General features: G+C 72.2%; 86 protein-coding genes, 1 tRNA gene and 5 pseudogenes (1 of these 92 running past the window's edge). 45 read left to right on the top strand and 47 right to left on the bottom strand.

All coding sequences use genetic code 11. The features are described from left to right. The first annotated feature begins 262 nt into the window (after positions 1-262). Genes V1L54_RS21135 through V1L54_RS21145 form a run of 3 tightly spaced genes read left to right on the top strand, consistent with a single transcriptional unit; the run spans position 263 to position 2,714 of the window. Positions 263-745 (top strand): GntR family transcriptional regulator, encoded by a 483-nt coding sequence (locus V1L54_RS21135; protein ID WP_330119651.1) that lies wholly within the window; start codon positions 263-265, stop codon positions 743-745. Next, positions 742-1,707 (top strand): ABC transporter ATP-binding protein, encoded by a 966-nt coding sequence (locus tag V1L54_RS21140; RefSeq protein WP_330119652.1) that lies wholly within the window; start codon positions 742-744, stop codon positions 1,705-1,707. Before V1L54_RS21135 ends, V1L54_RS21140 begins: the two co-directional genes overlap by 4 nt. Continuing rightward, positions 1,704-2,714, top strand: coding sequence for an ABC-2 membrane transporter-related protein (locus V1L54_RS21145; protein ID WP_330119653.1), 1,011 nt, complete (start codon positions 1,704-1,706; stop codon positions 2,712-2,714). The genes V1L54_RS21140 and V1L54_RS21145 overlap by 4 nt, the downstream gene beginning before the upstream one ends. Before the next feature lie 60 nt (positions 2,715-2,774). On the opposite strand, the gene V1L54_RS21150 is transcribed toward V1L54_RS21145, so the two are convergent. Further along, entirely contained in the window at positions 2,775-4,445 is a 1,671-nt protein-coding gene (locus V1L54_RS21150) for a BCCT family transporter (protein WP_330119654.1), read from the bottom strand. A gap of 449 nt (positions 4,446-4,894) precedes the next feature. Between V1L54_RS21150 and V1L54_RS21155 the strand changes: the two genes are divergently transcribed. Next, complete coding sequence (locus tag V1L54_RS21155) at positions 4,895-6,013, top strand: glycerate kinase (protein WP_330119735.1); 1,119 nt, start codon at positions 4,895-4,897, stop codon at positions 6,011-6,013. 180 nt (positions 6,014-6,193) lie between these two features. Here the strand turns inward: V1L54_RS21155 and pssA are convergent, their stop codons facing one another. The 9 genes from pssA to V1L54_RS21200 all read right to left on the bottom strand — a co-directional run bounded on the left by pssA (position 6,194) and on the right by V1L54_RS21200 (position 17,240). Beyond that, positions 6,194-7,021 carry a CDP-diacylglycerol--serine O-phosphatidyltransferase gene (gene pssA / locus V1L54_RS21160; protein ID WP_443076736.1) on the bottom strand — a complete coding sequence of 276 codons (828 nt, stop codon included), beginning with the start codon at positions 7,019-7,021 and terminating at the stop codon, positions 6,194-6,196. 19 nt (positions 7,022-7,040) lie between these two features. Beyond that, positions 7,041-7,688, bottom strand: a complete 648-nt coding sequence (locus V1L54_RS21165) for a phosphatidylserine decarboxylase (protein WP_330119656.1) — start codon at positions 7,686-7,688, stop codon at positions 7,041-7,043. Positions 7,689-7,867: 179 nt separating this feature from the next. Further along, a complete protein-coding gene (locus tag V1L54_RS21170; protein WP_330119657.1) occupies positions 7,868-9,073 on the bottom strand; it encodes an acyl-CoA dehydrogenase family protein in 1,206 nt (401 codons plus the stop codon). A gap of 1 nt (position 9,074) precedes the next feature. Beyond that, a complete protein-coding gene (locus V1L54_RS21175) occupies positions 9,075-9,623 on the bottom strand; it encodes a MaoC family dehydratase (protein ID WP_330119658.1) in 549 nt (182 codons plus the stop codon). Positions 9,624-9,834: 211 nt separating this feature from the next. Next, positions 9,835-10,842 (bottom strand): HpcH/HpaI aldolase/citrate lyase family protein, encoded by a 1,008-nt coding sequence (locus tag V1L54_RS21180; protein WP_330119659.1) that lies wholly within the window; start codon positions 10,840-10,842, stop codon positions 9,835-9,837. After that, a complete protein-coding gene (locus V1L54_RS21185; protein ID WP_330119660.1) occupies positions 10,839-12,860 on the bottom strand; it encodes an ethylmalonyl-CoA mutase in 2,022 nt (673 codons plus the stop codon). Before V1L54_RS21185 ends, V1L54_RS21180 begins: the two co-directional genes overlap by 4 nt. Positions 12,861-12,869: 9 nt before the next feature. Next, positions 12,870-14,207 (bottom strand): crotonyl-CoA carboxylase/reductase, encoded by a 1,338-nt coding sequence (gene ccrA / locus V1L54_RS21190; RefSeq protein ID WP_330119661.1) that lies wholly within the window; start codon positions 14,205-14,207, stop codon positions 12,870-12,872. Positions 14,208-14,547: 340 nt separating this feature from the next. Beyond that, positions 14,548-15,348 (bottom strand): TetR family transcriptional regulator, encoded by an 801-nt coding sequence (locus V1L54_RS21195; RefSeq protein ID WP_330119662.1) that lies wholly within the window; start codon positions 15,346-15,348, stop codon positions 14,548-14,550. A 107-nt stretch (positions 15,349-15,455) separates the two neighbouring features. Then, positions 15,456-17,240, bottom strand: a complete 1,785-nt coding sequence (locus V1L54_RS21200; RefSeq protein ID WP_330119663.1) for a 3-hydroxyacyl-CoA dehydrogenase family protein — start codon at positions 17,238-17,240, stop codon at positions 15,456-15,458. Positions 17,241-17,748: 508 nt separating this feature from the next. Between V1L54_RS21200 and V1L54_RS21205 the strand changes: the two genes are divergently transcribed. After that, complete coding sequence (locus tag V1L54_RS21205) at positions 17,749-18,255, top strand: HEAT repeat domain-containing protein (RefSeq protein WP_330119736.1); 507 nt, start codon at positions 17,749-17,751, stop codon at positions 18,253-18,255. Positions 18,256-18,343: 88 nt separating this feature from the next. Here the strand turns inward: V1L54_RS21205 and pdxR are convergent, their stop codons facing one another. Beyond that, positions 18,344-19,879: a MocR-like pyridoxine biosynthesis transcription factor PdxR gene (gene pdxR, locus V1L54_RS21210; RefSeq protein WP_443076730.1), complete on the bottom strand. Its 1,536-nt coding sequence runs from the start codon at positions 19,877-19,879 to the stop codon at positions 18,344-18,346. A gap of 72 nt (positions 19,880-19,951) precedes the next feature. On the opposite strand from pdxR, the gene V1L54_RS21215 reads away from it, so the two are divergent. Beyond that, entirely contained in the window at positions 19,952-20,785 is an 834-nt protein-coding gene (locus V1L54_RS21215; protein WP_330119664.1) for a methyltransferase domain-containing protein, read from the top strand. A gap of 46 nt (positions 20,786-20,831) precedes the next feature. Here V1L54_RS21215 and V1L54_RS21220 read toward each other — a convergent pair whose 3' ends face one another. Then, entirely contained in the window at positions 20,832-21,338 is a 507-nt protein-coding gene (locus tag V1L54_RS21220; protein ID WP_330119665.1) for a pyridoxamine 5'-phosphate oxidase family protein, read from the bottom strand. Between the two features lie 251 nt (positions 21,339-21,589). On the opposite strand from V1L54_RS21220, the gene V1L54_RS21225 reads away from it, so the two are divergent. Further along, entirely contained in the window at positions 21,590-23,056 is a 1,467-nt protein-coding gene (locus V1L54_RS21225; protein WP_443076731.1) for a glycoside hydrolase family 16 protein, read from the top strand. 226 nt (positions 23,057-23,282) lie between these two features. Here the strand turns inward: V1L54_RS21225 and V1L54_RS21230 are convergent, their stop codons facing one another. Further along, entirely contained in the window at positions 23,283-23,522 is a 240-nt protein-coding gene (locus V1L54_RS21230; protein WP_100205398.1) for a hypothetical protein, read from the bottom strand. Positions 23,523-23,845: 323 nt separating this feature from the next. Then, a complete protein-coding gene (locus tag V1L54_RS21235) occupies positions 23,846-24,895 on the bottom strand; it encodes an Rv2578c family radical SAM protein (RefSeq protein ID WP_330119666.1) in 1,050 nt (349 codons plus the stop codon). A gap of 211 nt (positions 24,896-25,106) precedes the next feature. Between V1L54_RS21235 and V1L54_RS21240 the strand changes: the two genes are divergently transcribed. The 5 genes from V1L54_RS21240 (at position 25,107) to V1L54_RS21260 (ending at position 31,202) form a co-directional block, all read left to right on the top strand. Next, entirely contained in the window at positions 25,107-25,835 is a 729-nt protein-coding gene (locus V1L54_RS21240; protein WP_330119667.1) for a class I SAM-dependent methyltransferase, read from the top strand. Positions 25,836-25,940: 105 nt separating this feature from the next. Next, positions 25,941-26,777 (top strand): M55 family metallopeptidase, encoded by an 837-nt coding sequence (locus V1L54_RS21245; protein ID WP_330119668.1) that lies wholly within the window; start codon positions 25,941-25,943, stop codon positions 26,775-26,777. Further along, positions 26,770-28,173 (top strand): M20/M25/M40 family metallo-hydrolase, encoded by a 1,404-nt coding sequence (locus V1L54_RS21250; protein ID WP_330119669.1) that lies wholly within the window; start codon positions 26,770-26,772, stop codon positions 28,171-28,173. The genes V1L54_RS21245 and V1L54_RS21250 overlap by 8 nt, the downstream gene beginning before the upstream one ends. Before the next feature lie 66 nt (positions 28,174-28,239). After that, on the top strand, positions 28,240-30,243 hold the full coding sequence (locus V1L54_RS21255) for a S9 family peptidase (protein ID WP_330119670.1): 2,004 nt from the start codon (positions 28,240-28,242) through the stop codon (positions 30,241-30,243). Continuing rightward, complete coding sequence (locus tag V1L54_RS21260) at positions 30,240-31,202, top strand: S66 peptidase family protein (protein ID WP_330119671.1); 963 nt, start codon at positions 30,240-30,242, stop codon at positions 31,200-31,202. The genes V1L54_RS21255 and V1L54_RS21260 overlap by 4 nt, the downstream gene beginning before the upstream one ends. Before the next feature lie 37 nt (positions 31,203-31,239). Here the strand turns inward: V1L54_RS21260 and V1L54_RS21265 are convergent, their stop codons facing one another. Continuing rightward, positions 31,240-32,181, bottom strand: a complete 942-nt coding sequence (locus tag V1L54_RS21265) for an aminoglycoside phosphotransferase family protein (protein WP_330119672.1) — start codon at positions 32,179-32,181, stop codon at positions 31,240-31,242. A 92-nt stretch (positions 32,182-32,273) separates the two neighbouring features. On the opposite strand from V1L54_RS21265, the gene V1L54_RS21270 reads away from it, so the two are divergent. Beyond that, positions 32,274-33,062 (top strand): SDR family NAD(P)-dependent oxidoreductase, encoded by a 789-nt coding sequence (locus V1L54_RS21270; protein WP_330119673.1) that lies wholly within the window; start codon positions 32,274-32,276, stop codon positions 33,060-33,062. A 219-nt stretch (positions 33,063-33,281) separates the two neighbouring features. After that, the gene (locus tag V1L54_RS21275; RefSeq protein ID WP_330119739.1) at positions 33,282-33,758 is read left to right on the top strand and encodes a DUF6624 domain-containing protein; all 477 of its coding nucleotides are present in this window, start codon (positions 33,282-33,284) and stop codon (positions 33,756-33,758) included. A gap of 77 nt (positions 33,759-33,835) precedes the next feature. Here the strand turns inward: V1L54_RS21275 and V1L54_RS29635 are convergent, their stop codons facing one another. Beyond that, entirely contained in the window at positions 33,836-34,273 is a 438-nt protein-coding gene (locus V1L54_RS29635) for a hypothetical protein (protein ID WP_503676903.1), read from the bottom strand. Between the two features lie 362 nt (positions 34,274-34,635). Between V1L54_RS29635 and V1L54_RS21285 the strand changes: the two genes are divergently transcribed. The 4 genes from V1L54_RS21285 (at position 34,636) to V1L54_RS21300 (ending at position 37,362) form a co-directional block, all read left to right on the top strand. Further along, positions 34,636-35,358: a class I SAM-dependent methyltransferase gene (locus V1L54_RS21285; protein WP_330119674.1), complete on the top strand. Its 723-nt coding sequence runs from the start codon at positions 34,636-34,638 to the stop codon at positions 35,356-35,358. A gap of 61 nt (positions 35,359-35,419) precedes the next feature. Then, on the top strand, positions 35,420-36,058 hold the full coding sequence (locus tag V1L54_RS21290; protein WP_330119740.1) for a 4'-phosphopantetheinyl transferase family protein: 639 nt from the start codon (positions 35,420-35,422) through the stop codon (positions 36,056-36,058). A 46-nt stretch (positions 36,059-36,104) separates the two neighbouring features. Then, positions 36,105-36,350 carry a DUF1049 domain-containing protein gene (locus V1L54_RS21295; RefSeq protein ID WP_330119675.1) on the top strand — a complete coding sequence of 82 codons (246 nt, stop codon included), beginning with the start codon at positions 36,105-36,107 and terminating at the stop codon, positions 36,348-36,350. Between the two features lie 88 nt (positions 36,351-36,438). Continuing rightward, positions 36,439-37,362 carry an NADP-dependent oxidoreductase gene (locus tag V1L54_RS21300; RefSeq protein WP_330119676.1) on the top strand — a complete coding sequence of 308 codons (924 nt, stop codon included), beginning with the start codon at positions 36,439-36,441 and terminating at the stop codon, positions 37,360-37,362. Between the two features lie 56 nt (positions 37,363-37,418). Here the strand turns inward: V1L54_RS21300 and V1L54_RS21305 are convergent, their stop codons facing one another. The 3 genes from V1L54_RS21305 to V1L54_RS21315 form a co-directional block, all read right to left on the bottom strand. Then, positions 37,419-37,769, bottom strand: a complete 351-nt coding sequence (locus V1L54_RS21305) for a VOC family protein (protein ID WP_330119677.1) — start codon at positions 37,767-37,769, stop codon at positions 37,419-37,421. Between the two features lie 82 nt (positions 37,770-37,851). Continuing rightward, the gene (locus V1L54_RS21310; protein WP_330119678.1) at positions 37,852-38,661 is read right to left on the bottom strand and encodes a class I SAM-dependent methyltransferase; all 810 of its coding nucleotides are present in this window, start codon (positions 38,659-38,661) and stop codon (positions 37,852-37,854) included. Positions 38,662-38,737: 76 nt separating this feature from the next. After that, positions 38,738-39,940 (bottom strand): baeRF2 domain-containing protein, encoded by a 1,203-nt coding sequence (locus tag V1L54_RS21315; protein WP_330119679.1) that lies wholly within the window; start codon positions 39,938-39,940, stop codon positions 38,738-38,740. Between the two features lie 151 nt (positions 39,941-40,091). On the opposite strand from V1L54_RS21315, the gene V1L54_RS21320 reads away from it, so the two are divergent. From V1L54_RS21320 to V1L54_RS21330, 3 genes are all read left to right on the top strand, one after another. Further along, positions 40,092-40,313 carry a DUF6158 family protein gene (locus V1L54_RS21320; RefSeq protein WP_330119680.1) on the top strand — a complete coding sequence of 74 codons (222 nt, stop codon included), beginning with the start codon at positions 40,092-40,094 and terminating at the stop codon, positions 40,311-40,313. 277 nt (positions 40,314-40,590) lie between these two features. After that, on the top strand, positions 40,591-40,833 hold the full coding sequence (locus V1L54_RS21325; protein ID WP_330119681.1) for a hypothetical protein: 243 nt from the start codon (positions 40,591-40,593) through the stop codon (positions 40,831-40,833). A gap of 104 nt (positions 40,834-40,937) precedes the next feature. After that, on the top strand, positions 40,938-41,456 hold the full coding sequence (locus V1L54_RS21330) for a ribonuclease FAU-1 family protein (protein ID WP_330119682.1): 519 nt from the start codon (positions 40,938-40,940) through the stop codon (positions 41,454-41,456). Between the two features lie 203 nt (positions 41,457-41,659). On the opposite strand, the gene V1L54_RS21335 is transcribed toward V1L54_RS21330, so the two are convergent. Both V1L54_RS21335 and V1L54_RS21340 read right to left on the bottom strand, forming a co-directional pair. Further along, a complete protein-coding gene (locus V1L54_RS21335) occupies positions 41,660-43,465 on the bottom strand; it encodes a thiamine pyrophosphate-requiring protein (protein ID WP_330119683.1) in 1,806 nt (601 codons plus the stop codon). Positions 43,466-43,500: 35 nt separating this feature from the next. Beyond that, positions 43,501-44,493, bottom strand: a complete 993-nt coding sequence (locus V1L54_RS21340; protein WP_330119684.1) for a TIGR03557 family F420-dependent LLM class oxidoreductase — start codon at positions 44,491-44,493, stop codon at positions 43,501-43,503. A 261-nt stretch (positions 44,494-44,754) separates the two neighbouring features. Here V1L54_RS21340 and V1L54_RS21345 point away from each other — a divergent pair, with 261 nt between their 5' ends. Continuing rightward, the gene (locus V1L54_RS21345; protein ID WP_330119685.1) at positions 44,755-45,600 is read left to right on the top strand and encodes a SigB/SigF/SigG family RNA polymerase sigma factor; all 846 of its coding nucleotides are present in this window, start codon (positions 44,755-44,757) and stop codon (positions 45,598-45,600) included. 483 nt (positions 45,601-46,083) lie between these two features. Here the strand turns inward: V1L54_RS21345 and V1L54_RS21350 are convergent, their stop codons facing one another. Continuing rightward, positions 46,084-47,214 carry a PAS domain-containing protein gene (locus V1L54_RS21350; protein ID WP_330119686.1) on the bottom strand — a complete coding sequence of 377 codons (1,131 nt, stop codon included), beginning with the start codon at positions 47,212-47,214 and terminating at the stop codon, positions 46,084-46,086. 409 nt (positions 47,215-47,623) lie between these two features. Here V1L54_RS21350 and V1L54_RS21355 point away from each other — a divergent pair, with 409 nt between their 5' ends. From V1L54_RS21355 to V1L54_RS21365, 3 genes are all read left to right on the top strand, one after another. Continuing rightward, entirely contained in the window at positions 47,624-48,445 is an 822-nt protein-coding gene (locus V1L54_RS21355) for an ANTAR domain-containing response regulator (RefSeq protein WP_330119687.1), read from the top strand. Between the two features lie 74 nt (positions 48,446-48,519). Continuing rightward, positions 48,520-49,830, top strand: coding sequence for an aminotransferase class I/II-fold pyridoxal phosphate-dependent enzyme (locus V1L54_RS21360; RefSeq protein ID WP_330119688.1), 1,311 nt, complete (start codon positions 48,520-48,522; stop codon positions 49,828-49,830). Positions 49,831-49,901: 71 nt separating this feature from the next. After that, on the top strand, positions 49,902-51,086 hold the full coding sequence (locus V1L54_RS21365; protein ID WP_330119689.1) for an MBL fold metallo-hydrolase: 1,185 nt from the start codon (positions 49,902-49,904) through the stop codon (positions 51,084-51,086). A gap of 40 nt (positions 51,087-51,126) precedes the next feature. Here V1L54_RS21365 and V1L54_RS21370 read toward each other — a convergent pair whose 3' ends face one another. Then, positions 51,127-51,747: a DedA family protein gene (locus tag V1L54_RS21370; RefSeq protein WP_330119741.1), complete on the bottom strand. Its 621-nt coding sequence runs from the start codon at positions 51,745-51,747 to the stop codon at positions 51,127-51,129. Further along, on the bottom strand, positions 51,747-52,529 hold the full coding sequence (locus V1L54_RS21375) for an MBL fold metallo-hydrolase (RefSeq protein WP_330119690.1): 783 nt from the start codon (positions 52,527-52,529) through the stop codon (positions 51,747-51,749). Before V1L54_RS21375 ends, V1L54_RS21370 begins: the two co-directional genes overlap by 1 nt. 248 nt (positions 52,530-52,777) lie before the next feature. Here V1L54_RS21375 and V1L54_RS21380 point away from each other — a divergent pair, with 248 nt between their 5' ends. Both V1L54_RS21380 and V1L54_RS21385 read left to right on the top strand, forming a co-directional pair. Further along, the gene (locus V1L54_RS21380; protein WP_330119691.1) at positions 52,778-54,868 is read left to right on the top strand and encodes a phage holin family protein; all 2,091 of its coding nucleotides are present in this window, start codon (positions 52,778-52,780) and stop codon (positions 54,866-54,868) included. A 312-nt stretch (positions 54,869-55,180) separates the two neighbouring features. Then, positions 55,181-55,636, top strand: coding sequence for a hypothetical protein (locus tag V1L54_RS21385; protein WP_330119692.1), 456 nt, complete (start codon positions 55,181-55,183; stop codon positions 55,634-55,636). A gap of 43 nt (positions 55,637-55,679) precedes the next feature. On the opposite strand, the gene V1L54_RS21390 is transcribed toward V1L54_RS21385, so the two are convergent. Beyond that, the gene (locus V1L54_RS21390; RefSeq protein ID WP_330119693.1) at positions 55,680-56,522 is read right to left on the bottom strand and encodes a helix-turn-helix domain-containing protein; all 843 of its coding nucleotides are present in this window, start codon (positions 56,520-56,522) and stop codon (positions 55,680-55,682) included. Between the two features lie 49 nt (positions 56,523-56,571). Between V1L54_RS21390 and V1L54_RS21395 the strand changes: the two genes are divergently transcribed. Beyond that, a complete protein-coding gene (locus V1L54_RS21395) occupies positions 56,572-56,931 on the top strand; it encodes a 4a-hydroxytetrahydrobiopterin dehydratase (RefSeq protein WP_330119694.1) in 360 nt (119 codons plus the stop codon). A gap of 87 nt (positions 56,932-57,018) precedes the next feature. On the opposite strand, the gene V1L54_RS21400 is transcribed toward V1L54_RS21395, so the two are convergent. The 4 genes from V1L54_RS21400 to fdhD all read right to left on the bottom strand — a co-directional run bounded on the left by V1L54_RS21400 (position 57,019) and on the right by fdhD (position 62,339). Continuing rightward, positions 57,019-58,236: a S1 family peptidase gene (locus V1L54_RS21400; RefSeq protein ID WP_330119695.1), complete on the bottom strand. Its 1,218-nt coding sequence runs from the start codon at positions 58,234-58,236 to the stop codon at positions 57,019-57,021. 283 nt (positions 58,237-58,519) lie between these two features. After that, on the bottom strand, positions 58,520-59,347 hold the full coding sequence (locus V1L54_RS21405) for an aldo/keto reductase (protein ID WP_330119696.1): 828 nt from the start codon (positions 59,345-59,347) through the stop codon (positions 58,520-58,522). 128 nt (positions 59,348-59,475) lie between these two features. Then, a complete protein-coding gene (locus tag V1L54_RS21410; RefSeq protein ID WP_330119697.1) occupies positions 59,476-61,302 on the bottom strand; it encodes an AMP-dependent synthetase/ligase in 1,827 nt (608 codons plus the stop codon). A gap of 164 nt (positions 61,303-61,466) precedes the next feature. After that, a complete protein-coding gene (fdhD, locus tag V1L54_RS21415) occupies positions 61,467-62,339 on the bottom strand; it encodes a formate dehydrogenase accessory sulfurtransferase FdhD (protein WP_330119698.1) in 873 nt (290 codons plus the stop codon). Between the two features lie 302 nt (positions 62,340-62,641). On the opposite strand from fdhD, the gene V1L54_RS21420 reads away from it, so the two are divergent. From V1L54_RS21420 to V1L54_RS21435, 4 genes are all read left to right on the top strand, one after another. Then, a tRNA-Leu gene (locus tag V1L54_RS21420) sits at positions 62,642-62,726 on the top strand. A gap of 712 nt (positions 62,727-63,438) precedes the next feature. Continuing rightward, positions 63,439-67,692 carry a LamG-like jellyroll fold domain-containing protein gene (locus tag V1L54_RS21425; RefSeq protein ID WP_330119699.1) on the top strand — a complete coding sequence of 1,418 codons (4,254 nt, stop codon included), beginning with the start codon at positions 63,439-63,441 and terminating at the stop codon, positions 67,690-67,692. Positions 67,693-67,841: 149 nt separating this feature from the next. Next, the gene (locus V1L54_RS21430) at positions 67,842-74,792 is read left to right on the top strand and encodes a polymorphic toxin-type HINT domain-containing protein (RefSeq protein ID WP_330119700.1); all 6,951 of its coding nucleotides are present in this window, start codon (positions 67,842-67,844) and stop codon (positions 74,790-74,792) included. A 106-nt stretch (positions 74,793-74,898) separates the two neighbouring features. Next, positions 74,899-75,294, top strand: coding sequence for a hypothetical protein (locus V1L54_RS21435; protein WP_330119701.1), 396 nt, complete (start codon positions 74,899-74,901; stop codon positions 75,292-75,294). 234 nt (positions 75,295-75,528) lie between these two features. Here the strand turns inward: V1L54_RS21435 and V1L54_RS21440 are convergent, their stop codons facing one another. Next, a complete protein-coding gene (locus tag V1L54_RS21440) occupies positions 75,529-75,762 on the bottom strand; it encodes a hypothetical protein (protein ID WP_330119702.1) in 234 nt (77 codons plus the stop codon). 528 nt (positions 75,763-76,290) lie between these two features. Here V1L54_RS21440 and V1L54_RS21445 point away from each other — a divergent pair. Then, a complete protein-coding gene (locus tag V1L54_RS21445) occupies positions 76,291-77,496 on the top strand; it encodes an IS110 family RNA-guided transposase (protein WP_330119703.1) in 1,206 nt (401 codons plus the stop codon). 56 nt (positions 77,497-77,552) lie between these two features. On the opposite strand, the pseudogene V1L54_RS21450 reads toward V1L54_RS21445, so the two are convergent. Beyond that, positions 77,553-78,070 (bottom strand): annotated as a pseudogene (locus V1L54_RS21450) (transposase); the annotation flags it as partial. 170 nt (positions 78,071-78,240) lie between these two features. Here V1L54_RS21450 and V1L54_RS21455 point away from each other — a divergent pair. Continuing rightward, positions 78,241-79,461 (top strand): monooxygenase, encoded by a 1,221-nt coding sequence (locus tag V1L54_RS21455; RefSeq protein WP_330119704.1) that lies wholly within the window; start codon positions 78,241-78,243, stop codon positions 79,459-79,461. Between the two features lie 219 nt (positions 79,462-79,680). Continuing rightward, positions 79,681-79,965, top strand: a complete 285-nt coding sequence (locus tag V1L54_RS21460) for a Rieske (2Fe-2S) protein (RefSeq protein ID WP_330119705.1) — start codon at positions 79,681-79,683, stop codon at positions 79,963-79,965. Here the strand turns inward: V1L54_RS21460 and V1L54_RS21465 are convergent. The 6 genes and pseudogenes from V1L54_RS21465 to V1L54_RS21485 all read right to left on the bottom strand — a co-directional run bounded on the left by V1L54_RS21465 (position 79,948) and on the right by V1L54_RS21485 (position 83,996). After that, positions 79,948-80,637, bottom strand: a complete 690-nt coding sequence (locus V1L54_RS21465) for an alpha/beta fold hydrolase (protein ID WP_330119706.1) — start codon at positions 80,635-80,637, stop codon at positions 79,948-79,950. The genes V1L54_RS21460 and V1L54_RS21465 overlap by 18 nt on opposite strands. A gap of 171 nt (positions 80,638-80,808) precedes the next feature. Continuing rightward, on the bottom strand, positions 80,809-81,474 hold the full coding sequence (locus V1L54_RS21470) for a response regulator (RefSeq protein WP_330119707.1): 666 nt from the start codon (positions 81,472-81,474) through the stop codon (positions 80,809-80,811). Further along, on the bottom strand, positions 81,471-81,827 hold the full coding sequence (locus tag V1L54_RS29515; RefSeq protein ID WP_443076733.1) for an ATP-binding protein: 357 nt from the start codon (positions 81,825-81,827) through the stop codon (positions 81,471-81,473). Before V1L54_RS29515 ends, V1L54_RS21470 begins: the two co-directional genes overlap by 4 nt. A 161-nt stretch (positions 81,828-81,988) precedes the next feature. Further along, a pseudogene (locus V1L54_RS21475) lies at positions 81,989-82,646 on the bottom strand (transposase family protein); the annotation flags it as partial. After that, a pseudogene (locus V1L54_RS21480) lies at positions 82,626-83,105 on the bottom strand (IS1380 family transposase); the annotation flags it as partial. The pseudogenes V1L54_RS21475 and V1L54_RS21480, both read right to left, overlap by 21 nt. 135 nt (positions 83,106-83,240) lie before the next feature. Then, entirely contained in the window at positions 83,241-83,996 is a 756-nt protein-coding gene (locus V1L54_RS21485; protein WP_330119709.1) for an SDR family NAD(P)-dependent oxidoreductase, read from the bottom strand. 275 nt (positions 83,997-84,271) lie between these two features. Between V1L54_RS21485 and V1L54_RS21490 the strand changes: the two genes are divergently transcribed. Beyond that, on the top strand, positions 84,272-85,495 hold the full coding sequence (locus V1L54_RS21490; protein WP_330119710.1) for an ISAs1 family transposase: 1,224 nt from the start codon (positions 84,272-84,274) through the stop codon (positions 85,493-85,495). A gap of 33 nt (positions 85,496-85,528) precedes the next feature. Beyond that, positions 85,529-86,317, top strand: a complete 789-nt coding sequence (locus V1L54_RS21495) for a helix-turn-helix domain-containing protein (protein ID WP_330119711.1) — start codon at positions 85,529-85,531, stop codon at positions 86,315-86,317. Positions 86,318-86,750: 433 nt separating this feature from the next. On the opposite strand, the pseudogene V1L54_RS21500 reads toward V1L54_RS21495, so the two are convergent. Continuing rightward, positions 86,751-86,972: pseudogene (locus V1L54_RS21500) on the bottom strand (integrase core domain-containing protein); the annotation flags it as partial. A 149-nt stretch (positions 86,973-87,121) separates the two neighbouring features. On the opposite strand from V1L54_RS21500, the pseudogene V1L54_RS21505 reads away from it, so the two are divergent. Together V1L54_RS21505 and V1L54_RS21510 are read left to right on the top strand one after the other, a co-directional pair. Continuing rightward, positions 87,122-87,448, top strand: a pseudogene (locus V1L54_RS21505) (amidase family protein); the annotation flags it as partial. A gap of 121 nt (positions 87,449-87,569) precedes the next feature. Next, positions 87,570-89,357 carry an amidohydrolase family protein gene (locus tag V1L54_RS21510; RefSeq protein WP_330119712.1) on the top strand — a complete coding sequence of 596 codons (1,788 nt, stop codon included), beginning with the start codon at positions 87,570-87,572 and terminating at the stop codon, positions 89,355-89,357. 593 nt (positions 89,358-89,950) lie between these two features. Here the strand turns inward: V1L54_RS21510 and V1L54_RS29520 are convergent. Next, positions 89,951-90,346, bottom strand: coding sequence for a hypothetical protein (locus V1L54_RS29520; protein ID WP_443076734.1), 396 nt, complete (start codon positions 90,344-90,346; stop codon positions 89,951-89,953). Positions 90,347-90,601: 255 nt separating this feature from the next. On the opposite strand from V1L54_RS29520, the gene V1L54_RS21520 reads away from it, so the two are divergent. From V1L54_RS21520 to V1L54_RS21535, 4 genes are all read left to right on the top strand, one after another. Beyond that, complete coding sequence (locus tag V1L54_RS21520; RefSeq protein ID WP_330119713.1) at positions 90,602-91,846, top strand: polymorphic toxin-type HINT domain-containing protein; 1,245 nt, start codon at positions 90,602-90,604, stop codon at positions 91,844-91,846. A 6-nt stretch (positions 91,847-91,852) separates the two neighbouring features. After that, positions 91,853-92,143 carry a barstar family protein gene (locus V1L54_RS21525; protein ID WP_330119714.1) on the top strand — a complete coding sequence of 97 codons (291 nt, stop codon included), beginning with the start codon at positions 91,853-91,855 and terminating at the stop codon, positions 92,141-92,143. 1,066 nt (positions 92,144-93,209) lie between these two features. Further along, complete coding sequence (locus tag V1L54_RS21530) at positions 93,210-93,548, top strand: hypothetical protein (RefSeq protein WP_330119715.1); 339 nt, start codon at positions 93,210-93,212, stop codon at positions 93,546-93,548. A 1,188-nt stretch (positions 93,549-94,736) separates the two neighbouring features. Further along, positions 94,737-96,410 (top strand): DUF262 domain-containing protein, encoded by a 1,674-nt coding sequence (locus V1L54_RS21535; RefSeq protein WP_330119716.1) that lies wholly within the window; start codon positions 94,737-94,739, stop codon positions 96,408-96,410. 127 nt (positions 96,411-96,537) lie between these two features. On the opposite strand, the gene V1L54_RS21540 is transcribed toward V1L54_RS21535, so the two are convergent. From V1L54_RS21540 to V1L54_RS21575, 8 genes are all read right to left on the bottom strand, one after another. Continuing rightward, positions 96,538-97,287 carry an EcsC family protein gene (locus V1L54_RS21540; RefSeq protein WP_330119717.1) on the bottom strand — a complete coding sequence of 250 codons (750 nt, stop codon included), beginning with the start codon at positions 97,285-97,287 and terminating at the stop codon, positions 96,538-96,540. Between the two features lie 280 nt (positions 97,288-97,567). Beyond that, positions 97,568-99,709, bottom strand: coding sequence for a UvrD-helicase domain-containing protein (locus V1L54_RS21545; RefSeq protein WP_330119718.1), 2,142 nt, complete (start codon positions 99,707-99,709; stop codon positions 97,568-97,570). 79 nt (positions 99,710-99,788) lie between these two features. Beyond that, a complete protein-coding gene (locus tag V1L54_RS21550) occupies positions 99,789-101,381 on the bottom strand; it encodes a serine/threonine-protein kinase (protein WP_330119719.1) in 1,593 nt (530 codons plus the stop codon). A 241-nt stretch (positions 101,382-101,622) separates the two neighbouring features. Further along, the gene (locus tag V1L54_RS21555; RefSeq protein WP_330119720.1) at positions 101,623-103,776 is read right to left on the bottom strand and encodes an AIPR family protein; all 2,154 of its coding nucleotides are present in this window, start codon (positions 103,774-103,776) and stop codon (positions 101,623-101,625) included. Positions 103,777-104,076: 300 nt separating this feature from the next. After that, positions 104,077-107,259 carry a type I restriction endonuclease subunit R gene (locus V1L54_RS21560; RefSeq protein ID WP_330119721.1) on the bottom strand — a complete coding sequence of 1,061 codons (3,183 nt, stop codon included), beginning with the start codon at positions 107,257-107,259 and terminating at the stop codon, positions 104,077-104,079. Beyond that, positions 107,256-108,530, bottom strand: a complete 1,275-nt coding sequence (locus V1L54_RS21565; RefSeq protein WP_330119722.1) for a restriction endonuclease subunit S — start codon at positions 108,528-108,530, stop codon at positions 107,256-107,258. The genes V1L54_RS21560 and V1L54_RS21565 overlap by 4 nt, the downstream gene beginning before the upstream one ends. Before the next feature lie 8 nt (positions 108,531-108,538). Beyond that, entirely contained in the window at positions 108,539-110,530 is a 1,992-nt protein-coding gene (locus tag V1L54_RS21570) for a type I restriction-modification system subunit M (protein ID WP_330119723.1), read from the bottom strand. A 105-nt stretch (positions 110,531-110,635) separates the two neighbouring features. After that, complete coding sequence (locus tag V1L54_RS21575) at positions 110,636-112,846, bottom strand: N-6 DNA methylase (RefSeq protein ID WP_330119724.1); 2,211 nt, start codon at positions 112,844-112,846, stop codon at positions 110,636-110,638. A gap of 281 nt (positions 112,847-113,127) precedes the next feature. Between V1L54_RS21575 and V1L54_RS21580 the strand changes: the two genes are divergently transcribed. Both V1L54_RS21580 and V1L54_RS21585 read left to right on the top strand, forming a co-directional pair. Then, positions 113,128-114,270, top strand: a complete 1,143-nt coding sequence (locus V1L54_RS21580; protein ID WP_330119725.1) for a ParB N-terminal domain-containing protein — start codon at positions 113,128-113,130, stop codon at positions 114,268-114,270. Positions 114,271-114,515: 245 nt separating this feature from the next. After that, on the top strand, positions 114,516-115,343 hold the 5' portion of the coding sequence (locus V1L54_RS21585) for an RNase H family protein (RefSeq protein WP_330119726.1). Its footprint extends 822 nt past the window's final position; the window shows 828 of its 1,650 coding nt (coding positions 1-828); it begins with the start codon at positions 114,516-114,518; its stop codon lies off the right edge, out of view.

Consider the following 115,343-nt stretch of genomic DNA (forward strand, 5'->3'; position numbering starts at 1 on the left):
CGCCGGGCGGCCCGTGGGGCGCCCGGCGGTGTCCCGCCCCCCCGGGCCGCCCCACGGCCGGACGTCTTTTCCGTGTCCGCGGCTCCGGGGGCGTTCCGTTCCGCGAACCGGGGTGGGGGTGCTCGCGGGGTCCTTCCGCCGTTCCCCGGCAGGGTCCCGTCCGTTCTCGGGGGTGCCGATTCCCTTGCTGGGCTGGGCGTTTGACAAGCTCCGGGCTTGCCCTTCATGATTCCACTAGTCAACTAGCTAAATAGGTGATGGTGTGGAGTTCCGGATCGACAGACGGAACGGGACTGCCGCCTACCAGCAGATCGTCCAGCAGGTCGGGCAGGCCCTCAGGCTGGGAATCCTCGCCCCGGGCGACCGGCTGCCGACCGCCCGGGAGGTGGCGGAGTCCTGCGCGGTCAACCCGAACACCACGCTCAAGGCGTACCGCGAGCTGGAACGGGAGGGTCTGGTCGAGCCGAGACCGGGCCTGGGCACCTTCGTGCGGCGCTCACTGGCCCGCCCCCAGGCGGCGGCGGACTCCCCGCTGCGGGTGGAACTGGAGGCGTGGACGGACCGGGCACGCGAGGCGGGCCTGGAGCGCGAGGACGCGACCGCCCTGGTCGCGTCGGTGCTGGAGGAGCGGTACACCGCCGGGGCGCGGCCCCGGGGAGCGCCGGACACACCGGGCGCATCGAGCGCATCGAGCGCATCGAGCGCATCGAGCGCATCGAGAGCACGGAGTGAGGAGAACGGATGAGTGACGGCACGGGGCGCGGAGCACGACCCCCCGAGTCCGCGATCGAGGCCCGCGGGCTGGGCAGGAAGTACCGCCGGGGCTGGGCGCTGCGGGACTGCTCCTTCCGGCTGCCCGCGGGCCGGATATGCGGGCTGGTGGGTCCCAACGGCGCCGGCAAGACCACCCTGATGGGCATGGCCGCGGGCCTGCTGGAGCCGAGCACCGGAAGCGTCCGGGTGTTCGGCGCGAAACCGGGCTCGCCGGAGGCCGACCACCGCATCTCCTTCCTCTCCCAGGAGAAGCCGCTGTTCAGGCGCTTCACCGTGGCCGAGACCCTGCGGCTGGGCCGGGAGCTGAACCCGGGCTGGGACCAGCGGGCGGCCGAGGACATCGTCCGGGCCGGCGACATCCCCCTCCACGCGAGGGCGGGCACCCTCTCCGGCGGCCAGCGCACCCGGGTGGCCTTCGCCCTCGCCTTCGGCAAGCGGCCCGGGCTGCTCATGCTCGACGAGCCGATGTCCGACCTCGACCCGCTGGTGCGCCGCGAGCTGATGGGCACCCTGATGGCCGAGGCCACCGAGCACGGCACCACCGTGCTGATGTCCTCCCACATGCTCGCCGAGCTGGAGGAGGTGTGCGACTACCTCCTCGTCGTCGCGGCGGGCGGACTGCGGCTGGCGGGCGAGGTGGACGAGCTGCTCTCCGCCCACACCCTGGTCACCGGGGTCGGCACCGGCGGCGCGCTGCCGCCGGAGCTCGCCTGCCACACTGTCGTCGAGTCCCGCACCACCGGGCGGCAGATCACCGCCCTGATCAGTCCCCACGGCCCGGTCCAGGGCGCCTGGCAGACGGTCGAGCCGAACGTGGAGGAGCTGCTGCTCGCCTATCTGCGCACTCCCGAGGCACCCCCGATGATCAGCCCGAGCGCCCGGCCCGACGGCCCGGGCAGCGACCCGCACCACCTGCGGAGGACCGCGGCATGAGCACCCTGACCCAGCCCCCGGCCGCACCGGCCGACTCCGGGACCTCCGCGTCCCGCCGCGGCCCGCGACTGCGCGGCATGACCTGGCTGGTGTGGCGCCAGCACCGGGCCGCCTTCTGGACCGTTCTCGCCCTCACCGCGGTGGGCGCCGCCTGGATGGTCTACCAGCGCGGACAAATGGTGGACCAGCTCCAGGGCTTCGGCTGGCCCGGCGAGCTCCAGGAGGGGTGGTTCGAGGAGTTCGACGGCGGCCCGCTGAACCAGATGGGCTTCGGGCTCGCCGTCGCCCACCTGCTGACCGGTGTCTTCCTGGGCGCGCCGCTGTTCGCCGGGGACCTGGAGAGCGGCACCGCCAAGCTGGTCCTCTCGCAGTCCGCCGGCCGCACACGCTGGCTGGTGATGAAGCTCGCCATGACCGGGGCCGCGGTCGTGGCGGCGGCCGCGGCGCTCTCGTCCTTGTACGGCTGGTGGCTCTCCCCGGTCGAGAAGGAGTCCACCGTCGTCGACTGGACCTCCCAGATGTACTTCGACAGCAGCGGTCCCGTCCTGGTGGGGCTCACCCTGTTCACGACGGTGACGGGCGCGGCGATCGGCCTGCTGGTGCGCCGTGTCCTGGCGTCGATGGTCGTCACCTTCGGTGCCGGCCTGGCCGTCATGACGGTCTGGAACAGGTACCGGCTCGAGCTGGGCAGTCCGGTGCGGGTCACCACCGAGCAGGGGGTCGGGGAGGACGCGCCCTACCCCGAACTCCCCGAGGGCGCCCACGAACTCGACGTGTCCCACCTCACCGCTTCCGGGGAGACCGTGGGCTGGGGCACCTGCAACCTGGAAACCGAGCAGAAGAGCCAGGCATGTCTGGAGAAGAACGAGGTGGTGGGCTGGGCGATCGACTACCTGCCCCACTCGCAGATGGCGACCGTGCAGTGGACCGGCGCGGCGATCCTGTTCGCGCTGAGCGCGGCCGTGGCGGCGTTCATCGTGATCCGGGGCCGCACGTACGTCCCCTGACCCCACCGTGAACGGGCGGCGCCCGCGGACCTCACCGTCCGCGGGCGCCGCAGTGCCGTCTCACCGCTGCTGTCCGCGGTGCCTGCGGGCGGTGTGCTCCTCCATGGCCTCGCCGACCATCCGCCGCACCGCGTCGCGCATCCCGTGCGCCGGCTGGTGTCGCGGCGGCCCGGCGCCGGGGTCGGTGCGCAGCTCCCGCAGCAGCGCCCAGCACAGCGCGATCATCACCAGCGTGAACGGCAGCGCCACCAGGATCGTCCCGGTCTGCAGGCCCGTCAGCCCGCCGGCCAGCAGCAGGACGGCGGCCACCGCCGCCATCAGCACACCCCAGGTGACGACCAGCCAGCGGCGCGGGTGCAGGGCGCCGCCGGAGGTCAGCGAGCCCATCACCAGGGAGGCGGAGTCGGCGCTGGTGACGAAGTAGGTCATCACCAGGACCATCGCGACCACCGAGGTGACCGTGCCCAGCGGCAGCGCGTCCAGCAGCCCGAACAGGGCCGACTCCACCCCCTCGTCCAGCCGCCCGGCCAGCTCGGCCTCACCGGTGGCGTCCAGCCGCATGGCGCTGCCGCCCATCACGCAGAACCAGACGACCGTCGCCCCGCTGGGCACCAGCAGCACACCGGCGAGGAACTCACGGACGGTGCGGCCCCGGGAGATGCGGGCGATGAAGGTGCCCACGAACGGCGCCCACGACAGCCACCAGGCCCAGTAGAAGATCGTCCAGGTGCCCAGCCACTCCTTGTTCCCGAAGGCGCCGGTCCGCGAGGAGAGCACCACCAGGTCCTGGAGGTAGGCGCCGACCCCGGCCGGGATCGCGTCCAGGACGAACACCGTCGGCCCGAACAGGAAGACGAACAGCATCAGCAGCGCCACGAGCGCGACGTTGGTGTTGCTCAGCCACTTGATGCCCCGGTGCAGACCGGAGAAGGCCGAGAGCACGAAGGCGGCCGACAGCACCGCGATGACCAGCAGCTCCAGCTCCCTGGTGGCCTCCCAGCCCACCGTCAGGTTCAGGCCCCTGGCCACCTGGAGGGCGCCCAGGCCCAGGCTGGTGGCCGTGCCGAAGACGGTGGCGAGGACGGCCAGCAGGTCGATGGCCCGGCCCGGCCGGCCGTTCGCGCGGCGTTCGCCGAGGAGCGGTACGAAGACGGAGCTGATGCGGTTGCCGCGTCCCTTGCGGAAGGTCGCGTACGCCAGCCCCAGCCCGGCCACGCCGTAGATCGCCCAGGGATGCAGCGCCCAGTGGAAGAAGGAGTACTCCAGCGCGGTGCGCTCGGCGGCACCGCTGCCGCTCTCGACGTCCGCGAACGGCGGCGGGTCGGCGTAGTACGTCAGCGGCTCGCCGACCCCGTAGAACATCAGCCCGATGCCCATGCCCGCGCTGAACATCATCGCGATCCACGCCAGGTTGGTGAACTCCGGCTTGTCGGTGTCGGCCCCCAGCCTGATCCGGCCGAAGCGGCTGAGCGCGAACACCGCGCACATCACCAGGAAGAGGTTGGCGGCCAGGGTGAACAGCCAGCCGAAGTTGCCCAGCACCCAGTCGAGCGCCTCGCCGGAGGCGGCGGAGAAGGAGTCCGTGCCGATGGCCGCCCAGCCGACCACGGCCAGCACCATCGCCACACCGACGGCGATCAGGGGGAGGTCCGGTGGCGGGTCCGTACGGGTGGCCTCCGGTTCCGGTTCGGGCTCCGGCCCCCGGGTGGAGGTGGTCACTTCACTGCTCATGCCATCCCACTATGGTGTGATCTTCTCCGGCCCGGTGGCGGCGCGCCGAACGGGCGGGGGAAGTGTCTCCGGTTCCGGTTCCGTTTGCCAAGTGGCGGGCCGCCACGTGACCGGCGCCGGTGCCGCGTCGGACGGGGGCCGCCCCGCCGGGAGCGCGTGGGCATCCCCCCAGTGCCGCGTCGCGTCAGTCGGGTTCGTCCGGTGGCGAGGCGTCCTGGTGCCGGGGCCTCCCCGGGCCCGCAGGGCCGGGGGGACGCGATCGCAAGGCGGCCGGAAGCCGCATGTAGCTGGTCCTGCCCGGGCTTTGGCCAACGCAGCGAGCGTGCGTGCCGGGGCGGCGAGCGGGGCGAACCCCGACCGACGCGGCACTAGAGTGCCGGGTACGGCGCGACAGCCGGTGCGAGGACGAGAGAGACGACGTGGACGGAACACACACCGAGACGGGCCGCGTGCTGATCGCCGCGGACAAGTTCAAAGGCTCCCTCGACGCGGCGGAGGTCGCCGGACATGTCGCGGCCGGCATCCGCCGGGCCCGCCCGGGGACGGCCGTCGAGGCGCTGCCGGTCGCGGACGGCGGCGACGGCACCGTCACCGCCGCGGTCGCGGGCGGCTTCGCGCTCCGCCAGACGGCGGTCACCGGACCGCTCGGCAAGGCGGTCACCGCCTCCTACGCGCTGCGGGACGGCACCGCCGTGGTGGAGCTGGCCGAGGCATCCGGGCTGCGGAAGCTGCCCGCGGGGGTCCTCGCCCCGCTGTCGGCCACCAGCTACGGCACCGGTGAACTACTGCTGGCGGCCATGGACTCCGGCGCCCGCACCGTCGTCCTGGGGGTCGGCGGCTCGGCGACGACCGACGGCGGCGCGGGCATGCTCACCGCGCTGGGCGCCCGCCTCCTCGACCGCGACGGCCGGCCGGTCGGTCCCGGCGGCGGTCCGCTGCGCGAGCTGGCCACGGCCGATCTGACGGGGCTGGACCCACGGCTGCGGGAGACCCGGATCGTCCTCGCCGGCGATGTCGACAACCCGCTCACCGGGGAGGCGGGCGCCGCGGCCGTCTACGGCCCGCAGAAGGGCGCGAGCACCGCCGACGTCGAGCTCCTGGACGCCGCGCTCGCCCACTACGCCCGGGTGCTGGCGGAGTCCCTGGGCCCGCGGGCCGCCGAGGCCGCCCGGTGGCCCGGCGCGGGTGCCGCGGGCGGGGTGGGCTACGGGGCGCTGGCCGCGCTGGACGCGGTCTTCCGGCCCGGCATCGAGGTGCTGCTGGAGGTGCTGGGCTTCGCGGACGCCCTGGAGCGGGCCGATCTGGTGATCACCGGCGAGGGGTCACTGGACTCCCAGACCCTGCGCGGCAAGGCCCCTGCCGGGGTGGCCGCCGCCGCCCGCCGGGCGGGCCGCCCGGTGGTCGCGGTCTGCGGCCGGCTGGCCATCGGCGCCGGGGAGCTGCGGGCCGCCGGGATCGGGGCGGCGTACCCGCTCACCGATCTGGAGCCGGACCCGGCCGTCTGCATGGAGCGGGCCGGCCCGCTGCTGGAGCGGGTCGCCGAACGCCTGGCGGCCGAACACCTCTGAGCCGCGGCTCCGGACCGCCTGCCGGACGCCCGCCGGACCGCCCGGCGGGCCCGGGTGTGGCGTGCGCCGGACGGGGTAGCGGGGCAGGCGGACGAAAGTGTCCGGGGCGCCGGGGAGACCGACTGGTCTCCCCGGCGCCCCGGTTGACGAACCGTCCTTCCGCCGGAAGGCCCCGCCCGCCTACGCCTTCGCCGCCGCCCGCGCCTCGCGCCGGTTGTCGCGGAAGGCGTTGACCCGCCGCGCCGTGGCGAACAGCGGGATCACCGCGCCCAGCACCAGCTGCAGCGCGCAGCCGGTCTGCAGCAGCAGCTCACCGCCCGGGGCGTCGAACGCCCAGGCCGTCAGCAGACCCATGCTCAGCACGATCCAGCCCAGCATCGCCACCGCCAGCAGGCCGCGCGGCTTGGGGTACTCCACCCGGCTCACCATCAGCCAGGCCACTCCGACGATCGCCAGGAGCGTCGGGACGAAGGGCAGTTCCAGCAGCACGATGGAGACGACCGTCAGCGCCCCGAAGGGGCTGGGCATGCCCTGGAACACCCCGTCGGGCAGGGTGACGCAGGAGAACCGGGCGAGCCGCAGCACCACCGCCAGCAGCACCACGATCCCGGCGAGCGCCGAGACCCCCTGGTGCGCGTCGTTGGCGACCATCCCCCACACCAGCACGAAGTACGCGGGCGCCAGCCCGAAGCTGATCAGGTCGGAGAGGTTGTCCAGCTCCGCGCCCATCGCCGAGCTGCGCAGCTTGCGCGCCACCAGCCCGTCGAACAGGTCGAACACCGACGCGAGCAGCATCAGCATCACCGCGGTGGCGGCGCTGTGCCGCGCCATGCCGCCGACCTCACTGCCGGTCAGGTGCGGGATCAGCACGCCGGTGGTGGTGAAGTAGACGGCCAGGAAGCCGCAGGTGGCGTTGCCGAGGGTGAGGGCGTCGGCTATCGACAGCCGCATCGACAGCGGCATGTCGCCCATCTCGTCGTTGTCGTCGGCGATCTCCGCCTCGGGCACCCAGGTACGGCTGCCGGGATCAATCACGGTCAAGGCGAGTCACCCCCGCGGTGGTGGGCTGGCCGACCTCGACGGCGACCTCGACGCCCTCCGGGAGATAGAGGTCCACCCGGGACCCGAAGCGGATCAGGCCGATCCGCTCGCCCTGCTCGACCTTCGCGCCCTGCTCGACGTAGGGCACGATCCGCCGCGCCACGGCGCCGGCGATCTGGACCATCTCGATGTCGCCCAGCTCGGTGTCGAAGTGCCAGACGACCCGCTCGTTGTTCTCGCTCTCCTTGTTGAAGGCGGGAACGAAACCACCGGGGACGTGCTCGACCGACGTCACCGTGCCCGCCAGCGGGGCCCGGTTGACGTGGACGTTCAGCGGGCTCATGAAGATCGCGACGCGGGTGCGTCCGTCCTTCCACGGCATGATGCTCTGCACCACGCCGTCGGCCGGGGAGATGACACGGCCCTGGGCGGTCTCGCGCTCGGGATCGCGGAAGAACCACAGCATGCCCGCCGCGAGGGCGGTGACGGGCACGGCGGCCACCGCCGCGCCTCTCGAACGCCTGGCGCGGGCCAGGGTGAGGGCGGCGGTGGCCACGGTCGGGAGGAGCCACGGCGATGCTCCGCGCGCGAGACGGATTCGGCCGCGTGGTGCAGAGGATGGGCTGTGGGGCATGGAAGACCTTCGTAGCGGAGGGTGCCGCGTATACACGGGGGACGGCGGCTTTCCCGGGATGCTATCGGTTACCGGTGGCAACTGGGCAAGCCAGCGAGCCGGTCCGGATCGGGAGCTCCCGGAAGGCTCCCTGCCGGGGTGGTGTCCCCTTTGTGGAAAAACACCCCGAAGAAGGAACCTTACCCCTGGAGGCGGTATTCCTCCAGAAGCCGACGTCCCACGATCATCTTCTGGATCTCGGCGGTGCCCTCACCGATCAGGAGCATCGGGGCCTCCCGGTAGAGCCGTTCGATCTCGTACTCCTTGGAGAAACCGTAACCGCCGTGGATCCGGAACGCGTCCTCCACCACCTCCTTGCAGTACTCCGAGGCGAGGTATTTGGCCATGCCGGCCTCCAGGTCGTTGCGCTGCCCGGAGTCCTTCTTCCGCGCGGCACCGACCATCAGGGCGTGCGCGGCCTCCACCTTGGTGGCCATTTCGGCCAGTTTGAACTGGATCGCCTGGTGCTGGGCGATCGGCTTCCCGAAGGTGTGCCGCTGCTGGGCGTAGGCGATGCCCAGCTCGAAGGCGCGCTGGGCGACGCCGCAGCCGCGCGCGGCCACGTTCACCCGGCCGACCTCGACGCCGTCCATCATCTGGTAGAAGCCGCGGCCGGTGGTGCCGCCGAGCACCCGGTCGGCCGGGACGCGCAGGCCGTCCAGGATCATCTCGGTGGTGTCGACGCCCTTGTAGCCCATCTTGTCGATCCTGCCGGGGATCGTCAGACCCGGCTTGACCTCCCCGAAGCCCGGCTCCTTCTCGACCAGGAAGGTGGTCATCGACCGGTGCGGCGGGGCGTCGGCCGGGTGGCCCTCGTCGGTCCGGCACAACACCGCGACCAGCGAGGACGTACCGCCGTTGGTCAGCCACATCTTCTGGCCGGTGAGCACGTACCCGTCGCCGTCGCGCACCCCCTTGGTGGTGATCGCCGACACGTCCGAGCCCAGGCCCGGCTCGGACATCGAGAAGGCGCCGCGGATCTCGCCGGCCGCCATCCGGGGCAGGAAGTGCTCCTTCTGCTCGTCGGTGCCGTGCTGCTTGATCATGTACGCGACGATGAAGTGGGTGTTGATGATGCCGGAGACGCTCATCCAGCCGCGGGCGATCTCCTCGACGCACAACGCGTAGGTGAGCAGCGACTCGCCCAGGCCGCCGTACTCCTCGGGGATCATCAGGCCGAACAGGCCCAGCTCCGTCAGGCCCTCCACGATCCGCGTCGGGTACTCGTCCCGGTGCTCCAGCTCGGTGGCGACCGGGAGGATCTCCTTGTCGACGAAGTCGCGGACGGTGGAGACGATCTCCCGCTGGATGTCCGTCAGCCCCTCGGTCTGTGCCAGACGCCCCATGTCACTCGCCCTTTCCCTCGGTCCTGGCCCCGCCGGACCTCCGCTCCGGCTCGCGGAGCTCGGGGCGGCCGGGCTGCTCCCCTCCGCGCGCCTCGGTGTACTCGGCGGTGGGCACCATCACCTTGCGGCGGAAGACGCACACCAGCGTGCCGTCCTGCTTGTAGCCCTTCGTCTCGACGTGGACGATGCCGCGGTCGGACTTGGAGCGGGACGGTGTCTTGTCCAGGACGGTGGTCTCGCCGTAGACCGTGTCGCCGTGGAAGGTGGGTGCCACGTGCCGCAACGACTCGATCTCCAGGTTGGCGATCGCCTTGCCGGAGACGTCCGGCACGGACATGCCCAGCAGCAGCGAGTAGACGTAGTTGCCGACCACCACGTTGCGGCCGAAGTCGGTCGTCCGCTCGGCGTAGTTCGCGTCCAGGTGGAGCGGGTGGTGGTTCATGGTCAGCAGGCAGAAGAGGTGGTCGTCGTACTCGGTGACCGTCTTGCCGGGCCAGTGCTTGTAGACGGCACCGACCTCGAACTCCTCGTAGGTGCGGCCGAACTGCATGGTGTGACTCTCCGGTGATTCGCGGCCCTGCGGGCCGGGTGGAGTTGGCCCTGCGGGCCGGTGGTGGTGGGCTGTGGCGCGGTCCGGTACGCGCCCCGCCGGGCCGGCGGGGTCGGCGGCCGTCCCGGCGGGTGGTACGGCTGCCTGCCCGGCGCGGCCGGGCCCGTGCCGGGGCGCCCGGCGCGTCCGGGACCGGCGGCGCCGGAGGCGCTCAGCCGGCCGGCGGCTCGAACTTCGAGGTCCGCTCCAGGCCGGCGGCCCGGCCCTTGCCCGCGATGACCAGTGCCATCTTGCGGCTGGCCTCGTCGATCATCTCGTCGCCGAGCATGGCCGAGCCCTTCTTCCCGCCCGCCTCGGAGGTGAAGTACTCGTACGCGTCGAGGATCAGCTCGGCGTGGTCGTAGTCCTCCTGGGAGGGGGAGAAGAGCTCGTTGGCGGCCTCGACCTGGCCCGGGTGCAGCACCCACTTGCCGTCGAAGCCCAGCGCCGCGGCCCGCCCGGCGACGGCGCGGAAGCCGTCCACGTTCCTGATCTGCAGGTAGGGGCCGTCGATGGCCTGGAGGTTGTGGGTCCGGGCGGCCATCAGGATGCGCATCAGGATGTAGTGGTAGGCGTCGGCCGGGTAACCGGGCGGCTGCTCGCCCACGACCAGGGACTTCATGTTGATGGAGGCCATGAAGTCGGCCGGGCCGAAGATGATGGTCTCCACCCGGGGCGAGGCCGCCGCGATCGCGTCGACGTTCACCAGCCCCCTGGCGTTCTCGATCTGCGCCTCGATGCCGATGCGGCCGACCTCGAAGCCCATCGTCTTCTCGATCTGGGTCAGCAGCAGGTCCAGCGCGGTGATCTGGGCGGCGTCCTGCACCTTCGGCAGCATGATGCAGTCCAGGTTGGGCCCCGCGCCCTCGACGACCGTGACCACGTCGCGGTAGGTCCAGTGGGTGGTCCAGTCGTTCACCCGCACGACCCGCGTCTTGCCCGTCCAGTCGCCCTCGTTGAGGAACTTCACGATCGTGTGCCGGGCCTCGGGCTTGGCCAGCGGCGCGCAGGCGTCCTCCAGGTCCAGGAAGACCTGGTCGGCCGGCAGGCCCTGGGCCTTCTCCAGGAAGCGCGGATTGCTGCCGGGCACGGCCAGGCAGGAACGGCGCGGCCGCAGCCGGTTCACGGGGGCGGGGGCGCTGTCGGACGCGCTGCCGGGGGTGCTGCCGGGGGTGGTCATGCGGGGACCTCCAGGGGGTCGAGCTTGTTGGCGGTGCGGATCTCGTCGACGATACGGCCGATGATCTCCGTGATGCCGAAGTCCTTCGGGGTGAAGACCGCGGCCACTCCGGCGGCGCGCAGCGCCTCGGCGTCGGCGCGCGGGATGATGCCGCCGACGACGACCGGGACGTCGCCGGCGCCCGCGCGGCGCAGCCGGTCCAGTACGTCGGGCACCAACTCGGCGTGCGAGCCGGAGAGGACCGACAGCCCCACGCAGTGCACGTCCTCGGCGACGGCCGCCGCGACGATCTGCTCCGGGGTCAGCCGGATGCCCTGGTAGACCACCTCGAAGCCCGCGTCGCGGGCCCGTACGGCGATCTGCTCGGCGCCGTTGCTGTGTCCGTCCAGACCGGGTTTGCCCACCAGCAGCCGCAGTCTGCCCGTCCCCAGGCCGGCGGCGGTGGCGGACACCTTGGCGCGTACCGCGGCCAGCGCGGAGCCCGCCTCGGCGGGGGTGGCCAGGGGGGCCGAGCTCACCCCGGTGGGGGCCCGGTACTCGCCGAAGACCTCCCGCAGCGCCCCGGCCCACTCCCCGGTGGTCACCCCGGCCCGGGCGCACTCCAGGGTGGCCGGCATCAGGTTGCCGTCCCCGGCGGCGGTCCGCTTCAGCCCGTCGAGCGCCTGCCGGGCCCGGTCCTCGTCCCGGGCCGCGCGCCAGCGCCGGAGGGCGGCGGTGACGTTCCGCTCCACGGCCGGGTCCACGGTCAGGACGGCGGTGTCCAGATCGGCGGTGAGCGGGCTGGGCTCGGTGGACTCGAAGCAGTTGACGCCGACGATCTTCTCCTCGCCGGACTCGATCCGGGCCCGCCGCTCGGCGTGCGCGGCCACCAGCCGCGCCTTGAGGTAGCCCGACTCCACGGCGGCCATGGCGCCGCCCATCTCCTGGATGCGGCCGATCTCGGTCCAGGCGGCCTCGGCCAGCTCGGCGGTCCTGGCCTCCACCACGTGCGACCCGGCGAACAGGTCGTCGTACTCCAGCAGGTCGGACTCGTGGGCGAGGACCTGCTGGATGCGCAGCGACCACTGCTGGTCCCAGGGGCGGGGCAGGCCGAGCGCCTCGTTCCAGGCGGGCAGCTGCACCGCGCGGGCGCGGGCGTCCTTGGAGAGCGTGACGGCCAGCATCTCCAGCACGATCCGCTGGACGTTGTTCTCCGGCTGTGCCTCGGTCAGCCCCAGGGAGTTCACCTGGACGCCGTACCGGAAGCGCCGGTGCCGGGGGTCTTCGATGCCGTAGCGCTCGCGGGTGATCCGGTCCCAGATGCGGGTGAAGGCCCGCATCTTGCACATCTCCTCGACGAAGCGGACACCCGCGTTGACGAAGAACGAGATCCGCCCGACGACGTCGCCCATCCGCTCGGCCGGCACCTGCCCGGAGTCGCGTACCGCGTCCAGGACCGCGACGGCCGTGGACATGGCGTACGCGATCTCCTGCACCGGGGTGGCACCGGCCTCCTGCAGGTGGTAGCTGCAGATGTTGATCGGGTTCCACCTCGGCAGGTGGGCCACGGTGTAGGCGATCACGTCGGTGGTCAGCCGCAGGGAGGGGCCCGGCGGGAAGACGTGCGTCCCGCGCGAGAGGTACTCCTTGACGATGTCGTTCTGCGTCGTCCCCGACAGCCGGGAGACGGCCTCCCGGTCGAGACCCTGCTCCTCGGCGACCACCTGGTACAGCGCCAGCAGCCACATGGCGGTGGCGTTGATGGTCATCGAGGTGTTCGTGCGCTCCAGGGGGATGTCCTGGAACAGCCGCCGCATGTCACCCAGGTGGCTGACCGGGACCCCGACCCGGCCTACCTCGCCGCGGGCGAGGACGTGGTCGGGGTCGTAGCCGGTCTGGGTGGGCAGGTCGAAGGCGACCGACAACCCGGTCTGGCCCTTGGCGAGGTTGCGCCGGTACAGCTCGTTGGACGCCTCGGCGGTGGAGTGCCCGGCGTACGTCCGCATCAGCCACGGACGGTCCTTCTGACGCTCGGCCATGAGACGACCTCAGACGTTCCGGAAGCGGTTGATGGCGGGGAGGTGCTTCTCGCGCAGCTCCGCGTCGCGCACGCCCAGGCCCTCCCGCGGCGACAGGCACAGCACGCCGACCTTGCCCTGGTGGGCGTTGCGGTGCACGTCGTGGGCGGCCTGGCCGGTCTCCTCCAGGGAGTACGTCCTCGACAGCGTGGGGTGGATCTTTCCCTTGGCGATCAGCCGGTTGGCCTCCCACGCCTCGCGGTAGTTGGCGAAGTGGGAGCCGATGATGCGCTTCAGCGACATCCACAGGTAGCGGTTGTCGTAGCTGTGCATGTAGCCGGAGGTGGAGGCGCAGGTGACGATGGTGCCGCCCTTGCGGGTGACGTAGACGGAGGCGCCGAAGGTCTCCCGGCCGGGGTGCTCGAAGACGATGTCCACGTCCTCCCCGCCGGTCAGCTCGCGGATGCGCTTGCCGAAGCGCTTCCACTCCTTCGGGTCCTGGGTGTGCTCGTCCCGCCAGAACCGGTAGTCCTCGGTGGTGCGGTCGATGATGGCCTCGGCGCCCATGGCGCGGCAGATCTCGGCCTTCTGCGGGGAGGAGACCACGCAGACGGGGTTGGCGCCGCCGGCCAGCGCGAACTGGGTGGCGTAGGAGCCCAGGCCGCCGCTCGCGCCCCAGATCAGCACGTTGTCGCCCTGCTTCATCCCGGCGCCGTTGCGGGAGACCAGCTGCCGGTAGGCGGTGGAGTTCACCAGGCCCGGGGCGGCGGCCTCCTCCCAGGACAGGTGCTTCGGCTTGGGCATCAGCTGGTTGGACTTCACCAGGGCGATCTCGGCCAGGCCGCCGAAGTTGGTCTCGAAGCCCCAGATGCGCTGCTCGGGGTCGAGCATGGTGTCGTTGTGGCCGTCGGCGCTCTCCAGCTCCACCGACAGGCAGTGCGCGACGACCTCGTCGCCCGGCTGCCAGGCGCCCACGCCGGGGCCGGTGCGCAGCACCACGCCCGCCAGGTCGGAGCCGATGATGTGGTACGGCAGGTCGTGCCGTTTGGCGAGCTCGGAGGTGCGTCCGTACCGCTCCAGGAAGCCGAAGGTCGGCAGCGGCTCGAAGATCGAGGTCCACACCGAGTTGTAGTTCACCGAGGAGGCCATGACGGCCACCAGGGCCTCGCCGGGGCCGAGTTCGGGCACGGGCACCTCGTCCACGTGCAGTGACTTGCGCGGGTCCTTCTCGTGGGTGGGCAGACCGGCGAACATCTCGACCTCGTCCTTGTGCACGGTCACCGCGCGGTAGGACTCGGGCAGGGCGAGGTTGGCGAAGTCCGCCGACGTGCTGTCCGACGCGAGGATCGCGTCCAGGATTTCCTTCATGGGAGCCTCCGGCGAGCGTCGTGGACGCTGAGGGTCGCTGGGGTCTGGATCGGTTGTCGTGAGCTGCTGTGCCGTCGGTCCGGCGGTGGTGCTGCGGCTCGGCGCGGTAGCGCTGAAGGCCTGTGACGCAGGCGTCCGGACGCGCGGAAGTGACCGCGGGGACAGTGCCCGGACACCCCTCACGGTATGGCACTGCGTGCCAGCCAGCAAGACACCGCGTGCCAAAAACTTCTCTCACCTGTCGCGGCCGGCGCACGGATGAGCGCCTGTGGCCGTCTCCCGGGGGAGACGGCCACAGGCGCTCGTCGTGTTCTTCCGCGCGGTGTGCCGCGGGGCGGGGTCAGTCCTGGCGCAGGGCCTGCTCGATCGTGCGCATGACCTGCTCCAGCGGGGCGTCGGTGCGGGCCACCGCCACCAGCACGGCGTTCCCGGCGTTCCCCGCCCGGACCACCGCGGAGGGCTCCCGGCCGGCCGCGGCCCGGTCGGCGACGAAGCCGGTGCCGAAGGTCCGCCGCACGACCGCGAAGGCCCGGTCGAGCTGCACCTCCACATCGCCCCGGCCGCCCGCGCGCAGCCAGCGCCGCAGCACGTGGTTGTGCGCGGTGACCACCGCCGAGGCGGCGACCTCGGCGAGCAGCGGCTCGTCCAGTCCCTCGTCGAGGCCCTCGTCCCCGTCCCGGTGGCCCGCGGACTCGTCGAAGTGGCCCAGCAGATAGCGCGTGAACAGCCGCTCGTAGCGGGCCACGGAGGCGATCTCCCGCTCCCGCAGGGTCGGCACCTCACGGGTGAGCCGGTAGCGCTCCACCGAGACCGCCGGGGAGGCCGCGTACATCTTCAGGACCTCCTTGATGCCCCGGCACACGGTGTCCAGCGGGTTCTCGTGGGCGGGCGCCGCGTCCAGCACCGCCCTGGCCCGCTCCAGGGTGTCGTCGTGGTCCGGGAAGATCGCCTCCTCCTTGGAGCGGAAGTGCCGGAAGAAGGTGCGCCGGGCCACCCCCGCCGCCGCGGCGATCTCGTCGACGGTGGTCTCCTCGTAGCCCTTGGTGGCGAAGAGCTCCATCGCCGCGGCGGCCAGCTCGCGGCGCATCTTCAGCCGCTGGTTGGGCAGGTTGGGACGGGCTGGTTTCACCGACTGGGACATGTGGGGAACGTTACACGCCGCGCCGCTTCCCGCGGGCGAGCCGCGGGGTTCCAGCAGCCCGCCCCACCCGGAGCCGGCGTGGGGCGGGAACGCCGGGGGCGCGGGGATCACCGCCGCGTGTACTCGCGGAAGCCGCGCCCGGTCTTGCGGCCCAGGCAGCCCGCCGCCACGAGGTGCTCCAGCAGCGGCGCGGGCGCCAGGCCAGGCTCGCGGAACTCCTGGTGCAGCACCCGCTCGATCGCCAGCGACACGTCCAGCCCGACCACGTCCAGCAGCTCGAACGGGCCCATCGGGTAGCCGCCGCCGAGCTTCATGGCCGCGTCGACGGCGTCCATGTCGGCGTAGTGCTCCTCCACCATCCTGACCGCGTTGTTCAGGTACGGGAACAGCAGCGCGTTGACGATGAAGCCCGCCCGGTCCCCGCAGTCCACCGGGTGCTTGCGGACGGCGGCGCACACCTCGCGCACGGTGGCGTGGACGTCGTCGGCGGTCAGCACGGTGCGCACCACCTCGACCAGCTTCATCGCCGGCGCCGGGTTGAAGAAGTGCATCCCGATCACGTCCTGCGGACGCGAGGTGGCGCGGGCGCAGGCGACGACGGGCAGCGAGGAGGTGGTGGTGGCCAGCACCGCGCCCGGCCTGCACACCTCGTCCAGCGCCGCGAACAGGTCCTTCTTGACCTGGAGGTCCTCGGCCACCGCCTCGACGGCCAGATCGACCTCGGCCAGCGCCGACGGCGAACCGGCCGGGGTGATCCGGGCCAGCGTCTCCCGGCGGGCCTCCTCGGTCATCCGGCCCTTCTTCACCGACCGGGCCAGCGAGGCGGCGACGGCCTCCTTGGCCTTCCCGGCCTTCCCGTCGCTGCGGGCGGCGAGCACCACCGGGTAACCGGCCCTGGCGAACACCTCGGCGATGCCGCTCGCCATCGTGCCCGAGCCCGCCACCCCCACGGAGCGCACCGCGCGCGGCTCGGCGGCCCGCTCGTCCGCGCGGGGCGTCAGGGCGTCCGGCACGACCGCCGCCGAGCCCGGCGCCTCGTAGGTGTAGAAGCCGCGCCCCGCCTTGCGGCCCGTCAGGCCGGCCGCGGTGAGCTGCCCCAGGATCGGCGCGGGGGCGTGCAGCCGGTCCCGGGACTCGGCGTACATCGCCTCCAGCACGGTGCGCGCGGTGTCGACGCCGATCAGGTCCAGCAGGGCGAGCGGGCCCATCGGCAGACCGCAGCCCAGCCGCATCGCGGCGTCGATGTCCTCCCGGGTGGCGTACCGCGACTCGTACATCGCCGCGGCCTGGTTGAGGTAGCCGAACAGCAGCCCGTCGGCGACGAAACCGGGCCGGTCGCCGACCGCGATCGGTTCCTTGCCCAGCTCGCGGGCGAGACCGGTGACCGCGGCCACGGCCTCGGGAGAGGTCAGCACGCTGGAGACGACCTCGATCAGTCGCATCGCGGGCGCGGGGTTGAAGAAGTGCATGCCCAGCACCCGTTCGGGGTGCGCGGAGTCGGCGGCGAGCCGGGTGACCGACAGGGCGTTGGTCCCGGTGGCCACGATCGCCGACGGCTTGAGGACGCCGTCCAGCTCACCGATCACCCGGTGCTTGAGCGCGTAGTCCTCCGGCACGACCTCGATGGCCAGATCGGCCTCGGCGGCCGCCTGGAGATCGCCGTAGGTGCGGAAGCGGGCGAGGACGTCCCGCCGCTCCCGCTCGGTGAGGCGCTCGCGCTCCACGGCGCGGGCGGTGGACGCCTCCAGGGCCGCGACGGCCCGGCGGGCGGCCTCGGGGTCGGGGTCGATGCCGATGACCTCGCGCCCGGCACGGGCCAGGACCTCGGCGATGCCGGTGCCCATGGTGCCGAGGCCGACCACGGCGACGGTGGAGAGGGTGGGACGGTCCATCACGGGACTCCAGACGGAGAAGGGACGGTGACGACTGGGGGATGACCGCGGGGCGCCGCGGAAGGCACGGCGCGGGGGAGGTGGGGCGGGTGTGCCCGGCGGTACCGGCCCGCGCCGTACGCGGGCGCGCAGGCGGAGGGTTGGGATGAACCGAACGGCCCTGTCCCGGGGCCGTGTCCGGCATGTGTACGAGCGCTGAACCGACAGCGGCTCGGGGCGGCCGCGTCACCAGGCCGCCTGAGCGGGGGTGCCGCTCCTATGAGCAGGCTAACTTCCGGGTAGCACGAACACCAGAGGGTAAAACGCCCCAAGGGGTGTGGTGCGGGCCACACGAAGGGAGCAGGCGGTGGAGATCTCAAGGGCCCCGAACACAGTGGGCGCGGAACGGACGGCCGGCACGGAGAGCGGCTCGCGCACGGCGCGCGCCTCGCGCACACCGGAGACGGTGGACTACGAACTGGCGCGGCGGCTGCGCGTCGAGGCGGATCCCCCCGAGTACCGGCGGCTGATGGCGCTGGCCCGCCAGAACACCCCGGCGGCGCGCGACGCGCTCGTCGCCGAACTCACCGCCCCCGGCCGCCCGCTGTGGGCCCGGGAACTGGCCGCCTGCACCCTGGGCCGGGCCGGCGACCCCAGGGCCTTCGAGACCCTGGTGTTCCTGCTCAACCACCGCGACCCGCCCCGCGGTTCGGCCGCCGCCCGGGCCCTGCTCCGGCTGAACGACCCGCGTACCGCCCGCGCCGCGGCGGCACTGGCCGACAACGAGCTGCGCACCGCGTACGCCCTCCACCCGGTCCGGCTGCTGACGGCGCTGCGCGCGCCCGAGTCGGCACCGACCCTGATCCGCGTCCTGGACCGGATCCTGGCCAGCCCCGCCCCCCACTGGCAGGTGGCCCGGGCCTGTGTGGAGGGGCTGGGAGTGCTCGGCGACTCCCGGGCCCGGCTGGTGCTGATCGCCGCCCGGGAGCACGAGAAGCTCCGCCCCGCGGCGCAGGAGGCGCTCCGCCTGCTGTGAGGCCGGTGCCCGCCTGTCTCCTGGTCCCGTGATCCCGGGGCGAGTCCGGGGTGATCCCGGCGCGGCTCCCGGGAGAGCGCGGGAGGTGTCACCGCGTCAGGTCGCGCACGGCCTCGCCCAGAGCGGCCACCGCCGCGCCGATCTCTCCCGGCGTGCGGGCGGCGTAGCCCAGCACCAGCCCGGGCGGCCCCGGCCGCAGCCGGTGCCAGGACAGCGGATGCGTCTTCACGCCCCGGGCCAGGGCCGCCGCCGCCAGGGCCGTGTCGTCGTCGGCGGCGGAACCGGCACCGGGCGGGGACTCCAGGACGACCGTCAGATGCAGACCCGCCGCCGCGCCGTGCACCACCGCCCCCGGCAGGTACTCCCCGACCGCCGCCACCATGGCGTCCCGGCGGCGCCGGTGGTGCCCGCGCAGCAGCCGCAGATGGCGCTCCAGCGCGCCCGACTCCATCAGCCGCGCCAGCGTGAGCTGCGGCAGCGCGGCGTTGCCCAGGTCGGCGTACCGCTTGGCATCGGCCATCGACTCCCGGTACCGGGACGGTGCCAGCACCCAGCCCACCCGCAGCGCGGGCGCCAGGAGCTTGGAGACGCTGCCCGCGTACAGCACCCGTTCCGGGAGCATCGCTCGCAGGGCCGGTACGGGCGGACGGTCGTAGCGGTGCTCGGCGTCGTAGTCGTCCTCGAGGACCAGCCCGCCGCCGGCGGCCCACCGCATCAGCTCCCGCCGCCGGTCGCCGCCGAGCACCACCCCGGTGGGGAACTGGTGCGCGGGGGTGAGCAGGACGACCGGGGCGCCGCAGGCGCGCAGGGCGTCCACCCGGACGCCCTCGGCGTCCACCGGCACCGGGGGAGTGGCCAGCCCGCGGGCGTTCAGATGCTGACGGGCGCCGAGCGACCCGGGGTCCTCCACCGCCATCTCCCGCACCCCCTCCTCCCGGAGGAGCTGGGCGAACAGGGTCAGTGACTGGGCGGTGCCCGCGGTGATCAGCACCTCGCCGGGCTCCACCCGCACCCCGCGGTTGCGGGCCAGCCAGCGTGCGACGGCCAGCCGCAGCGCGGGGGCGCCGCGCGGGTCCCCGTACCCCAGGTCGGCCGCGGCCAGCGAACCGAGCACTGCCCGCTCGGCCCGCTGCCAGGCCGCCCGGGGGAAGGCCGCCAGATCCGGGGTGCCGGGCGTCAGATCGAACCGTGCGGGCACTGAGCGCAGCCGGTCGAAGACATCCGGGCCGGGCGTGGCGGCGAAGACCTCCTCCGGGGACGGCGGAACGGCGGGCGCCGGGGGCGGCGGGGCGCTCGCCCGGACGGGTGCGGCGACGACGACCGTGCCGCCCCGGCCCCGTCCGGCGACATGTCCGTCCTCGCCCAGCCGCCGGTAGGCGTCGGTCACCACGCCCCGGGAGACGCGCAGTTCGGCGGCGAGGACGCGGGAGGCGGGCAGCCTGCTGCCCACCGGCAGCCGTCCGTCGCGGATCGCCAGCCGCAGCCGGTCGGCCAGCCAGTCGGCCAGCCCGCCCGGCGGGGCCTGACCGGTGTCGAGCTGGAGGAAGTCCGCCCCGGGGGCCGGCGGCACGGGGGACCGGACGGTTCTGGACCGGTCGGAACCATCGTCTTTGGCACTGCCCACCGGGCCATTGTGGGACCAGGGTGGGGGACGCGCACCCGATGCGCCCCACCCACGGAAGCGAGGCAACGGCTGATGGCGGTCGACTACGTACACGGCTACTCCGAGCGGGAGAGCCGCCGCCTGGACGACCAGGCCGGCACCCTGGCGGCGCTGCTGCACCGGGGCACCTCGTACCCGGCGGGCAGCCGGGTGCTGGAGGTGGGCTGCGGGGTCGGTGCCCAGACGGTGCACCTGGTGGGCAGCAGTCCCGGGGCGCGCATCACCGCGGTCGACGTCTCGGCGGAGTCGCTGGCCCTGGCCCGCGAGAAGGTTGCGGTCCGTCATCCCGGGGCCGAGGTGGACTGGTGCCACGCTGACCTGTTCGACCTGCCCTTCCCCGAGGCGTCCTTCGACCACCTCTTCGTCTGCTTCGTCCTGGAGCATCTGCCCGATCCCGCGCGGGCGCTGGGCATCCTGCGCCGCCTGCTGCGCCCCGGCGGCACGGTCACCGTGATCGAGGGGGATCACGGCTCGGTGCTCCTCCACCCCGACAGCGCCCACGCCCGCGCGGCGGTCGACTGCCTGGTCCGTCTCCAGGCGGCGGCCGGCGGCGACGCCCTGCTCGGCCGCCGCCTGGAGCCGCTGCTGACCGGGGCCGGGTACACCGGCGTGGCAGTGCGCCCGCGGACGGTCTACGCCGACCGGACGGTGCCGGACCTGGTGAAGGGCTTCACCCGCGACACCTTCACCGCGATGGTGGAGTCGGTGCGGGAGGAGGCGCTGGCCGCCGGCCTGACCACCGGGGCCGACTGGGACCGGGGCATCGCCGGCCTGCACCGCACGGCGGAGGACGGCGGCACCTTCCTCTACACGTTCTTCAAGGCCGTCGCCGTCAACCCGCCTGGGGGCGGTGCGGCGCCGGCGTGAGCGGACGGGCCGTGCGGGACGCCCCGCCCCGCCGGGCCCGGGCCCGTCACCCCGGGGGGTCGGCGCGCGGTGGTTCGTCGCCGGTGCCGCGGCGGAGCACGCGCACCGGCCGCCCCGGCCGCCAGGTGCGCAGCACCAGATCGTCGCCCTCCACCGTCACACGCACCACCTCGGTGAGGTCGGCGCGGAACAGGTGGAACGGCTCCGGGGCTCCGGCCTCCTCGGCGAAGCGGGCGAGCACCGCCGGGTCGGTCACCTCCACGGCCCGCCCGCCGATCCGGGCGTCGCCGTCGGGCATGGTCTCGTCCGGGCCGGGGTTGGCGTACAGCGCGAACCGGGGATCACGCCGCAGGTCCAGCGCCTTGCGGGAGTTCGGCATCATGCCGAGCCACGGTCCGCCGGCGCGGAAGGTCACCTCCAGCCCGGTCAGCCGCGGCGCCCCGTCGGCGCGGACGGTGCCCAGGACATGGTGCCGGTACCGCTCGAATCGTGCCCGGACCGCCGAGGCGAGCGCGGGCTCGGCCGTCTCGAAGTCCGCCCAACTGGTCGTCATGCGGCCATGGTCGCGGTGATACCGGACACCCACTGTCGGGTTTCGCGCGGTGTTCGCCAGGGAGTGCGGATGTTCGCCCGGACGGCGGCGGAGGCCCCGAAGTTGACGTGCGCGGGTCATTGACGCGGTGTGCGGGTGCCTCTATTAAGTCTGAGAGCGCTCTCAGAACCTTCGGGCAGCGCCTCCCGCACCCGCCCGCCCGGCGGTGCGGGCCGCTCCGCGCTGTCCTCCCCCAGCAGGAGGTGTTCCGCTTGAGCACATACGGCACCACCCCGTCCGTGCCCCGGCACAGACCCGGCCGCCGGCCGGGGCCCGCCCTGGCGGTCCTGGCCACCGTCGTCCTCGCACTGTTCGCCTCCGGACTGCTGGCGCCGCCCGCCGCGCGCGGTGCCGTGCCGTCCCCGGCGGGCTGGACCCCGGTGTGGAGCGACGACTTCGACGGCCCGGCCCGCTCGCTGCCCTCCGCCGCGAACTGGCAGATCGACACCGGGCACGGATATCCCGGCGGACCCGCCAACTGGGGCACCGGCGAGGTGCAGCGCTACACCGACTCGCCCGACAACGTCTCCCTCGACGGCAGCGGCAACCTGCGCATCACCCCGCTCCGGGACGGCGCGGGCAACTGGACCTCCGGCCGCATCGAGACCCGCCGCGCCGACTTCAAGGCGCCGGCCGGCGGAGTGCTGCGCATCGAGAGCCGGCTGCGGATGCCGGACGTCACCGGGGAGGCCGCCCTCGGCTACTGGCCCGCCTTCTGGGCGCTGGGCTCCCCCTACCGGGGCAACTACTGGAACTGGCCCGCCATCGGCGAGTTCGACGTCATGGAGAACGTCAACGGCCTCAACACCGTCTGGGGCGTGCTGCACTGCGGCGTCAACCCCGGCGGCGACTGCAACGAGACCGAGGGCCTGGGCGCCAGCCGCACCTGCCCGGGCGCGAGCTGCCAGTCGGCCTTCCACACCTACCGCTTCGAGTGGGACCGCGCCACGACGCCCAACGAGCTGCGCTGGTACGTGGACGACCAGCTCTACCACCGGCTCACCCAGGACCGGTTCTCCGCGACCACCTGGGCGGACATGACCGGGCACGCGGGATACTTCCTCCTGCTGAACGTGGCCATGGGAGGGGCCTTCCCCGACGGGGTCGCCGGGTTCGCCACCCCCACCTCCGCCACCGTCCCCGGCCGCTCGATGCTGGTGGACTACGTCGCCGTGTGGACCCGTGGCGGCACCGGGCCCACCGACCCGCCGACGTCGAACACCCTCCACCTGCGCTCCGGCGGCACCCTCGGCTCCCCGGGTACGGCGGGCACCGCCACCCTCGCGTCGGCGGACGGCGCCAACCACGACGGGACGCCGCACCGGCCGCAGACCTTCACCGTCTCGGGGGTCAGCGGCAGGTACGACGGGGGCGCCACCCGCTTCGACCTCCAGGTGGACGCGGGATCGACGGTCGGCAACGGCCAGCAGGTGCGCGTCTCCTACGACCGCACCGGCGACGGCAGCTGGGAGCGGGTGGAGACGTACCACTACTTCGCCACCGACCCGGTGCCCGGCTTCGAGCGCTACACCGAGGCGCGCGGGCTGAGGTCCGCCACCGGCACGCTGGGCGACATGTCCGGGGGCACGGTCCGCGTCGAGGTCTGGAACGCCATCGGGCGGGGGCCCAGCACTCTCGGGACCGGCGACCGGTCCGTGGTGCGCATCCCGTTCGGCTGACCGGAGGCACCGGCCGCCCCGCCCGGAGGAGAGCGGGGCGGCCGGCGCTGACCGGAACCTCCCCCGACGTAAGAGGCGAAAGCATCCGCCGGGCTGTGATTCGCAGGCGGACGGCCGGTGACGCCATGCGATCCGCGGCGTGTGCGGCCCCCGGACGGTGCTCGGGAGGAACCACCCGTCGGGAACGCGCCCGGCGGCCCGGGGGCCGGGCGCGAAGGCGCACCCGTCAGTAGCTCCACCAGCGGCCCTCGGCGGGCTGCGGAATCCAGGTGTAGATGCCGCTCTCGGCGGGGCCGCGGCGGTAGACGGCCCGCACGGCCTCGGCCGGGTACTCCTCCAGACAGTCCCAGACTCCCAGGGAGTCGGTGTCCTCGATGACGATCTGGCCGTCGGCGGTCCGTCCGGCCCGCCCGGCCTCCACCAGCCTCTCCCGGCCATCTTTGAGGTGCAGCTTGAAGACGGCCATCACGCGCCTTTCTGCCGGCGGTCCCGGTGCGGCTCGACGGCTCGGCGGGACCGGAATCCTGTGGGTCCGTGCTCGTTCTCAGGGGGCCACCCCCGAGGCGCCGGACGACGACGGAGCGGTGGCCCCGGAGGTGGCGTGGAAGCAGGCCGGCCACGGGCCGGCGAGCAGGCCCACTCTAACGCAGGGGAAGAATTACGGGCCCTTCCCGGCCCGGCGGAGGCGTCCGAACGGGGTATGAGGGGGCGTCGGCGCGCGGCCGGGGAGCCCGTACGGGTGTGGGGGAGTCGGGCGGCGGTGCCGTCGGCGTCCCGGGGCCGGCGGAGTCAGAGCAGCGTCAACTGGGTGGGGCCCGGGTCGGGTTCGGGCGAGCAGCGCGGGGCGCCCCCGGCGTCCACCGCGCCCCGGTGCGCGCCGGGCCGGGAGGGGCCGATGCCGTACTCCTCGGCCAGTTCGTGCACCTGCCGGGTGATGCGGCGCTGGTACCACTTCGGGGCGTAGGCCCCGTCGGCGTACAGCGCCTCGTAGTGGCGCACCAGGCCCGGGTGGTGCCGGGCGAGCCAGGCCATGAACCACTCGCGGGCGCCCGGCCGCAGGTGCAGGGCGAGGGGGGTGACGGAGGTGGCGCCGGCCGCGGCGACCGCCCGTACGGTCGCGCGCAGTTGCGCCGGGCCGTCGGAGAGGAAGGGGATGACCGGGGCCATCAGCACCCCGCAGCCGATGCCGTGTCCGGTGAGGGCGCGCACCACCTCCAGGCGCCGTTCGGGCGCGGGGGCGCCGGGCTCGACGGTGCGCCACAACTCCTCGTCGAGGAAGGCGATCGACACCGATATCCCGACGTCCGTCACGGCGCAGGCCGAACGGAGCAGTTCCAGGTCGCGCAGGATCAGCGTGCCCTTGGTGAGGAGGGAGAACGGGTTGGCGAAGTCGCGCAGGGCCGACAGGATGCCGGGCATCAGCCGGTAGCGGCCCTCGGCGCGCTGGTAGCAGTCGACGTTGGTGCCCATCGCGATGTGCTGGCCGCCCCAGCGGGGAGAGGCCAGTTCGCGGCGGAGCAGCCGGTCGGCGTTGACCTTCACCACGATCTGGGTGTCGAAGCCCGTCCCGGTGTCCAGGTCCAGATAGCCGTGGCTGCGGCGGGCGAAGCAGTAGACGCAGGCGTGCGAGCAGCCCCGGTAGGGGTTGACGGTCCACTCGAACGGCAGCCGGGAGGCGCCCGGCACCCGGTTGACGATCGACCTCGCCCGCACCTCGTGGAAGGTGATGCCCCGGAACTCGGGGGTGTCGAACGTGCGGCTCACCACGTCCGGGCCGAAGAGGGCGGCCGTGGTGCCGCTCGCGTCCGGTCCGTCGTGGCTCAGGCTGTCCCAGCGCATGCGGCCTCCTCGTGCTGCCCGTCAAGAATAGAACACCTGTTCCCGTCGTGGGGTGTCAATCCCGTATCGGCCGGGCCCGGCACGCGCCGGCGCGGACGACCGGGCCGGGAGCACCGCGGCGGACAACAGGCACGAACCGCGCGGAACGGGGTAGGAGGGCTGTCCCGGTGGCCGCGCCCGCGGCCCGCGACAGGGGGAGGTAGTCAGACCCGTGAACGCCACGCTCCGAGACGGCGACGCCTGGGAAGGCATCTGGAGCACCGATCCAGCGATCACGGCCGCCGTCCACCTGCCCATCTTCGAGAAGCACCTGGACCCCGGGCTGCCGCTGGTCGACGTGGACTGCGGCAACGGCGCCCGGACGGTCTTCCTGGCCGGCCGCTTCCGCCCCTGTGTCGGGATCGACCGGTCGGCCGGGGCCCTGGAGCACGCCCGGACGGTCGTGGGGGAGGGCAGCGGCGGCCGTGCCGCCCCCGACTTCCGGCAGCTCGACATCACCGACCCCGGCGCGATACGGCGCCTCCACGAGGAGCTGGGGGACGCCAACGCCTATCTGCGCGGCGTCCTCCAGCGCAGCGAGCCCCACCACCGCCCGAGGGTCGCCGAGTCCGTCGCCGCCCTCGTCGGCGACCTCGGCCGCGCCTTCGTGGTGGAGGCCGCCCAGACGGCCCGCGACGCGCTGTCCCGGGGCGCGGAGGCGGCCGACGCCAGCCAGCTCCCCGGGCCGCTGGACTCGCCCGGACTGTCGGACCTGCCGCACCTGGCCCATCCCTCCGGCCCGTCCGGCGAGAGCCTGGCGGACCTGACGGCGCTGTTCGACGCGGCCGGACTCCGGGTGTGCGCCAGCGGCTCCCTGCCGCTGTCCACGACGGAGTTCGAACCGGACGGCTCCCGGCTGGAGTTGCCGGCGAACTGGCTGGTGGTGGGGCGCCCCCGCTGACCCCGGCCGGGTCCCGCGGTGCGGGGAGGGCGGCGCGGACCGCGGCCCGGCGGCACCCCGGCCGGGTCTTTGACCTCGCCCGGGCGGCGCGTAACGTGGCCTGTCGTGACGAAGATCCTGATCAGTGCCGACATGGAGGGCGCCACGGGGGTGACCTGGCCCGCCGACGTCCTGCCGGGCACCCCGCAGTGGGAGCGCTGCCGGGTGCTGTTCACCTCCGACGTCGACGCGGCGGTCACCGGGTTCCTCGCCGGAGGCGCGGACGAGGTGCTGGTCAACGAGGCGCACTGGACCATGCGCAACCTGCTGCTGGAGCGGCTGGACGAGCGGGCGCGGCTGCTCACCGGCCGCCACAAGGCGCTCAGCATGGTCGAGGGCGTCCAGCACGGCGACGTGGACGGCGTCGCCTTCGTCGGCTACCACACCGGCGCGGGCGACGAGGGCGTCCTGGCCCATACCTACCTCGCCAACTCGATCACCGGGGTGTGGCTGGACGGCGAACGGGCGAGCGAGGGACGGCTGAACGCCGCGGTGGCCGCCGAGTACGGCACCCCCGTGGTGCTCGTCACCGGCGACGACCGCACCTGCGCCGACGCCCGCGGCTGGGCCCCCGGCGCGCTCGCGGTCGCCGTCAAGGACCACGTGTCTCGCTACGCCGCCGTCTGCCGCACCCCCGCCCGCACCGCCGCCGACATCCGCGCCGCGGCGGAGAAGGCGGCGGCACTGGCCGTCCGGCACGCACCGGCCGTGCCGCGGCCCCGCACCGTGGAGCTGGAGTTCGACGCCGAGCACCTGGCCGGCGCGGCGACCGTCGTGCCCGGCGTGGAGCGGACGGGTGAGCGCCGGGTGGCGTACACATCGCCGACGATGTACGAGGGCATCCGCTGCTTCAAGGCGGTGACCACAGTCGTCTCGGCCGCAGTGGAGGAGCAGTATGGCTGAGGGAACCGGAACCACCGGCACCACCACCGACATCACCGATACCACCGGTCCCGCCGCCGGCACCGCCGGCGCGCACCGGATCGACGGACGGGCCCTGGAGGAGGCGGTCGCCTTCACCTCCGAGCTGATCCGCATCGACTCCGTCAACCTCGGCAACGGGGACGGCACGGAGCGCCGCGCCGCCGAGTACGTCGCCGAGCGCCTGGCCGAGGCCGGGATCGAGCCGGTGCTGCTGGAGAAGGTCCGCGGCCGCACCAACGTCGTCGCCCGTATCGAGGGCACCGACCCGGACGCCGACGCGCTGCTCGTCCACGGCCATCTGGACGTGGTGCCCGCCGAGCCCGCCGACTGGACCGTGCACCCCTTCTCCGGGGAGGTCCGCGACGGCGTGGTCTGGGGGCGCGGAGCGGTCGACATGAAGAACGCCGACGCGATGGTCCTGGCCACCGTCCGGGCCTGGGCACGGGCCGGGGCACGTCCCCGCCGCGACATCGTGCTCGCCTTCACCGCCGACGAGGAGGACACCGGCCAGTTCGGCTCCGACTTCCTCGCCGGGGAGCACCCCGAGCTGTTCGAGGGCTGCACCGAGGGCATAAGCGAGTCCGGCGCCTACACCTTCCACGCCGGCGGCGGCCTGCGGCTGTACCCGGTGGCGGCGGGCGAGCGCGGCACCGCCTGGATGGAGCTGACGGCCACCGGCCGCGCCGGACACGGCTCCAAGGTCAACCGCGCCAACGCGGTCAGCCGGCTGGCCGCCGCCGTGCACCGCATCGGCGAGCACACCTGGCCGGTACGGCTGTCGGAGACGGTGCGGGCCGCCCTCACCGAGCTGTCCCGGCTCAACGGACTGGACGACCCCGACTTCGAGGACCCCGGGTTCGACGTGGACGCCCTGCTGGCCAAGCTCGGCCCGTCCGCCAAGCTGGTCGAGGCGACCGTCCGCAACAGCGCCAACCCCACCGGCCTCAAGGCCGGTTACAAGATCAACGTCATTCCCGGCACCGCCGTGGCGCACGTGGACGGCCGGATACTGCCGGGCACCGAGGAGGAGTTCACCGCCACCATCGAGGAGCTGACCGGCCCGGACGTGGAGTGGGAGTTCTACCACCGCGGCCCGGCCCTCCAGGCGCCGGTCGGCTCGCGCACCTTCGCCGTGCTGCGCGAGTCCCTGGAGCACTTCGACCCCGGCGCCCATGTCGTCCCGTTCTGCATGACCGGCGGCACCGACGCCAAGCAGTTCGCCCGGCTGGGCATCGCGGGCTACGGCTTCTCGCCGCTGCGGCTCCCCGAAGGCCTCAACTACCAGGCGATGTTCCACGGCGTCGACGAGCGGGTCCCGGTGGACGCGCTGCACTTCGGCGTACGGGTCCTGGACCGCGCGCTGTTCAGCCTCTGAGGACGCCGTCCGCCGAGGACGCCCCCCGGACCTTCCGCAGCCCCCGAACCGCGAGGAGCCGCCCCGATGACCCCCGCCGCCGCTCCCTGTGGCACCTGGCCCTCCCCGGTCGGCGCCCGCCTGGTCGCCGCGCACGACGGCCGTCCGGAGTACCCGGACACCGTGGGGCAGGAGGTGTGGTGGACCGAGCCCCGCCCCGCCGAGGGCGGACGCCGGGCGCTGCTGCGGCTGCGGGCGGGCGCCGCGGAGCCGGAGGCCGTGCTGCCCGCGCCGTGGGACGTCCGCAGCCGGGTGATCGAGTACGGCGGGCGGCCCTGGGCCGGGGCGGAGCGTCCGGCGGGCGGGCCGCTGGTCGTCTTCGTCCACCACGCCGACCAGCGGATGTACGCCCTGGAGCCGGACGTCCCCGGTGCCGTGCCGTACCCGCTCACTCCGCTCCCGCCGGCCGGTGGACGGCCGCGCTGGGCCGATCCGGTGGTGCTCGTGGCGCGCGGCGAGGTGTGGTGCGTGCTGGAGGAGCCCACCGGCCCCGCGCCCACCGACGTGCGCCGGGTGCTCGCGGCCGTCCCGCTGGACGGCTCGGCCGCCGCCGACCGCTCCCGGGTGCGCGAACTGACCGGCGGCACCGACCGGTTCGTCACCGGCCCCCGGCTCTCCCCGGACGGGCGGCACGCGGCGTGGCTGGCCTGGGACCACCCCCGGATGCCCTGGGACGGCACCGTGCTCCGCCTCGCCGGCGTCACCGCGGACGGCACCCTGGCGGACGCGCGGGCCGTGGCCGGGGGCGAGGCGGAGTCGGTGGCCCAGGCCGACTGGAGCGCGGACGGCGCGCTGCTGTTCAGCGGCGACGCGAGCGGCTGGTGGAACCTGTACCGCCTCGACGATCCCGCCACCGGCGCGGCCACCGCCCTGTGCCCGCGCGAGGAGGAGTTCGGCGGGCCGCTGTGGAAGCTCGGCCACCGGTGGTTCGCGCCGCTGGCCGACGGCACCGTCGCCGTCCTGCACGGCCGCGGCCCGCTGCGGCTGGGCGTCCTGGACCCGGTCACCGGCCGGCTCGCCGACGTCCCCGGCCCCTGGACCGAGTGGGCCCCCGCCCTGGCCGCCGTCGGCACCCGCGTCACCGGCGTCGCCGCGGGACCGCGCCGCGGGTACGAGGTGGTGGAGCTGGACACCGCCACCGGCCACGCCCGGGCCGTCGGCGCCGCGCACCCCGGCCCGGTGGACCCGGCGTACCTGCCCGAGCCCGCCGAACGCGTCTTCCGCGGCCCCGGCGGGCGCGAGGTCCACGCCCTGCTGTACCCGCCGCGCAACCCGGAGCGCACCGTGCCCGAGGGCGAGCTGCCGCCGTACGTCGTCCGGGCCCACGGCGGCCCCACCGGGCGGGCGGCGGCCGCGGCGGACCTGGAGACCGCCTACTTCACCTCGCGCGGCATCGGCGTGGTGGAGGTGAACTACGGCGGCTCCACCGGCTACGGCCGCGCCTACCGCGAACGGCTGCGCGGGCGCTGGGGCGTGGTCGACGTCGAGGACTGCGCGGCCGTCGCCCGCACCCTGGCCGCCGAGGGCACCGCCGACCCCGCGCGGCTGGCCGTGCGCGGCGGCAGCGCGGGCGGCTGGACCGCCGCCTGCTCCCTCGTCTCGCCCGCCGCCGCGGGCCTGTACGCCTGCGCGGTCATCGCCTACCCCGTCCTGGACCCGGAGGACTGGGCGGCCGGCGGGACCCACGACTTCGAGTCGCGGTACCTGGAGGGGCTGCTGGGCTCCCCGGCCGAACACCCCGAACGCTACCGGGAGCGCTCGCCCCTGCGCCGCGCCGACCGGATCACGGTGCCGTTCCTGCTGCTCCAGGGGCTGGACGACCCGGTCTGCCCGCCCGCCCAGTGCGACCGCCTGCTGGCGGCGGTCGCCGGGCGCGGGGTGCCGCACGCCTACCTCGCCTTCGAGGGCGAGGGCCACGGCTTCCGGCGGGCGGAGACCGTCATACGGGCCGTCGAGGCCGAACTCGCCCTGTACGCACGGGTCTTCGGCTTCGAACGCGAGGACGTGCCGGAACTGGAGCTGACCGAGTGACCCCGCAGCCCCCGTACGCGCCCCCGCCCGTGCCGCCCGTACGGCCCCGGCGGCTGCGCCCCGGCGACCGGGTGGCGGTCGTGGCGCCCAGCGGGCGGGTCTCGGGCGAGCGGCTGGCGGCCGGGCTGGAGGTGCTGCGCGGCTGGGGCCTGGACCCGGTGGCCATGCCGCACGTCCTGGACGTCCACCCGCGCCTGCCCTACCTCGCGGGCACCGACGCCGACCGCGCCCGCGACCTGACCGACGCCTGGTGCGACCCGTCCGTCGCCGCGGTCCTGGCGGCGCGCGGCGGCTACGGCACCCAGCGCATGGTGGACCTGCTGGACTGGACGGCGCTGCGGGCGGCCGGCCCGAAGGTCTTCGTCGGCTACAGCGACCTGACCGTGCTGCACGAGGCGCTCGCCGCCCGGCTGGGCCTGGCCACCGTGCACGGTCCGATGCCCGCCACCGCCCCCTTCCTGGCGGACCCCGCGAGCCGGGAGCACCTGCGCCGCACCCTCCTGGAACCGGAGACGGTCACCGAACTCACCTCGCCCACCGCCCGCACCCTGGTGCCCGGCCGCGCCTTCGGCACCACCTTCGGCGGCTGCCTGTCGATGCTGGCCACCGAGGCCGGGGTGCTGGGCCGGGCGGGCGTCTGCCCGCCCGGCGGCGGAATCCTGCTGCTGGAGGACGTCGGGGAGGAGCCGTACCGCATCGACCGCTGGCTCACCCAGCTGCTCCGCTCCGGGGTGCCGGCGGGCGTGACGGGCATCGCCCTGGGCTCCTGGCACGGCTGCGGCCCCTACGAGGACCTCCGCCCCCTGCTGCTGGACCGGCTCGCCCCGCTCGGCGTGCCGGTGGTGGAGGAGCTGGGCTTCGGCCACGGCCCCACGACCCTGACCGTCCCGCTCGGCGTCCCCGCCACCCTGGACGCCGACGCGTGCGTCCTGACCCTGAAGGAGCCCGCCCTGGCATGAGGCGGTGCCGGGCCTGCGGCCGGGCCGGCAACCGGGCCTACAGCCCCGCCAGGTCCGCCAGGACCCGCACCTGGCGCAGCAGCGCGGCGCCACCGGCCGGGTCCCCCGTCACATCCGCCCGCCACAGGGCCTCCTCCACGCGCCGCGCCACCGCCCACGCCTGGAGGCGTGCCACGTCCGCGCCGAGCACGCCGGCGACCAGCGCGCACCGCGCGGCGACCACCGGGCGCGGGTCGGGGCGGGCGAAGGGGTCGTCGATCTGCTCGATCAGCGGCCAGGGGTCGTACAGCGGATCGCCCACCATCGGTTTGGCGTCGATGGCCAGCCAGCCCCGCCGCGCGGCCAGCACGTTGCCGGGGTTGAAGTCGCCGTGCACCACCACCTCACGGTCGGCCGTGGCGGGCAGCTCGCGCAGCAGCCGGACGCCCAGCGCCACCAGCGCCGGGTCGAAGCCGGGCGGCGACAGCCGCGCCATCCGCTCCTCGGCCGTCCCCGCCCACTCGGCGGTCACGTCCGCCACCCGCTCCAGCCCCGTGCCGGACGGTACGGGCGCCTCCCACAGCCCGCGCAGCGCCCTGGCCCCGAGCACCAGCCGCTCCTCGGCGGGCAGTTCGCCGGCGTCCCGCAGCTCGGTGCCGGGCTCGCAGCGCTCCAGCAGCAGGGCGTACCGCTCCGGGTCGTGCTCGTACAGCCGTACGGCGCCCCGGCCGTCCCACAGCCGCAGCGCCTCGCCCTCCCCGGCCGCCTCCCGGTGCGGCCAGCCGATCTTGAGGACCGCCGCGGAGCCGTCCACCCGCCGCACCGGCGCCACCCAGGAGCAGCTGCCGCCGGTGAACGGCTCTCCGGGCTCCAGCTCCCAGCGCACGGTGAGCTCCCCGATCAGGCCGGGCAGCCGGTCCAGCCACACCCGGCCGCCCGGATAGCCGCGGACGGTGCGGACGACGGGCAGGGCGGGCGGCACCAGTTCGGCGGAGGACACGGCCCCGAGCGTAGGGAGCCGCGCGGTGTCCCGTCGAACGCGAGGTCCGAATGCCGCCGGACCTCGCGGGCGCGGCACACGAGGATCGAGTCATGTCCACGAACACGACAGACATCGACGGCATGACCGATACGACCGACACGAACGACCTGTACGGCAAAGTGGCCCTGGTGACCGGCGGCAGCCGGGGCATCGGGGCGGCGGTGGCACTCCGCCTCGCCCGGGACGGCGCCGATGTGGCGATCACCCACCGGGACTCCGCCGAGAGCGCCGAGCGGGTGGTGGAGCAGATCAGGGCGATCGGCCGCCGCGCCCGCGCACTGCGCGCCGACAACGCCGACCCGGCCGCCGTACGCGCCGCCGTGGCGGACACGGTGGCGGAGTTCGGGCGGCTGGACATCCTGGTCAACAACGCCGGGGCCGGTGTCATGGGGCCGATCGGAGAGCTGACCGAGGAGGACGTCGACCGGGTGCTGCACGTCAACGTCCGCGGCACCTACCTCGCCTGCCGGGCCGCCGCGGCCCAGCTGGGCGAGGGCGGGCGGATCATCACCATCGGGAGCTGCATGGCCGAGCACGTCGCCTTCCCCGGCGGCACCCTCTACGCCACCGGCAAGGCCGCCCTGACCGGTCTGACCAAGGCCCTGGCCCGGGAGCTCGGCCCGCGCGGCATCACCGCCAACCTCCTCCACCCCGGCCCGATCGACACCGAAATGAACCCGGCGGACGGACCCGGCGCCGAGGCCCAGCGGGTCCTGACGGCACTCGGCCGCTACGGGCGTCCGGAGGAGATCGCCGCGACGGTGGCGCATCTGGCCGGGGCCCAGGGCGGCTACCTCACCGGCGCGGCCATCGCGGTGGACGGCGGCTTCGCCGCCTGATCCGGGGTCCGCACGCGGCGGGGCCCGGCGCGGGTACGTCCGCCGGGTGTACCTCCATTCTCGTGGCTCCGGGCCCCGCCGTCACCACTCCCCGGAACGATCCTTCTGCCGTCCCCGGCGGCTACGGTCGGCACCGGACGGAAGTGCCGTACGGACACGGAGGGCGGGAGCGTGACGGAGCCGGCGGAACTGGCCGGACTGGCGGCGGAACTGCGCGCGATGGGGGAGGAGCAGACCCGTGCGGCGCCGCTGGCGCACAGCGAGGACTTCGCCGAGCAACTGGTCTGGCGGCGGCTGACCGCCGAGCACGGCGACCGGCTGGACCGGATCATGGAAGAGCACGGCTGGCCGACCGCCGCCGCGGTCGGTGCGGCGGCCGCCACCGCCGCCTGGCGCGTCGCCCAGCACGCCGACCGCCAACTCGGCGTCCAGCGCCGCGCCCTGCGGCTGCTGGGGGAGGCGGTGGAGCGGGGCGAGGCGGACCGGCGTCAGTTGGCCTTCCTCACCGACCGGGTCCTGGTCAACGAGGGCCGCCCGCAGCTCCACGGCACCCAGATCGCGGGGGTGCGCGACGGCGCCCCCGTGCCCTGGCCGTGCGCCGACCCTGACCCGGAACGGGTGGACGCCCTGCGTGCCCGGGTCGGCATCGCGCCGTTCGCCGAGCACACGGCCCGCCACGCGCCTGGCGCCCGGTAGCCCGGAGACCCCGCGGGCCCGGTTCCCCCGCGCGCAGCGCGCGGGGGAACCGGGCCCGGACGGCGGCGTCCGCCCGCCTACTTGAGGTAGACGAGGCCGTCGGTGGTGATGGTGGGCCGGCCGCCGGTGCCGACGACCACGATCCTCACTGTGTGCTTCCCGCTGCCCGCCCAGGACCTGGTCCAGATCGCCTGGCGGTACTTGGTGGTGGACGACCTCAGGTCCACCGTCTTGGCCTTGACGCCGTCGACGTAGACGTACGCCTGGCCGGAGGAGGCGGCGCGGGAGGCCACCCAGGCCGGCTCGGTGCCGCCGCGCCCGGCGCCGGGCTCGCCCTGCCCGCTGTCGCCGTCCAGCGCCAGCCAGCCGGACCACTTCCCGCTCCCGGCGGCGCGGGTCCGTGCCTCGACCGTGCCGTCCACGCGGGCTTCGGGGTCGGTCCAGGTCACCCCCAGCATGCTGAACGGCTCGACGTCCCGCTTGCCCGACTCTGCGATCCGGCCGTCACCGGCCACCTTCAGCGCGGCCGAGCGGACTTAGGCGCGGACCGGCTTCCCCGGTCCGCCGTCTCCGCCGCCCCTGCCGTCGTCGCCGGGGCTCCCCACGGGAGCGCCGATCACTCCCTGGAACAGCAGCACCCCCGAAACCCCCGCCGCCACCGCGGCGCCCGTGCCCCATATCCGACGCGATCTCATACCGCACCCTGTTTTCCGCTGTTCTGGCCGCATCCGAGCGGCCAACCACCCCGTCGAGGCGGCACAGTAGCGGATGGATGGGCCATACATCGATGCCGGGGAAGGGAATGGCCTACCGGTCCGCCGGGAGTGCGGCGGAAAACGCCTGGCCGCCCGTGCGGCGCCCGTGTCACGATCGCCCCATGGCAGCCGACCCCGGAACCGACCCCGAGCCCTGGATGATCGACGAGTCGGCGTACGCCGGGCCCGAGCATCTGGACGCCGCCTTCGTCGCGGGCTTCGACCGCAAGCAGGGGCACCCCGATCCCGGGCCGGACCTCGCCGCACTGCGCCGGCACGGCGTGGGGGAGGACGCCACCGTGGTGGACCTGGGCGCGGGCACCGGCCGGTTCGCACTGGCGGCGGCCCGGGAGTTCGCCCGGGTGGTGGCCGTGGACGTCTCGCCCGCCATGCTGGCGCACCTGCGGGAGCGGGCCGCCGCGGCGCGCGCGGGGAACGTCGAGTGTGTACGGGCCGGGTTCCTCACCTACCGGCACCCCGGGCCGCCCGCCGACGCCGTGCACACCCGGCACGCCCTGCACCAGTTGCCCGACCTCTTCAAGGCGGTGGCCCTGGCCCGGATCGCCGCCCTGCTGCGGCCCGGCGGAGTGCTCCGGCTGCGCGATCTGGTCCTGGACTGCCCTCCCGCCGGGACCGGCGCCGTCGTGGCGCGGTGGCTGGCGGGCGCGGCGGACGACCCGGAGCGCGGTTACACCCGCGCGGACTACACCGAGCACCTGCGCACGGAGTACAGCACCTTCCGCTGGCTGCTGGAGCCGATGCTGGATCAGGCCGGGTTCGAGATAGTGGAGGCGGAGTACGAGGGGCGCCTGTTCGGCACCTACACCTGCCTGCGGCGCCCCTGACACCCGCACACCGCGCACCGTCCCGCCCGATCCGTCCGCCCCGTGGAGGAAAGCGTTGAAGCTGCACGTACTGCGGGTGTCCGAGCACGCGGACGCGGCGCGCGACGGCGCGGTCCTGTCCGAGGAGGAGCGGGCCCGCGCCGCGTCGTTCGTGCGCCGGGCCGACCGCGACCGCTACCGCGTCGCGCACACCGCCCTGCGGCACGAGCTCGCCGCGTATCTCGGCACCGGGGCCGCCGACGTGCCCTTCGTCCGGGAGCCGTGCCCGCTGTGTGCCCGGCCGCACGGCCGGCCGGCCGTGCCCGGCAACCCGGTGCACTTCTCGCTGTCGCACGCGGGCGACCTGGTACTGCTGGCCTTCGACGACGCGCCGGTGGGGGCGGACGTGGAGGAGTACCCCTCGGCCCGCACCGTCGCCGAGACGGCCGGCGCCCTCCATCCGCGCGAGCGCGCCGAGATCGGCCGGCTGCCGGCCGCCGGCCGCCCGGCCGCCTTCGCCCGCTGCTGGACCAGGAAGGAGGCGTACCTCAAGGGCACCGGCGCCGGGCTGGGCGAGGCCCCGGACATCACCTATGTCGGCACCCTCGCGGTGCCCGCCGGGGTGCCGGGCTGGTCCCTGGCCGACGTCGCGGTCCCCGAGGGGTACGCGGCGGCCGTCGCGGTGGCCGTCCCCCGTCCGGCCGATCCGGGCACCCCGTAGGGGGGTTCACCGGGCGGTCCGCGTCCCGTGCCCCCAGGCTGGAGCCATGACGCACAGCAGGAGAGGCGGCGGACGGGACGCGGACGGCGGCGGCGGGCGCGGCTTCGTGACGCCCGGCAGGCTGGCGGTGCTGCTCCTGACCGCCCTCGCCCTGGTCTTCGTCTTCCAGAACACCGGGCAGACCCGGATCCGGCTGCTGGTCCCGGTGGTCACCATGCCGCTGTGGGTGGCGCTGCTGATCCCGGGCGTGGTCGGGGTGCTGGCCGGGATGTACCTCGTCCGCCGCAGATAGCGGACGGCCGCATCCGGTTCCGGCCGGCCGGGAAGGCGTACGGGGCAGAGGACGAAATGATCATCGCGGCCACGGCATTGGACTGAGCATGAAGGCAATCGCACTGAACAACTACGGCGGCCCCGACGACCTGGAGCTCATGGAGCTGCCCGAGCCCAAGGTCGGCCCGGACTCGGTGCTGGTGCGGGTGAAGGCGGCCGGGGTCAACCCGGTCGACTGGAAGATCGGCGCCGGGTACCTGGACCAGATCATCGACGCGCACTTCCCGCTGGTCCCCGGCTGGGACGTGGCGGGCGTCGTGGAGCGGACCGGGCCCGACGCGACGGAGTTCGCCCCCGGCGACGAGGTGATCGGCTACGTCCGCAAGGACTGGGCCCAGCACGGCACCTGTGCCGAGCTGGTGGCCGCGCCGGTGCGGACCCTGGCCCGCAAGCCCGCGGCGCTGGACTGGAAGCAGGCGGCGGGGGTGCCGCTGGCCGGGCTGACCGCGTACCAGTCGCTGGACCGGCTCGGCGTCGGCGAGGGCGACACGGTGCTGGTCCATGCCGCCTCCGGCGGGGTCGGCTCGTTCGCCGTGCAACTCGCCGCCGCCCGCGGTGCCCGGGTCATCGGCACCGCCGGTCAGCGCAACCACGGCTATCTGCGGGAGCTGGGCGCCGAGCCGGTGGTCTACGGCGACGGGCTGGCGGACCGGGTCCGCGAGCTGGCGCCCGACGGTGCGGACGCGGCCTTCGACTTCGTCGGCGGCGATGCCATCGACGTCTCGCAGCAGGTGCTGAAGGACCGGTCGAAGGTGCTGTCGGTCATCGACCCGGGAGTGCTGCAGAAGGGCGGGCGCTACCTGTTCGTCCGGCCGGACCGGGACGGCCTCACCGCGCTGGCCGACCTCGTGGACGCCGGGAAGCTCACGGTCGCCGTCGACCGGGCGGTGCCGCTGGAGCAGGCCGCCGAGGCGTGGCGGCACAGCCAGTCCGGCCACACCCGGGGGAAGGTCGTCATCGAGGTCTCCTGACCCGGCTCGACCCGCCCCGCCCCTCGCCCTCCGGCGCGGTCCCGGAGGAGAGCCCGTCACGCCTCCCGGCGGTCGACGTACTCGAAGACCGAACCGTCGGGGTGGCGGGCCACCAGATTCCGGCCGATCGGGCTCTGGGTCGGCCCGGCGATGATCTCGGCGCCCACCGCCTTGAGGGTGTCCGCGGCCTCGTCCACGCTGGACACCGCCAGGGTGGCGGCCACCTTGCGCAGCACCTCCATCGGTCCGGGCGGGCCGCTCATCAGCAGGAAGGGGCCGACCGCCGCCGCCGACACGGGCCCCTGCGCGAACCGCATGGCCTCGGCGCCGGTGAGCCGCTCGTACACCCCCACCGCCGCGTCGAGATCGTCGACACACACCCGCAGCGAAGTCCCCAGAATCTCCATGCGGACGAGCCTAGTTGGGGGCGCGTGCGGTGTCAGGCGCGCCCCGCCCGGCCGGGACACGCGGCCGGGCGCGGCGGGCCCGTCACACCCGGCACAGGATCTCCCCGTGCGGTACGGAGAACCAGCCGTCCGGGTGCGCGCCCCACTCGTGCCAGGCGGCGGCCACGCGCTCCAGTCCGGCCCGGTCCGTGTGCCCGCCCCCGACGGCGAGGGAGGCGTAGGAGGAGGCGACCGTGCGCTCCGCCCACAGCCCGCTCCACCAGGCCCGGTCGGTCTCGCCGGCGAAGCACCAGACGCCCGCGGAGGCGGTGACGCCGGTGAGGTCCGCGCGGCGGGCCCAGGACAGCAGCCGGCGGCCCGCGTCCGGCTCACCGCCGGCGTCCCGGGCCACCCGCCGGTACAGCTCCCGCCACTCCGACAGACCGGGCACCTCCGGATACCAGGACATCGCCCCGTAGTCGGAGTCCCGGGCCGCGACCACCCCGCCCGGGCGGCACACCCGGCGCATCTCCCGCAGCGCCCCCACCGGGTCGGCCAGGTGCTGGAGGACCTGGTGGGCGTGGACCACGTCGAAGGAGCCGGCGGGGAAGCCCAGGGCCATGACGTCGGCCCGCAGGAAGCGGACGTTCGTCAGGCCCCGGGCGGCGACGGTGGCGCGCGCCTCGTCCAGGACGCCCTCGGCGGCGTCCACCGCCGTCACCGTGCCGGGGGCCACCAGGGCGGCCAGACCGGCGGTGATGGTGCCCGGCCCGCAGCCCACGTCCAGCACCGACCGGCCCGGGGCCAGCGAGTCGAGGAGGTAGGCGGCGGAGTTGGCGGTGGTACGCCACCGGTGGGAGCGCAGTACGGACTCGTGGTGGCCGTGGGTGTACACGGCGTCGGATCCCGGCATGCGCCCAAGGTATCTTCTTGTCTCGTTATCCGAGCAGACTTGTCTTGCTATGTGGAATCAGAATGTGCCGGACATGCTAGGCCGCCGGCGCCGAACCCCCTGCCGAGCCCTCCGCCGGCGGGCCGCCGTACGGCCAGCGCAGCAGCGCGCCGAGCCCGCCCACGGGCAGCCCCTCGGGGGTGTCCGGCTCGTCGGCGAGCGGCGCGACGGAGATCACCTCGGCGCCGGTCGCCACCGCCGCGCGCAGCAGCGCGTCGTCGGCACGGGCGCTGACGGGGTCATCGCCGCCCAGGGCCGTCAGGTCGCCGCGCCGCGCCGCCACCTGGTCCGGGTTCCGGCCCACCCACACCTCCCGGTGCAGATCGGGGCCGTCGGGTCGGACCAGCAGCGCGGCGATCCGGTGCTCGCGGGCCGCGTCGACGAGCGCGGGCACCCCCTCGGCGGCACCCACCTTCCCGTCGTCGGTCGGCACCCGCGCGGCCTGGAACCGCTCCATGACCTCGGCGGTGCGGCGGCGCAGCTCCTCGGCCCGGACCGCCTCCACCTCCGCCACCAGCTTCCGCTCGCCCGCCGCCTCGTTGCGGCCCGGCGCGCGGACCCCGTGCCCGGCGATGACGGACGCGCCCTGCAACTGGGGGGCGAGCCGGTCCTGCACGGCGTGGCACTCGCGGTCGTCCCCGGCCAGCACCACCAGCTCGGCGCCGGTCTCGGCGCGGCGCTTGCGCAGTTCCTCCGCGATGAGCCCGGCGTTGTGCTCCCAGGTGTTCTCCACCGAGTTCTGGTGGTGCCGCTCGTTCCAGGAATCGGCCGGGGTCCTGTGCAGGGGGCGGTCCTCGCCCTGGACCTGGCCCACCTCCCGGGAGCCGAACGGACCGCGCAGCTCCAGGTCCGCCCCGGTGCGGTCCAGGCGTGCCACCAGGGCGGTCGGCGCCGTGTCCAGCAGTCGCAGCAGGGGGCCGGTGTGGGGGAGCAGGCCCCAGGTGGCCTCCGCGCCCCCCGGCGGCGGCGCGGCCAGCTCCGTGTTCAGCACCACCTCGCCCCCGGTGGCGAACAGCGCCCTCCCGGCCGGCCGGGAGGTGCGGGGCAGTGCCAGGAGCGCGTCGCGGACCGCCCGGCAGGTGTGCTCGTCGGCACCCTGGCTCCTCAGGCGGTCGCAGGTCTCGCGGACGCCGAGTTCATGGCGGGCGGCCGAGTCCTCGGTGGCGGTCGGGGTGGCGAAGTAGACCGAGGCCCACGGGCCGGGCCGTTCGAAGACCGGGCTCAGGAATCCGAGTTCCATATCTCCCTCCTCGTTGGGTGGCGGGATCTCGGATCAGGTACCCGAAGTGGTGCAAAAGACACTGAGTGACCAATGCGGATCGCGGGGAACGCGTCTGGACAAAGACACCGAAGGAAAGACCCCCGACGACACCGAAGCGAGGTCACGGGCCATGGGAATCGATCCGGAGAAGCTGTCCGACAGCCAGCTGCTGGAGGAGTTGCAGTCCCTGCACCGCACCCGGCACGACACCCTGCTGCACGGCTCCTCCGACGCCTTGGAGGCGCACACCAGGCGCACCGCCGAGCTGGAGGCCGAGTACCTGCGGCGGCATCCGGACCGCGAGGTCTCGGCGGGCCGCACCCGGGAGGGGGCCCGGGCGCGGGACCAGTGAGAGGGCGGCGGGTCCCGCCGGGGCGCCGCGGGGAGACGCCGGGAGCGCGCCGGAAAAGCCGACAGGAGTCGACGAAAGCCGGGAAAGGGAGGGTTTGCCCCACAAGGGCGGGGGCACCCGGACCGCGGCCGAGCGAGCGGCCCTGTGGGGGAATGAGAGGGCTCCGGGCACGGAGGTCAGGGACCGTGCCCGGAGCCGCTCCGCGTCCGGGGCCGGCTCGTGTCCGGGACCGTACGGGCGGCCGTTAGCGGTGGACCGGCCCGGGTACGCGGGCCGTATGAGTGACAGGAACCCCGACAGGAAACCGGACCGGCAGGGAGACGAGACCGACAGGGACGGCCCGCGTGTCTCCCCCGCGGACCTCGTCCCCGGCGAGGCCCCCGAGCAGCCCGCGACTCCGCCGAAGGTCCCGCCGGCGGGACCGGTCGGACGGGTCCGGAAGCGGCCCGGAGACGAGGACTCCGGGCACGCCGAGGACCCCGGGAGCACCGAGGACCCGGAGGGCGGGGGAGCGCGGTAATGGTGCTCCGGTCACCGCGGCCCGGGGGGCCCGGGGAGTCCGGGGACGCGACGGGTACCGAAAACCCCGTGCGCGTCCCCGAGCGCACGGGGAAGGATGGGTCCATGAGCCGAACCTCCCCGGCGGACACGACCGTCCTGGCACCGGGCGACGAGGTGACCGTCGTCCTGCTCAAGTCCCATGACCGACAGGTGCGTTACCCCGCGACGGTGGAACGCGACGACGGTGTCCACGCGGTGGTCCGGGCCCCCTGGTCCGGGCCGCCGGTACGGGACTTCGGGTTCGTCCGCTTCGAGCAGGGCGACGTCTTCACCGAGCACTACTGGCGCGACCGCTGGTTCTCGGTGAAGGAGGTGCGCGCCCCGGACGGCGGCCTCAAGGGCTGGTACTGCGACATCACCCGGCCCGTCACCGTCTCCGGCACCACGCTGACCAGCCGGGACCTGGAACTGGACCTGTGGGTGTCGGGCGACCGGACCGCGGTGCTGCGCCTGGACGAGGACGAGTTCGAGGCCAGTGGGCTGCCCGAGCACGACCCGGAGGCCGCCCAGCACGCCCGCCGGGCCCTGAAGGAGCTGGAGAGCCTGGCCAACGGCGTCGGGCTCAGCGGTCTGCTGTTCTGAGAGCCCCGGGACCGGGCCCGGCCGGGCGGCCGCGGCGCGGCGGGGCGGGGCGTGAAGGAACGCGGAAACGCGAGAACCGCGAGAACCGCGAGAACGTTGAAACACAGAAAAAGAGGGGGTGTGGAGAGCCGCACCCTCTCCACACCCCCCGTCTCGGGCGGCGTGGGCCGTCCCGCCCGGACGGCCCGCGCCGGTCGGCCCGGTCAGCCGTCGCGCTGCGAGCCGCCGCCTCCCGGCAGGAACTCCTGGGCCTTCGTCTTCACCCCCTGCGCGATCATCGAGAAGCGGTCGGAGTCGCCCTTGAGGATCGACGTGAGCGTCGCCTCCATCTGGTCCCAGGTGGCGTGCGGCGGAATCGGCGGCATCGCCGGGTCGGTCAGGAACTCCACGACCGCCGGGCCGTCGGCCGCCAGCGCCTCCCGCCAGCCGCGCTCGACGTCCTCCGGCTTCTCCACCCGGATGCCGGTCAGACCCAGCGAGGTGGCGAAGCGCGCGTAGGACACGTCGGGGATGTGCTGGGAGGGCAGGAACTGCGGCGAACCGCTCATCGCCCGCATCTCCCAGGTGACCTGGTTGAGGTCCTGGTTGTTCCACACCGCCACCACCAGCCGCGGGTCGCTCCACTCGGAGCGGTACTTGGCCATGGTGATCAGCTCGGCCATCCCGTTCATCTGCATGGCGCCGTCGCCCACCAGCGCGATCACCGGGCGGTCCGGATGGGCGTACTTCGCGCCGATGGCGTACGGCACGCCGCAGCCCATGGTGGCCAGCGTCCCCGACAGCGAACCGCGCATCTCGCCGCGCATCCGGATGTGGCGGGCGTACCAGTTGGTGGCCGAGCCCGAGTCGGCGGCCAGGATCGTGTTCTCGGGCAGCAGCGGATCCAGGCAGTGGGCCACGTACTGCGGGTTGATCGGGTCGGAGGACACCTGTGCCTGCCGCTCCATCACCTGCCACCAGCGTTCCACCTCGGAGACGATCCCCTCCTGCCAGGAGCGGTCCGTCTTGCGCTCCAGCATCGGCAGCAGCCGCCGGAGCGTGGTGCGGGCGTCGCCGACGAGGTTCACCTCGTACGGGTAGCGCAGCCCGACCATGTGCGGATCGATGTCGATCTGCACCGCGCGGGCCTGTCCGAACTCCGGCATGAACTGGGTGTAGGGGAAGTTCGAACCGATCGTCAGCAGGGTGTCGCAGTCGCGCATCAGCTCGTAGCTGGGCCGGGTGCCCAGCAGGCCGATGGCGCCGGTGACGTACGGCAGAGTGTCGGGCAGCGAATCCTTGCCCAGCAGCGCCTTGGCGACCCCGGCGCCGAGCAGGTCGGCGACCTGCTCCACCTCGGCGCGCGCCCCCCGGGCGCCCTGGCCGATCAGCAGGGCGACCTTCTCGCCCGCGTTGAGGACCTCCGCGGCGCGCCGGAGCGCCTCGTCGGACGGGGCGGTCGAGTAGTCGCTCATCCCCAGGCTGGAGGGCACCATCTTGAACTCGTGCGAGGGCGGCTCGTAGTCCAGCTCCTGCACGTCCGCCGGGATGATCACGGCGGTGGGGCAGCGGCGGGAGTACGCGGTGCGGATCGCCCGGTCCAGCACGTTCGGCAGCTGCTGGGGGACGTTGACGGTCTCCACGAACGGGGAGGCCACGTCCTTGAAGAGGGACTGGAGGTCGACCTCCTGCTGGTAGGAGCCGCCCATGGCGCTGCGGTTGGTCTGGCCGACGATCGCCACCACCGGGACGTGGTCCAGCTTGGCGTCGTACAGGCCGTTGAGCAGATGGATCGCCCCGGGGCCGGAGGTGGCGGCGCACACCGCGACCCGGCCGCTGAACTTGGCGTAGCCCACGGCCTCGAAGGCGGACATCTCCTCGTGCCGGGACTGGATGAAACGGGGCCGGTCCCCGGCCCTTTCCCAGGCGGCGAGCAGACCGTTGATGCCGTCCCCGGGATAGCCGAAGACGTACTCCACTCCCCACTCGCGCAGCCGGGAGAGTATGCGGTCGGACACCTTCTCGCTCATACAGTGGGCTCCTCTCCTCCGCCGCGGCCGACCGGTCACCCGGTCAGCCGCGGCAGTACCTCGGTTCGGTAGAAGTCGAAGAATCCGCGCAGGTCGGGACCGATCTGGTTGACGTACACCACGTCGAACCCGGCGTCGGCGAACTCCTTCAGGGCCTTCGCGTGCTCCTCCGGGTCGTCGCCGAGCGGCAGTCCGGCCTGTGCCACCCGCTCCCGCGTCACCAGCTGCGACGCCTGCTCGAAGTGGGCGGGGGTGGGCAGGACCTGCCCCAGCTCGCCGGGCAGGAACATGTTCGGCCAGCGGTGGTGGACGGTGCGCAGGGCCTCGTCCCGGTCGGTGCCGTAGCAGACCTTCGTCCCGGCGAAGGCGGGCCTGCCCCCGCCGCCCTCCGGGCCGCCCTCCGGGCCGTCCTCCCGGCCGGCCGCGCGGAAGCGGGCCAGGCCCTCGGCGTCCGGCATCGTCGTGATGAAGCCGTCGGCGATCCGCCCGGCCAGCTCGATCGCGGCCGGGCCGAAGCCGGAGACGTCGATGGGGACCGGCTCCCCGGGCACGTCGTACAGCCGGGCGTTCTCCACCGTGTAGTGCCTGCCCCGGTGACTGACCTCCTCGCCGGTCAGCAGCCGCCGGATGATCCCGACGGCCTCCTCCAGCATCTCCAGCCGCACCGCGGCCCGCGGCCAGGGATCCCCCAGGATGTGCTCGTTCAGCGCCTCGCCGCTGCCCACGCCCAGCCGGAAGCGGCCGTCCAGCAGCAGGGCGCTGGTGGCGGCCGCCTGGGCGACCACCGCCGGATGGGTGCGCACGGTCGGGCAGGTGACCGCGGTCTGCACCGGGAGTGACACCTCCCGGGAGATCGCGCCGATGACGGACCAGACGAACGGGCTGTGGCCCTGGACGCCGGTCCAGGGGTGGTAGTGGTCGGAGATCCACAGGGCGTCGAATCCGGCCTCCTCGGCCATCCGGGCCTGCTCGGCCAGCGCCTTCGGTCCGTGGTCCTCACTGGCCAGAAAGTAGCCGTACCGGGTCATCGAGGGGGTCCTTCCGCCGCCGGGCACCGCGGGGACCGGGTAACCGGGTGCCGGTATGAAAAACATCGTTTGAAGGGGTGGGGTCCGGGCATCCGAACCCTCGTGCTTCGGACCGCAGGCACATCCGCGGGAGCGGCCTGATCGGCGCGATCAGCGCGTTTCTCCGCCCCGGGGCCCACGCCTCGGCCCGGGCTGTGCGTGTTCCCGGCCTGTTCCCGCGGTATCCCCCACCGCCACGTCCACAGTTCGGGAGAACCGCACATGACCCCCGTACGAGCACGAGCCAAGCACGCGCGGCACCCACACGACGACGCCCCTGACACCACCGCCGAGTTCCGGCGCATCGCCGAACTCCCCGACGGCCCCGAACGCGACGAGCTCCGGCAGCGGGTCGTGCGGGCCTGGATGCCCATGGCCGAGCGGCTGGCCCGGCACTTCCGCAACCGCGGCGAGTCCCTGGAGGACCTGGAGCAGGTGGCCGCCCTCGGCCTGGTGAAGGCGGTCACCCGGTACGATCCCGCGCGCGGCAGCGCGTTCGAGAGCTTCGCCGTGCCGACCATCGTCGGCGAGATCAAGCGGCACTTCCGCGACCACATGTGGGGTCTGCACGTGCCGCGCCGGGTGCAGGAGCTGCGCAACCGCGTGCGCGCCTCCTCCCGGCAGCTCAGCCACTCGCTCGACGGCCGCACCCCCGGCGTCAAGGAGATAGCGGAACACAGCGGGCTGACGGAGGAGGAGGTCCGCATCGGCTCCGAGGCCCTGGAGAGCTACAGCACCCTGTCCCTGGACGCCGAACTGCCCGGCGCCGACGACGGCTACGCGCTGGTCGACACCCTCGGCAGCGCCGAACCCGGCTTCGACCTCGTCGTCTACCGCGAGTCCCTCAAGCCCCGGCTGCGCAACCTGCCCGAGCGCGAGCGCCGGATCCTCTACCTGCGGTTCTTCTGCGACATGACGCAGAGCAGGATCGCCGAGCAGCTCGGCATCTCCCAGATGCACGTCTCCCGGCTGATCAGCCGCACCTGCCACCGGCTCCAGGCGGAGGTCGAGGCCGATCAGGAGCAGCGGGAGCAGGAGCGGGTCTACGCCGGCTCGCAGGCCGCGTAGCCCGAAGGGCCCGCCCGCGTACCGCACGGGCGGCGCGGTACGCGGCGCGCGCCGGTGGGGGCCGGCCGCGCCGGCGGGAGAAGGTTCGCGGGGTGGGGCCGCCCGGACGGGCGGCCCCACCCCGCACCCGTTCCCGTGACGCACCGCCGGGCGGTACGCACCGCCGTGCGCCCGCGCCCGTACACGGGCAGCGGGGTCCGTACGGTCCGTGCCCTCCCCGGACACCGCGACCCGGCGCGGTGCCGCACACGGGCGGAGCACCCGGGGGCGGCGTCCGTCCCGGAGCGGTTCGCGCGGCAGGGGCACGGCTGCCGGTGGACGTGCCGCCGGGCCTATCCGGGCGTGGCGGGACCCCGCGTGCCCGGCCCGGTGGGCGGATGAGCCGTTCCGGTGACGCCGGACGGGGACCGAGGTGACCGGACACCCGGACGCGGGCCGCCCGGGGACCGGGCTCCGCCGGACAGGTGCCGCCCGGCCCGCGGTTCACAGGCCGCGCAGCGCCAGGGCGACATGCCGGGCGATCCGGTCCACGGCGGCGGCCTCCGCCAGCTCGAACGCCCGGTGCCCGCCGGTGCGCAGCAGCGTCAGCACCCCGAGCGCCGGGCCGCCCGCGCCGTCGGACAGCGGCACGCACAGCAGGGAACCGGCCCGGGCCCCGGCCAGTACGGGCGCTCCGGCGGCGTCCCGGCCCAGGACCCCGGGGTCGTCGAGGTGCGGTCGCAGGGTGCCGCCGTGCCGCAGCGTGTCCACCACCAGCGGGCACGAGGCCGGGTCCTGCCCGGCGACCGCGTCCCGTGCCCGCCCGGCCGGGGCGAGCACGGCCGCCCGCCGCAGCCCGCCGCCGGGCACCGCGACATCGACCACCACCCAGTCCGCGAACCGCCCGTAGAGCACCTCGGCCGCCCGCTGCGGCACCTCCTTGGGGGAGTCCGACAGGATCAGCGCCGCCGCCGACTCGTCCAGCAGATCCATCAGCTCGGCGCCGCGGGTGGCCTCGGCCAGATCCGGATGCGGTACGGCGGGCACCGCCGGTACGGCCGCCGCCGCGGCCGGCTGGAAGACGGCGAGCACGACCGCGCGCGGTTCGCGCGGCGGGCGCAGCGCGGTCAGGGTGGCCCGCAGCTCACCGCCGTCCGGCCGTCCCGGGTCCGGCGGGCGCAGCGGACGGACCAGCACACTGCGGTCGCCCTCGCCGCGGGCGACGGCCGCCACCTGGGAGCGGAGGACCGCCCGGGAGCCGTGGGCCAGCCAGCCGGTCAGCGCCCGCCCGGTGGCGTACCCGGCGCGTACTCCGAACAGCAGGGTCGCGGCGGCGTTGAACCGCCGTACCACCCCGTCCCGGTCCAGCAGGACCACCGCGACCGGCAGCCGCTGGAACAGCGCGCGCAGCAACTGGTGCTCGTGGTGCTCCTCCCGGCCGCCCCGGTGCCGCTCGGCGGCGGCGAGCTCCTCGTAACGGGGCCACAGCGCCTCGGCCACGTGCCGGAGTTCGAGGAGTGCGGTGTCCAGGACGGGCAGCGGGTCGGCGCCCGGCAGCGCGCGGGCCGACCGCAGCTCCTCCACCCGCCGGCGGAAGTCCGCCAGCTCGGCTCCAAACTCCTCCACCTGCGCCATCAGTCTCCTAGCGAGGGGACCGCCGGCTTCAGCCGGCGGTGGGGACGCCCCCGGGTGTTCTCCCCCGGGCGGGGCCCGGGGGATCGCCTTCCCGGTCCGTGGTGCTCTCCGCCCGTCCCGGAGGGGGTCGGTTCGGTCCGGACAGCGGCCTTCGGATCGGAAGCCCGTTCCTCCGGGCGGAGGAGCGGGGGCCATGGACAACAACGTAACCCGCGGACGGCCGCCGGTCCCGTCGGCCGTGGGGAAAACGCCGCCGGCCGCTGCCCGCCACCCGGGCGGCGGGCAGCGGCCGGCGGCGTTTTCCCAGCCGGTGGCCGGGGCAGCCGCTCCTCAGGGCCGTACGGGCCGGGCGGCACCGATCGGGCCGGGCGGCCCCGGGTCCGAGCCACGGAAAGGACCGAGCACCGCCATGCCGGACGAATGCGAAGCGATCTTCCTGGGGCCCGCCCCGGCCCGGCCCGAACCGGTCCTCGACGCGGCTTTGTCCGCCCAGAGTCCTGCCCGGAGCCTCGCCCGGCTGGCCGAGCGGGTCGTCCGGCACACTCCCGGCTGCTGCGGTGCCGCCGCGACCGCCCACAGCGGCGAGGAGGCGGACGAGGCGCCCACCGCGGTCACCCACCCGGACCTGTCCGCGCTGCTGGCCGTCCAGTGGGAGACCGGGGAGGGCCCCGTCCTCCAGGCCCTGCGCACGGGGCACCCGGCCGGCGCAGACGACCTGCTGCTGGAGGAGCGCTGGCCGTGCTACCGGGCCCGGGCCCTGGACATGGGACTGCGTTCCAGCGCCACCCTGCCCTACCGCCGCGACGGGCTCACGCTCGCCGTCACCGTCTTCGGCTTCCGGCCCCGGCCCCTGGCGGACACCGTCGACTGCCCGGCGGCGCTGCTGGGCGAGCTGGCCGCCACCGGACTGGCCCGGGACCTGCGGTTCCGCGAGGCGCTGGCGGAGGTGGAGCAGCTGGAGGGCGCGCTGCGCAGCAGGCCCGTCGTCGACCAGGCGTGCGGCATCGTGATGTACGTGCTCGGCTGCGACGCCGAGGAGGCGTTCGCCCTGCTGCGCAGGATCTCCCAGCACACCAACCGCAAGCTCGCCGAGCTGGCCGGGGCCCTGGTCCGCACCCGGGGGCACGGGATAGAGCGTGAACTCCGGCGGTTCCGGCCGGGAATCCGGGAGCCCGGGGAGTCCCGGGAATCCCGAGACCCCCGGAAACCCCGGGAACCCGGCGAGGGCTGAGGGGACGCGGAAACCCCGGGGCGGGGGAGCACGCGGGACAGGTCACGGCCACCAGGACAGCGGCGGAGGTACGGATGCGGCAGACCCGACCGGACACCCACACCCACCGGCACCCCCACCGCACCCGCCGTCCGGACGGCCCGCCGGACGTGGCGGGGGCGGCGGGCGCGACGGACCCCGTGTCCGGGGCCGCCTGCGGCTACTGGCGGCGGCGCGGGCTGCCCACCGCGCCCGACCAGGTCGTCGCCGCGCCCACCGCCGCCCTGCTGCTCCTGGCGCTGCTAGCCGCCTGCGAGGGCGGGGACGGAACCGGCTGCGGGGTGGTGCTGCCCCGGCCCGGCCCCGAGTGGCACGCCGCACAGGCCCGGCTGCTGGGCCGCCCCCTGCACCGCGTCCCGGTGTCGGCCGAGTGCGGCGGGGTGCCCGACTCCTTCGCGCTGCTGGAGACCGTGAGCCGGGCCCGCGCCGCCGGCGGGAGCCCGCGGCTGCTGCTGCTGTCCGTGGCCGACGACGTCACCGGGACCGCCGCCCCGCCCGAACTGCTGCACGAGGCGTGCGAGGCGGCCGCCCAGGAGGGGCTGCTGGTCGTCGGCGACGAGAGCCTGCGGAACGCCTTCCACGACCCGCACGGCACGGTCCCGGTCAGCCCCGCCGAGATCCTCCACGGCACCGGCACCGGCACCGGCACCGGGCCGGACGGAGGCACGGACGGCGGCGGTGTCCGCCCGGGCCCGGCCGCCGAGTCCACCGTGGTGCTCGTCGACCTCGGCGCCGACCCGGACCCCGGGCCGTGCCCCGGCAGCCGGGCGGGTGTCGCCCGCCTCCCGGCCACCGCGGCCGGCCGGGAGCTGGCCGAACGGACCCGCACCGTCCTGGCCGCCCTGGGCGCCGCCCTGTCCGGCCCGGCGGCCGCGGCCGCCGCCGGGATCCTGGCCGAACCGGAGCCGCTGCGCGAACACCGCGCCGCCGCCAACCGCGCGCACGGCACGCTCGCCGCCGCTCTCCACCGCACCCTCACCAGGGCGGGCGCGGTCTGCCGTCCCCCGCAGGCCGGGCGGCACCTGTACCCCGACTTCGAGGCGCTCCGCCCCGGCCTGGCCGCCCGCGGCGTCACCGACGCACTCCGGCTGGAGGCGGAGCTGGTGCGGCGGCTGGGCCCGTACGCCCTGGGCGGCCACCGTTTCGGGGACGATCCGCACGCCCTGCGGGTGCGGCTGTCAACCGATGTGCTCACCCGCGGCGTCTCCCCTGCCGTCACCGCTTCCGCCGCTCCCACCGCCGCCCGGTCCTCCTCCGCCTCGGCCCGGGGCCCCGCGGAACAGCCCGGTCCCGCGGGGGCGCTGGCCCGGGTGGCGGCGGCCCTGGCCGGGCTGGCCACCGGGTGACCGGCCGGCCGCGCACCTCCGTGAAGACCCCGCACACCGGATCCCGCACACCGCACAGTTGGGAGTCCCGCATGACGGAACAGACCGAGCAGACCGCCTCCCTCGGCACTCGCGACACCCCCGACGCCCCCGACACCCCCGGCACCCGCAGGGCCCGCGGTGCCTGCGGCGTCCTCAGAGCTGCTCCCGGCGCCCCCGGCGCCTCCGCCGTCCGCACGGCTCCCGACGTCGCGGCTTCCGCCACCCCGTCGGCCGCCCCGGCCACGTCCCCGGCGCCGTCCTCCGTGCTCCGCCCGGTGGGCGAGCGCCGCACCTGGCCGCGCTCCTTCGCCGACCGGCTCACCGAACCGCTGCCCGGGCTGCGCTCCGTGGCGCGGGTGGCCCGCGAGGGCAGTACGCGTCCCGACCCGGAGTCGCTGCGCGAGGTGTCCGCCCTGCCCTACGAGCCCGCCCCCCTGCCGCGTGTCGACGCCGGCACCGTCGCCGTCACCTGGGCCGGACACGCCAGCTGGGTGGTGCGCATAGGCGGCCTGACGGTGCTGACCGACCCCGTCTGGTCCCGGAAGATCCTCGGCACCCCCGCCCGGGTGACCCCCGTCGGCGTCTCCTGGGACGACCTGCCGCCCGTGGACGCCGTGGTGATCTCGCACAACCACTACGACCACCTCGACTGGCCCACCCTGAAGCGGCTGCCGCGCGACACCCCGCTGTTCGTGCCCGCCGGGCTGGGCGCCTGGTGCAGGCGCCGCCGCTTCACCCGCGTCACCGAACTGGACTGGTGGGAGGCCGCCGAGCTGCCCTCGCCGGGCGGCGGCACCGTCCGCTTCGACTTCGTCCCCGCCCACCACTGGTCCCGGCGCACCCTGACCGACACCTGCCGCTCCCTGTGGGGCGGCTGGGTGCTCACCGACCGCCGCGGACAGCGCGTGTACTTCGCCGGCGACACCGGATACGGCCACTGGTTCGCCGAGATCGGCCGCCGCCACCCCGGCATCGACCTCGCCCTGCTGCCGATCGGCGCCTACGCGCCGCGCTGGATGCTCCGCCCCGTGCACACCGACCCCGAGGAGGCCGTCGCCGCCTGCCGGGACCTGGGCGCCAGGCGCATGGCCCCCATGCACTGGGCCACCTTCCTGCTCTCCGCCGAACCGCCGCTGGAGCCGCTGGCCCGGGTACGGGCGGCCTGGGCGGCGGCCGGCCTGCCGGCCGAGGACCTGTGGGACCTGCCGGTGGGGGCCTCCGCGGTGCTGGAGTGAACACCGCACGGGGCCGGCTCCCGGGCCGCGGGAGCCGGCCTCAGGCGGGCCGCAGCCGCTGCCACACCGAGGGCACCGCGCCGACCAGCAGCGTCAGCGCGACGGCCGCGGCCACGCCCTGCCACGGCTCGGGGAACAGCGCCCCGCCCAGCACCCCGATCAGCTGGTAGGTCACCGCCCACGCCAGGGCCGCCGGGGCGGCACCGCGCATGAAACGGCCCATCGGCATCCTCGACACCAGACAGGCCACCATCACCGGGATCCGCCCCGCGGGCACCAGCCGGGAGAGCACCAGCACCGTCACACCGTGCTCGTCCAGCTTCCGGCGGGCGGCCACCAGCCGGTCCGGCGCGGCCCGGGAACGCAGCCACCCCAGCCAGCGGGCGCCGATCTCCGACCGCTCCCCGCGCAGGCCCAGCCAGTACAGCGTCAGATCGCCGAGGAACGCCGCCAGCGAGGCCAGCGCGAACACCAGCAGCAGCGGCAGCGCCGGCGGACTGCTGTGAAAGGCCACCGCCGCCGCCCCGCTGACCACCGCCCCCGTCGGCACCACCGGCACCAGCGAACCGAACACCACCAGCAGGAACAGCGAGGGGTAGCCCGCCTCCCCGGGCACCACCTGGGCCGGGAGCTCCCGCACCGCGGCGAGCAGCCCCTCGATCACCCCACCGCCCCCAGCCCCAGCCGTATGCTCTCGCCGTGTCCCAGCCGGTGCACCGCCGAGGCGGGCGCCGTCCGGGCCGCCAGCCGCGCGAACTCGTCGCCGGGGGAGTGGAACTCGTGCGGCCGCACCGCGTCCAGCCCGATCGGCCAGTACGTGCCGTAGTGCACCGGCACCGCGCAGGCCGCCGACAGCCGGGCCAGCGCCTCCGCCGCCCGGCCCGCGTCCAGATGCCCCTCGCCCAGGTACGGGCCCCAGCCGCCGACCGGCAGCAGCGCCACGTCGACCGCGCCGACCTCCTCCGCCATGGCGTCGAACAGGCCCGTGTCCCCGGCGAAGTACGTCCGGGCCTCACCCTCGATCACATAGCCCAGCGCGGGTGCCCGGTGCCGCGCCACCGGCAGCCGGCGTCCGTCGTGCGCCGCGGGCACCGCGCGGACGGTCAGCTCCCCGACGCGCACCCGGTCGCCGACCCCGACCTCCTCGACCCGCAGCCTGCCGCGCAGCCGCCGCAGCCCGGCCACCGCGGCGAGCGCGCCGCGCGGCACCAGCACCCGGGTGCCGGGGGCCAGCCGCGCCAGAGAGCGCGGATGCAGATGGTCGGCGTGCAGATGCGAGACCACCACCGCGTCCACCTCGGCCACCGAGTCGGGCGGCAGCTCCCCGCGCCGTCTGCGCAGATGGGCCAGCCGCCGCGCGAACAGCGGATCGGTCAGCAGGGTGACCCCGGAGTCCCGGACCGTCGCCGTGGCATGGCCCCACCAGGTGATCTCCACCGACATCCCGCTCCTCCTTCCGTCGCCCGTCCGCCCCGCACCGATCCTCTCATTCTCCCCGTGTCCGGCACCGGTCCGCGGGGCGCCCCGGAGCGGTGCCGGACGGGTGCTCCGCTGTGGAAGAGTGGAACGTACCGCGCTGAGCAGCGGGATCCCCAGGGGGACCGCCGGGCCGGCACCCGGAGTCCGGCCCGGACGGGGAAGGCCGGGAAAGGACGGGGAGCACAGGCGGCAGGACGGAGAGGCGGGACGGCATGCGGATGGCGGCCTGGCGCAGGGCGGGCGGCGCGGTGCTGCGCGTCCTGGTGGTGTGGGCGGTGAGCACTCTCACCATGCTGGTGCTGGCCGGCGTGCTGCCCGACTTCCGGCTCCAGTCCCCCGACGGCGACACCGCCACCCGCATCGCGGTCACCGCCGCGCTGGGGGCCGGCGCCTTCGGCCTGCTCGGCGCCCTGGTGTGGCCCCTGCTGGTACGGGCGTTGCTGCTGGTGCCCGCCCTGGTACTGGGCCTGCTGGTGTTCTTCCTCAACGGGTCGCTGCTGTGGCTCGCCCTCGGCCTCATCCCCGAGGGCCGCGGCGAGACCGATCCGCAGACCGCCGTGGTGGTCGCCGCGGTGATGTCCGCCTCCTCCTCGGCGGCCAGCACCTTCCTGGCCGTCCGCGACGACGGCGCCTACCGGCGGCGGCTGGCCCGGCTCGCCGACCGCCGCTGGCGCCGCACCGGACGCCGGGTGGTGCCCACCGCCCCCGGCACCGTCTTCCTCCAGCTCGACGGTCTCGGCCACGACGTGCTGCGCGACGCGATCCGGCCCCCCGCGGACCGCCCGGACGGCGAACCGCTGATGCCCGCCGTCGCCGCCATGTGCCGCGACACCCACCGCCTCACCCAGTGGCACACCGACTGGTCCAGCCAGACCGGTGCCAGCCAGCTCGCCATCCTGCACGGCACCAACGAGGACGTCCCCGCCTTCCGCTGGTACGAGAAGGAGACCGGCGAGGTCATGGTCAGCAACCGCCCCAGCAGCGCCGCCGAGCTCCAGCGCCGCGCCGTCGCCCGCACCGGCGACCCCGGACTCCTCGCCCGCGACGGCGCCAGCCGCGGCAACCTCTTCAGCGGCGGCGCCGCCCAGGCCGCCCTGGTGCTGTCCGTCTCCGCCCGGCGCGGCCGGCACAACCGCTCCCGGGCCGGCTACTTCGCCTACTTCTCCGACCCGGCCAACGCCACCCGCACCGCAGTCTCCTTCACCGCCGAGGTCGTCCGGGAGATCCTCCAGGGCCTCCGGTCCCGGCTGCGCGGCGAGCGGCCCCGGGTCTCCCGCGGCGGGCTCTACCCCTTCATCCGGGCCTTCGCCACCGTCGTCGAGCGGGACGTGGTGGTCGCCGCCGTCCTCGGCGACATCCTCAGCGGCCGCACCGCCGTCTACGCCGACCTGGTCGCCTACGACGAGGTGGCCCACCACTCCGGCCCCCGCGGCCGGGACACCCACCAGGTGCTGCGGCAACTGGACCGGGCCGTGGCGCTGATCGCCCAGGCCGCCGAGCGGGCCCCCCGCCCCTACCGCCTGGTACTGCTCTCCGACCACGGGCAGAGCCCCGGCGAGCCCTTCGCCGCGCGCTACGGGCTCACCCTGGAGGACCTGGTGCGCGTCGGATGCGGGCTGCCCGTCTCCCGGCGGGCCCGCCGCTCGGCCACCGGCGCAGAGGCCCGCACCACCGCCCGCGCCGCCCTGCACCGCCCCGAGGACGGACCCGGCGCCGAACCCCACCACGTCACCGGCCCCGGACCGGTGGTGCTCGGCTCGGGCAACCTGGGCCTGATCTCCTTCCCCGGCATCCCCGGACGGGCCGCCCGCGAGGAGATCGACCGCCGCCACCCCGCCCTGCTGCGCACCCTCGCCGACCACCCCGGCATCGGCTTCCTGCTCCTCCACAGCGAGACCCACGGCCCGGTGGTGCTCGGCCCGGACGGCGGGGAGCGCCGGCTGGACACCGGGGAGATCACCGGAAAGGACCCCCTGGCGCCCTACGGCCCCCTGGCCGCCGACGCCGTGCGGCGCACCGCCGGATTCCCGCACGCCGCCGACATCATGGTCAACTCGGCCCTGGACCCGGCCACCGGAGCCGTCCACGCCTTCGAGGAGCAGATCGGCTCCCACGGCGGCCTCGGCGGCGAGCAGTCCCGGGCGTTCCTGCTCTCCCCGCTGCTGCTGTCCCCGCCGGACGAGGGCGGTGAACTGGTCGGCGCCGAGCAGGTCCACCGGGTGCTGCGCCGCTGGCTGCGCGAGGCGGAGACGGCCCCGGCCGTGACCGCCCCCTTCTTCCCGGACCGCGTGCCGCTGCGCTGAGCCGCGCCGCCGTCCGGCCGCCCGGTCGAGGGAGAGGGCAGCCGGGCGGCAACGGAAAGAAAAGTGTGCCAAGCGGCCCCGAACAGCCAGACGGAAAGCGACCCGACGGCGAACGGCCGACGGCGGCCCGCCGTTCCTCCCGGTCGATTACCCCGGCGGTAATCGACCGGAGGACCAGGCCCCGGCAGGCTGGGGGAACCGGGGTCCGGCCGGCGCACTCCGGCCGGAAACCGGCTTCCGACCAGCGTTTCCCACCGGTGCGCCCGCGCCGGTGCGCCCATCACCGGGAAGGCCGACACCACCATGTCCGCGATGTCCTCACCGTCCTCCGGCGCCCTCGACGCCGCCCGTCCCGCCGTCCGCCCCGGGGTCGCCGGTCCGTTGCGCAGGCTGCGCGGGCTGCTCGCCCTGGACGCGGCCGCCACCGGTGTCAACGCGCTGGCCTACCTCGCCCTGGCCGGTCCCCTCGGCAGACTGCTCGGGGTGGGCACGGGGCTGCTCGCGGGACTCGGCGCCTTCCTGCTGCTGTACGGCGCGGCGGTCGGCCTGCTGGCGAGCCGTCCCGTGCCGCCCGCCCTCGGGGTGCGCGCGGTGGTCGAGGCGAACGCGCTCTGGGCGCTGGCCAGTGGCGCCGTCCTGGCCCTCGGCCTGCTGGAGCCGACGGCCGCCGGGCTGGTGTGGATTCCCCTCCAGGCGGTGGTGGTGGCCGTGCTCGCGGTGGCCCAGCACCTGGCGCTGCGCGCGGTGCTGCGGTCCGGCGGACGGTGACCCGGCCCCTGGTCACGGCGGTCCCGCCGGGACCGCCGGTCCGTCACGGGGCGCCCGCCGGCCCGTCCCGCTGCCCGTCCTCCTGCCGGGGGACGAGGACGGGCAGCAGGGTGGCCGTGTCCGCGTCGGCCGGGACGAAGGTCTCGATGGCCAGCTCGGAGACCGTCACGTCCATCGGGGTGTTGAAGGTGGTGGTCGTGGAGAAGAACGACAGCGTCCGCCCCTGGTGCTCGATCACCATGGGCAGCGCGAAGGGGCCGTCGAGCCCGCGCCGCTCGGTGCTGCCCTCCGGCAGCGGATAGACGGAGACCTCCTCGTACAGCTCGCGCAGCGGCGCCGACCGCAGCAGCGCGAGCTGTCGCCGCATCTGCTCCAGCAGGTGCTCGCGCCACTCGCGGAAGTTGCGGATGCGCGGGGCCAGGCCCTCGGGGTGGAGGGTGACGCGCATGGCGTTCAGCGGGGGCCGCAGCAGATGCCCGGCCACGCCCTCCAGCACGAGGGTGATGCCGCGGTTGGCGGCCAGCACCTCCCAGCGGCCGTTGACCACCAGGGCGGGGTAGGGCTCGTAGGCCGTCACCATCCGCTCCAGACTGCCGCGCAGGGCGGCCAGCGCGGCGTCGTCGACGGGGGTCTCCGGGTAGTGCGGCGCGTGGCCCGCGGCCGTCAGCAGCGCGTTGCGCTCCCGGACGGGGACGGCCAGTTGCCCGGCCAGCCGCAGCACCATCTCCCGGCTTGGCCGGGAGCGCCCGGTCTCGACGAAGCTGATGTGCCGGGCCGAGGAGCCGGCGCGCAGGGCCAGCTCCAGCTGGCTGAGTCCGGCGCGTTCCCGCCAGTGGCGCAGCAGGGGGCCCACTCCGGTGGACGTGTCGGCTGTCGCGGAACCCATGCGGCGACCCTAGGCTGGTGCGGGTCGTCCACGGAAGGGGATCGTCGCCATGTCGCCCAGACCGCTGACCCCGGAGGAGATCGACGGTGCGCTGGCGGAGCTGCCGGGCTGGCGGCTGGCCGGGGACCGGCTGGAGCGCACCTACTCCTTCGCCCGGCACCTCCAGGCCGCGGTGATGGTCGTCCATGTGGCGCGGCTCCAGGACGAGCTGGACCACCACGCGGACCTGCTGCTCGGCTACAACACGCTGGGGGTGTCGGTGAACACGCACAGCGTGGGCGGGAAGGTCACCGGGCTGGACGTGCGGCTGGCCCGCCGGATCGAGGAGATCGCCCCGGCGCACGGGGCGGAGGCAGGGGTCCCGGCGCACGGGGCGGAGGCAGGGGTCCCGGCGCACGGGACGGAATGAGGCGGCCCCGGCGCGCGGGGGCGGTGAGGCACCGCCCCCGCGCGCCGGGGCGGGGGAGGGGGCCCGCGCGGCCCGGAGGCGTGCGGGTCAGCCGGTGACGAGGGTCAGGCCGTACTCCTCCAGGATCGGGTTGACCGGCTGGAAGTAGGTGGTGCCGCCGATGCTGCAGTTGCCCGAGCCGCCGGAGGTCACGCCCTGCGCCTGGTCGCCGGAGACGTAGGGGCCGCCGGAGTCGCCGGGCTCGGCGCACACGGTGGTCCTGGTCAGGCCGGTCACGTCGCCCTGCCCGTACTGGACGGTGACGTCGTACTGCTCGACGGTGCCGCAGTGCCAGCCGGTGGTGGAGCCGGAGCGGCAGACGGTCGAGCCGACGGGCGCCTCCTCGGAGCCTGTGACGGTCACGTCGCCGTTCTCGCCCTTGACGAAGGGGGTGGCGGTCCAGTTGCTGTTGGTGGCGACCCAGCCGTAGTCGTTGCCGGGGAAGGACGAGCCCTCGAAGCTGCCCTGGTCGGCCCGGTCGTGACCGGCGGTGGGGTCGCCGGGGACGCCGCAGTGGCCGGCGGTGACGAAGCCCTGCCGGTCGCCGTCGGTGACCGGGAAGCCGACCGAGCAGCGGCTGCTCTGGTTGATGTAGTAGGCGTCGCCGCCGCGCAGGTCGGCGTACGGGCGCGGCTGCTCCGCGGAGCGCACGACCTTCACCAGGTCGCTGTCGACGCCGCCGGCCTCGACGAGGGAGCGCGCCTTCGCGGGGTCGGCGGCGTGGACGACGACGCTGTTGCTGCGGACGTCGACGTACCACAGCGGCGCGGTCGTGGGGGAGAGCTGCCGCGCGGCCCGGTCCAGGTCCTTCTTGGCGGCCTCCAGTTCGGCCATGCTGTGTTCGACGATCTTCGCCTTCGCGCCGGCGGCGGTGACGGCGTCGGCCTCGGCGCGGTCGGTGGTGGCGACGACCAGGGTGGCGTCGGCGCCGCTGACCCAGGCTCCGGCCCAGTCGGCGGCGAGGTCCTTGCGGATGGCGGGGACGGTCTTGGCGGCGCGGTACTCGCCCGCGACGCGTTCTCTCGCCTCGCCGGCGGTCAGGCCCAGGTCGCGCCGCATGGCTCGCAGTGCTTCGGCGGGAAGCGCCTCGGCCGCCCGCTCGGCCTCGGTGTCGAGGGTGTCGGCACGGGTCTCGGTACGGCTGTCGGCGGCGGTTCCGGCGGGGGTCTCGGCCGTGACCGCCCCGGCTATGGAGGGCAGGACCGTCAGTGCCAGGGCGCCGACCGCGAGGGCCGATACGGCTGTCACACCACGGGAGTGGCGCATGTGTGCTCCTCGGGAGTGTCGTGGGGGGATGCGCGCCGGCGCGGTGGTCGCCGCCGGTGCGCGTAACTGGAAGTTATCCGCCGCCGATCGCGATGGAACCGTGCGGCGGACCCCTTCACCGAAGAGCCACGTCCTTTGGAGGAACGTCACAGCGGGCGGCCTTTTTCCGGTTCTCGGCGTCCGGATTCCGGGTGCCCGAGCAGCCGTACGCCGCCCCGCGGAGACGGGGCGGCGTACGGTGCGGCGGTGGCGCCGTCGGCGCCGTCGGGGCGTGCCGGGCCGCTCAGTTCATGGTGTCCGGGTCGGCGCCGAGCCGGTTGCCGCTGTCCAGTCCGGCCAACTGCCGCATGTCGTCCTCGTCCAGGGTGAAGTCGAAGACGTCGATGTTCTCGTCGATCCGGGAGGGGGTGACGGACTTGGGGATCACCAGGTGCTCCATCTGGAGGTGCCAGCGCAGCACCACCTGGGCGGGGGTGCGGCCGTGCTTGCGGGCGAGCGTGCCGATCACAGGGTCGTCCAGCAGCCCCTTGCCCTGGCCGAGCGGCGACCACGCCTCGGTGGCGATGCCGTGCTCGGCGTGGAAGGCGCGCGCCTCGGCCTGCTGGAACCGGGGGTGGAGCTCGATCTGGTTGACGGCCGGGACGATCTCGGTCTCCTCCATCAGCCGCCGCAGGTGGGTGGGCTTGAAGTTGGAGACCCCGATGGCCTTGGCCCGGCCGTCGGCGTACAGCTTCTCGAAGGCCTTCCAGGTCTCGACGTACCTGTCCAGCGCCGGTGCCGGCCAGTGGATGAGGTAGAGGTCCACGTAGTCCAGGCCCAGCCGCTCCAGGGAGGCGTCGAAGGTGCGCAGGGTGGAGTCGTAGCCCTGCTGGTGGTTCCAGATCTTGGTGGTGACGAAGACGTCCTCGCGGGGCAGGCCGGACTCGGTGATCGCCTTCCCGGTGCCCCGCTCGTTGTGGTAGGCGGCGGCGGTGTCGATGCTGCGGTAGCCCGCGGCGAGCGCGTGCCCGACGACGGAGGTGGCCTCCTCGTCCGCCACCTGCCACACGCCGAGGCCGAGCTGCGGCATCCGGACACCGTTGTTGAGGATGATGTTGGGGACGTTGCTCACGGGCGATCGGTCCTTACTGGGTCGGTTGGCGACACATGTACCCGGCCGCTCAACGATCATGGCCGAAGCGGTATTCCGGTGCGGCCCCCCGGGGCCGTTCCGGGCCGGCCCTGAGCCGTTCCGGCCGGTCAGCCCCGGTAGAGTGCCTCGATCTCGACCGCGTACGCCTTCTCGACGGCCTTGCGCCGCACCTTCAGGGAAGGGGTCAGCAGCCCCTCCTCCTCGGTGAAGGACGAGCCCAGGATCCGGAAGGTGCGGATCGCCTCGGCCTGGGAGACCAGGGTGTTGGCGGCCACCACCGACCGTCTGACCTCCGCCTCCAGATCGGGGTCGCGGACCAGCTCGGCGGGGCTCGGCAGCGGTCTGTCCCGCATGGCCAGCCAGTGCCGCACGGCCTCGTGGTCGAGGGTGACCAGCGCGGCGACGTACGGCCGGTCGTTGCCGACGACGACGCAGTGCGCCACCAGCGGATGCGCCCGCACCCGGTCCTCCAGGACCGTCGGCGACACGCTCTTGCCGCTGGAGGTCACCAGGATCTCCTTCTTCCGCCCGGTGATCGTCAGACAGCCGTCCTCGTCCAGGGAGCCGAGATCGCCGGTGGCCAGCCAGCCGTCGCGCAGGACCTCCGCGGTGGCCCGGGGGTCGTTCAGATAGCCGGCGAAGACCTGGCCGCCGCGCAGCCACACCTCGCCGTCGTCCGCGATGTGCACCGTGGTGCCCGGCAGGGGGAGGCCGACGGTGCCGAAGCGGGTCCGCTCGGGCGGGTTGACGACGGCCGCGGCGGTGGTCTCGGTCAGCCCGTACCCCTCCAGGATCCGGACGCCGGCGCCGTCGTAGAACAGCCCCAGCCGCCGCTCCATCGCCGAGCCGCCGGACACCGCGTACCGGCAGCGGCCGCCGAGCGCGGCGCGCAGCCGGGCGTAGACGGCCCGGTCGAAGAACTGGTGCCGCATCCGCAGGACCGTACTCGGGCCGGGGCCGGTGCCGAACGCCCTGTGCTCCGTCGCCTCGGCGTAGCGGACCGCGACGTCCACGGCCTTGTCGAAGGCACCCAGCCTGCCCTCGGACTCGGCCCGGCGCCGGGCGGCCTGGAAGATCCGCTCGAAGACGTAGGGCACCGCCAGGACGAAGGTCGGGCGGAAGGAGGCCAGGTCGGGCAGGAGCGCGGCGGCGGTCAGGTCGGGCTGGTGGCCGAGCCGTACCCCGGCGCGGACCGCCCCGACCTCGATCATCCGGCCGAAGACATGGGCCAGGGGGAGGAAGAGCAGGGTGGAGGCCTGGGCGCCGGGCCCGGTGGGGAAGACGGCCTCGTAGCGCTCGATGATGTTGTCGCACTCGGCCATGAAGTTGCCGTGGGTGAGCACGCAGCCCTTGGGGCGTCCGGTGGTGCCGGAGGTGTAGATGACGGTGGCCGGGGTGTCGGGGGTGACCGCGGACCGGTGCCGGTGCACCGTCTCGGAGGGTATGTGCGCCCCGGCGGCGGACAGTTCCCGCTCGGCGCCGGCGTCGAGCTGCCACAGCCGGCGCAGCCGCGGCAGCCGGTCGACGACCGAGCCGACGGTCATCGCGTGGTCCTCGTGCTCGACGACGGCGGCCGACACCTCGGCGTCGTGCAGTATCCAGTGGACCTGCTCGGCCGAGGAGGTGGGGTAGACCGGCACCGGCTGGGCGCCGAGGGACCACAGGGCGAAGTCGAACAGGGTCCACTCGTAGCGGGTGCGGGACATGATCGCGACCCGGTCGCCGAACCGCACCCCCTCGGCGAGCAGTCCCTTAGCCAGGGCCAGCACCTGGTCGCGGAACTCGCCCGCGGTCACGTCGCGCCAGCGGCCCGAGGCGTCCTTGCGGGCCAGCATCACCTGGTACGGGTCCCGTTCGGCGCGCTCGTGGACGGCGTCGGCCAGTCCTCCGGTCCGGGGGGCCGTCGCCAGAGCGGGGACGGTGATCTCGCGCAATTGCCGCTCCTTGCCGTGCCGTGCCGCGGCGGGGGTGTCACAGCGGGGCGACCGTATCCGATCGGCGGCGTGCCCGGAAGGGCAGTGATGACTGCCCGCGGGGCCGGAGGCGGTCACGCCGAGGCATCCGCGGTACCCGTACGGTCACCGCGGGTGCCCGGCGGCTAGCGGGAATCCCCGTGCGGGACCGGCTCGGCGCGCTCCAGCGCGACGCGGTGCCCGCCGGCGTAGACGTTCATCGAGGTGCCCCGCAGGAAGCCCACCAGGGTGAGCCCGGTCTCGGCGGCCAGGTCCACGGCCAGGGAGGACGGCGCCGATACGGCGGCCAGCACCGGCACGCCCGCCATCACGGCCTTCTGCGCCAGCTCGAACGACGCCCGTCCCGACACCAGCAGCACCGTTCCCGACAGGGGGAGCCGGCCCTGGGTCAGGGCGCGGCCGACCAGCTTGTCGACGGCGTTGTGGCGGCCGACGTCCTCGCACAGGTCCAGCAGCTCTCCGGTGGGGGAGAACAGCCCGGCCGCGTGCAGGCCCCCGGTCCGGTCGAACACCCGCTGGGCGGCGCGGAGCCGGTCGGGCAGCCCGGCCAGCACGCCGGGCGCGACGCGCAGCGCGCCGTCGCCGAGCGGCCAGCGGGCCGTGGTGCGGACCGCGTCCAGGCTGGCCTTGCCGCACAGGCCGCACGAGGAGGTGGTGTAGACGTTCCGCTCCAGGGTGATGTCGGGCACCGGGACACCGGGGGCGAGGCGGACGTCGACGACGTTGTAGCTGTTGCGGGTGGTGCCGTCGGCCTGCTCGGTGGCCCCGGCGCAGTAGACGATGGTGGCCAGCTCATCGGGGCGGGCCAGTACGCCCTCGCTGACCAGGAAGCCCGCCGCCAGCGCGAAGTCGTCGCCGGGGGTGCGCATCGTGACGGCCAGCGGCCGGCCGTTCAGCCGGATCTCCAGCGGCTCCTCGGCCACCAGGGTGTCGGCGCGCTCGCTCACCGCGCCGTCGCGGAGGCGGACGACGCGGCGGCGCTCGGTGACTCGGCCCATCAGATCCGTCCTGCCTCGCTCGGTGCTTCCGGTGCGTACGCCCCCGGGCCGCGGTTCCCGCGCCGCGGCCCGTCCATTGTGCGTTCCCGCTGCGCGTACGGGTACGCCCGGCCCGGCACCACCGGTGCGGCCCCGCGCACGGGATGCCTCCGCGGCCGTACGGCCCCGGCCCCGGCTTCGGTACCCGCCCCGGTATCCGTCCGGCACCCCGCCGGACCACGGCTTATGCGGGTGAGAGGCACTCCGGGGACTTGGTATGGTGGACCCCGTCGCCGCGGCCCCCGGGTCGCGGTCGCGCACCGGTCCGGGTGGCGGAATGGCAGACGCGCTAGCTTGAGGTGCTAGTGCCCTTTATCGGGCGTGGGGGTTCAAGTCCCCCCTCGGACACAGACCATTCACCAACGGAGTGCGGGTCGGGAGCGATCTCGACCCGCACTGTGCGTTGTCCGGGCTCGTAGGACATGCGCAGCCCGAGCTTGCGGTACAGGCGGTTCTTCTGCCGCTCGTCGGCGCCGCGGAGCGCCTCCGCGACATCCCGTACCGCGTCGACGGCCTGGGCGATCCGTTCGCGTGAGAGCGCGGCCCGTCGGCCCGGCGGGCCTCGGTCTCGGCGATCCAGTGGGCGACGGTCTCGGAGGCGGCGGCTCCGGAGTCGACCAGGCTCCGGTACCGGGCGAGCTTCTGCTCGCAGTCCCGGACGACGGCCGCCGCTTCGGTGGAGGTGTCGGGCCTCTCGGCGTGGAGGGTGCGGGCCTGGTGCATCCGGTCGGTGGCGAGTTGTCCGGATTCACGGCCCGCCCGTACCGGGCAGGCCGAACAAGGCCGGCGGCTCGGGGCGCGAGTGACTGACGGAAGTCTCCTGGATGGCGTCCAGGAGGCCCGGCGGGAAACCGCTGTCGCTGTGTGCTCAAACGTGTCTGTTGCCACATCGTCATCGGTCTCAGCGGGGTGCTTTGTGGCGTGGTGACCGTTTGATTCTCCTGGTTGTGCGGCTGCGGGACCTCTACGTTGTGTCCGTCGCGCATCACAGGATCTTCGCACTCTGCTCCGGGGGGTTCAGGGGATGTTTCGGCGTGCTCGTGCACGGGGGTTGGGTGTCGTGGTGCTGGGCGCCGCGCTGGCCGTGGGTTTGCTGCCCGGCGTGGACTGGGAGCGGGCGGTCGCACGGCCTGCGGAGGCTGTTCGGGGGGAGGGCGCGGAGGCGCGGGCGTCGGCCGAGAGCAAGGCGCTGATGGAGGCGAAACGTTCCGGCGAACCGGTGGAGATCACCTCCTTACGCGGGGAGACCAGCGAGGTCCATGCCACCCCGGACGGGGACCTGGAGGCGGTCGAGTACCTGAGGCCCGTACGTGCCCGGGTGGCGGGCGAGTGGAAGCCGGTCGACACGGGGCTGGCCCGGACCGGTGAGGGCACCGTCGCGCCCGGGGCCACCACGGTGGCCCTGGAGTTCTCCGGCGGCGGTGACGGGCCGCTGGTCCGCATGACGAAGGCGGGCCGGGAACTGTCCCTGACCTGGCCGCAGGAACTTCCCACGCCTGAACTCGACGGTGACACGGCTGTCTACCGGGAGGTCCTCCCCGGTGTGGACCTGCGTATGGGGGCCCAGGCCGACGGCTTCACCCAGTTGCTGGTGGTGAAGACGTCCGAGGCCGCGAACAGCGCTGCGTTGAACGAGCTGCGGCTGCGGCTGGGCACCGGCGGGGTGCGGGTGCGTGAGACCGCGGACGGCGGGCTGGAGGCGGTCGACGACGGGGCCGGGGGCGCGGTCTTCGAGGCTCCGACGCCCCTGATGTGGGATTCCAGCGGCGGCGCGGAGACCGGGGAGGCGGCGGTGCGGAGTTCCGCCCTGTCCGGCACCGGTGGGGGCGAGCCGGGTGCGGGGGAGTCGGGGAAGCTTGCGCCGGTGGGGGTGGAGGTGCCCGTCGGCGGCGGTGAGCTGGTGCTGAGCCCGGACAAGGGGGTGCTCAGGGGCGAGGACACGGTCTACCCGGTGTTCATCGACCCGCAGTGGTACTCGCCGCGGGCATCGGCGTGGACGATGGCGTCGCAGTACTGGGCCTCCTCACCGCAGTGGAAGTTCAACGGCGACCCGGACGCGGGGCTGGGCTACTGCGGCTGGGACTACTGCCGGCCGCACGACACCAAGCGGCTCTTCTACCGCATCCCCACCAAGCGGTTCGAGGGCCGGACGGTCCTGTCGGCGGAGTTCGTGGTGCGCAACGTGTGGTCCGCCTCGTGTTCGGCACGCGAGGTGCAGCTGTGGCGCACCAGGGGCATCTCGTCGTCGACGACGTGGAACACCCAGAACGCGGACGGCTTCTGGGTGGACCGGCTGCGGACGGCGTCCTTCGCCCATGGTTACGAGGGCTGCGCGGCCAAGGACGCCGAGTTCGACGTGAAGCCGGCGGTGCAGCAGGCCGCGGACGGGCGCTGGGACACCCTCACGTTCGGCCTGCGGGCGAGCAGTGAGACGGACCGGTACGGCTGGAAGCGGTTCTCGGACAAGGCCCACCTGCGGGTGCGGTACAACCGCCCGCCTCCCCAGATCCGGATGTCGCAGCTGGTCCAGGACCCGGGAGGGACCTGCGCGAGGCCGGGCGCGGCCAAACGGGTGCGCACCCTGCCCAAGGTGCGGGCGAACAACGTCACCGACCCGGACGGGGACAACGTGGCGGTCCAGTTCCAGCTCTCCTGGGACACCGGCGACGGCAAGGGCTTCACCGGGCGGTGGACCTCGTCCCGCACGACGTACAAGGCCTCGGGGTCGGACTTCGTCATCACACTGCCGGGCAGCACACCGAAGAACAGGACGGTGGGCTGGCACGTGCGCTCCCACGACGGCGCCCAGTGGTCACCGTGGTCCTGGGTCGGCTCGGCCACCAGCTGCAACATGGTCTACGACACGACCGTCCCGGCCGGACCGTCGATCGGCTCGGGACAGTACCCGGCCTCCGATCCGGAGGATCCCGACGACCCGTGGCACGACGGAGTGGGCCGCTACGGCGGCTTCACCGTCGACTCCCCCACCTCGGACGTGGTCCGGTACCGGTTCGGGATCAACGGCGACCCCACCGCCGCGAACACCCTGACCACCTCCGGCGGCGGGGCGGAAACGGTGGACTTCATGCCGACCAGGCCGGGGCTGAACTTCGTCACCGCCCAGGCCTTCGACGCCGCCGGGAACGGCAGCGAGATCCGCACCTACCAGTTCCGGGTACGGGCCGGCCAGCCCGAACGCCTGGCCTGGAGCCTGGACGAGCCGGCCGGGGTCGGCGCGGTCGGCGGCGCGGGCGGCACCTGGCAAGCGACCCTGTCCGGTGCCCGGTCCGGCGCCGAGGGGAGGACGGGCGGCGCCCTGAGCTTCGACGGCACCGACGACCACGCCGCGACGGTCTCCCCGGTGCTGCACACCGGCAAGAGCTTCTCGGTGTCGCTGTGGGCCAGGCTGCCCGCGGCCGGACCGGACCGGGAGGTGGTGGCCCTGTCGCAGGAGGGCCGGGGCGGCAGCGGCTTCGAGCTGTCCTACTCCCCGGACTCGGGCGGCTGGGTGTTCTCCCGGCACCGGAGCGACAGCGCCGGTGCGGCGGTCGCACGGGCGGCGCAGCCCGCGTGCCCGCAGGGGGACACCGCCTGTACGGCCGGGCGGCTGGAGACCTGGACCCATGTCGCCGGGGTCTTCGACAACCCGGCCGGACGGCTGCGGCTCTACGTCGACGGGCGGCAGGTGGCCGACGCCCCGTTCACCGGCCCGTGGGACGCCCGCGGCCGCACCCTGCTGGGCGCGGCCCTGCGCTCCGGGAGCACCGGCGGGTTCTTCGCCGGGGACCTGGACGACGTCCAGCTCTTCGACTACCAGCTCACCGATCCCCAGGTCGCCCTTCTGGGCGAGGGGAAGCCTGTGCACACCTCGCGCCCGGCCAAACTGGTGTGGCCGCTGGACGAGGAGCCGGAGGCCACCGCGGTCACCGGCCGGGCCCAGCAGGTCGAGGCCACCCTGCGCGGCGGCGCCCGGACGGGAGTGCCCGGTACGTCCGGCACCGCACTGCGCCTGGACGGCACCGACGACCACGCGGACACCGACCGGCCGGTCCTGGACACCCACCAGAGCTTCTCGGTGTCGCTGTGGGCCAGGCTGCCCGAGGACAAGGCCGACCGGCCCATGGTGGCCGTCACCCAGGCATCCTCCCAGGCTCAGGGGTTCGAGCTGTCCCACTCCTCGGCCCTGGGCGGCTGGGTGTTCCTGCGCCCCCGCTCCGACGCCTCCGGCACCGGCATCACCCGGGCCGCGCAGCAGGCCTGCCCGGCCGGGACGAACTGCCCGGCCGCCCGGCTGGGCGAGTGGACCCACGTGACAGGGGTCTACGACCACGACGCCCGGCAGCTGCGCCTGTACGTCGACGGAAGCCTGGTGGCCACCGAGCCGTTCACCACCCCCTGGCTGGCCACCGGCCCGGTCACACTCGGCGCCGCCCTGCACGCCGACGGGCCCGGCGGCTTCCTCGAGGGCGACCTGGACGACGTACGCCTGTACGACCGGGCCGTCTCCGGCGACGAGGTGCGGCAACTGGTCAAGCAGCGCCCCCTGGTCAAGGGCCGCTGGATGTTCGAGGAGACGGCCGGCACCGCACCGGTCACCACCCCCGACGACTCCGCCGAGGGCAACCCGATGACCCTCCACGGCGGAGCACGGACCGGCACGGGCTGGATCGACCTCGGCGGCCTGGAACTCGACGGGGTGGACGACCACGCCGCCACCGGCACCGTACCGGTCGACACCGGCGCCAGCTTCACGGTGACGGCCTGGGCCCGGGCCGCCGCGGTTCCCGGGAACGGGCCCGTCACGGTGCTCAGCGCCGAGGGCGGCCGCAACTCCGCCTTCGCGGTGCGCTACCTGCCCGGCGCGGACGGCTCCCCGGCGTCGGGGCACTGGCGGATCACCATGCCGGGTGAGGACGACGAGGCGGCCCCGGCGACCGAGGTGGACCACCACCTCTACGGGGACGTCACCTCCTGGCAGCATCTGGCGCTCGTCTACGACGGCTTCGCCAAACGGCTGAGCCTCTACGTCAACGGCGAGCTGGAGGAGACCGCCTGCGCCGACGCCGAGGGGGACGGGAGCGCGGACGACGCCCAATGTACGGAGCGCGCCTCGTGGGCCGAGAACGCCCTGTCGTTCACCGCGGGCCGGACGCTCCAGGTCGGCCGGGTGAAGACCGCGGGCTCCTGGGGGGAGTACTGGCCCGGCACGGTCGACGACGTGTGGGTGGTCCAGGGGGCGCTGAGCGACGCGCAGGTCGAGTACCTGGCCGGTCAGTGGTTCGAGGTGCCGACCGGGATACCGGGCCCGGACTGATCACGCAACCGGGCACACCGGGGACCGCCACCGGTGCACCCGGCTGCGTACCCGCACGGCATGTGCGGCTGTTTCACGACTTCTTTCTTGACTTCCTGTGTCCGGACGAACCCGCCCGGACGTGATCTTCGGTGAGGGATGGGACAGGGATGACCGGCAGACCGGGGAGACGGACGGGGGCGGGGCTGCGGCGCTGTACGGCGCTGGCGGTGTCGGCCCTGATGGTGGGAACACTGCTGCAGACGTCGGCCGTGCCCGTGGTGGCGGCCGACGGGGGACGGGGCCGCCCCGCACTGCCCGCGGCCGAGAAGCCGGTCGCCGGCGCCGAGAACGTCAGGGTCAAATCCCGCAGGGCGTACCGGGGACCGAAGACTCCGCAGCAGGCGCCCGAGGCGGCCTGGCCGAAGGCCGGCGAAGACGTGGTGGAACTCCCCGAACCGGAAGCCGGGAGCCCGGCCGTCCCCGCACCGGAGAAGGCCGCGGGGATGCCCATCGCACTCGGCGTACCGGCCGCGGCAGGGACCGAGAACCCCCGGGCCCGCACCAGGGCGACCGGACCGGCGGCGAGCGGTGAGGTCGAAACCCGGGTCCTGGGCAGGAAGCAGACGGCCGAGGCGGGTGTGGACGGTCTGCTGTTCACCCTTGCCCTGGAGGACGGCGACGCGGGGAAGACCGGTGTGACGGTCGACTACTCCTCCTTCGCACAGTCCTACGGCGGTGGCTACGCCTCCCGGCTGACCCTGGTGGAGCTCCCGGAATGCGCGCTGACCACCCCGGAGAAGGAAGCCTGCTCGACACCCCGGCCCATCCCCACGGCCAACGACACCGAGCGGCGGAGACTGACCGCGGGCAGCGTCACCCTCCGCTCCGGCACCCCGACCGTGCTGGCCGCCGTAGCTGACGACAAGGGGATGGAGGGCGACTACAAGGCCACCCAGCTCTCCCCGTCGGCCACCTGGCGCACCGACCTCAACACCGGTGACTTCACCTGGTCCTACGAGATGCCGGTGCCGGAGGTGCCCGGCGGTCTGAAGCCGAACGTCGGCCTGTCCTACTCCTCGGGAGCGATCGACGGCCGCACGGGATCGACCAACACCCAGTCGTCCTGGGCGGGTGACGGCTTCGACCTGTGGCCCGGCTACATCGAGCGCCGCTACAAGCCCTGCGCCGACGACGGGGTGGAGAACGCGGACGGCAACGAGCCCGGTGACCTGTGCTGGGGCTACGACAACGCGTTCATCTCCTTCAACGGCAAGGGCGGTGAGCTGGTCCCGGCCGGGAAGGACACCTGGAAGCTCCGGCAGGACGACGGCACCCGGATCAAGCGCCTGACCTCCGCCGAGCGCGGCAACGGCGACGACGACGGCGAGTACTGGGAGGTCACCACCCCGGACGGAACCCGCTACTACTTCGGCCACAACCGGCTGCCCGGCTGGGCCTCCGGCAAGGAGACCACCGACTCCACCTGGACCGTCCCCGTCTTCGGCGACGACTCCGGCGAACCCTGCCACGCCTCGTCGTTCGCCGGCTCCTGGTGCCGGCAGGCCTGGCGGTGGAACCTGGACTACGTCGTCGACCGGCACGGCAACGCCGTCGCCTACTACTACGACAAGGAGACCAACTCCTACGGCCGCAACCTGAAGAAGACCGACGACACCCGCTACGACCGCGGTGGCCACCTGGACCGCATCGAGTACGGGCTGAGGTCCGCCGACCTGTACGCGGGCAAGCCGCCGGCCAGGGTGGACTTCACCAGTTCCGAGCGCTGCCTGCCCGAGACCGGGGTGACCTGCGCGCCGGACACCATCGACGACAAGGCCTTCCACTGGTACGACACGCCCTGGGACCTCAACTGCGACGCCGGTGAGGACTGCGACCGGCGCCTGTCGCCGACGTTCTGGACCCGCAAGCGGCTGACCGGGGTCAGCACCCATGTCCTCAAGGCCGACGGCACCTACGGCAAGGCCGACTCCTGGACGCTCGGCCACCGCTGGGGCATGGCCGACATCGACTACCAGCTCCTGCTGGACAGCGTGCAGCACACCGGCCACACCGCCACCCCGGCGGTCACCCTGCCGAAGACCACCTTCGCCTACACCCAGCGGGAGAACCGGCTCGACCGGACCGGCGACGGGTACGCGCCGTTCGTCAAGGAGCGCCTGTCGACGGTGGCCGACGAGTCCGGCGGCCGCATCGACGTCAACTACTCCGCCCCGGCCTGCGACGCGGCCTCCCCGCCCACCCCGCGGTCCAACACCACCCGGTGCTTCCCCCAGTACATCGGGGGATCGGCGACGGACGACCCGGAACTGCACTGGTTCAACAAGTACGTCGTCACCTCCGTCACGGCCACCGACCGGACCGGAGGAGCACCGGACCAGGTCACCCGCTACGACTACCTGGGCGGCGCCGCCTGGCACTACGACGATGACGACGGGCTGACCAGGGAGAAGCACAGGACCTGGTCGCAGTGGCGCGGCTACGGGCACGTACGGGTGCGCACCGGCGGCCAGGACGCCGCCACCGTCAGGACGCAGCAGGACCACTACTTCCTGCGCGGCATGCACGGCGACCGCGCCCGGCCCGACGGCGGCGAGAAGACCGTCACCGTCTCCCTCGGGGACGGCGAGGGCGACCCGATCACCGACCACGAGTCGGTGGCCGGCTTCGCCTACAAGACCGTCACCCACTCCGGACCCGGCGGCAAGGTCCTGGCCAAGACGGTCAACCGGCCCTGGCACCACGAGACCGCGAGGAAGGTACGCGACTGGGGCACGGTGACCGCCAACCTCACCGGCACCTCCCACACCAGGGCATGGACCTCCCTGGACGACGGCGCGGGCGACAGATGGCGGGTCACCTCCACGGCGACGAAATACGACACCGTGGCCGGACGCGCCATCGAGGTGGACGACCGGGCGGACGACTCCACCGCCGCGGACGACCAGTGCACCCGCACCACGTACGCGACCAGCACCGACAGGAACATCCTGAACCTGCCGTCGCGGGTGGAGACCGTGGCCAAGTCCTGCGGCACGGCGCCGGACCGCGCCAGGGACGTCATCTCCGACGTCCGCACCGCCTACGACGGCGGAGCGTACGGGGCGGCGCCCACCAGGGGTGACAACACCGCGACCGCCACGCTCGAGGAGCACGACGGCACCAGGGCCGTCTACCTGGAGTCCGGCGCGACCTTCGACTCCTACGGCCGCCCCCTGACCAGCACCGACCTGACCGCGGACGTCACCGTACAGGGCAGCGGAACCCCGGTACGCGCCCCGCGCTCCGACGGCCGCACCACGACCACCGTCTACAGCCCGGCCACCGGCCTCCCGGCGAAGGTGACGGAGACCAGCCCGCCGGCGGCCGAGGGGGACAGCGCCTCTGCGCTGACCACCACCACCGAACTGGAACCGCTGCGCGGCCTGCCGAGCGCGGTCCACGACACCAACGGCGTCACGACGACGTTCGCCTACGACGCACTGGGCCGCACATCGAGGATCTGGCTGGCCGACCGGCCCACCAGCGCGGTCCCCGACCACCAGTTCAGCTACACCGTGGCCGAGAACCGGCCGGTCGCGGTAGCCACCAGGACCCCGAACAACCAGGGCGGCCAGTACACGGCGTACACGATCTACGACGGCTTCCTGCGCGAACGCCAGACACAGGCCCCCGGCCCCGACGGCGGGCGGATCCTCACGGACGTCTTCTACGACGAGCGCGGTCTGACCGCCAGGACACACGCCCCCTACTACGCCGAGGGCGACCCGGGCAGTGGCATCTTCGCCCTCACGGACGCCCTGTCGGTGGAGACCCAGACGCACTACGCCCACGACGGGCTGGGACGGGAGACCGAGGCCCGGCAGATCGCCGGAAACGGCGACGGCGGCACCGTCCTGAACTTCACGAAGACGCTGTACGGCGGGGACCGCACCACCGTCATCCCGCCGGAGGGCGCCACCGCCACCACCACACTCACCGACGCCCGGGGGCGGACCACCGAGCTGCGCCAGCACCACCACCGCGCGGCCGACGCCCCCTACGACGCGATCACCTACCGCCACACCCCCCGGGGCGAACTGGCGAAGGTCACCGACGCGGAGGGCAACACCTGGCAGTACACCTACGACCAGCTCGGCCGGAAGGTCCGCGACGAGGATCCGGACCGGGGCGTCACCAAGAGCACGTACGACGACCGTGGCCTGCTCACGTCCACCGAGGACGCCCGCGGAACCGTCCTCGTCAACCGCTACGACGGCCTGGACCGACGGATCGAGCTGCGCGAGGGCTCGGCCGCGGGCGCGCTGCGCGCCAAGTGGGTCTACGACACCGTCAGCGGAGCCAGAGGACACCTGGCCGAGGCCGTGCGCTACCACGACGGGAACGCGTACACCTCCAAGGTGACGATGTACGACAAGTACTACCGGGCCGTGCGGACCGCCATGGTCATCCCCCCGGCCGAGGGGGAACTGGCGGGCACCTACCAGACCGGCACCGCCTACAAACTCTCCGGCCTGGTCGGCGCCGTCAGCTACTCGGCCGCCGGCTCCCTGCCCGGCGGCGGCGTCACCCACGACTTCGACGACCGCACCCTGTGGGTGACCTCGTCCTTCGGACGGGGCTTCGACGCCGACGTCAGCCACAGCCTGACGGGTAAACCACTGCAGTACGCGCTCGGCTCGTCCGGCAGCAGCCCGAAGGCCTGGGTCACCAACACCTACGAGTGGGGCACCCGGCGCCTGGCCACCTCACGCGTCGACCGGCAGGACGTCAACGGCGTCGACCGGCACAGCACCTACCGCTACGACCCGGCGGGCAACGTCCTGTCCGTCGCCGACGTCTCCCGCTCCGGCACCGACAACCAGTGCTTCGCCTACGACCACCTGCGCCGCCTCACCGAGGCGTGGACACAGCCCACCCGGACCTGCGCCACCGCGCCCGAGGCCGGCGTACTCGGCGGTCCGGCCCCGTACTGGCACTCCTACACCTACGACAAGACCGGCAACCGGCGGACCGAGACCCGGCACGACACGGGCGGTGACCCGGGCAGGGACGTACGGCGGACCTACCAGTACCCGGACCCCGGCAGCCCGCGGCCGCACACCCTGACCTCGGTCACCACCACCGGCCCGACGGGCACCGCCCGGGACGGCTACGGCTACGACGCAACCGGCAACACCGCCACCCGCACCCTCGGCGGCGACACCCAGAAACTGGACTGGGACGCCGAAGGGCACCTGGCCAAGGTGACCGAACCGGTCGAAGGCGGGGCCGACAAGGTCACCGAGTACCTGTACGACGCCGACGGCAACCGGCTCATCGGCCGCACCCCGACCGAGACCACCCTCTACCTCGGCCACACCGAGATCACCCTGGCCAAGGGCGCCACGGAGCCGAAGGCCACCCGGTACGCGGACCTCGGAGGCGGCCACCAGGCCGTCATCGAGGACGACGGCACGGTCTCCTTCACCGTCGCCGACCACCACGGCACCGGCCATCTCGCCATCGAGGCGGGCGACCTGGCGATGACCCAGCGCCGCAGCCTGCCCTTCGGCGGACCGCGCGGCGAGCAGCCGGGGCCTTGGCCCGGCACCAGGGGCTTCGTCGGCGGCACCACCGACACCGCCACCGGCCTGACCCACCTCGGCGCCCGCGAGTACGACCCCGGCACCGGCCGCTTCGTCTCCGTCGACCCGATCATGGACCTGGCCGACCCCCAGCAGATGCACGGCTACAGCTACGCCAACAACAACCCGCTCACCTGGTCCGACCCCACAGGTCTCAAGCCCTCCTGCGGCCGTGCGGGCTGCGCCGGTGGCGCCGGGGGATTCATCGGCGGCGGGCCCATCGGGCACGCGGGCGGCTTCGTGGGCGGCGGACCCGTCGGACACGCGGGCGGGTTTGTCGGTGGGGGGCCCATCGGGAACGTGGGCGCCTCCGCCGGCGGTGGACCGATCAAGGCGCCCGGGCCGGTCCGCGTCAAACTCGGCGGAGTCGAGATCCCCACCGAGAAGGAGATCACCAAGCTCCGCACCTACCGGGAGAACGTCGACTACCAGACCAACGTGGAGATGTGGGCGCGGGTCAAGTGCATCCCCCAGAGCGCCATCACCAGCAGCTTCTGTCAGGCGGCCGGCGGTCTCGGATGGCTGGGCAACTCCCCCGATATCGACTTCCTGGAGGTCATCGGGGCGCGCGACTACTACGACTGTGTGGGCAAGGGCTCGGGCAGCGCATGCAAGTCCGCCCTCCTCGATCTGGGAATCTCGGTCTTCACCGCGGGATCGGGAAAGGTGGTGAAGACCCTCGGCAAGGCGATTCTGAGCGGGTTGAAGCGCGGGGACAGCATCCCCGTCAAGTGCCTTGTGGGCAACAGCTTCGCCCCCGGAACACTGGTCCTGATGGCCGACGGCACGACCAGAGCCATTGAGGATGTCGAGATCGGCGACAAGGTCATGGCCGCCGACCCGGATACGGGCGAACTGTCCGCCAGAACCGTCACCGCGGAGATCACCGGAAACGGCGAGAAGGACCTCGTCGAGGTCACGATCGGGACGGATGACGGTTCTGGGGCTGACCGGTCCGTCATCGTCGCCACCGACGGCCACCCCTTCTGGGTCGACACCACGGGCGAGTGGACCGACGCGGCCGACCTCGTCCCCGGACAGCGGCTGCTGACCGGCACCGGTGACCGGGTCACAATCGCGGCCGTCCGGCACTACACCCGGTCCACTGAGGTCCACAACCTCACCGTCGCCGACCTCCACACGTACCATGTGCTGGCGGGCGAGACGCCGGTACTCGTTCACAACACGGGCGGGAGTGATGATCCAGGCTCCTTCTCCGGCACGGTCTTCCGGGATGGAAAGTACCGGTTTCAGATTTATTCCAACGATCATGGCCCCGCGCATGGGCACCTGATCGGACCGGGAATCAAGGGAGACGGGATACAGATCGGGCAGAACGGCAAGCCACTCGACCCCAAGGTTCAACTGACCAAGGATCAACAGCGCGTCATCGACAACAATCTGCGAGACATCCGCAAGGCCATCAGGAAGAGCATGGCCGCCCATAGATTGGCTGGTGGCAATGGGTGCTAGTTCTTCAGATCCGAGCCCCATCGTCCTGGAAGTCGCCCGCCGCACCGGCAGCGGGACCGTTGACCTCTCCAGTGGGCACGCGCGCTGGGAGGTCTACAGGCGGGCCATGGACTCACCGGCCGAGTGGGATTCGCTGCTGGAGATCGTCGGGCTGGAACCCGATCCGTCGATCGCCATGTCCGTGGTCCTGCGGATGCTGGAGCGGGTTCCCGAGGCCGAAAGGACCGTCTGGGCTGAGCGGATCCCGGTGGAGGAGAAGCGCTCGTCGGCCGTCCTCCGAGTGCGCGAACTGCGGGTCCTGGAGGCTGTGAGCGGTGCGGCGGGAGCGGAGTGCGTTCCGACTTCCGACGAGGTCTCGGGATGGTCCGACTGGCTGCAGCGCCGCGCCTCGGAGGAATCGATCTCGCCGGGGGTTCTGGAGCTGCTGAGTCGGTTCGGACGAACGCGGCGGGTCAGACACCTTGCCTCGGAAAGGCTGCGTGCCCTGCGGCGGAGACAGTGATCGCGGGGATTCCGCCGGGCCCCGGCCTCCGGAGTGGGGCCCGGTGACGGCCCCTGCTCGGGTGCCCGGTCGCTACGGTGACCAGTCCTTGGGCGGGCTTGCCGGTCGCGCCGCCCACCGAGGCGTAGCTGGCACCGGTCTGCGGGGCGAGGGGCGTGCCTCTCCCTCGCCCCACGGACCGCGGCGTTCCGGCGGTACGCGCCTGCTGCCCGGTGAGTCCCGCGGCGGTCACCGTCAGGCGTTGCCATCGAAGGGCCTGTCGCTCCAGCGGAACCACGCACGGTCTCCGTCGATGTGTAGCAGGAACTCCGCAACTGGGCCTGAGGGCGCGGTCAGCGAGATGGTTTTCCGGATGCGGTCGTGGACCTTTTCCCGCTCAGCCCAGTGCTCCTCGTCGTCGGACTCCGTCAGCTCGGCGTCCCGACTTACGCAGTCCGGCCCGGAGAAGCCGATGGCGGCAAGGAACATGAGTCCAGCGCGCAAGGTTCCCGCGGGAACGCTCGTCGGTTATGGCATAGTCAGCGTCAGTTCGGTGGTCAGTGGTGCAATTTGTGGGGTATTAGACAAATTCGCCCCTCGGACACAAACCATTTCCCCACGGTCTCGACGAGACCGTGGGGTTTTCGCGTTCGGGGGGATGTCGGGCTCGGGGCTGATCGTCGCCCGTACGGTCTGCCGGCCGGGGGTGTGGGCGAGCCGGAGACCGAGGCGCCGGTAGAGCTCGGCCTTGTCCTCGGGGTCGGCCTGGCGGACGGCGGCGGCGGGCTCCTTACCTTCTTGTGGTGGGCTCGTCCTGGTCCTTCGTACGATCGGGAGACCCAGGGGCCCGGGTGTGGCTCAAAAAGCTCATGCCGCTCGTGTGGCTTTCAGTGATTGGCCGCCCGGCGCCCCGCGACGACACGGCCGCTCATTGGGATGCGCGAACTTGATCGCTCTGTAAGGACACGTCGGCGAGGTCGTCTGCAGGGCCAACACCGAGACGGCAGGGGAGGCACGATGCCCAAGCTGTGGGCGGGGGTAGACGCGGGCAAGGCCGAGCACCACTGCACGGTGATCGGCACGGATGGCGCGAAGGTGCTGTCGCGGCGGATCGCCAACAGCGAACCCGAGCTGCTGGACCTGATCCGTGACGTGCTGACACTGGCCGGCGGGGAGGAGGTGATCTGGGCGGTCGACCTGAATGCCGGCGGGGCCGCGTTGCTGATCACCCTGCTGCTCGGTCACGGCCAGCGCCTGCTCTACCTTCCCGGCCGCACCGTCCACCACGCCTCGGGCGCCTACCGCGGCGACGGGAAGACGGACGCGAAGGACGCCTTCGTCATCGCCGACCAAGCGAGGATGCGCCGCGACCTGCAGCCGCTGCAGGAGTGGGACGAGATCGCCGTGGACCTGCGGATCCTCACCGCCCGCCGCTACGACCTGACCGCCGACCGCACCCGCACCACCAACCGGCTGCGCGCCCAGCTGCTGGAGTACTTTCCCGCCCTGGAGCGCGCCTTCGACTACGCCATCTCCAAGGCCGCCCTCACCCTGCTGACCGGCTACCAGACCCCGGCCGCCCTGCGCCGCATCGGTCAATCCCGCCTGACCACCTGGTTGAAGAACCGCAAGGTGCGCAACGCCGACGCGGTGGCCGCCACCGCGCTCGAGGCCGCGCACGCCCAGCACACCGCCGTTCCCGGGGAGAGGACGGCCGCCGCCATGGTGCGCATCCTCGCGAAGGAGTTGTTGGCCCTGGGCGAGGAGATCGAGCGGACCGACGCGCTGATCGCGGCCCGCTTCCGCGAGCATCGCCATGCCGAGGTGATCACCAGCATGCCCGGCATCGGCGCCCTGCCCGGCGCCGAGTTCATCGCCTGCACCGGCGGCGACCTGGATGCCTTCGGCACCTTGGGGCGCCTCACCGGGGTCGCCGGCCTGGCCCCGGTCCCCAAGGACTCCGGCCGCATCAGCGGCAACCTGCGCCGGCCCCGCCGCTACCACCGCCGCCTGCCGCGCGTGTTCTACCTCTCCGCCCAGGTCCCCGCCCGCTGCTGCCCGACATCGAAGGCCTTCTACCAGCGCAAACAAGCCGAGGGAAAGACCCACAGGCAGGCTGTCCTGGCCCTCGCCCGACGCCGCCTCGATGTGCTGTGGGCCCTCATTCGCGACCAGCGCACCCTCACCACCGAGCCGCCCCGACGCGACCTCGCGACGGCCTGACCCGCCCCGCCCCGCCCTGCCCGACCAGCGACCTTGACAACCACCATCGGGAATCACTGTCTGGCCGCGATGAGAGGTTGCATGACGTCGCGGACCTGGGCCGCAGTCACACCGGCGACGTCGTCGGCCGGGCCGCACGGCGCCGAGGATCGCGGTCCATGAGGTCCGGCCCGGTTCCAGGGCGGCGATGAACGAGTACGGCCAGCCCGGGATCAGCTGGGCCTGGTTCTTGCCGCGGCCGTAGACGTGACAGAACAACCTGTCGGGGCTGGTGGCGGCGTCCGGGCGCAGCCGGGCGTGACGTCCACGGCCAGGACCAGCCGCCCGCGCACCGCGGTAGCGGCAGCCCTGTGAGGACGCCACGAAGCCGTTCGACCTCGATCCAGCCCTTGTTCAGCGCGTCGTACGACGCGCCGTGCCCGCGCCGGTGCTCGGGCGGCAACGACAACCCGACCAGGGTTCGTACCGGCCCATCAGTACAGAGCACCGCGTCGGTGAGCTCGAACAGCGCGTCGACCCGCGCGGTCAGGCAGGCGTAGAAGTCGGTTCTGAGCTGAGTTTGGCTCCCGTCCATCGCCGACGGACTTTCGTGGGCGTGACTTCGGGCCCAGTTGCGACGGGCCTTGATTCTCGTGCGGGTGTCGAACGGCGCTCCGGAGAGAAGTACCGTGGTACCACCTCCCTCCCGAAGATGACGACCACAGTACGACGAAACAGGACGGAATCGAGCCTAGCGTTCAGGCTATGACGAAACCTGGAAGTCCACTGCGGAGGTTCGGGGCGGTCACCATCGCGCTGGCGACGGCGTTCGCTGTCGTCGCCTGCGGGTCGGACGCCGACAACAGTGCGCCCCCAGCGGCCGGCCCGCACAGCGCGCACGCGGGCGGGTCGTCGGCTCCACCGCAGCCGCTGCGCGCCGGCGAGCGGTTCGTCGACCTGAAGATGGCCGAGGCCTACACGCCCGCGCCGCCGGACGGCGCCGTGGACGAGTACCGGTGCCAGGTGCTCGATCCGGGCCTGACCAAGGAGGCGTTCCTGACCGGGACCCAGGTCATGCCGGAGAACGTCGCCATCGCGCACCACGGCATCGTGTACGCGGTGCCGCCGGGCGGCGCTGCCGCGGTGCGCGAGCAGGACGCGAAGACTCCCGGCCTCGGCTGGCAGTGTTTCGGCGGGACCGGCGTGGACGGCGCCGACGTGGAGGGCGACGACGAGGGCGCCGACCCGGGCGCGGCGTGGGTGGACACCTGGGCGCCGGGCGCCACGGAGACGCTGCTCGACCAGGACGCCGGCTTCAAGCTGGAGCCGGGCAGCCTGATCATCCTCCAGATGCACTACAACCTGCTCGCGACCGACGGCAAGCCGGGTGGGTCGGACCGCTCGGCGGTGCGGCTGCGGCTGACGGACGGCACGCCGCAGACCCGGGAACTCGAGACGTGGTCGCTCGACGCGCCGACCGACCTGCCCTGTGCCGCCGACGAGTCGGGTCCGCTCTGTGACCGGGCGGCCTCGATCGCGGACGTGACGAAGCGGTTCGGGCCGGAGGTCGGCGAATTCGCGGACCGTCAGGTGGAGGAGTGCAACGAGGGCGGCGTGCCGAAGCCCGGTGACACCCAGTCCTGCGACCACGAGGTGGAGGAGCCGGTGACGGTGTTCGCCGGTTTCGGTCACATGCACATGCTCGGGCGGTCCATGAAGGTCGAACTCAACCCGGGCACGCCGAAGGCCAAGGTCCTGCTGGACGTGCCGCAGTTCGACTTCGACAACCAGCGGATGGTGAAGCTGCCGTCGCCGGTGGAGGTCGGTCCGGGGGACACGCTGCGGGTGACGTGTACGCACGACGCGGGGCTGCGCAAACAGCTGCCGCAGCTGAAGAAGCTGCCGCCGCGCTACGTTGTGTGGGGCGACGGCACCGGCGACGAGATGTGCATTGGCATCATGACGGTCTCCCCCCGCAAGTCCTGACGAAGCGTCGAACATGTGTGAGCTCACTGAGGTCAACAAGCCGAAAAACACCACTGTTTGCGCTCAGGAGGCATCGTCTTGCCAGATCCAACACGCCGCACGGTTGTCTGCGGCCTGCTAGCCGGTCTGGTCGCACCGGTTTCCCTAGCCGCCTGCTCGTCCGAGACACCCGCCGCCAACCCGCCCGCCGGAGGATCCTCCGGCTCCGGTGGCACGCCGTTGGCCAAGCTGGCCGACGTCCCGGTCGGCAGCGGGGCGATCGTGGACGGACCGTCAGGCAAAGTCCTGATCGTCCGGCCATCGGAGAACGAGGTCAAAGGGCTCGACCCGGCCTGCCCGCACGCGGGCGTCACCGTTTCCCAACCGGCGGGCGGCACCATCACATGCCCCGGCCACGGCAGCGTCTTCGACGCCGCGACCGGCGACATGAAGAAAGGGCCGGCGACCACCGGCCTGACCCCGATCCCGGTGAAGATCAGCGGCGACTCAGTCGTGACCGCCTAGAAAGGTGTCGGCGGCCCGCCGGAACTCGGCGGGCCGTTCGACCCAGGGATAGTGGCCGCACTGGTCGATCAGCACGACATCGCCGTTCGGGAAAAGCCTCGCCAGCGCCTTCACCGGCCGCACACCCGTCAGACAGTCCTGCGCGCCACCGAGCACCAATGTCGGTGCCTTCACCGCAGCGGGCCTTCCGGCCAGGTCTTCCGGTGGCTGCACGCTGAAAAACGCCTGCGCCGCGGCGAGGTCGAACTTCCCCAGTTGTGCGTGCTTCTGTTCGGCTGCCGTCCAGGCGGCGTACCCCATCGGGGCGCACGCCTGCTGCCAGGCATTGAACGCTGTCTCGTCGGACAGATCGGCGCCGCCTTGGAACGCGGCAACAGCTTTGTCGAACACCGGGTCGCCACTTCGTTCACCGATGAGCTCCGCCGCGTCGGCGGGCTCGTCTACCAGATAGGTGGACGGCGGCGTGACGAGAAGGAGTCGGGCGACCCGCTCCGGATACTGCGCCGCGTAGCTGATCGCGAGCCTGGTGCCGGCAGAATGGCCGATGATGGTCAACCGCTCCTGCCTCAGATGCTCGCGCAGCGACTCGACATCACGGGCTTGAGTCCAGTACGCGCCGGTTTCGGCTCGCTCCGGCTTTGGTGACTTGTCGACAGCTCCGAGCTCACACACGTCCGCACTGAACTCACACCCGTGCGGCGTCGTGGCAGTCGGACGGGCGGTGACGTGGGCGGCTGCAGGCGGACCCGGCAGCGGAGCGGTCGATCACGCCGAGCGGATCGGCCCGGAGCGGTGCGGCTGGGAACTACGGTCGCGCCCTCGACGGACGCGCGAGACGAAGCGCTAAATCGGCCGGGTGAGTCTCAGGTCGTAGGCGAGGATGACGGCCTGGATCCGGTCCCGTGCGCCGATCTTGGCGAGGACCCGCCCGACGTGGGTCTTCACCGTCGACTCCGACAGCGTGAACCGTTGCGCGATCTCGCCGTTGGTGAGGCCGTGGCCGATGGCGACGAGGATCTCGCGCTCACGGCCGGTCAGGGAGTCCAGCCGGGGATCCTCCCGCACGGGCCCGCAGAGGTCATCGCCGAGCCGGTCGGCGAACGCGTCGAGCAGTCGCCGAGTCAGCGCCGGCGCGATTACCGCGGCCCCGGCGGCGACGGCCCGGATGCCGGCGAGCAGCTCCTCCGGGCGGATGTCCTTCAGCAGGAAACCGCTCGCCCCGGCCCGCAGCGCGGCGAGCGCGTACCGGTCCACGTCGAACGTCGTCAGCACCAGGATCCGCGAACGCCCACCGGCGGCGACGATGCGCCGGGTGGCCTCGATCCCGTCGACGTCCGGCATGCGGATGTCCATCAGCACCACGTCGGGATGCAGCTTGGTGGTCCACCGAACGGCCTCGGCGCCGTTCTCGGCCTCGCCGACGATCTCGGTGTCGGGGGTGCTCTCCAGCAGCATGCGAACCCCGAAGCGCTGCAGCGGCTGGGCGTCCACCACGAGCACAGAGATCATGAATGGTTGCCTTCAGGGTCGCGTAGACGGTCCAGCCGCCGTCCGATGCGGGGCCGACGCTGACCGTGCCGCCGTAGAGCGCGGCGCGTTCGGCCATGTCGGCGAGGCCGAGACCCGCGTCGCCCGGCGATGCCTACTTCATACCGAGCGAACCTGAGACGACTGTTAAAACGGCGCTCAGGCCGGTTGGCCGCCGGCGCGGGTTCGTCGTCGGGCGGGCCGCTGTCGTGCACGACGATGTGGATCTGGCAGGAGTCGGCCGCCAGGCTCAGGTCGACGGTGGTGCGCGGGCCAGCGTGCTTGAGGGCGTTGGTCAGGGCCTCCTGCACGATGCGGAAGGCGGCCAGTTGCATGCCGAGGTCCAGCCGGTCGGGGCTGCCGGATCGCAATCATTGCAACAGCCGATTTCGCAGCGCTCGGAACTCGTTCTCCAGGGCGACGTTCGACTCCTTGCGGTGCTCGATGATCACGCTTGTCTCGATCGGGGCTGGGAGACACTGAGCGTTTTCCAACCTCATGCTGATGCGGCGAGGTGGAGGGTGAGGACGGCCTGGACCAGGCCGGTGATCCGGGTGGTGGAGCAGCGGAGCTTGCGCAGGAGCCGCCAGGACTTGAGGGCGGCCACCGCCTGCTCGCCCAGGGCACGGATGCGGGCGTGGGAGTGGTTGTGAGCCTGCTGCCCGGCCGAGAGCTTCTCCCAGCGGCCCCCGTAGGGCACCCGTGTGGTGCCGCCGGCGTCTCGGTGGCCTTTATCGGCCCAGCAGACCGCGCCGGCCTCGGCCAGGGCGTCGATGATGCCGTGCGTGCGGGCGGTCCGGAGGTCGTGGACCGCTCCGGGCGGCGCCGGGGAGGCCCAGAGCAGCTTCCCGGACGGGTCGGCCAGGACCTGGATGTTCATGCCGTGCCGCTTGTGCTTGCCCGAGTAGTACGGCCGGTTGGCGGCGATCCGGTCGATCGGCAGCACGGTGCCGTCCAGAATCACAAAGGCCTTGGCGGCGGCCGTCTTCATGGCGTCGGCCAGGCGCGGGGCCAGGGCCGCCAGGATCTCGACGGCCTCACGGATGTAGCGGTGGACGGTGGCAACCCCGATCCGGAAGGCTGCGGCGAGCCGGGTGTTGGGGGTGCCCCCGGCCGAAGGCTGGGGGAGTGTCGCCGCAGCGCAGGTGGGCCAGGGCGGAGTCCTCCAGGTCGGCGAAGACCTGCTCGATGATGGCGTGGCGGCGGTGGGTGGCCTCGGCGTCGACGAGGCCGAGCGCGGTGTCGGTGAACACGGCGTGGAAGCGGTGGGCGGCGAACAGTTCGCCCTGCCCCTGGGGGATGGGGGCCTGGCCGAGCCGCTTGACGCGGCGGACCAGGAGCCGGGCTGTGGTGTGGTACTTCTTCGGCTTGCCGGTGAAGGCGGTGTATGCGGTCTCGGCGACCTCGGCGTCGGAGACCCACCGCTGCCCGTCTTCGTCGAAGACCGCGTCCGGGTACTTGATCGTCGTCCATGCGGTGGCGTCGAGGGCGGCGAGGGTGGTGCGGACCTTCTTGCGCTGGGCGATGGCGAAGGGGAAGCGCACCCCCAGACGGCGGCAGGCGGCCACGGTCTTGCGCGAGCAGAATGCGGAGTCGCCGCGCACGATGATCTGGTTCGGGCGGCGAGTGCAGGAACTTCCGTCCTGGAATGCCTCGCCCCCTGTCCAGCGACCGGCCCACCCTCCGCGACTACACCGTCAACTGCGAAGTGGCCGCCTTCCCGTGCGGAAGTTCTGCAGGGAAAGGGTTCACCAGGGGATGTCGACGCCCTCCCAGAGTGTGAAGGTTCCGGAAGCGCCGTCCGGCCCGAGACGGGCGACTCGGACGATCTCTCTCGCAGCGTCCTGGACCGACTCCGTTCCCTCGAAATTGACGAGAGCGGTGTTTGCGAATCCCGGTGAGACGAGGTTGACCTTGATGCCGGTGGTTTCCTGTTCGATCATCATCGACAGTGTTATCGCGTTGAGCGCGGACTTCGACGCGGCGTAAACCGGTTCGAACGCGGCATGGAACGAAAAGGCCGGATCGGCCATGGTCGTCAGCGATCCCAGGGCGCTCGTGACGTTCACGATGCGCGCATCTGCCGAGTTGCGAAGCAACGGGAGCATCGCCTGGTAGACGGCCAGAGGGCCGAAGACATTGACCTCCCAGACGGCTCGCACCTCATCGAGGGAGACCGTGCTCGGTGCCGACGAGGCGCGCAACTGGGACATGTCACGAATGTCGTTGCGAGTGGTGGAGATCGCCGCGTTGTTGACGAGGAGGTCGAGCCGCCCTGCCGTTTCCCGGATGCGGTCAGCGGCAGAGGAAATCGACGCGGCGTCGGTCACGTCCAATTGCAGTGCGACAGCTCCACCGCCGATCTCCAGGGCTGCTGCCTCACCGCGAGCGAGGTCGCGGGAGCCGACGAATACGGTCACGCCGTCGGAAACCAGTTCCCTCGCCACGTGCTTGCCCATGCCCTGGTTGGCTCCGGTGACAAGAGCGATGCGGTTAATGGGCACGGGAATCTCCTTCTACGGTGCGATTGCGGTGGACGAGCGCTCGTGCTGTCCGGCACATCGCGCTCCTGAACAACTGTCGGGTGCCTCCGGCGGGGCGGGAAGACCTGCTGAGGAGTGGTCCTGGGAGGGCCACCCCGCGCGGTTGGGTCAGGGCGGTTGCAAGTTCCGGGATCGCGTAGATCGTCCCTGCTGAGTGGGGGCTGGCGCGGTAACAGCACAGGCACGAGACCGGTGATCACCAGGGTGTCTACGCCAGCTGATCACATCGAGGTCCCGTGCCTGCCGCTCCGTCCTCCCCGATACCCGACGCCCTGGCGAAACCGGAACTCCTTCACCCGCACGACACCGGCCGCCTGTGCGCTCACCTCCAGCGCGTACCCGATCCGCGTTCGCGCCGCGGCCGGTGGTATCCCCTGGTCGGCCTGCTGCTGATCTGCGCCTGTGCCGTCGTCTCCGGCGCCCGGACCCTCACCGAGATCACCGAGTGGGGACAGCGCGCCACCACCAGGGTGCTGGAACAACTCGGCATCCGCCGCCACCTGCCCGGACGCCGCAGCGCCCCCTCCCATGCCACCTTCACCCGTCTCCTGGCCGCCCTCGACGGCGATTCCCTGGATGCCGCGATCGGCGCCCACCTGGCCGAAGGCAGCCACACCGATCCCGGTGGCACCGGCCCGGTGCCGCGGCCGGCGATCGCGGTGGACGGCAAGGCGCTGTCCGGCTCCGCGCACCGGGGCCGGCGCCACCGGCACCTGCTGCCCGCGGTGACCCACGCCTGCGCCCTCACCCTGGCCCAGCGAGAGGCGGGGGCCAAGACAGGCGAGACGTCGGCCTTCCGCCCGCTGCCGGCACCACTTGACCTAACCGGCGCCGTGGTCACCTTCGATGCCCTGCACAGTGTCAGGGACCAGGTGCGCTGGCTGGTGCAGGAGAAGAAAGCCCACTACATCGCGGTGATCAAGGGGAACCAGCCGACCGCGTCGGCCCAGGTCAAAGCCCTGCCATGGGAGCAGGTGCCGGTGGCGCACACGTCTTCCGGGAGTGGGCACGGGCGGCGGGAGTCCCGCTCGGTCAAGACCATGGCCATCGCGGCGAACCTGGGCGGGATCGCCTTCCCGCAGGCGCGGCTGGCCCTGCGCATCCACCGGCGCCGTCAGGAGAGCGGCAAGCGCCAGACCCGGGAGGCGGTCCACGCCGTCACCAGCCTCGACATTCACCAGGCCAGCCCTGCCGACCTGGGCGGATACGTGCGCGGACACCGGGGAATCGAAAATTCCAGCCACCACGTCAGAGATGTGGTGTTCGCCGAGGATGCCTCCACCGTCCACACCGGCAGTGCGCCGCGGGCGATGGCCGCTCTGCGGAACCTGGCCATCGGCAGGCTGCGACTGCTGGGAGCCGACAACATCGCCAAGGCCACCCGAGCGATCCGGGACGCACCCGAACACGCCGTCTGGATCTGGGGCGTCACCGGCACCCCGCCCCTACCCGGAACTTGAAGCCACCCTGCGGTTGGGTGGAGAATGGGGATCATGTCGGCGAGAACCAGGGCGGACTTCGGAAGCTACCTCCGGGAGCGACGGTCGAAGGCGACACCGCCCGAGCGGCCGGATGGCCGGCGCCTCTCACGGCGACAGGTTCCTGGACTGCGACGTCAGGAGCTGGCGGAGGCCGCGGGGATCTCCGTCGAGTACTGCACGCGCCTCGAACAGGGAAGGGTGGCGCATCCTTCGAGAGAGGTACTGGCCGCACTGGCCAGGGCTCTCGGCCTCCCCTCGGCGCAGCGAGACCACCTGTTCCGGCTTGCGGGCGAGCTACCGCCCGAACCTGCGGCGCCGGACAGCGAGATCCGTCCGGGGCTCGATCGCCTGCTACGGGGTTTCGGGAGCTCCACCCCTGTCACCGTCCACGATGGGCGCCTGGACGTGCTGGCCCGCAATGCTGCGGCGACCGAGATCCTCGGGGAGCCTCCCACCACGGGCCGGTACGGCCGCAACATCGTCTACCAGGGCTTCGCGGCAACGGCGCGTCGCATCCTCGGCAGCGAGGGCGCCGACCGCTACGCCCGCTGGGCGACGGCGGAGCTCCGTTCCGCCATCGGCCGCTATCCCGACGATGAGCGCCTCCGCGGTCTCGTCGCCGAACTGTCCGCCACCAGCGGCGATTTCTGCCGTCACTGGGCACAAGGCGAGGTCGCCGCCGAACGGTCCGGTGTGAAGCGGTTGCGCCATCCGACACGCGGATGGCTGACGTTCCAGAGCGAAATGCTGCACGACACCGCACGGGATCACTGGATCGTCATCTACGCGCCCGCCACCTGACCCGAAGCACTGAAAGGCATCCCCCCCTCAAACATCTCCGCCGCGCCCCCAGCTGCCGGAATCTGACCTCCTGCAACGCGAGGTCACTGCTCGAAGCAGGCGAGCTTCGGACCGCTCCTGCACCCTGAATTGCGGTGAGCCCACAAAGGGAGCTATCCAACACATCGAACAAAATAGTCCGTCAGGCTCCGGCATACATACAGGAAGCCCGCAAAGGCGGCGTTCGAGGCATTCTGTCACGAACGCTCCGTACTGCAGCATGCAATGCGAAGAAGGCGCGACGGGTATTCACGCACCCCTGCCCGCTCTGCAAATGTCCGCAAAAGCTGTCCGCAACTACGACCGCGCACTCATCGTCAATCGCGGATCTGTCAAACGAGCGGATCCGTCTCACTTCCGGAGTGCGTTCATCGTTGCTGGTGCAGGGCCGGACCTAGGTGTGTTGTCCTGGCAGGTTGGTGACGCGGCTGGCGGGTGATTGACCGCCGATGCCGGTGCGGGGTCGGTGGTAGTTGTACCAGTCCAGCCAGTCCGGGAATGTGGCCTGTCGCTCGTGGTCTGAGGTGTAGGGCGGGACGTAGGCCCATTCGTCCAGCAGGGTGCGGTTGAAGCACTCGGCCTTGCCGTTGGTCTGCGGACGACAGGGGCGGATGCGCTCGATCAACAGCCGTCTACCGTCCACAGTCAACCGGGCATTATGGGCCACGAAGACCTCCCTGCGGTGTAGTCCTAGGCAGCTCCACCACAGCGGAGGTCTTCGCCATGCTCAAGACCTGCGCCTGTCAACAACGCTCGTGATCAATACAGCTAGGGCCGTTCTTCGCGGAGTACGACGTGCTGCTCACCCCGGCACTCGCCCGCCGCTCCCCCCTGGCTGCACCGTGGCACGAGCGGGGCTGGCTGTGCAACGTGGCCGCCAACTCGGCGTACGCGCCGATGACTCCGGCGCGGAACCTGACCGGCCGGCCCGCGATGGCCGTCCCGCTGGGCACCCTGCCCTCCGGGGTGCCCTGCGCGGTGCAGCTGGTGGGCCGGCCCGGCACCGAGTCTGAACTGCTGGACTCGGCCGACGAGTTGGAACGGCGGTGTCCGTGGCGGCGGACGGCACCGCTGGAGACCGCCGACGGGTGAGGACGTCGCCGCGCCGAGGCTCCGGGACCCGTTGGGGAACTGCCGCCCACGCTTGCCCCTCACATTGGTGTCAGCTTTTAGGGTCGCACATGTTCGTCCGGACCAGTCATGGAGACATGTGATGACAGCAGGGCTTTCACGGCGTCGAGTCATCGGCGCCGGCATCGGAATCGGCGCCGGCATCACGGCCGGGGCCGTGGGCGCACCCGCGGCCCACGCCGCGGCCCACGCCGTGCGCCCCGGCTCGACGGTCGCGATCACCGGAACCACGGTGATCGACGCGACCGGAGCCAGGCCGCAGCGCAATGTCACGGTGCTGGTGCGCGGCGAACGGATCGCCGCCGTCGGCAGTGCGCGCCGGGTCCGTGTACCGGCGGACGCGGAAGTGGTCGACGGGCGCGGCAAGTTCGTCGTCCCCGGCTTCATCGACTCCCACGCGCACGGCAGCGGCCAGGAAGAGATCGACCCTCCGCTGTTCCTCGCCAACGGCGTCACCACGGTGCGCGACCTGAACGGCCAGGCACTGCTGTACGACTGGCGTGACCGGGTCGCCGCCGGCACGCTCTTCGGTCCCCGCTACCTGGTCGCCAGCAGCATCGTGGACGGCAACCCGTCACTGCTCGTGGGCCTCGGCTCGCCCTACATCGAGGTCGCGGACGGCGAAGAGTCCAGAGCAGCCGTGCGCAGGTCCGTGGCCGAGGGAGCGGACTTCATCAAGGTCTACGCCCGGCTCACGCCGGACGCCTACCACGCGATCGCGGACGAGTGCCGCAAGCTCGGCGTCTCGTTCGTCGGCCACACCCCCGACGCGATCCCCCTGGCCGAGGCGAGCGCTGCCGGGCAGCGCAGCTTCGAGCACATCTACACGAGCTGGTTCGACACGTCGAGCGAGGAGCGGGAGATCCGCCGCCGCCTGGCGAGGATCGAAGTCGGCGGTGGCGAGTACAACAGCTGGTTCCGTCAGACCCACCCGCTGGAGGTGCTGGCCGCACGCACGTTCGACCCGCACCGCGCCCGAAAGGTGTTCCGCGGGCTCGCCGCCGACGGCTCGCACCAGGTGCCCACCCTGACCCAGCACCGCGTGTTCGATCTGCCCGAGTCCGTCGCGCTGCACGACGACCGGCTGCGCTATCTGCCCGCCGCCACACGGGACGGCTGGCGGATCCAGCTCGAACAGCTCTACCTGGCCGGGCGTTCGCCGCAGGACGTGGCCGAGCACCGGGAACTGTTCGCCGCCCGCTTGCGCTGGATCGGCGCCGCGCACCGGGCCGGCGTTCCGGTCCTGGCGGGCACCGACACCGGAACGGCCTATGTCTACCCCGGCTTCAGCCTGCACGACGAGCTGGAGAACCTGACCGAAGCGGGTCTCAGTCCGATGCAGGCCCTGCGGGCGGCGACCAGTGCGCCCGCCCGGTTCCTCGGACTGCACGACGTGGGCGTCGTCCGGCGCGGCGCGATCGCCGATCTCGCCGTCCTCGACGCCGACCCCCTCGCCGACATCCGCAACACCAAGCGGGTGCACGCGGTGGTCGTGCGGGGCGCGCTGATCAGCGCGGAACGCCGGGAACGCATGCTCGGAGACGTCGAGGCCGCCGCGTCCGCCGGGGCGCTGCCCGCACGGCTGGCCGGCTGTGCGTGTGTCCCGGTCCTGGCTTCGGCGGACGCGTCGGGCCTCTCGGCGTGGAGGGTGCGGGCCTGGTGCATTCGATCGGTGGCGGGTTCCCCGGATTCACGGCCCGTCCGTACCGGGCAGGCCGAACAAGGCCGGCGGCTCGGGGCGCGAGTGACTGACGGAAGTCTCCTGGATGGCGTCCAGGAGACTCGACGGGAAACCGCTGTCGCTGTGTGCTCAAACGTGTCTGTTGCCACATCGTCATCGGTCTCAGCGGGGTGCTTTGTGGCGTGGTGACCGTTTGATTCTCCTGGTTGTGCGGCTGCGGGACCTCTACGTTGTGTCCGTCGCGCATCACAGGATCTTCGCACTCTGCTCCGGGGGGTTCAGGGGATGTTTCGGCGTGCTCGTGCACGGGGGTTGGGTGTCGTGGTGCTGGGCGCCGCGCTGGCCGTGGGTTTGCTGCCCGGCGTGGACTGGGAGCGGGCGGTCGCACGGCCTGCGGAGGCTGTTCGGGGGGAGGGCGCGGAGGCGCGGGCGTCGGCCGAGAGCAAGGCGCTGATGGAGGCGAAACGTTCCGGCGAACCGGTGGAGATCACCTCCTTACGCGGGGAGACCAGCGAGGTCCATGCCACCCCGGACGGGGACCTGGAGGCGGTCGAGTACCTGAGGCCCGTACGTGCCCGGGTGGCGGGCGAGTGGAAGCCGGTCGACACGGGGCTGGCCCGGACCGGTGAGGGCACCGTCGCGCCCGGGGCCACCACGGTGGCCCTGGAGTTCTCCGGCGGCGGTGACGGGCCGCTGGTCCGCATGACGAAGGCGGGCCGGGAACTGTCCCTGACCTGGCCGCAGGAACTTCCCACGCCTGAACTCGACGGTGACACGGCTGTCTACCGGGAGGTCCTCCCCGGTGTGGACCTGCGTATGGGGGCCCAGGCCGACGGCTTCACCCAGTTGCTGGTGGTGAAGACGTCCGAGGCCGCGAACAGCGCTGCGTTGAACGAGCTGCGGCTGCGGCTGGGCACCGGCGGGGTGCGGGTGCGTGAGACCGCGGACGGCGGGCTGGAGGCGGTCGACGACGGGGCCGGGGGCGCGGTCTTCGAGGCTCCGACGCCCCTGATGTGGGATTCCAGCGGCGGCGCGGAGACCGGGGAGGCGGCGGTGCGGAGTTCCGCCCTGTCCGGCACCGGTGGGGGCGAGCCGGGTGCGGGGGAGTCGGGGAAGCTTGCGCCGGTGGGGGTGGAGGTGCCCGTCGGCGGCGGTGAGCTGGTGCTGAGCCCGGACAAGGGGGTGCTCAGGGGCGAGGACACGGTCTACCCGGTGTTCATCGACCCGCAGTGGTACTCGCCGCGGGCATCGGCGTGGACGATGGCGTCGCAGTACTGGGCCTCCTCGCCGCAGTGGAAGTTCAACGGCGACCCGGACGCGGGGCTGGGCTACTGCGGCTGGGACTACTGCCGGCCGCACGACACCAAGCGGCTCTTCTACCGCATCCCCACCAAGCGGTTCGAGGGCCGGACGGTCCTGTCGGCGGCAACGGTGTGGCCGACAGCTACTACTACAAGAGGGAGGGCAAACAGGGCAGTGGCTGGTTCGGAGACCGGTACGGGGGCTGGAGCTACCGCCACGTGCAGTTCTTCCCCGGTCCCATCGGATCGAAGAAGGACGGCTACACCGTCAACTACACGTGGTCGGGGAAGGCCCAGAGCAGGGGGGTCGGCAAGAAAGACGGACAGGCCTACCGGTCCTTCGAGCGCGAGCAGCCCAAGGGCGCTCTCCCCCTGGTCATGGGCACTGTCGGTTCGATCCTCCTTCCCGACCTCCACGAATGGGAGAACTGCTTCGGCGGAAGCGTCTCCGGCTGCGCTTGGGCTGCAACGGACCTGCCCGTCCTCAAGGCGTTCAAGACAGGACGTCTGCTTAAGGGGAGGAAGGCCGACGACGCCGCGGAGAACGCCACCACCTGCACGAGGGGGAGACACAGCTTCCTGGCCGGCACCGATGTCCTGATGGCCGACGGGTCCACCAAGGACATCGAAGACGTCACCATCGGTGACAAGGTCATCGCGACCGACCCGGAAACCGGTGAGACACGGGAGCGGGAAGTCGTGGCGACGATCCTCACCGAGGACGACAAGGCCTACGTCGACCTCACCATCACGACCGAGGACGGGACCGGCACCCTCACCACCACCAGCCACCACCCCTTCTGGTCCGAATCCGACCGTGCCTGGGTCGACGCCGCTGACCTTACTCCCGGCACCGCCCTCCGCACCGACGACGGCACCACCGCCACCCTCCAGGCCATCCGCACCTACACCGACCATCAGGACACCTACAACCTCACCGTCGCCGACCTGCACACGTACTATGTGCTGGCGGGCGAGACTCCGGTTCTCGTACATAATTCCACGTGCATTCGGTACGGTAGCGCTCTTACAACTGCGGAGGCGGCAAATCCGTTGGTTGAAAGTCTCCGTGCGACGGGGAAGCTGCCCGATAACTATGTGACCAAGGCGCAGGCTGCTGCCGCCGGCTGGGAGCCTGGAAAGGCGTTGGGGAACAAAATGCCCGGCGCTCAGATTGGCGGAGACATATTCGAGAATGCCGACGGTTTGTTGCCGAGTGCTGGAGGGCGGACCTGGTATGAGGCTGATGTGGGCATCAATAACATGATGAAGCGGTCAAAGCAGCCAGGGACTCGGTTGGTCTATTCGAATGACGGGCTCGCTTACGTGACCAGCGACCACTACGGGAGCTTCTATCGGCTGCCCAACTGGAAATGAGAATCTATGAGAGTTGAAATCGACGGCGCAGTAATTCGCTCCGAGAGGGATCTTCATGAATTCTTGTCGCGAGCTCTAGATTTCGGCCCCTACTATGGAGCCAATCTGAGTGCTCTGTGGGATCGACTATCGGCGGACGTTGAACGACCGGTCGAGATCGTCTGGAAGGAATCGGAGCTGAGCAGAAGGGCGCTGGGTGAAATTGAGTTCGAGAAGATTCGCGATCTCCTGCTTCGTGTCCAGTCGCAGGATGAATCCTTTGGGTGGTCCGATCGTTTCTCGGTGATATTCGAGTAGCATGCGGGGCCCGCCGAAGCGTGACTCGGTGGGGTTCCTGAGCGGTGTGACGGCAACGTCAACGGAGGATCCGCTCGGCGGATGACATCTTCGCACCTCTTCTGTTCTTAGGGGCGGCGTTACGCTCGATCAGGTTCGCTCATTCTTTGTGGATCAGAAGGGCTGGGTCGAAGAAGGTCCAGGGTGAGGGAGAAGTACTGGCGGTGGTTGGGTGATTCGCGAATATGCGAATCGTGAAGACCCGACTGGGAGAGTGCTCAGGTGGAATCCGGGTGGCGGTCATCACGGTGAGGGTGCCTACTGGAGAGTCGTGGATATTGAAGGTGATCCGGGAGGGATCATTCGATGACCAGCGAGCGGAATTTGGCCGACTTTCGGCAGTGGGTCCTCGCTGTGTTGGACCTGCTCGGGGTGGAACCTGAACCGTCAAACTGCATACTTGCAGGCGCCGAGAGTGGAAGCGGATGAGGCGGAGACCAGCCCGGTCTTGGGCTTTACGGAGCTGCCTTGGGACGAGCCTCGAATATCGGGGGCCCGGATCGGGCACTTGCGGGCAGGCCAAGGGCTGCCCGATTCGCGGGCCAGCGTACGGGCCCCCGGATCTCTCGACCCAAGGCAGCTCCACCCCAAAGCCGCTACGCCGGCCTTGCCGAAGGCCGACGCATGGTCTCCAGTCCATGCAGGGTTCTGACGGCAACGATGACGGCACCTACGACCGAATAGATAGTGCGCACGGTCCAGATGTAGCTGACGGTGTCGATTACCAGGTGCAGAGAATTCATGACGGCTCCCCCACTGCCGCGGGTCACGATCTTCCTGGTATCGGGCATGACCCTGATGCGTTGGCCTCCTGCTTTGCGTCGTGGCGAGGAAAGATGACGCATACGGATACCAGGACTGGATCGCGTGTGGCATGCGACTCCAGTCGAGGTGTGCTAATCGTGACGGCTGGCCGTAACGTCCACGGTTTCAGGTACGGTCAGGGTGCCTTTGAAAGTGGGAGGTGTGTGACGCCATGAGGGTAAAAGTTGCAGCTACGGCGACTCGTAGTGGAGTGCTCCTGTGGTTGACGGAGGTACAGAAGCAGTTGATCTGCGAGACGCTCATTTTCCACGCGGATCGTCCTGATGGGGACCGTCCTTCGATTGTGCGCCTTGGTGTCGATCGCGCAAGCGCTGCACAGGTAATGAAGAAAGCTGCCGGAGCGAATTCAGAGTTCCAGCTCAATGAGATTCACGTGCTGTTTGCGGCATTGGTTTCTGCTCCAGTCCTGATGCCCTCTGAGGAGGTGTTCTATGAAAGAATCGGCTTCTTTCGAGAGCAGGCATTTGCATTGGCTGGCGGGTTGGTGAGTGCCATCGGGGCAATGCCTGACTGGATCGGAGAGTCTTCCGGAAGCGCTTGACCGGAGGGTTCTGCCTTCATGTAGTTCCGTGAGTCCGCCTGGCGCTTGTGAGGACAAACAAGCACAAATGTGAAGCCCCGCCAGGTGCGCTCTGGCAGGGTGCCTGCGTGGGGTGACGACAAGTAGTTGACGGCAACGTCAGCGGACGAGAGTTGCGCGGGATGACGGCTCATCGCCGTCGCCGCTGCTCGTCTCGGTAATCTCCAAGCTGCCGAGCGCGGTGCTGAGGGTACTGTTCTGTGTCGACGTCGGCGATTCATGACGGTCCGCTTCTGATCAGGGCTGCGCAGATACATCGCCTCGAGCGCTACCGCACTCCCGCCGCCCTCGATGCCGGCAGCCTGTCGGCAGCGCCCTGACTTACGCAGTCCGGCCCGGAGAAGCCGATGGCGGCAAGGAGCATGAGTCCAGCGCACAAGGTTCCCGCAGGAACGCTCGCCGGTTATGGCATAGTCAGCGTCAGTTCGGCGCTTAGTGGTGCAATCCGTGGGATATTCGCCCAACTCGCCCCTCGGGCACAGACCATTCACCAAGGGAGTGCGGGTCGGGAGCGATCTCGACCCGCACTCTGCGTTGTCCGGGCTCGTACGACAGGCGCAGCCCGAGCTTGCGGTACAGACGGTTCTTCTGCCGCTCGTCGGCGCTGCGGAGTGTCTCCGCGACATCCCGCACCGCGTCGACGGCCTGGGCGATCCGTTCGCGTGAGGGCGCGGCCCGTCTGCGCGGCCGCAGCCGGGCCGCGGCGGCGGCGCGGCGGGCCTCGGTCCCGGCGATCCAGTGGGCGACGGTTCTGGGCGAAGGACGCCCTTCGCCTGGCACGCCGTCATACCGACCTGCGGAAAATGTGCTCGGCGTACACGGTCGGTGGCGGCTCCCCCGGAGGATGTCGCGGGGGTGGTCGACGGTGCTGCCCAGGACGTACCGGCCGGGAAGCGGTTCCGGCGGTGAGCCCTCCCTCCGGGGCCGTGTCCCCGGTCGTACGTGGGTCGGCACGAGGCGTCATCAGCGGTTCTGACGGGGCGGGGCTCGGTCCGGGAGTCGGTAGCCGTAGGACGGTCGGCTGCTGAGGAAGGGGCCTTCGAGCCGGGCCTGGGAGGACGTACCCGCAGTGGAGACGCCTTCATATGGGGAGTTGAGTCGATCGGGAAGAGCACCACAGAGCTTTCCTTGTTCCGACATCATCGAACCATGCAAAAACTCGAGGCGCACGAAATGCCCCTGCACAAGGTGTTCAGCAGCGACTACGACTTTCAGATTCCTGACTATCAGCGCCCCTACGCCTGGCAGGAGGAGCAGGCGGTCCAACTGCTGACGGATCTGCGGGAAGCACTGGACCGCGGCACGGACGAACCGTACTTTCTCGGTTCCATCGTCCTCGTCAAGGACGGCGGGGCCCCGAAGGCGGACGTCATCGACGGTCAGCAGCGCCTCACGACCCTGACCATCCTGCTGTCCGTCCTGCGTGATCTCACCGAGGACCCGGACCTGCGCGGCGACCTCGACCGGCTGGTCATGGAACCGGGCGCCAAAATCCGTGGACTCGCCCCGAGGCCGCGGCTCACCCTGCGGAGCCGGGACGCGGACTTCTTCGAGAAGTACATGCAGACGAAGGGCGCGGTGGACGCCCTGCTCGAGCTCCGGGAGGATTCCCTGCGGACCGACGCGCAGAAGGCCGTCCTCCGCAATGCGACGGCCCTGCATCGCAGCCTCACCGTGCTGCCCGAGGAACGCCGACTGGAGCTGGCCCAGATGCTCGCCGAGCGGACGTTCCTGGTTGTCGTCAGCACCCCGGATCTCGACAGCGCCCACCGGATCTTCAGCGTCATGAACTCCCGGGGGCTGGACCTGTCGCCCACCGACATCTTCAAGTCGCGGATCATCGGTGAACTCGACGAGGAGGCCTCCGAGGCGTGCGCCACCACCTGGGAGGACGCCGAGGAGATGCTGGGACGCGACGGCTTCGCGGAGCTCTTCCTCCATCTGCGGATGATCTTCGCCAAGAAGCGGGCGGAACAGGAGCTGCTCAAGGAGTTCCCGGAGCAGGTGCTCAGCCGCTATCTCCCCGACCGGGCCGAGTTCTTCGTCCATGACGTCGTGCGGCCGTACGCCGAGGCATACGCCCAGATCCGGGAGGCACGTTACGAGTCCGCCTCGGGAGCGGAGGCCGTCAACGCCTGGTTCAGGCGGCTGCAGCAGATCGACAACTACGACTGGCGACCCGCCGCCCTCTGGGCACTGCGCCACCACGAGAACGACCCGGCCTGGCTCGACGCGTTCATGCGGGCCCTGGAGCGGCTGTCGGCCAGCATGTTCATCCGCCGTGTCTACACGACCCCTCGCGTCACACGCTACGCCGAACTGCTCCGTCAACTCGATGAGGGACAGGGCCTCGACTCCCCGGCGCTCGAACTGCGGGAGGACGAGAAGGCGGAGACCCGGGCCAGGCTCGACGGTGACCTCTACCTCGTCGGCAGGATCCGCAAGTACGTGCTGCTCAGGCTCGACGAGCTGCTGGCCCGCGGGCAGGGAGTGACGTACGACCACCCGCTCATCACCGTGGAGCATGTCCTGCCCCAGAACCCGAAGGTCGACTCCGGCTGGGTCGAGCTCTTCGACGAGGAACAGCGCGCCCGGTGGACGCACCGCCTGGGGAACCTGGTCCTGCTGAACCGCGCCAAGAACTCGGCGGCCCAGAACTACGACTTCGCCGCCAAGAGGGCCAAGTACTTCACCGGCCGCGGAGGAGTGGTCCCCTTCGCGCTGACCAGCCAGGTACTCCAGCACGCCGAGTGGACCCCCGAACTGGTCGAGGCCCGGCAGGAGGAGCTGCTGGATGTGCTCGCGGAGGAATGGCGTCTGTGACTGAGGCCGCACCGGGCCTGCCGCCGGCACGGCATGCCGGAGCCCTGCCGTCCGAGAAGGAGCGGCAGGGCTCCGGTGGACCTGCTGACTGAGCGACTGAGCGGTGACCGCCTGGTCCACTTCTTCGTTACTTCGGCTCCTCGCTCTCGTCCTCGGTCTCGGCCCGCAGGGCGTCACCGCGCAGGGCCTTGTCCGTCGCCCGTCCGATGACGGCGGTCGCTCCCGCGTCCACAGCGCCTCCGACAATGCCGCCCAGGATGGGGACCCCCTTGGCGAGCGTGATCGCGGCGCGCTTGGTTCCGTACTTCGCGACGAGGTGGAACCCGGCCTTCTTGTTGATCGCGTGGAGCATCGCGATCGGGATCTTCTTGATCATCTGCTCACCGAACTTCTGACCGACCTTCACCCCGAAGGCCGCCAGGACGCTCTGCGAGCTCATCCCGATCGCGAGCATCATCGCGACGGTCCGTACGTGCGGATCACCGATGTCCCAGCCCCGAAGGTGCGCGATGGCACCGGCCATCCGCATGTTGACGGCGACGGACGCGGCCACGTTCGCGGGGATCGTCACGCCAGCGGTGAGCAGACCTCCGAGCCCGGTGACGAACCCCTGAGTCCCGGCCGCGGCCACGGACTCCTTGATGAGGCGGGTGATGACCGCGTCGATGTCGTCCTTCATGTCCTCGGGAGAACGGCGCTCGTCGTCGTCAGGCGCCCTGTAGTCGGCGCCCTGCCGGCGCGAGAGACGGTCCTCGGCCCAGGCCACCGACCCCGTGATCGGCCCCACGCCGTTCACCATGACCTTTTCCGCAAGCTCAGCGGCCCACCGCCCGGTCTTCTCGACCGCTCCCTCGCCGGGAGTCTTCTCGTCGGCCATCACACACCCCATTCCGCGAGCGCCCCGCCGGGAGCGTCCCGCACCACCGCGGGCAGGAGAAGGATTCCGGCCGCCGGCACCCCCGGCAAGACTGCGGGCGGCCGAAGCCGCACCCCCCTCTCGCCACCGCCCGTCCACCCCTTCGCGTCACGACGTCCTTCGCCGTACCGCCTTCACGAGCTGAAGCGGCTACACCTTCCCACATGAGTGAAAGCTCCGTCAAACAGGCGCCATCTGCGTGCCTGTGTTCGATTCGGGGGCGATAATCAGTCCGCACCAGCTACCCCGCCCCGCAGCTGGCCTCCACCAGGAACGGGCTCGGCTGCCCGGTCCACGAGACGTACAGGCCGTCCCGGGCACGGGTGCAGGCGACGAACAGCAGGCAGCGTTCCGCGGCGAGGTCGGCCTCGTGCTGAAGCCGGTCGGCCTCCTCCGGGGTGATGGCCGAAGGGTTCGGCAGGGCGCGGTCGTTGACGCCGACGACGGCGGTGTAGCGGTACTCGAGCCCCTTGAAAGTGTGCATGGTGCCCACGTTGACCGCGTCGTCGGTGCGGGCGGCTCCCGCGCGGACCCGGCTGGCGGGGACGCCGGCCGCGATCAGGCGGTCCCTGGCCTTCTCGCAGGTCTTGTTGAACCGCGCGCAGATCCCGATCTCCCCGTACGCGGCACCGCCGTCCACCCACGCACGCACCTGCTCGACCAGGGCGTCGAGTTCGGCCTCCTCCGTCTGGGCCGCGTGGACGCTCGGCCCGGAGCCGTGCAGGGCGGAGCTGTACCCGACCAGGGTGTCGTGCCGCCCGCTGTCGGCCAGTTCGGCGTAGGGGCGGCCGAGCAGGAGTCCCGTCGCCCAGCTGAGGATCTCCTGGGTGGAGCGGTAGTTCTTGCGCAGCTTGGCCGAACGTCCGGCGACGTTGATGCCGAGTGACTTCAGCGAGACCCGGTTGTCGTAGATCCGCTGGTGCGGGTCACCCGCGATGAACAGGTCGTCGGGGCGCCGCGGGGCGGCCGCGCGGAGCATTCGCCACTGGGCTGGGTGGAGGTCCTGGGCCTCGTCGACGACGACGTGCCGGTAGCACGGCCCCTGCCCGGTCAGCAGGTCGGTGGCCTCCGCGCAGGTGCCGAGGTAGGTGCGCAGCCCGTCCTCGGCCAGGCGCCGGGTGAACTCTTCCACGGTCCGCCACACCAGCGGCCGGGCGGAGGCGGGCAGTGCGCTGCCGCGGCCCCGGCGCTCGCAGCGCTCGTACTCCTCCCCGCTGCGGATGTCCTGGGCGAGGACGACGTGCTTGTACTCCTGGGCGAGGAACTGCGGGGTGCCGGTGAAGCCGGTGGCCTCCGCTGCCCGCTCCCACCGGGCGGTCTCCTCGTACCCGGTGAGCGGCCGGCGCGAGGTGTTGACCACGCGTCCGGCGAAGGCGTCGACGGTCATGACGTCGACCCGGTCGCGCAGGTCCGGATCGTCGACGAGCAGACGGAGCCCCTCGGTGAGGGAGGCCACGAGGGCGTTGGTGAAGGTGGTGAGGAGGATGCGGTCGCCGTCGCGCAGGTGCCGCAGCAGGTGCCGCACCCGGTGGAGGGCGACGACGGACTTCCCGGTGCCGGGACCGCCGGTCACCTGCGCGGGGCCGGAGTACGACGGACGGTAGGCGACCTTGTGCTGGGCGGGGTGCAGGAAGATCCGCCAGGCGGCGAACGGCTTGTCGAGGATGTCGCGCAGTTCGTCGGCGTCCGTGACGACGGCGATTCGGGTGCGGGAGTGCGCGATGGCGGTCGCGTAGTCGGTGGTGTCGACGGGTTCTTGGGAGGCCGCGTCGGCCAGCGCCGGCACGACGACCTCCTGCCACGTCTGCTCGACACTCGCACCGAGGGCCAAGTGCTCCAGCACCCTGTACTGGTCCGGCGGGAAGAACCGCCCGAAGACGTCGAGCTGTTCCAGGCTGGTCAGCACGCGCGCCTGCGCGAGGGTGGTGGCGTCGATGCCCAGCGCGGCCATCTCCCCGTCGGAGATCTTCGCGAAGAGCCGCCGCTCCTCGGCGGGCGCGACGCGCTCGTAGGCGGGGGCCAGCTCCTCCAGGGTGGCGATCTCGCGGAGCTCCACGGCGCCGGTGACGGCGTTGATGGTCGCCTTCTGTCTCACCGCCCACTCGGTGGTCTCGTCGTGCGGGCCGACCCGGAGCAGCACGAAGGTGTCCCCCGTCTCGGGTGCGAGGACCACGCCGCGGTATCCCTGGGTAATCCGGATGGTCCGGATCTGCCGGTCCTTGGCGCCCTTGAGGGATTCCAGCTTCAGGCCCGGGTTCCTGAAGAGCTGGGCGAGGGTGAGCCGCTCGAACTTCTCCCAGGCGTCGAACACGCCGTTCCTGACGTGCTTCTCGAGCTTCTCCAACTGCTGGCAGAAGGCGATGTCGAAGGCGAGATGCGGCATACCGGGATCTTAGGCCGCCGCGGCGTGGCCGCAGGCCGTTCGGGCGTTCTTCCACCGGTGGCCGACCGGGCCCCGCCGGTCATTCGCCGTCGAGCTCACGGCGGAGCATGGCCAGGACCTCCGCGGCCTCGACGGCCACGTCATGGTGCGGCCCGTGGACGAGCACGACGTCCTCGTGCAGGGCTTCCAGAGCTGCCCGGGCCTCTCGCGGGTTGCCCTGGCTCAGCAGCAGCATGCCGATGTCACGGCGCAGCTCCACGGCCGCGTCGCTGACGTCGCTCTCGACGGCCCGCTCCACCTCCAGGACGGCCCGCAGCTCCGCCAGGGCCTCGGTCACCTGGCCGAGTTCGCCGCGGCAGCGGGCGGCCTGGGCGCGGCAGTCGCGGGCGGCCTCGCCGGTCGGCCCGTTGATGCGGCCGTACGCCTCGGCCAGCGCCTCGAACTCGGGCAGGGCCGCCCGGTGGTCGCCCGCCAGCTGCCGGCTGATCGCCCGGCGTTTCCGCAGCCGCAGGACGGCCTTGTTCTCGGCGCCCAGCGCCCTCGCCAGCGGCTCGATCATCTCGCCCGCGACCTCGGCGGCCTGCGTGTAGCGCTCCTCCTCCATGAGGGCGATGTAGTGCTCGTCGACCTCCCGCAGCCGGGCCCGCAGCAGCTCCCGCTCGGGCGGCGAGACCACGTGCTCGGCGACCTGGCCGGGTGCCGCCGTGTCCGGGGTGACACGGGGACGGCTCTCGGCCCGGGCGCGGGGCGCGTAGGGGCGCCGGTAGAGTCCGGTCGGGTCCGGCGTCCCGGGCGGCCCGGCCTCCCCGAGGGCGGAGGACTCCCCGGGCGCGGGCAGGAAGGGCATCAGCCGCTCGTACACCTCCTGCACGTCCACCGGCCGGCTCTCCGGGGTCTTGCGGAGCAGGTGCAGGACCAGCGCCTCCAGCTCCTCCGGCACGTCGGCCCGCAGCCGCCGCAGCGGGGTGGGCGCGGCGCGGACGTGCCGGTCCATCAGCTCGAAGTCGCTGCGCGCGTTGAACAGCGGTTTGCCACAGAGGAGCTCGTGGAGCACGCAGCCGAGGGCGTAGAGGTCGGTGCGCGGGGTGACCCGGGTGCCGCGCACCTGCTCGGGCGACATGTACTGGTGCGTGCCGATGGGCCGGCCGGAGGCCGTCAGCCTGGTGACGTCGGTCTGCAGGATCGCCGCGACGCCGAAGTCGAGGACCTTCACCGTGCCGTCCCGCGCGACCAGGATGTTGGACGGCTTGAGGTCGCGGTGCACCACGGGCACGTCGTGCGCGTACGACAGCACGGTGGCGACCTGCGCGGCGACCGCCACCGCCCAGCTGATGGGAAGGGGCCGCTCCTCGTGCACGTACCGGGTGAGGGGGACGCCCTCCACCAGCTCCATGACGAGGAACAGGTGGTCGTAGGTGCTGTCGAGGACGGCGTCGTACACCTGGGGCACACCCGGGTGCTGGATGCGGGCGGTGATCCGGGCCTCGCGGCGGAAGCGCCGCTCCAGCTCCTCGGCCAGCTGGGGCGTGGCGGCGACGGCCTGCGGCCGGATCCGCTTCACGGCGACGGGCCGGTCCAGCACCGCGTCGTAGCCCCGCCACACGTCGCCCATGCCCCCGTTGCCGAGCCGTTCCAGCAACTCGTAACGGCCCGCGATCGGTCTGTCCGGCACCTGTCCCCGTCCCGCGTCCTGCGCTCGTGCTCGCCCGTTCCACCGAGCCCTGTTGGCCGCGGCCAGTTTTCCCGGGAAGGGATTACCGCGTCCAGCCCGCCCCCGCGCGGGCGCGGTCGCCCGGTTCGTCTCGCGCCACCGCGTCCTCGGCCCGGACCCACCTGCCCAAGCGCTACTTGATCACGTACTGCGCGACGAGTGAGCAGGTGTGCCGCAGCACGTGCTGCGGCACAACCCGTACTCACTCCTGTTCGGCCTGCTCATCGTGTAGTGCTCGTGCGAGATCAGAGAGGGTGTCGGTACCGTCCAGCGTCCACCGTGCCGGTCCTTGCACCGCCACGGGCGCCTCCTGCCAGCCGGCGAGTTCGTAGAGGTTCAGGACCAGGCGGGTCGGCGAGTAGGCCTTCCCGTCGACCGCCCATAGGAGGCACCGCGTCCGGTCGTTCACCCAGGTGGCTTCACCGCGTCGGGGGTCCTCCGCGAGCCAAGGGGTGAGCGCTTCGATCTCGGGTTTGTTCCAAAGACGTAGCCGGACCGGTGTGCCGTTCTTGATCCATCCGTTGTCCACGAGGGTGGGCACGGCGTTGGGGCGGCGTGGCTTGCGCTTACTTCCCTTGGCGGCCTTGTAGATCGTCGGCAGGTCGGGGATGACTCCTTCGCGTTGGGCGTCATGCAATACCAGCTCCGCAAGCCGCTTGCAGCGTCCGACGTCGGTGAGTGTTCCGCTGAGGAAGGAAGTGGGGCCGTACTCCGCGTCGATGTGGTGAATCAGCCAGGACAGGACCCGATTGGTGAGCGCGGGCACATCCTGCAGAGCCGCGTCCCAGTCGTACTCCGGATCGTCGATGCGATCCTGGTCGAGAAGCTGGAAGACCAGGTGGGTGATGAGCAGGTCACCCCGCTGGCTCACGTCGGCGGCGCGCTTCTGGAACCGTTTGCGTTCTTCGTTGAGAGCGGTACCCACAGCGCGGTGCACAAGTACCGAACGCCAGATCTGGAAGGCGCTGGGACGCTCTCCGAAGAGGCGCGGGTAGGCGCCTCTGCTGCCGCGTTCCCAGAGGAGATCTGTGTCCCGCTTCGCCCGTACGGCGAGTTCGGTGCTGCGGTGCGCACAAGCCAGGGCGATGGCGGCGTGCACGACCGAGCAGCCCTCGTCAGGCGCCGGGTCGGGTTCACCACGCTTGAACACGTAGGACTTCTGAAGGGACAGCATGAAGTCCTCGCGGATCATCGCCTGCACCTCGTCCAAGGCGATGAAGTCGCGCTGCTCCACGTGGTTCTGCGTATTGGTCGTCTCGGTGATGCGCTGTGCGAGATCCGGCGTGTTCTTGTCGACGACGATGACCTTGACCGTGACCTCGGCATCATCCACCGCTTCGGGGGACGTCTCCATGGCGCGATGTGCCGCCGCGACGGTTTGTGCGCCGTTTACGACGCTGACTCCCGAGAGGTGCAGGTGTACGGGCTCGTCCGGACGGCGGCGTCCCGGCCACTCCTCTTCGAGTTGGTCGCACAGCACGGTCACCCCGTTGTTGAAGAGCCAGAAGTTCTCCGGCTCGCTCTTCAGGGTGCTCAGCATGCCCGAGTTGACTCGGGTGGTACCGAGGGACTGGCGCAGGTTCTGTTCGTACAACCGGCTTTCATATGCCTGGTACCACTCGGCGACATTGCCGGCCGGAACCGTGCCCTGGTAAGCGGTGAGCGGAGTGTTTCGCCGGAGCCAGTTCGTCATCCGCACGGTCACCCGTACAGGCTCGGGCGAGAGATCCTCACGGATCTGCCGGAGGATGTCCGCGGCGTGGACTACGCGGTACTCAAGGACCGGGCCGAGTCCGTTGAACTCGTTCCGGGCGTCTTCCAGAACGTTGGTGGTTTCCTTGCTGAGTGTTCCCACACCCATGACGGCGATCACCAGAGTCACCTTGAGCCGGGCGTCGTGCATCGCTGCGTTGACACGGGCGGCGATCGGCTCCAGGCGGTCGTTGAAGCGGTCGAAACTCCGCTGCTCGATGAGGCGGAGACCGGCGATGAGCTTGTGTGCCGCGTTGGTGTCGAGCTTGCCCTTGCCGTCGTCGCTCCACTTGGCCTGAACGAGCCAGACCTCCTGCGTGCCCTCGGTGACCGCCACGCCGTCGATGCCCTGGTCGTCCTCACCGTCGATGACAGAGGCGCCGGCGGTCTCGTGGTCGCAGCCGGTCACTTCGCGTACGGCAGCCGCCGTTAACGCGCGGGAAAGGAACCGCTGCTCGTAGCCCTGCTGGTCGTACCCTCTGAGGTCCTTGTCGTAGATGAGTCCCTTGTACTGCTGCAGAAGCGCAGTGCGGATCTGGTGGATATGGATAGGAGCCGTTGCGGCCCTGCGTTCCGTCTCTTCCAACTCTGTCCCCAGTGCCATGCGCTGCGTCCCCTTGACGCAGTTCAGCGTTGATCTCTCATGACAGTCCGCCGACGGAGTCGGCGGGTGCTTCTCGTACTGTCGGTCGGAACGCGGGCGACTCCATGGTCGGAGTGTCGCCTCGGGGCGGTGCCTGGTTCCACTGCTTTGGATGTCGAGGTGCTGCCGAATGGGCGGTGAATCCGTCGGTCACGAAACGCGGTGCAGCCCGCAAGCCCGTCCACGTTCGCCGGACCGGGAACTCCCCAGGCGGATACGGCCGTTGTCCGGCACCGAGCGGGAGCCGGACAACGGCCGCCGTCAGAAGTCGTCCAGGCCCTCCTCCCGGCGGATCATCCGCCAGGCCGCGCGGCGGGCGCTGCGGTCGAGGTTGGACTTGAAGTCCCGGTCCGTTCCGAAGTACCGCTTGCCGAGCGTGTCGATCGTGGAGACGTGGTCCATCATGTTCTCCTCGAACTTCTTGTCGAAGACGACGCCGAAGTTCTCCTCGTCGTTGACGAGGGCGGCGGCCCGGACCTTCGGGTCCTTCTTCGTCGCGTTGAAGGCCGGGAGGACGTCCTCCTCGGTGAACTCCGTGCCGAACTTCGCGTTGAACCTCTCGATCAGCTCCGACAGCAGCGACTTCTCGGCCTCCTTTCCGCCGCCGGCTCCATCGCCGAACCCCCTGAGCTCGGCCGGGCCTTCGGGCACCAGGGACTTGTCGTGCTCTCCGGTCTTCTCGACGCGCAGGTGGCTGAGGTCGACCTCGCCTATGTCGACCCCGCCGTCCGCGAGGCGGGGCAGCCGGTTGAGCAGGTAGCGCCCGTACAGGTACAGCCGCTCCAAGTCGGCGTCCTGGTAGGGGACGATCTGCGCGAGGAAGCCGTACTTGCGGACGTAGTCGTTGAGGTTGGCCCGGAACTCCTCGGCCGTCTCGACGTCGTCCTCCTCCTCACTCTCCAGCAGGGCACTGAAACGGGTGACGGCGGGGGAGAGGAGCCGGTACAGCTCGGCGTGCAGCTTCTCCCACTTGGCCTGGGAACCGCTGGCCTTCTCCTGCGCCTCGAAGTACGCGGCGACGAACGCGTCCATGTCCTGCTCCGAGATGATCGGCGCGGACATGACCCGGCTCTGGGCCGTGTAGAGGAGGTTCGGGTCGGAGGGCAGGGTGTGCGCCTCCTGGAAGTACGGGCGGAAGGCGTCCTGGATGTCCTCGGCCTCGTTGACGAAGTCCAGGACGGCCAGGTCGGCCTGCGACTTGCGGTCGGCGGTGCGGTTGAGGCGCGAGAGCGTCTGCACGGCGGCGATGCCGGTCAGCGTCTTGTTGACGTACATCGTTGTGAGGAGCGGCTGGTCGAAGCCGGTCTGGTACTTCTCGGCGACGACGAGGATCCGGTACTCCTGCTGCCCCTTGCCGCCGGCCTTCGCGGCCTTGTCGTCGGCGCGGGTGTAGGCGAACGCCTTGGGCAGCGCGCTCTCCGACAGACCGCCGTTCTCCTTGCTCTCGGTGGTCTCCTCGCCGTCGATGGTGAGGGAGCCGGAGAACGCGACCAGGACACCGAGGTCCGGGTACTTCGTGTCGTACTCGCGGTCGGCGAGGTAGCTGCGGATGGCGCGGGCCGTCTCCACGGCGGACTGGCGGGAGGCCGTGACGACCATGGCCTTGGCCCGCCCGCCGAGCCGGCCGCGGGTGTGGGCGACGAAGTGCTCCACGATCACCTGGGCGTGCTGGGACACCGTGTGCTCGTGCATGAGCGCGAACCGGGCGAGCAGGCTGTTCGCCTTGGAGGGGTCGACCTCCTTCTCGTCGCGGTTGAGGTTCGCCAGCTTCCAGTAGGTGTTGTAGGTGACGTAGTTGCGCAGCGGGTCGAGGATGAAGCCCTCCTCGATGGCCTGGCGCATGGAGTAGGTGTGGAAGGGCCGGTAGACGGTCTTGCCGTTCTCCACGCCCTCCGTGCCGAAGAGTTCGAGCGTCTTGGCCTTGGGGGTGGCGGTGAAGGCGAAGTAGGAGAGGTTGGCGGCTCGGGAGCGCTCGACCGCCTTCGCCTTCAGCTTGGCCTCCACGGTGACCGTGGTCGCGCCCTCGTCGTCCGAGTCGGCGTCCAGGCCGAGGTCGCGCAGGGCCGACTTCACGGCGGTGGCCGCGTCACCGGACTGGGAGGAGTGCGCCTCGTCCACGATGACCGCGAAGCGGGTGCCCTTGATCTCGGTCGGGTTGCGCTTGATGTAGTCGAGCAGCGCCGGGAACGAGTGCAGGGTGACCGTGACGATCTTCCCGGTGTCCCGGGAGAGGGCGCGGGCGAGCTGCTCGCTCTTCGCCCCGTGCTTCTCGTCGACCTTCACGACCAGGCCGTCGGTCTGCGAGAAGCTGCCGACCGTCGCCGAGAGCTGCGCGTCCAGCGCGCGGCGGTCGGTGATGACGATGACCTTGTCGAAGACGGGCTCGCCGGGCTTGATCCGGCCGTCGGCGACGGCCTCGGGGTCGAGGGCGGCCGGATCGGTGTCGGCGTGCAGATCACTCAGGCGGTGGGCCAGCCAGCCGATGGTGTTCGACTTGCCGGAGCCGGCCGAGGCCATGACCAGGTAATTCTGGCCGGCGCCGTGGGCGGCCGCGTGCGCGGTGAGCTTGCGGACCACGTCCCACTGGTGGAAGCGGGGGAAGACCGTCGACCTGGTGGTGCCGCCGCCGGGCGTCTTGTGCTTCTGCTGGTGCACGAAACGCTGGAGGAGGTCCAGCCAGTTGTCCCGCTGCCAGACCTGCTCCCAGAGGTAGGACGTGGCGTACGTGCCGTGGGCGGTGGGCGCCGGGTTGCCGGCCCCGCCGGGCTGGCCAGGGCCGTTCGAGCCGGTGTTGAACGGCAGGAACTGGGTGTTCTTCCCGCGGAGCTGGGTGGTGACGAAGACCAGATCCGGGTCCACTGCGAAGTTCGCGATCACGCGGCGCGTGAAGATCAGTTCGGTCGGGTCGCGGTCGGTCCGGTACTGCTCCTTGGCCTGCTCGACGCCCTGACCGGTGAGCGGGTTCTTCAGCTCGGCCGTGGCGACGGGGATGCCGTTGAGGAACAGGGCCAGGTCCAGGCGGTGGCCCCAGTCGGCCTGCTTGGTGGCGTAGGGCAGCTCGCGGACGACGGTGAGGCGGTTGGCCCGGTAGCCGTCGAGGACGGAGTCGGCGGAGATGAGGTTGGGCTTGAAGTAGGCGACGCGGAGCCGGACCCCGCGGTCCTTCACACCGTTGCGGAGGACGTGGAGCAGCCCGTCGTCGGTGATGGCCCGGTCGAGCCGCTGCGCGAAACCGCGCTGCGCCTCGTTGGGGTTGCCGCCGTAGACGGTGAGCAGCTCGTCCCACTCGTCGGGCTGGGCGGCGCCGATGAAGGTGAACAGTTCGTTGGTGTCCAGACCGAGGTCGGCCTGGTAGTCCTCCGGGTTCGCCTCCCGCCAACCGCGCTCGCAGAGTGCGGCGACGATGGCGGAACCGAAGGAGGACTCGTCGTGCACGGGGCTCATGAGGAGACTCCTTCGGTCACGTTGCGTCCGCTGGCGGTGGCCACGTCGAACTGGCCGGTTACGGCGGCGGTGATGAGGGCTTGGCGGCGCTCGGCAAGCAGCGCAATCTGTTGATGCAATTTCTTTTCGAGCTGCCGCTGCGACTGATTATCCGCATCGAGCTTGGCTGTTAGTCGGTCTTGCGTCTTGCGGTCAGGGAATGGAAAGCGGTGAGCGCGGAATTGCTCACCGGTTAGGTGTGCGATGGTCGTGGTGTTGCCTTCCACCGCAAAGACGTTTTGAGCGGTTGCGGCTCTCAGGCAATAGAACAACCATCGCGGCGAACTGTAGGCGCGTGCACGCACACGGTGCAGCGCCTTCTGGTAGTAAACCTTCTGCATGTGCCCTTGCCAGACGGCGGCGCGCCCTGGTTCGCCCCCTTCGCACACCAACAAGTCGCCTTGCTGTAGGGCGTAGCGTTTGCTTTCCTCTGGAGGAAAATCCATTTGCAGAAGGTCTTCCGTGTCAATCCTGTCCCACTGTACATTGGTGTTTCGCAGGTAAGGGGCCAGGTGGGTTCCATGACTGCGTTCCTGATTGAGCATTTTGCCCAGAATTACCTCAAACTGGTAGGTCACTGGCATGACTGGCCAGGTTGAGGGAATGGTGCCCAGCCAATCTAGACCACTGTTTTTTCTCACGTCGGATTCGTTGGAGCCGCGCACTGTGTTGAAGACCCTGGCCAGAAACCGTTCCGTTAGGAGTGCCAATTGACGTTCGCGAGCTGAGGTCAGAACATCGATGCGAGTTGTCTCGGCGTCGAGGAAGTCGGCGATGCGTCGCTGCTCATCCAGTGGAGGGTCAGGTAGAACCAAATTGCCGACTTGCTCGGCATTGAGGTTGGCTTGTGTGTTGCTCCGGGCGAGCTCGGCAAGGCTCGGCCGAATGGCTTCTAGTGCGTATCTCACAAAGCCTATTGCGTGAGTTGACGAGACATCGATCCCAAGGATGGCCTGGTTCCAGCTGGCCTGTGTCGTGAGGAAGGCTGTGTGGCCGAGGCTTGCATACATGCTCAGGAGCAATGTCCCCGGCTCGCCAACAGGGAGTCGCGTCGCCGAGATCCCCTTGCTGGTGACCCTACGGCTTGTATTGGTGACTAGGTGGTGACCGGACATGTCACCGATGGAGACCCAGGGCAGCCCCTCTTCGTCGTTGTCAGACCAGAACGATGGCTCATGCACGGCGGGTGTCCCGCCTGCGATTGTGGTAGCAACCCTCTTTAGCTTCGTCATGGGGAAAGTCATTCTGTTACCTCCCCCAGCAGCCCTTGGATTTCCTCCTCAAGAGCCTTCAGCTCAGCGTCAATCTCTGTCAGAGGCCTAGGCGGCTTGTACACGTAGAAGTGCCGCGTGAATGGGATCTCGTACCCGATCTTCGTCTTGCTGTGGTCGATCCACGCGTCCGGTACGTGCGGGTGGACCTCGCGTGTCAGGTACTCCTCGACGTCCTCGCCCAGCGGGACGTTCTCGTAGTCTCGCAGCTCCGAGTCCGGCTCGGGCTGGCCCTTGACGAGCTGGATCTCGCCCTCCGGGTCACGGACGCCGATGACCTCGCGCAGCGCCTTGTAGAACGGGGCGCTGGTGGGCCACGTCCCGCCGGCCTGGACCACCGCATCCTTCAGAGCGAGCCAGGCCTCCTGCTTCGTGGCCCAGCTCGTGCCCATCAGGAACTTGAAGGCGTCTGCCAGGAGCGGAGCCTGCGGAAGCTTCTGGATCGGCTTGGACGCCTCAAGCGCCGCCAGCGACTCCTCCGTCACCTCGAACCGCAGCTTCAGCGGGCGCTCGACCGTGATCCGCTGGTAGCCGAAGTCCTCGTTGCGGAAGACCTTCACCTTGCCATGCAGCGGATGTTCCGGGTTCTTCGCCACGTCGAGGGCCTCGCCGTACAGCTTGACCACCGTGGCGATGTGGTCCGCGCCGAGCTGCTTGCGCTTGTCGCCCAGCGACTTGCGCATCTTCTGCCACTGGTCGCGGGCATCCAGCAGGACGACCTTGCCCTTGTGGTCCGGGCTCTTGCGGTTGGTGAGGATCCAGAAGTAGGTCGAGATGCCGGTGTTGTAGAAGAGCTGGTCCGGCAGGGCGACGATACCCTCCAGCCAGTCGTTCTCCAGGATCCATCGGCGGATCTCCGACTCGCCCGAGCCGGCCGCGCCGGTGAACAGCGGCGAGCCGTTGAAGACGATCGCCAGGCGCGAGCCGCCCCCGCCGTCCACGTCGACCGGCTTCATCTTCGAGATCATGTGCTGGAGGAACAGCAGCGAGCCGTCGTTGATGCGCGGCAGGCCCGCCCCGAAGCGGCCGGCCTCGCCGAGCGTCTTGTGCTCGGCTTCGACCTCCTCCTTGACCTTCTTCCACTCCACGCCGAACGGCGGGTTGGCCAGCATGTAGTCGAAGGTCTTGCGGGCGTGGCCGTCGTCGGAGAAGGAGTTGCCGAAGGCGATGTTCTCCGGGTCCTGGCCCTTGATCATCAGGTCGGACCGGCAGATCGCCCAGGACTCGGGGTTGAGCTCCTGCCCGTACACCTCCACCGTGGCGTCCGGGTTCAGCTCCGTGATCAGGTCGTCCATCGCGGAGAGCATGCCGCCCGTGCCGCAGGCGGGGTCGAGGACCGTGCGCACCGCGCCCGGGAGCTGGAGCGCGTCGCCGTCCGGGGCGACGAGGAGCCGCACCATGAGCTGGATGACCTCGCGCGGCGTGAAGTGCTCACCGGCCGTCTCGTTGGACTGCTCGGCGAAGCGGCGGATCAGCTCCTCGAAGATGTAGCCCATGTTGTGGTTGGGCACGACCTCGGGACGCAGGTCCAAGTCGGTGAACTTGCCGATGACCTGGTAGAGCAGTCCCGCGCCGTCCAGCCTCTTGATCTGCTGGGCGAACTCGAAGCGGTCCAGTACGCCGCGGGCGTTGTCGGAGAACGCCCCCACGTACACCGCGAGGTTCTTCGCCGCGTTCTGCGGGTCCGCCGCGATCTTCTTCATGGTCAGGCTCGACCGGTTGTAGAAGGCGTGGCCCGAGGCCCGGCGCAGGAAGCGGTCCGGGTCGATGTCGCTGTCCTTGTACTGCTCCGCGATCTCGGCGACCTTCTCGCGGGTCGGTTCCAGCACGCACTCCAGTCGCCGCAGCACCGTGAACGGCAGGATGACCTTGCCGTAGTCGGACTGCTTGTAGTCCCCCCGCAGGAGGTCGGCGACGGACCACGCGTGGTTCGCCAACTCCGTGTGCTTGCTGCTGTTCAACTGGATCCCCGGGTCCCTTCCGAAATGTCCCAACCCCACCGTCCGGACGGAGCCGAGCCGAGTCGATGGGCTGCCGGCCTGCCGGGACGGTCCGACAAGTGTGGTCTATCTGTGAGCGGCCGCATGTCTGATGGGGCGAATCGCATCCCTGCCGCCCGTCTCCGCCGTCTCCCCCGACGGCAGCAACTGCCCGCCCGTGAGCCCGCCCGCCAGCAGCCGTGCCGTCTCCTCCGCCAGCCGGGCCGCCCGCCGCGCCTCCGTCCGGAGCTCGTGCACGTGCCGGAACGCCTCCCCGTAGCGCCGCTGTTCCTCCAGCGGCAGCAGGGGTACGCGCAGCCGGCCGGGGCTGACGGTCAGCACCGTGCTTCCCGTCGACGCGCCCGCGATGTTCTCCTCCGCGCCCAGGAACCCGGCGAGGAACCAGGCGTCCAGGCGTGCCGGGTCCGGTCTGAAGAGGTGGACGTGGGGGCCGGGCAGCGCACCGGCGTCCTCTTCGCCCGCGACTCGGGCCATCGGGCCGTCCGTGCTCGCGATCGCCCGGACGAGGACGTCCCCGGCGGCGACCACGGGCGCCGTGTCGTCGTACAGCCCCGTCGGGTCCCCCGTGGGACCCGACCCGGTCGCGATGTCCGAGCCGGTAAGCACCGCCCGCGTCTCGGGTCTCTCCCCTTCGCCGGGTTCGCCGCCCGCGGCCTGTGCCCGGGTGCGTACGCTCTCCGGCTGTGACCGCAGCAGGGTGAGCGCTCCGCCGCGGGCGAGGTCGGAGGCCGTCGCCGTCCGCCACTCGCGGGCCGTGGCGCCCGCGGCGCTCCAGCCCTCGCGGCCCGCCGTCCGGGCGAGGGACCGCGCGGCCTCGACGAGGCCGCGGCGCGCGGCATCGGCCTCGGCCGACAGTGCCGCTGGGTCGACCTCCGCCCGTGACGCCCGTACGAGTCGGGCCGGCGTCAGATCCACCACGTCGTCCAGCAGGTCCACCAGGCCGACCACGTGCGTGACACCGGGCTCACCCTCGAACGTGTCCGGACTCTCGGTGAACGCCCGCCACGCACCCAGGGCGCGCGCCGTGATCCCGTCCCAGTCCAGCGTGGTGGACCGGCCGCCGCCCCGTGTCCGCGCGGTCGCCGTACTCGCCGCCGTACCCGTCGCCGTGTCCACGAACAGCACCGACCTGCGTTCCGGACCGCCCGGCTCGGGCCGTTGCAGCACCCACACCTGGAGCCCGACGTGCAGCGGCACCGACGCGCCGGCCGGCAGCGCGATCACCGCGCGCAGCGCCCCGCTGCGCACCAGCTCCGCCCGTACGCGGCGACCGGACGCGCGGCCGGCCGTGGCGGGCGGCAGGAGCAGGGCCGCGTGACCGCCCGGTTCGAGGTGGGCCAGAGCGTGCTGGACCCAGGCCAGTTCGGGCTCGGCGCGGGGCGGGAGGCCGTACGCCCAGCGCGGGTCGTAGGCGAGTTCGTCGTGGCCCCAGTCCCGGTCGCCGTAGGGCGGGTTGCACAGCACGGCGTCGACGGTGAGGTCGGGGAAGGCGTCGGCGCGCAGGCTGTCGCCCGTGCGCACGGTGACGTCCGCGTCCTCCCCGGCCGTCAGGGTCAGGCCGACCGCGGTGCGTCGTGCCTGGACGGGGAGGCTGTCCTGCCCGTACAGCTCGCGCGCGCCGCGCGCCGCCGCGGCCGCCAGCAGGGTACCGCTGCCGCAGGCGGGGTCGAGGACACGGGCCGGGGAGCCCGGGATCAGGCGGGCCAGCAGGTCGGCGAGCGGGGCCGGGGTCCGGTAGGCGCCGCTGGCGGCACTGTCCTCCAGCTCCCGCTCCGCCAGCACGCCCAGTGCCGTCTGCGCGCCCTCGTCGCGGACGCAGAGCAGCAGGGCGCGCAGGACCGCGGTGTCGGCGGCGGTGAACCGGACGGGTTCCGTGTCCGGCACCACGTCCGCGACCCCGGCCGCCGCGTTGTTCGCCTGCTTCACCAGGTCGTCGTCGGGCAGCGCGAGCAGGCCGGTGAGGTCGTCGGCGGGGCGGCGGGCGGCGGCCAGGACCAGCAGGAGCAGGTCGGACGTGCCGGCACCGGCCGGTTCGCGCAGGCGCAGGGTGGTGCGCAGCTCGCCGCTGGGCGTGGCCGCCGTGTGCTGTCCGCGTGAGGCGAGCCAGGCGCGGACCTCCTCCAGGTCGTACAGCGGGCTGCTGTCCGTGCCGCCCGAGGGGGCCGGGAAGTCGTCGTGCCGACGGCGCCAGTTGCTGACGGTGGCGCGCGTGACGCCCGCGATGCGGGAGATCTCGGCGGCTGTCACCTGGGCGGATGGTGCGGGTGGCTGCGACATGGATGAGTCCTGGCTCCGATGGTCGGCGTGGTCACACCATACAGCACGAGCCAACTGACGCAAGCTGGTGGACAGTGCTTTCACTGTCATGCTTCCATGTGTTTGCTTCCGGCGGTGAGCGGTGCTCCCCGGCGGGAAGCGTCACTTCCCTTGCCGCATCCATGTCCTTGAGCGCCCAGCCCCTCGTCCTGCCCTGATCCCTCTCGGCGGGATTCCGGGGGACGCGCGGCGCCTCGGGGCCGCCGGGCGGCGGCCGAGCGATCACTACCCAGGGGGAACCCATGCGTCTGACCATGCCGAGCGGAACCCCGGAAGGAATCCCGCTCACCGTCATGCCGTTCCGCGAGGACGCGGTCATCGGCACCATGTCCCTCGCGACGCTGGTACGTCTCGTGCCGTCACCGCGTCGGGAGGAGGACCCGCGCGCACTCAAGACCGCGTCCGGACACGACCGGCGCCACGCCGAACTGCGCGCGACCGTGCAGCGGACGCTGAGGTCCCAGAAGGGCAGGAACATCCCGGCCTACGCCGAGTACATCGCCGCCGGCATCCTCGGCAAGCACGGCTCCGCCTGGTCCACGCCTCCGGTCACGCTCTGGCACGCGGGCGAGATCGCCGCGATGAGCGACGAGCTGCTCCCCGACTCGGGCCTGCGGACGCTGACCGTCGCCCCGGACGCCATAGTGGTCGCCATCGACGGCGAGACCCAGACCACCGCCTGGCACGACATCTACCAGGACCCGGAGGCCTTCGGCCTCACCTACGCCGAGCTCGGTCGGCGGGTCCGCATCCCCTTCGAGCTCTACCTGGGGATCTCCTCGGCGGACGCGCGGCAGATCTTCTACGACCGCAACGTCAAGGGCGTCGACGTCGCCAAGAACCTGGCCATGTCCATGGACCAGCGCGACCTCGCCACCCGCCTCGCCTACCTTGTCGGCGAGAGGCTCGAGGTCGAGTCGGACGGCCGGCGGATGCCGTTCGACAAGCTGGTCAACACCGGCAAGCGGCAGCTCACCAGGACCGACAAGGAGGTCGTGACGCTGTCCGCGCTGCGGGCGCTGATCGTCACCACCGTCTTCGGCGGCAAGGGTGTGCAGTACTCGGCGACCCACGTTCACGAGGGCGACCTGCCGCCCAATACCGACGCCGACGAGGTGGAGACGGTCGTCGTCCGCCTGGTGTCCCGGCTGATCGGGGACCGGTTCCCGGACTTCGCCCGGCGCGGCGCGATCACCGCCCCGGCCGTGATGGCGGGCCTCGGCGTCCTGCTGTACCGCGCCACCCCCTGGTGCGACCCCCGCGACGCCATGAGCTACGAGACGGTCGAGCACCTGCTCGCCGACGTCCGCTGGGAGCCGCCTACTGGGACGGCGTCTGCGCCGGCGTCGGCTCCACCGGCCGGCTCAACTTCAGCGGCGGTGTGAAGGACTCCGTCGGCCGCGTCGCGGGCGCACTCCTCGACCCGCACAGCGAGTTGGGCCGGAAGATCCGGGGCCTGCGGAGCTGAACAGGCCCGTGGGCGGATTCCCTGACGCCGGGACCTGCTCGGCCGGCGCCCCTCCCCGGACGGGCCCCACCCGGGGGCACAGCCCACGGCTCCCGCACCCACGTACTGATCGCACGCCGTGTGCGGCCCCGCTCACCACCACCCGCGACCTGGAAGGTCATCGTGACGATCACCGAGCACACCGAGCTGATCCGTCGCTTCGTCGACGACTTCACCGCCCTGCAGGAGGCCGTCCTCGCCCGCATGAACGGGATCTGCGCTCCGGAGATCACCGTGGCCCTGGAACACACCTCGCTCGCCGGTCCCATCACCGTCGTTCTGGCCCACGCCGACGTCCTCGCCCGCGGGGCCGTCCGGCACGCGGAACTCTCGGGCCGGCCCCCCGAGCGGCTGCGACGGCTGCGCGCACACGCGCGCAGGGTGCGACGGGCCCGGTCGCAGGCGGAGGCCCTGTACAAGGAGCGGCGTGCCCGCCGCCTCGCCGGCCTCACCCGGCCGGTGGACGCGCTGGAGCTGAGGGTGGTGCGCAGGGTGTCCCCGGTGGCCTTCGCCGAGGCACTGCGTCAGGAACTCCGCGACAGAGGACTGCCGGACGGCACCCCGCAGGCGCCGGAGAGCGACCTCGCCCGCTGGGCCTGGGACCGGAAAACGGCAGGCGGCGAACCGCCGACACCGGTGCGGGAACTGCGGGACTGCGACGACGACGCCTTCGTTCAGGCCCTCCTGTGCGATGCCCGGGAGGAGGAGAACCCCCACCTCCCGCACGACGCGGTGGCCGAACGGTGGAGCCGCCATGCCCGTACCGCGCTGGCCTGGGGCCGCTACGCGATCGGCCGGGCCGAACGGGACGTACTCGCCTGCTCTCCCTCCGTACGACGCACCCGACTGGACGCCCTGGACGACGCCTACCAGGACACCGCGGTCCTCGCCGCCCGCTCCCGCGAAGCCCGGCTCCGGGTCACGGACCTCCACGACCGGATGCGGACCTGC

The organism is Streptomyces rubellus (genome assembly GCF_036323805.1).
Classification (GTDB): domain Bacteria; phylum Actinomycetota; class Actinomycetes; order Streptomycetales; family Streptomycetaceae; genus Streptomyces.

Excerpts from the sequence above, each read along its gene's own strand:
- V1L54_RS21545 (WP_330119718.1), bottom strand. The coding sequence starts at position 99,709 with ATGCCGCATCTCGCCTTCGACATCGCCTTCTGCCAGCAGTTGGAGAAG.
- V1L54_RS21555 (WP_330119720.1), bottom strand. The coding sequence starts at position 103,776 with ATGGCACTGGGGACAGAGTTGGAAGAGACGGAACGCAGGGCCGCAACG.
- V1L54_RS21215 (WP_330119664.1), top strand. The coding sequence starts at position 19,952 with ATGGCGGTCGACTACGTACACGGCTACTCCGAGCGGGAGAGCCGCCGC.
- V1L54_RS21400 (WP_330119695.1), bottom strand. The coding sequence starts at position 58,236 with ATGCGCCACTCCCGTGGTGTGACAGCCGTATCGGCCCTCGCGGTCGGC.
- V1L54_RS21200 (WP_330119663.1), bottom strand. The coding sequence starts at position 17,240 with ATGGACCGTCCCACCCTCTCCACCGTCGCCGTGGTCGGCCTCGGCACC.
- V1L54_RS21360 (WP_330119688.1), top strand. The coding sequence starts at position 48,520 with ATGCGGCAGACCCGACCGGACACCCACACCCACCGGCACCCCCACCGC.
- V1L54_RS21365 (WP_330119689.1), top strand. The coding sequence starts at position 49,902 with ATGACGGAACAGACCGAGCAGACCGCCTCCCTCGGCACTCGCGACACC.
- V1L54_RS21220 (WP_330119665.1), bottom strand. The coding sequence starts at position 21,338 with ATGACGACCAGTTGGGCGGACTTCGAGACGGCCGAGCCCGCGCTCGCC.
- V1L54_RS21235 (WP_330119666.1), bottom strand. The coding sequence starts at position 24,895 with ATGCGCTGGGACAGCCTGAGCCACGACGGACCGGACGCGAGCGGCACC.
- V1L54_RS21385 (WP_330119692.1), top strand. The coding sequence starts at position 55,181 with ATGTCCTCACCGTCCTCCGGCGCCCTCGACGCCGCCCGTCCCGCCGTC.
- V1L54_RS21565 (WP_330119722.1), bottom strand. The coding sequence starts at position 108,530 with ATGACGAAGCTAAAGAGGGTTGCTACCACAATCGCAGGCGGGACACCC.
- V1L54_RS21270 (WP_330119673.1), top strand. The coding sequence starts at position 32,274 with ATGTCCACGAACACGACAGACATCGACGGCATGACCGATACGACCGAC.
- V1L54_RS21140 (WP_330119652.1), top strand. The coding sequence starts at position 742 with ATGAGTGACGGCACGGGGCGCGGAGCACGACCCCCCGAGTCCGCGATC.
- V1L54_RS21295 (WP_330119675.1), top strand. The coding sequence starts at position 36,105 with ATGACGCACAGCAGGAGAGGCGGCGGACGGGACGCGGACGGCGGCGGC.
- V1L54_RS21380 (WP_330119691.1), top strand. The coding sequence starts at position 52,778 with ATGCGGATGGCGGCCTGGCGCAGGGCGGGCGGCGCGGTGCTGCGCGTC.
- V1L54_RS21300 (WP_330119676.1), top strand. The coding sequence starts at position 36,439 with ATGAAGGCAATCGCACTGAACAACTACGGCGGCCCCGACGACCTGGAG.
- V1L54_RS21440 (WP_330119702.1), bottom strand. The coding sequence starts at position 75,762 with ATGTTCCTTGCCGCCATCGGCTTCTCCGGGCCGGACTGCGTAAGTCGG.
- V1L54_RS21455 (WP_330119704.1), top strand. The coding sequence starts at position 78,241 with ATGACGAAACCTGGAAGTCCACTGCGGAGGTTCGGGGCGGTCACCATC.
- V1L54_RS21145 (WP_330119653.1), top strand. The coding sequence starts at position 1,704 with ATGAGCACCCTGACCCAGCCCCCGGCCGCACCGGCCGACTCCGGGACC.
- V1L54_RS21575 (WP_330119724.1), bottom strand. The coding sequence starts at position 112,846 with ATGTCGCAGCCACCCGCACCATCCGCCCAGGTGACAGCCGCCGAGATC.
- V1L54_RS21230 (WP_100205398.1), bottom strand. The coding sequence starts at position 23,522 with ATGGCCGTCTTCAAGCTGCACCTCAAAGATGGCCGGGAGAGGCTGGTG.
- V1L54_RS21430 (WP_330119700.1), top strand. The coding sequence starts at position 67,842 with ATGACCGGCAGACCGGGGAGACGGACGGGGGCGGGGCTGCGGCGCTGT.
- V1L54_RS21580 (WP_330119725.1), top strand. The coding sequence starts at position 113,128 with ATGCGTCTGACCATGCCGAGCGGAACCCCGGAAGGAATCCCGCTCACC.
- V1L54_RS21170 (WP_330119657.1), bottom strand. The coding sequence starts at position 9,073 with ATGGGGCGTCTGGCACAGACCGAGGGGCTGACGGACATCCAGCGGGAG.
- V1L54_RS21310 (WP_330119678.1), bottom strand. The coding sequence starts at position 38,661 with ATGCCGGGATCCGACGCCGTGTACACCCACGGCCACCACGAGTCCGTA.
- V1L54_RS21205 (WP_330119736.1), top strand. The coding sequence starts at position 17,749 with ATGGCGCTGGCCCGCCAGAACACCCCGGCGGCGCGCGACGCGCTCGTC.
- V1L54_RS21180 (WP_330119659.1), bottom strand. The coding sequence starts at position 10,842 with ATGACCACCCCCGGCAGCACCCCCGGCAGCGCGTCCGACAGCGCCCCC.
- V1L54_RS21510 (WP_330119712.1), top strand. The coding sequence starts at position 87,570 with ATGACAGCAGGGCTTTCACGGCGTCGAGTCATCGGCGCCGGCATCGGA.
- V1L54_RS21375 (WP_330119690.1), bottom strand. The coding sequence starts at position 52,529 with ATGTCGGTGGAGATCACCTGGTGGGGCCATGCCACGGCGACGGTCCGG.
- V1L54_RS21275 (WP_330119739.1), top strand. The coding sequence starts at position 33,282 with ATGGGGGAGGAGCAGACCCGTGCGGCGCCGCTGGCGCACAGCGAGGAC.
- ccrA (WP_330119661.1), bottom strand. The coding sequence starts at position 14,207 with ATGAAGGAAATCCTGGACGCGATCCTCGCGTCGGACAGCACGTCGGCG.
- V1L54_RS21335 (WP_330119683.1), bottom strand. The coding sequence starts at position 43,465 with ATGAGCGAGAAGGTGTCCGACCGCATACTCTCCCGGCTGCGCGAGTGG.
- V1L54_RS21195 (WP_330119662.1), bottom strand. The coding sequence starts at position 15,348 with ATGTCCCAGTCGGTGAAACCAGCCCGTCCCAACCTGCCCAACCAGCGG.
- V1L54_RS21390 (WP_330119693.1), bottom strand. The coding sequence starts at position 56,522 with ATGGGTTCCGCGACAGCCGACACGTCCACCGGAGTGGGCCCCCTGCTG.
- V1L54_RS21325 (WP_330119681.1), top strand. The coding sequence starts at position 40,591 with ATGAGTGACAGGAACCCCGACAGGAAACCGGACCGGCAGGGAGACGAG.
- V1L54_RS21495 (WP_330119711.1), top strand. The coding sequence starts at position 85,529 with ATGTCGGCGAGAACCAGGGCGGACTTCGGAAGCTACCTCCGGGAGCGA.
- V1L54_RS21150 (WP_330119654.1), bottom strand. The coding sequence starts at position 4,445 with ATGAGCAGTGAAGTGACCACCTCCACCCGGGGGCCGGAGCCCGAACCG.
- V1L54_RS21165 (WP_330119656.1), bottom strand. The coding sequence starts at position 7,688 with ATGCCCCACAGCCCATCCTCTGCACCACGCGGCCGAATCCGTCTCGCG.
- V1L54_RS21340 (WP_330119684.1), bottom strand. The coding sequence starts at position 44,493 with ATGACCCGGTACGGCTACTTTCTGGCCAGTGAGGACCACGGACCGAAG.
- V1L54_RS21470 (WP_330119707.1), bottom strand. The coding sequence starts at position 81,474 with ATGATCTCTGTGCTCGTGGTGGACGCCCAGCCGCTGCAGCGCTTCGGG.
- V1L54_RS21445 (WP_330119703.1), top strand. The coding sequence starts at position 76,291 with ATGCCCAAGCTGTGGGCGGGGGTAGACGCGGGCAAGGCCGAGCACCAC.
- V1L54_RS21185 (WP_330119660.1), bottom strand. The coding sequence starts at position 12,860 with ATGGCCGAGCGTCAGAAGGACCGTCCGTGGCTGATGCGGACGTACGCC.
- V1L54_RS21525 (WP_330119714.1), top strand. The coding sequence starts at position 91,853 with ATGAGAGTTGAAATCGACGGCGCAGTAATTCGCTCCGAGAGGGATCTT.
- V1L54_RS21175 (WP_330119658.1), bottom strand. The coding sequence starts at position 9,623 with ATGCAGTTCGGCCGCACCTACGAGGAGTTCGAGGTCGGTGCCGTCTAC.
- V1L54_RS21255 (WP_330119670.1), top strand. The coding sequence starts at position 28,240 with ATGACCCCCGCCGCCGCTCCCTGTGGCACCTGGCCCTCCCCGGTCGGC.
- V1L54_RS21330 (WP_330119682.1), top strand. The coding sequence starts at position 40,938 with ATGAGCCGAACCTCCCCGGCGGACACGACCGTCCTGGCACCGGGCGAC.
- V1L54_RS21395 (WP_330119694.1), top strand. The coding sequence starts at position 56,572 with ATGTCGCCCAGACCGCTGACCCCGGAGGAGATCGACGGTGCGCTGGCG.
- V1L54_RS21535 (WP_330119716.1), top strand. The coding sequence starts at position 94,737 with ATGCAAAAACTCGAGGCGCACGAAATGCCCCTGCACAAGGTGTTCAGC.
- V1L54_RS21345 (WP_330119685.1), top strand. The coding sequence starts at position 44,755 with ATGACCCCCGTACGAGCACGAGCCAAGCACGCGCGGCACCCACACGAC.
- V1L54_RS21350 (WP_330119686.1), bottom strand. The coding sequence starts at position 47,214 with ATGGCGCAGGTGGAGGAGTTTGGAGCCGAGCTGGCGGACTTCCGCCGG.
- fdhD (WP_330119698.1), bottom strand. The coding sequence starts at position 62,339 with ATGGGCCGAGTCACCGAGCGCCGCCGCGTCGTCCGCCTCCGCGACGGC.
- V1L54_RS21540 (WP_330119717.1), bottom strand. The coding sequence starts at position 97,287 with ATGGCCGACGAGAAGACTCCCGGCGAGGGAGCGGTCGAGAAGACCGGG.
- V1L54_RS29515 (WP_443076733.1), bottom strand. The coding sequence starts at position 81,827 with ATGCAACTGGCCGCCTTCCGCATCGTGCAGGAGGCCCTGACCAACGCC.
- V1L54_RS21560 (WP_330119721.1), bottom strand. The coding sequence starts at position 107,259 with ATGAGCCCCGTGCACGACGAGTCCTCCTTCGGTTCCGCCATCGTCGCC.
- V1L54_RS21315 (WP_330119679.1), bottom strand. The coding sequence starts at position 39,940 with ATGGAACTCGGATTCCTGAGCCCGGTCTTCGAACGGCCCGGCCCGTGG.
- V1L54_RS21435 (WP_330119701.1), top strand. The coding sequence starts at position 74,899 with ATGGACTCACCGGCCGAGTGGGATTCGCTGCTGGAGATCGTCGGGCTG.
- V1L54_RS21355 (WP_330119687.1), top strand. The coding sequence starts at position 47,624 with ATGCCGGACGAATGCGAAGCGATCTTCCTGGGGCCCGCCCCGGCCCGG.
- V1L54_RS21305 (WP_330119677.1), bottom strand. The coding sequence starts at position 37,769 with ATGGAGATTCTGGGGACTTCGCTGCGGGTGTGTGTCGACGATCTCGAC.
- V1L54_RS21285 (WP_330119674.1), top strand. The coding sequence starts at position 34,636 with ATGGCAGCCGACCCCGGAACCGACCCCGAGCCCTGGATGATCGACGAG.
- V1L54_RS21320 (WP_330119680.1), top strand. The coding sequence starts at position 40,092 with ATGGGAATCGATCCGGAGAAGCTGTCCGACAGCCAGCTGCTGGAGGAG.
- V1L54_RS21250 (WP_330119669.1), top strand. The coding sequence starts at position 26,770 with ATGGCTGAGGGAACCGGAACCACCGGCACCACCACCGACATCACCGAT.